Source organism: Mesorhizobium sp. M0518, from assembly GCF_040321125.1.
GTDB lineage: Bacteria > Pseudomonadota > Alphaproteobacteria > Rhizobiales > Rhizobiaceae > Mesorhizobium.
Map to the genome: position 1 here is coordinate 56,352 of NZ_JAMYQY010000017.1, position 98,543 is coordinate 154,894.

89 protein-coding genes, 1 pseudogene and 1 riboswitch (1 of these 91 only partly in view) are annotated in these 98,543 nt (G+C 63.1%); of the genes and pseudogenes, 40 read left to right on the forward strand and 50 right to left on the reverse strand.

All coding sequences use genetic code 11. The features are described 5' to 3' along the window. Positions 1 to 790, reverse strand: partial view of a xylose isomerase gene (xylA, locus tag NKI66_RS23100; protein WP_023810585.1) — the 5' portion only. The gene continues 536 nt to the left of window position 1, outside the view; 790 of the gene's 1,326 nt are visible here — the first part of the coding sequence; it begins with the start codon at positions 788 to 790; its stop codon lies off the left edge, out of view. A 112-nt stretch (positions 791 to 902) separates the two neighbouring features. Between xylA and NKI66_RS23105 the strand changes: the two genes are divergently transcribed. After that, positions 903 to 1,265, forward strand: a complete 363-nt coding sequence (locus tag NKI66_RS23105; protein ID WP_023810584.1) for a nuclear transport factor 2 family protein — start codon at positions 903 to 905, stop codon at positions 1,263 to 1,265. A 197-nt stretch (positions 1,266 to 1,462) separates the two neighbouring features. On the opposite strand, the gene xylB is transcribed toward NKI66_RS23105, so the two are convergent. After that, entirely contained in the window at positions 1,463 to 2,917 is a 1,455-nt protein-coding gene (gene xylB, locus NKI66_RS23110) for a xylulokinase (RefSeq protein WP_352722541.1), read from the reverse strand. An 82-nt stretch (positions 2,918 to 2,999) separates the two neighbouring features. After that, positions 3,000 to 4,322: a tetratricopeptide repeat protein gene (locus NKI66_RS23115; protein ID WP_352722540.1), complete on the reverse strand. Its 1,323-nt coding sequence runs from the start codon at positions 4,320 to 4,322 to the stop codon at positions 3,000 to 3,002. Positions 4,323 to 4,548: 226 nt separating this feature from the next. On the opposite strand from NKI66_RS23115, the gene NKI66_RS23120 reads away from it, so the two are divergent. Continuing rightward, positions 4,549 to 7,338, forward strand: a complete 2,790-nt coding sequence (locus NKI66_RS23120) for an autotransporter family protein (protein WP_352753097.1) — start codon at positions 4,549 to 4,551, stop codon at positions 7,336 to 7,338. Positions 7,339 to 7,390: 52 nt separating this feature from the next. Here NKI66_RS23120 and NKI66_RS23125 read toward each other — a convergent pair whose 3' ends face one another. Both NKI66_RS23125 and NKI66_RS23130 read right to left on the reverse strand, forming a co-directional pair. Further along, positions 7,391 to 8,014 carry a LysE family translocator gene (locus NKI66_RS23125; RefSeq protein ID WP_023813669.1) on the reverse strand — a complete coding sequence of 208 codons (624 nt, stop codon included), beginning with the start codon at positions 8,012 to 8,014 and terminating at the stop codon, positions 7,391 to 7,393. A gap of 96 nt (positions 8,015 to 8,110) precedes the next feature. Further along, positions 8,111 to 8,233 (reverse strand): hypothetical protein, encoded by a 123-nt coding sequence (locus tag NKI66_RS23130; protein WP_023813668.1) that lies wholly within the window; start codon positions 8,231 to 8,233, stop codon positions 8,111 to 8,113. Between the two features lie 238 nt (positions 8,234 to 8,471). Between NKI66_RS23130 and NKI66_RS23135 the strand changes: the two genes are divergently transcribed. The 6 genes from NKI66_RS23135 to NKI66_RS23160 all read left to right on the forward strand — a co-directional run bounded on the left by NKI66_RS23135 (position 8,472) and on the right by NKI66_RS23160 (position 14,543). Next, positions 8,472 to 9,239: a L,D-transpeptidase gene (locus NKI66_RS23135; protein ID WP_023813667.1), complete on the forward strand. Its 768-nt coding sequence runs from the start codon at positions 8,472 to 8,474 to the stop codon at positions 9,237 to 9,239. Positions 9,240 to 9,338: 99 nt separating this feature from the next. After that, positions 9,339 to 10,505, forward strand: coding sequence for a diphosphate--fructose-6-phosphate 1-phosphotransferase (locus tag NKI66_RS23140; RefSeq protein WP_023813666.1), 1,167 nt, complete (start codon positions 9,339 to 9,341; stop codon positions 10,503 to 10,505). Positions 10,506 to 10,549: 44 nt separating this feature from the next. After that, positions 10,550 to 11,269 carry an MBL fold metallo-hydrolase gene (locus tag NKI66_RS23145; protein WP_031213707.1) on the forward strand — a complete coding sequence of 240 codons (720 nt, stop codon included), beginning with the start codon at positions 10,550 to 10,552 and terminating at the stop codon, positions 11,267 to 11,269. Between the two features lie 249 nt (positions 11,270 to 11,518). Further along, positions 11,519 to 13,039: a DegQ family serine endoprotease gene (locus NKI66_RS23150; protein ID WP_023813664.1), complete on the forward strand. Its 1,521-nt coding sequence runs from the start codon at positions 11,519 to 11,521 to the stop codon at positions 13,037 to 13,039. A gap of 149 nt (positions 13,040 to 13,188) precedes the next feature. After that, positions 13,189 to 13,800: a sulfite oxidase-like oxidoreductase gene (locus NKI66_RS23155; RefSeq protein ID WP_023813663.1), complete on the forward strand. Its 612-nt coding sequence runs from the start codon at positions 13,189 to 13,191 to the stop codon at positions 13,798 to 13,800. After that, positions 13,797 to 14,543 (forward strand): FAD-binding oxidoreductase, encoded by a 747-nt coding sequence (locus NKI66_RS23160; RefSeq protein ID WP_023813662.1) that lies wholly within the window; start codon positions 13,797 to 13,799, stop codon positions 14,541 to 14,543. Before NKI66_RS23155 ends, NKI66_RS23160 begins: the two co-directional genes overlap by 4 nt. A 40-nt stretch (positions 14,544 to 14,583) precedes the next feature. Here NKI66_RS23160 and NKI66_RS23165 read toward each other — a convergent pair whose 3' ends face one another. The 8 genes from NKI66_RS23165 to NKI66_RS23200 form a co-directional block, all read right to left on the reverse strand. Further along, a complete protein-coding gene (locus NKI66_RS23165; RefSeq protein ID WP_023813661.1) occupies positions 14,584 to 16,059 on the reverse strand; it encodes a nucleotidyltransferase family protein in 1,476 nt (491 codons plus the stop codon). After that, complete coding sequence (locus NKI66_RS23170; protein ID WP_023813660.1) at positions 16,056 to 16,733, reverse strand: glycosyltransferase family 2 protein; 678 nt, start codon at positions 16,731 to 16,733, stop codon at positions 16,056 to 16,058. Before NKI66_RS23170 ends, NKI66_RS23165 begins: the two co-directional genes overlap by 4 nt. Continuing rightward, positions 16,733 to 17,485, reverse strand: a complete 753-nt coding sequence (locus NKI66_RS23175) for a glycosyltransferase family 2 protein (RefSeq protein WP_023813659.1) — start codon at positions 17,483 to 17,485, stop codon at positions 16,733 to 16,735. Before NKI66_RS23175 ends, NKI66_RS23170 begins: the two co-directional genes overlap by 1 nt. A gap of 55 nt (positions 17,486 to 17,540) precedes the next feature. Beyond that, on the reverse strand, positions 17,541 to 18,275 hold the full coding sequence (locus NKI66_RS23180) for a glycosyltransferase family 2 protein (protein ID WP_081734970.1): 735 nt from the start codon (positions 18,273 to 18,275) through the stop codon (positions 17,541 to 17,543). Between the two features lie 14 nt (positions 18,276 to 18,289). Continuing rightward, positions 18,290 to 19,339 carry a hypothetical protein gene (locus NKI66_RS23185; RefSeq protein WP_023813657.1) on the reverse strand — a complete coding sequence of 350 codons (1,050 nt, stop codon included), beginning with the start codon at positions 19,337 to 19,339 and terminating at the stop codon, positions 18,290 to 18,292. Between the two features lie 48 nt (positions 19,340 to 19,387). Next, entirely contained in the window at positions 19,388 to 19,819 is a 432-nt protein-coding gene (locus NKI66_RS23190; protein ID WP_023813656.1) for a PqqD family protein, read from the reverse strand. Between the two features lie 129 nt (positions 19,820 to 19,948). After that, positions 19,949 to 21,049: an FAD-binding oxidoreductase gene (locus tag NKI66_RS23195; RefSeq protein ID WP_023813655.1), complete on the reverse strand. Its 1,101-nt coding sequence runs from the start codon at positions 21,047 to 21,049 to the stop codon at positions 19,949 to 19,951. Positions 21,050 to 21,074: 25 nt separating this feature from the next. Then, on the reverse strand, positions 21,075 to 22,322 hold the full coding sequence (locus NKI66_RS23200; RefSeq protein WP_023813654.1) for an aromatic ring-hydroxylating oxygenase subunit alpha: 1,248 nt from the start codon (positions 22,320 to 22,322) through the stop codon (positions 21,075 to 21,077). Between the two features lie 115 nt (positions 22,323 to 22,437). Beyond that, positions 22,438 to 22,639, reverse strand: a riboswitch (cobalamin riboswitch). 507 nt (positions 22,640 to 23,146) lie between these two features. Here NKI66_RS23200 and NKI66_RS23205 point away from each other — a divergent pair. The 3 genes from NKI66_RS23205 (at position 23,147) to NKI66_RS23215 (ending at position 23,922) form a co-directional block, all read left to right on the forward strand. Then, complete coding sequence (locus NKI66_RS23205; RefSeq protein ID WP_013528268.1) at positions 23,147 to 23,344, forward strand: DUF680 domain-containing protein; 198 nt, start codon at positions 23,147 to 23,149, stop codon at positions 23,342 to 23,344. Between the two features lie 71 nt (positions 23,345 to 23,415). Then, positions 23,416 to 23,616, forward strand: coding sequence for a DUF680 domain-containing protein (locus NKI66_RS23210; protein ID WP_023813653.1), 201 nt, complete (start codon positions 23,416 to 23,418; stop codon positions 23,614 to 23,616). A gap of 69 nt (positions 23,617 to 23,685) precedes the next feature. After that, positions 23,686 to 23,922, forward strand: a complete 237-nt coding sequence (locus NKI66_RS23215) for a DUF680 domain-containing protein (protein WP_023813652.1) — start codon at positions 23,686 to 23,688, stop codon at positions 23,920 to 23,922. An 80-nt stretch (positions 23,923 to 24,002) separates the two neighbouring features. Here NKI66_RS23215 and NKI66_RS23220 read toward each other — a convergent pair. The 5 genes and pseudogenes from NKI66_RS23220 to NKI66_RS23240 all read right to left on the reverse strand — a co-directional run. Continuing rightward, positions 24,003 to 25,112 (reverse strand): annotated as a pseudogene (locus NKI66_RS23220) (ABC transporter ATP-binding protein); the annotation flags it as partial. Positions 25,113 to 25,136: 24 nt separating this feature from the next. Further along, the gene (bglA, locus tag NKI66_RS23225) at positions 25,137 to 26,801 is read right to left on the reverse strand and encodes a beta-galactosidase BglA (protein ID WP_352672759.1); all 1,665 of its coding nucleotides are present in this window, start codon (positions 26,799 to 26,801) and stop codon (positions 25,137 to 25,139) included. Between the two features lie 4 nt (positions 26,802 to 26,805). Then, positions 26,806 to 27,960, reverse strand: coding sequence for a carbohydrate ABC transporter permease (locus NKI66_RS23230; RefSeq protein WP_352753102.1), 1,155 nt, complete (start codon positions 27,958 to 27,960; stop codon positions 26,806 to 26,808). Between the two features lies 1 nt (position 27,961). After that, positions 27,962 to 28,975 (reverse strand): carbohydrate ABC transporter permease, encoded by a 1,014-nt coding sequence (locus NKI66_RS23235; protein WP_352753104.1) that lies wholly within the window; start codon positions 28,973 to 28,975, stop codon positions 27,962 to 27,964. Positions 28,976 to 29,203: 228 nt separating this feature from the next. Further along, on the reverse strand, positions 29,204 to 30,559 hold the full coding sequence (locus NKI66_RS23240; protein WP_352753106.1) for an ABC transporter substrate-binding protein: 1,356 nt from the start codon (positions 30,557 to 30,559) through the stop codon (positions 29,204 to 29,206). Positions 30,560 to 30,921: 362 nt separating this feature from the next. Between NKI66_RS23240 and NKI66_RS23245 the strand changes: the two genes are divergently transcribed. Continuing rightward, entirely contained in the window at positions 30,922 to 31,944 is a 1,023-nt protein-coding gene (locus NKI66_RS23245; RefSeq protein WP_352753108.1) for a LacI family DNA-binding transcriptional regulator, read from the forward strand. A 32-nt stretch (positions 31,945 to 31,976) separates the two neighbouring features. Here the strand turns inward: NKI66_RS23245 and NKI66_RS23250 are convergent, their stop codons facing one another. The 16 genes from NKI66_RS23250 to puuE form a co-directional block, all read right to left on the reverse strand. Then, positions 31,977 to 33,416 (reverse strand): S8 family serine peptidase, encoded by a 1,440-nt coding sequence (locus NKI66_RS23250; RefSeq protein WP_352753111.1) that lies wholly within the window; start codon positions 33,414 to 33,416, stop codon positions 31,977 to 31,979. Next, positions 33,406 to 34,074 (reverse strand): anti-sigma factor, encoded by a 669-nt coding sequence (locus NKI66_RS23255; RefSeq protein ID WP_352753113.1) that lies wholly within the window; start codon positions 34,072 to 34,074, stop codon positions 33,406 to 33,408. The genes NKI66_RS23250 and NKI66_RS23255 overlap by 11 nt, the downstream gene beginning before the upstream one ends. Next, on the reverse strand, positions 34,071 to 34,637 hold the full coding sequence (locus NKI66_RS23260; protein WP_352753115.1) for a sigma-70 family RNA polymerase sigma factor: 567 nt from the start codon (positions 34,635 to 34,637) through the stop codon (positions 34,071 to 34,073). Before NKI66_RS23260 ends, NKI66_RS23255 begins: the two co-directional genes overlap by 4 nt. A 269-nt stretch (positions 34,638 to 34,906) precedes the next feature. Beyond that, on the reverse strand, positions 34,907 to 35,746 hold the full coding sequence (locus NKI66_RS23265; RefSeq protein ID WP_352736670.1) for an alkaline phosphatase family protein: 840 nt from the start codon (positions 35,744 to 35,746) through the stop codon (positions 34,907 to 34,909). Between the two features lie 98 nt (positions 35,747 to 35,844). Continuing rightward, positions 35,845 to 37,434 (reverse strand): ABC transporter substrate-binding protein, encoded by a 1,590-nt coding sequence (locus NKI66_RS23270; protein ID WP_352753117.1) that lies wholly within the window; start codon positions 37,432 to 37,434, stop codon positions 35,845 to 35,847. Positions 37,435 to 37,617: 183 nt separating this feature from the next. Beyond that, positions 37,618 to 39,273 carry an ABC transporter ATP-binding protein gene (locus tag NKI66_RS23275; RefSeq protein WP_023813641.1) on the reverse strand — a complete coding sequence of 552 codons (1,656 nt, stop codon included), beginning with the start codon at positions 39,271 to 39,273 and terminating at the stop codon, positions 37,618 to 37,620. After that, positions 39,273 to 40,097, reverse strand: coding sequence for an ABC transporter permease (locus NKI66_RS23280; RefSeq protein WP_023813640.1), 825 nt, complete (start codon positions 40,095 to 40,097; stop codon positions 39,273 to 39,275). Before NKI66_RS23280 ends, NKI66_RS23275 begins: the two co-directional genes overlap by 1 nt. Before the next feature lie 9 nt (positions 40,098 to 40,106). Then, a complete protein-coding gene (locus NKI66_RS23285; protein WP_127289704.1) occupies positions 40,107 to 41,066 on the reverse strand; it encodes an ABC transporter permease in 960 nt (319 codons plus the stop codon). A 16-nt stretch (positions 41,067 to 41,082) separates the two neighbouring features. After that, entirely contained in the window at positions 41,083 to 42,669 is a 1,587-nt protein-coding gene (locus NKI66_RS23290; RefSeq protein WP_023813638.1) for an ABC transporter substrate-binding protein, read from the reverse strand. A 154-nt stretch (positions 42,670 to 42,823) separates the two neighbouring features. Continuing rightward, positions 42,824 to 44,809: a CocE/NonD family hydrolase gene (locus NKI66_RS23295; RefSeq protein ID WP_352753120.1), complete on the reverse strand. Its 1,986-nt coding sequence runs from the start codon at positions 44,807 to 44,809 to the stop codon at positions 42,824 to 42,826. A 79-nt stretch (positions 44,810 to 44,888) separates the two neighbouring features. Next, the gene (locus NKI66_RS23300) at positions 44,889 to 45,308 is read right to left on the reverse strand and encodes a type II toxin-antitoxin system MqsA family antitoxin (protein ID WP_050592750.1); all 420 of its coding nucleotides are present in this window, start codon (positions 45,306 to 45,308) and stop codon (positions 44,889 to 44,891) included. Further along, positions 45,305 to 45,610: a type II toxin-antitoxin system MqsR family toxin gene (locus NKI66_RS23305; protein WP_352753122.1), complete on the reverse strand. Its 306-nt coding sequence runs from the start codon at positions 45,608 to 45,610 to the stop codon at positions 45,305 to 45,307. Before NKI66_RS23305 ends, NKI66_RS23300 begins: the two co-directional genes overlap by 4 nt. A gap of 60 nt (positions 45,611 to 45,670) precedes the next feature. Then, a complete protein-coding gene (locus tag NKI66_RS23310) occupies positions 45,671 to 46,264 on the reverse strand; it encodes a nucleoside deaminase (RefSeq protein WP_352753124.1) in 594 nt (197 codons plus the stop codon). A 68-nt stretch (positions 46,265 to 46,332) separates the two neighbouring features. Then, positions 46,333 to 46,824, reverse strand: coding sequence for an ureidoglycolate lyase (locus tag NKI66_RS23315; protein ID WP_352753126.1), 492 nt, complete (start codon positions 46,822 to 46,824; stop codon positions 46,333 to 46,335). Further along, entirely contained in the window at positions 46,821 to 47,684 is an 864-nt protein-coding gene (locus NKI66_RS23320) for a bifunctional allantoicase/(S)-ureidoglycine aminohydrolase (protein WP_352753128.1), read from the reverse strand. Before NKI66_RS23320 ends, NKI66_RS23315 begins: the two co-directional genes overlap by 4 nt. A gap of 10 nt (positions 47,685 to 47,694) precedes the next feature. Next, positions 47,695 to 49,113, reverse strand: coding sequence for an allantoinase PuuE (gene puuE, locus NKI66_RS23325; protein WP_352753130.1), 1,419 nt, complete (start codon positions 49,111 to 49,113; stop codon positions 47,695 to 47,697). Positions 49,114 to 49,316: 203 nt separating this feature from the next. Here puuE and uraH point away from each other — a divergent pair, with 203 nt between their 5' ends. The 4 genes from uraH (at position 49,317) to xdhC (ending at position 54,527) form a co-directional block, all read left to right on the forward strand. Further along, positions 49,317 to 49,691, forward strand: a complete 375-nt coding sequence (gene uraH, locus NKI66_RS23330; protein WP_352753133.1) for a hydroxyisourate hydrolase — start codon at positions 49,317 to 49,319, stop codon at positions 49,689 to 49,691. A gap of 3 nt (positions 49,692 to 49,694) precedes the next feature. Beyond that, positions 49,695 to 51,176, forward strand: a complete 1,482-nt coding sequence (gene xdhA, locus NKI66_RS23335; protein ID WP_352753135.1) for a xanthine dehydrogenase small subunit — start codon at positions 49,695 to 49,697, stop codon at positions 51,174 to 51,176. Then, a complete protein-coding gene (gene xdhB / locus NKI66_RS23340) occupies positions 51,176 to 53,527 on the forward strand; it encodes a xanthine dehydrogenase molybdopterin binding subunit (RefSeq protein ID WP_352753162.1) in 2,352 nt (783 codons plus the stop codon). The genes xdhA and xdhB overlap by 1 nt, the downstream gene beginning before the upstream one ends. A 61-nt stretch (positions 53,528 to 53,588) precedes the next feature. Beyond that, entirely contained in the window at positions 53,589 to 54,527 is a 939-nt protein-coding gene (gene xdhC / locus NKI66_RS23345; protein WP_352753138.1) for a xanthine dehydrogenase accessory protein XdhC, read from the forward strand. Here the strand turns inward: xdhC and NKI66_RS23350 are convergent. From NKI66_RS23350 to NKI66_RS23360, 3 genes are all read right to left on the reverse strand, one after another. Continuing rightward, the gene (locus NKI66_RS23350; protein WP_352753140.1) at positions 54,524 to 55,792 is read right to left on the reverse strand and encodes an LLM class flavin-dependent oxidoreductase; all 1,269 of its coding nucleotides are present in this window, start codon (positions 55,790 to 55,792) and stop codon (positions 54,524 to 54,526) included. The two genes, xdhC and NKI66_RS23350, sit on opposite strands and share 4 nt — an antisense overlap. Then, a complete protein-coding gene (locus tag NKI66_RS23355) occupies positions 55,789 to 56,805 on the reverse strand; it encodes an LLM class flavin-dependent oxidoreductase (RefSeq protein WP_031213700.1) in 1,017 nt (338 codons plus the stop codon). The genes NKI66_RS23350 and NKI66_RS23355 overlap by 4 nt, the downstream gene beginning before the upstream one ends. A 103-nt stretch (positions 56,806 to 56,908) precedes the next feature. Beyond that, positions 56,909 to 57,829, reverse strand: coding sequence for a LysR family transcriptional regulator (locus tag NKI66_RS23360; protein WP_023813624.1), 921 nt, complete (start codon positions 57,827 to 57,829; stop codon positions 56,909 to 56,911). Between the two features lie 162 nt (positions 57,830 to 57,991). On the opposite strand from NKI66_RS23360, the gene NKI66_RS23365 reads away from it, so the two are divergent. From NKI66_RS23365 to NKI66_RS23380, 4 genes are all read left to right on the forward strand, one after another. Beyond that, a complete protein-coding gene (locus tag NKI66_RS23365) occupies positions 57,992 to 59,209 on the forward strand; it encodes a urate hydroxylase PuuD (protein ID WP_352722533.1) in 1,218 nt (405 codons plus the stop codon). A 1-nt stretch (position 59,210) separates the two neighbouring features. Beyond that, complete coding sequence (gene guaD, locus NKI66_RS23370; protein ID WP_023813622.1) at positions 59,211 to 60,527, forward strand: guanine deaminase; 1,317 nt, start codon at positions 59,211 to 59,213, stop codon at positions 60,525 to 60,527. Between the two features lie 220 nt (positions 60,528 to 60,747). Beyond that, on the forward strand, positions 60,748 to 61,251 hold the full coding sequence (locus NKI66_RS23375) for a heme-degrading domain-containing protein (RefSeq protein WP_023813621.1): 504 nt from the start codon (positions 60,748 to 60,750) through the stop codon (positions 61,249 to 61,251). Then, positions 61,248 to 62,513, forward strand: coding sequence for a glycerate kinase type-2 family protein (locus NKI66_RS23380; protein ID WP_352753142.1), 1,266 nt, complete (start codon positions 61,248 to 61,250; stop codon positions 62,511 to 62,513). Before NKI66_RS23375 ends, NKI66_RS23380 begins: the two co-directional genes overlap by 4 nt. A gap of 63 nt (positions 62,514 to 62,576) precedes the next feature. Here NKI66_RS23380 and NKI66_RS23385 read toward each other — a convergent pair whose 3' ends face one another. From NKI66_RS23385 to NKI66_RS23400, 4 genes are all read right to left on the reverse strand, one after another. Continuing rightward, positions 62,577 to 64,040, reverse strand: coding sequence for a UdgX family uracil-DNA binding protein (locus tag NKI66_RS23385; protein ID WP_128302780.1), 1,464 nt, complete (start codon positions 64,038 to 64,040; stop codon positions 62,577 to 62,579). Positions 64,041 to 64,042: 2 nt separating this feature from the next. Continuing rightward, positions 64,043 to 65,278, reverse strand: coding sequence for a putative DNA modification/repair radical SAM protein (locus tag NKI66_RS23390; RefSeq protein ID WP_352753144.1), 1,236 nt, complete (start codon positions 65,276 to 65,278; stop codon positions 64,043 to 64,045). Between the two features lie 86 nt (positions 65,279 to 65,364). Beyond that, positions 65,365 to 66,750 carry a glutamine synthetase family protein gene (locus NKI66_RS23395; RefSeq protein WP_352753165.1) on the reverse strand — a complete coding sequence of 462 codons (1,386 nt, stop codon included), beginning with the start codon at positions 66,748 to 66,750 and terminating at the stop codon, positions 65,365 to 65,367. A 32-nt stretch (positions 66,751 to 66,782) separates the two neighbouring features. Beyond that, positions 66,783 to 68,162 carry an aspartate aminotransferase family protein gene (locus NKI66_RS23400; RefSeq protein WP_352753145.1) on the reverse strand — a complete coding sequence of 460 codons (1,380 nt, stop codon included), beginning with the start codon at positions 68,160 to 68,162 and terminating at the stop codon, positions 66,783 to 66,785. Between the two features lie 156 nt (positions 68,163 to 68,318). On the opposite strand from NKI66_RS23400, the gene NKI66_RS23405 reads away from it, so the two are divergent. After that, on the forward strand, positions 68,319 to 68,771 hold the full coding sequence (locus tag NKI66_RS23405; RefSeq protein ID WP_023813615.1) for a hypothetical protein: 453 nt from the start codon (positions 68,319 to 68,321) through the stop codon (positions 68,769 to 68,771). A gap of 6 nt (positions 68,772 to 68,777) precedes the next feature. Here the strand turns inward: NKI66_RS23405 and NKI66_RS23410 are convergent, their stop codons facing one another. From NKI66_RS23410 to NKI66_RS23420, 3 genes are all read right to left on the reverse strand, one after another. Next, positions 68,778 to 69,752: a WD40 repeat domain-containing protein gene (locus tag NKI66_RS23410; RefSeq protein WP_352672720.1), complete on the reverse strand. Its 975-nt coding sequence runs from the start codon at positions 69,750 to 69,752 to the stop codon at positions 68,778 to 68,780. A gap of 146 nt (positions 69,753 to 69,898) precedes the next feature. Next, on the reverse strand, positions 69,899 to 70,075 hold the full coding sequence (locus NKI66_RS23415; RefSeq protein ID WP_128302783.1) for a type II toxin -antitoxin system TacA 1-like antitoxin: 177 nt from the start codon (positions 70,073 to 70,075) through the stop codon (positions 69,899 to 69,901). A 23-nt stretch (positions 70,076 to 70,098) separates the two neighbouring features. Beyond that, entirely contained in the window at positions 70,099 to 71,151 is a 1,053-nt protein-coding gene (locus NKI66_RS23420) for a CobW family GTP-binding protein (RefSeq protein ID WP_352753146.1), read from the reverse strand. Positions 71,152 to 71,352: 201 nt separating this feature from the next. Between NKI66_RS23420 and NKI66_RS23425 the strand changes: the two genes are divergently transcribed. Further along, positions 71,353 to 72,084, forward strand: a complete 732-nt coding sequence (locus tag NKI66_RS23425; protein ID WP_352442659.1) for an intradiol ring-cleavage dioxygenase — start codon at positions 71,353 to 71,355, stop codon at positions 72,082 to 72,084. Positions 72,085 to 72,297: 213 nt separating this feature from the next. Further along, positions 72,298 to 72,768 (forward strand): MarR family winged helix-turn-helix transcriptional regulator, encoded by a 471-nt coding sequence (locus tag NKI66_RS23430; RefSeq protein WP_352753148.1) that lies wholly within the window; start codon positions 72,298 to 72,300, stop codon positions 72,766 to 72,768. 24 nt (positions 72,769 to 72,792) lie between these two features. Here NKI66_RS23430 and NKI66_RS23435 read toward each other — a convergent pair whose 3' ends face one another. Further along, positions 72,793 to 73,662 carry an AraC family transcriptional regulator gene (locus tag NKI66_RS23435; protein ID WP_352442661.1) on the reverse strand — a complete coding sequence of 290 codons (870 nt, stop codon included), beginning with the start codon at positions 73,660 to 73,662 and terminating at the stop codon, positions 72,793 to 72,795. Between the two features lie 48 nt (positions 73,663 to 73,710). On the opposite strand from NKI66_RS23435, the gene NKI66_RS23440 reads away from it, so the two are divergent. The 5 genes from NKI66_RS23440 (at position 73,711) to NKI66_RS23460 (ending at position 77,757) form a co-directional block, all read left to right on the forward strand. Next, positions 73,711 to 74,118, forward strand: a complete 408-nt coding sequence (locus NKI66_RS23440; protein ID WP_352753151.1) for a DUF2000 family protein — start codon at positions 73,711 to 73,713, stop codon at positions 74,116 to 74,118. A gap of 192 nt (positions 74,119 to 74,310) precedes the next feature. Further along, on the forward strand, positions 74,311 to 75,195 hold the full coding sequence (locus tag NKI66_RS23445; RefSeq protein WP_352753153.1) for a DMT family transporter: 885 nt from the start codon (positions 74,311 to 74,313) through the stop codon (positions 75,193 to 75,195). A 77-nt stretch (positions 75,196 to 75,272) separates the two neighbouring features. Continuing rightward, positions 75,273 to 76,295 (forward strand): LacI family DNA-binding transcriptional regulator, encoded by a 1,023-nt coding sequence (locus tag NKI66_RS23450; RefSeq protein ID WP_352673202.1) that lies wholly within the window; start codon positions 75,273 to 75,275, stop codon positions 76,293 to 76,295. Then, the gene (locus NKI66_RS23455) at positions 76,292 to 77,275 is read left to right on the forward strand and encodes a 2-hydroxyacid dehydrogenase (protein WP_352753156.1); all 984 of its coding nucleotides are present in this window, start codon (positions 76,292 to 76,294) and stop codon (positions 77,273 to 77,275) included. The genes NKI66_RS23450 and NKI66_RS23455 overlap by 4 nt, the downstream gene beginning before the upstream one ends. Before the next feature lie 77 nt (positions 77,276 to 77,352). Continuing rightward, on the forward strand, positions 77,353 to 77,757 hold the full coding sequence (locus NKI66_RS23460) for a hypothetical protein (RefSeq protein ID WP_352442674.1): 405 nt from the start codon (positions 77,353 to 77,355) through the stop codon (positions 77,755 to 77,757). Here NKI66_RS23460 and NKI66_RS23465 read toward each other — a convergent pair whose 3' ends face one another. Next, positions 77,758 to 78,531 (reverse strand): gamma-glutamyl-gamma-aminobutyrate hydrolase family protein, encoded by a 774-nt coding sequence (locus NKI66_RS23465; RefSeq protein WP_023813605.1) that lies wholly within the window; start codon positions 78,529 to 78,531, stop codon positions 77,758 to 77,760. A gap of 263 nt (positions 78,532 to 78,794) precedes the next feature. Between NKI66_RS23465 and NKI66_RS23470 the strand changes: the two genes are divergently transcribed. Next, positions 78,795 to 79,904, forward strand: coding sequence for a TRAP transporter substrate-binding protein (locus NKI66_RS23470; protein WP_013528215.1), 1,110 nt, complete (start codon positions 78,795 to 78,797; stop codon positions 79,902 to 79,904). Between the two features lie 85 nt (positions 79,905 to 79,989). Here the strand turns inward: NKI66_RS23470 and NKI66_RS23475 are convergent, their stop codons facing one another. From NKI66_RS23475 to NKI66_RS23490, 4 genes are all read right to left on the reverse strand, one after another. Then, positions 79,990 to 81,018: a zinc-dependent alcohol dehydrogenase family protein gene (locus NKI66_RS23475; RefSeq protein ID WP_352673199.1), complete on the reverse strand. Its 1,029-nt coding sequence runs from the start codon at positions 81,016 to 81,018 to the stop codon at positions 79,990 to 79,992. A gap of 18 nt (positions 81,019 to 81,036) precedes the next feature. Next, positions 81,037 to 82,818 (reverse strand): TRAP transporter large permease, encoded by a 1,782-nt coding sequence (locus tag NKI66_RS23480; protein WP_352753166.1) that lies wholly within the window; start codon positions 82,816 to 82,818, stop codon positions 81,037 to 81,039. After that, positions 82,818 to 83,402 carry a TRAP transporter small permease subunit gene (locus tag NKI66_RS23485; protein WP_127412900.1) on the reverse strand — a complete coding sequence of 195 codons (585 nt, stop codon included), beginning with the start codon at positions 83,400 to 83,402 and terminating at the stop codon, positions 82,818 to 82,820. Before NKI66_RS23485 ends, NKI66_RS23480 begins: the two co-directional genes overlap by 1 nt. 190 nt (positions 83,403 to 83,592) lie before the next feature. Continuing rightward, positions 83,593 to 84,498 (reverse strand): branched-chain amino acid ABC transporter permease, encoded by a 906-nt coding sequence (locus NKI66_RS23490; protein ID WP_352753158.1) that lies wholly within the window; start codon positions 84,496 to 84,498, stop codon positions 83,593 to 83,595. 148 nt (positions 84,499 to 84,646) lie between these two features. On the opposite strand from NKI66_RS23490, the gene NKI66_RS23495 reads away from it, so the two are divergent. The 11 genes from NKI66_RS23495 (at position 84,647) to NKI66_RS23545 (ending at position 98,461) form a co-directional block, all read left to right on the forward strand. Next, positions 84,647 to 85,258: a CGNR zinc finger domain-containing protein gene (locus NKI66_RS23495; protein ID WP_128302790.1), complete on the forward strand. Its 612-nt coding sequence runs from the start codon at positions 84,647 to 84,649 to the stop codon at positions 85,256 to 85,258. Further along, positions 85,251 to 85,787, forward strand: a complete 537-nt coding sequence (locus tag NKI66_RS23500) for a hypothetical protein (protein ID WP_127289768.1) — start codon at positions 85,251 to 85,253, stop codon at positions 85,785 to 85,787. The genes NKI66_RS23495 and NKI66_RS23500 overlap by 8 nt, the downstream gene beginning before the upstream one ends. 218 nt (positions 85,788 to 86,005) lie before the next feature. Further along, on the forward strand, positions 86,006 to 89,500 hold the full coding sequence (locus NKI66_RS23505) for an indolepyruvate ferredoxin oxidoreductase family protein (protein WP_352753160.1): 3,495 nt from the start codon (positions 86,006 to 86,008) through the stop codon (positions 89,498 to 89,500). A gap of 144 nt (positions 89,501 to 89,644) precedes the next feature. Further along, positions 89,645 to 91,957, forward strand: coding sequence for a putative bifunctional diguanylate cyclase/phosphodiesterase (locus NKI66_RS23510; RefSeq protein WP_023813597.1), 2,313 nt, complete (start codon positions 89,645 to 89,647; stop codon positions 91,955 to 91,957). 301 nt (positions 91,958 to 92,258) lie between these two features. Further along, a complete protein-coding gene (locus tag NKI66_RS23515; protein WP_013528206.1) occupies positions 92,259 to 93,038 on the forward strand; it encodes an N-acyl amino acid synthase FeeM domain-containing protein in 780 nt (259 codons plus the stop codon). Positions 93,039 to 93,158: 120 nt separating this feature from the next. Continuing rightward, on the forward strand, positions 93,159 to 93,308 hold the full coding sequence (locus NKI66_RS23520) for a DUF3096 domain-containing protein (RefSeq protein ID WP_013528205.1): 150 nt from the start codon (positions 93,159 to 93,161) through the stop codon (positions 93,306 to 93,308). Positions 93,309 to 93,512: 204 nt separating this feature from the next. Next, positions 93,513 to 93,737, forward strand: a complete 225-nt coding sequence (locus NKI66_RS23525; protein ID WP_013528204.1) for an aa3-type cytochrome c oxidase subunit IV — start codon at positions 93,513 to 93,515, stop codon at positions 93,735 to 93,737. Between the two features lie 85 nt (positions 93,738 to 93,822). After that, complete coding sequence (locus tag NKI66_RS23530) at positions 93,823 to 95,091, forward strand: Re/Si-specific NAD(P)(+) transhydrogenase subunit alpha (protein ID WP_352722528.1); 1,269 nt, start codon at positions 93,823 to 93,825, stop codon at positions 95,089 to 95,091. Further along, positions 95,091 to 95,516, forward strand: a complete 426-nt coding sequence (locus NKI66_RS23535) for a proton-translocating transhydrogenase family protein (protein WP_006339983.1) — start codon at positions 95,091 to 95,093, stop codon at positions 95,514 to 95,516. The genes NKI66_RS23530 and NKI66_RS23535 overlap by 1 nt, the downstream gene beginning before the upstream one ends. 6 nt (positions 95,517 to 95,522) lie before the next feature. Next, positions 95,523 to 96,920 carry an NAD(P)(+) transhydrogenase (Re/Si-specific) subunit beta gene (locus NKI66_RS23540; RefSeq protein WP_352611587.1) on the forward strand — a complete coding sequence of 466 codons (1,398 nt, stop codon included), beginning with the start codon at positions 95,523 to 95,525 and terminating at the stop codon, positions 96,918 to 96,920. Between the two features lie 131 nt (positions 96,921 to 97,051). After that, the gene (locus tag NKI66_RS23545) at positions 97,052 to 98,461 is read left to right on the forward strand and encodes a hypothetical protein (RefSeq protein WP_245273295.1); all 1,410 of its coding nucleotides are present in this window, start codon (positions 97,052 to 97,054) and stop codon (positions 98,459 to 98,461) included. The last annotated feature ends 82 nt before the right edge of the window (positions 98,462 to 98,543 follow it).

Consider the following 98,543-nt stretch of genomic DNA (forward strand, 5'->3'; position numbering starts at 1 on the left):
CCAGCCCGAAGCGCTTGAGGAAGCCGTAGACGGTGGCGACATCGTAATCGTACTGATGCTTGGTCGGCTCCTGCGGCTTCGGCTCGATCAGGATCGTGCCCTTGAAACCGATCTTGTGCTTGTAGTCGACGACCATGCTGAGGAACCGGCCGGCCTGTTCCTGCTCGCGCGCGAGGTCGGTGTTGAGCAGCGTCTCATAGCCTTCGCGCCCGCCCCACAGCACGTAGTTTTCGCCCTTCAGCCGCTTGGTGACGTCGATGCAGCTTTTTACCGTCGCCGCCGCGTAGGCAAAGACGTCCGGATCGGGATTGGTGGCCGCACCCGACATGAAGCGGCGATTGGAGAACAGATTGGCGGTGCCCCAAAGCAGCTTGACGCCGGTCTGCTTCATCTTGCCCGCGAAGTAATCGGCGATCTCGTCGAGGCGCGCGGCACTTTCGGAAAAGTCCTTGCCCTCCGGCCGCACATCGGCGTCATGGAAGCAGAAATAGGGCGCGCCGAGCAGCGAGAACATCTCGAAGGCGACGTCCGCTTTCAGTTTTGCCAGCTCCATCGTGTCGGTGCCGCCTGCCTTGGGAAACCACGGCCGGTCGAAGGTCTGGCCGCCGAACGGATCGCCGCCCGGCCAGGCAAAGGAGTGCCAGTAGGCCACGGCGAAGCGCAGATGATCTTCCAACCGCTTGCCGGCGACGACCTCGTCGGGATTGTAGAACCTATAGGCCAGCGGATTGGTCGAATCCGGCCCTTCATATTTGATTTTCTTGATGTCGCCGAAGAATCCGCTGCTCATGATTTCTGTCCTCTCACAAAGTTCTGCCGCCATTACCTCAGGCGTAATTGGTTTCAGGCCAGCGCTGGTCGAAAAAGGTCATGTCAAAGCCACCAAACGAAGGAGACAGACCATGACCGACCTCACCAAGATCGCTGAAAACTACATCACCGCCTGGAACGAAAGCGATGCCGGCCGCCGGGCCGAATTGCTCAAGGCGACCTTCACGGAAGACGTCAGCTATCGTGATCCGCTCATGCAGGGCGACGGCCATGAAGGCGTCACGGCTCTGATCGACGGCGTGCAGCAGCGCTTTGCCGGCTTCCGGTTCTCGCTGAAGGGCACGCCGGATGGTTTTGCCGACAAGATCCGCTTCTCGTGGAACCTCGGACCTGAGGGGACGCCTTCGGTGATCGAAGGTACCGACATCGGAATCATCGAGAACGGCCGCCTGAGGAGCGTCACCGGCTTTCTCGACAAGGTGCCTGCGCAGTAAGGACTTCTGGGGGAGGCGGGCGTGAAGCGCCCCCCTCTGGCCTACCGGCCATCTCCCCCGCAAGGGGGGAGATTGGTTGGCATCCGCGCCTTCGCCAATCACCCACCTTGCAGGACTGGCATACCCGCCAACGCTGCTAATCTCCCCCCCCGCGGGGGAGATGCCCGGCAGGGCAGAGGGGGGTGCCTCGCGCTCACTCACGCGGTCACGCTCTTAATTGCCGGGTACAGCGACCGGTAGCGCTGATATGCATCCGCATACGCCCCAGCGAGCGCAGCGTCCGGTTCAACGGTAGCATCCGTCCTGGGCGCCGTGCACACAGCCAGCGGATCGGCATCCGTTGCCGCAATCAGACCGAGCCGTGCGGCACCAAAGGCGGCGCCGAAATCGCCGTCGGCGGGAATGTCGACAGGCAGTTGAAGCGCGGTGGCAATCGCCTTCAACCAGTAGTGCGAGCGCGAGCCGCCGCCGATCGCCGTCACCCGCGTCAAGGTCGTGCCGGCCGTGGCCAGGGCTTCGAGGCTGTCGCGGAAGGCAAAGGCCACACCCTCCAGCACGGCCTGGGTCAGCACGGCACGGCTCGATTCATGCGCCAGCCCGGTGAACGCGCCGCGAATGGCGGCATCATTGTAGGGTGTGCGCTCACCCGAAAGATAAGGCAGGAAGGACACGCCGCTGGGCGCCTTCAATGTGTCGCCGAGCTGAGCGGTCAATTCGCCGGCGCTCTTCCCGGTGATTTCGGACAGCCAGTTGAGCGAATCCGTCGCCGACAGGATGACCCCCATCTGATGCCAAGTGTTCGGCAGGGCGTGGCAGAAGGTGTGAACCGCGCTAGCCGGGTTGGGCAGGTAGGAAGCGTTGGCGGCAAACAGCACGCCCGATGTGCCGAGCGAGACGAAAGCGTGGCCGGCGCCGACCGTGCCCATGCCGCAGGCCGAGGCCGCATTGTCGCCGGCGCCGCCGGCGATCGGAATGCCGGCCTGGACGCCCCATTTCGATGCCAATTCGCTGCGCAGTGCGCCTGCCTTGTGCGTACCCTCAACCAGCGACGGCATCTGCCTCTCGTCGAGCGACGTCGCTGCGAGCAGGTCCGTACTCCAGCGCCGCTTGCCGACATCGAGCCAGGAGGTACCGGCAGAATCCGACATTTCCGAAATGTGTTCGCCCGAAAGCCAGAGCCGCAGGAAGTCCTTGGGCAGCAGCACTTTTGCGACCTTGGCGAAGAGAGCGGGTTCGTTGTTTTTCACCCAGGCAAGTTTCGGCGCGGTGAAACCGGGAAAGACGATGTTGCCGGTCAGGGCGCGGAAGCGCGGATCGGCGTCGAGCACGGCCGCCTCGGCATGGCTGCGCGTGTCGTTCCACAGGATGCAGGGACGCAGCACCTTGTCGGCGGCGTCGAGCAGCGTGGCGCCATGCATCTGCCCGGACAGGCCAATGCCCTTGACTGCCGCGAGTTCATCCGGATGGGAGGATCTGAGTTCGGCGATTGCGTCTTCGCAGGCCCGGATCCAGTGCTCGGGATTCTGTTCCGACCAGCCGGGATGCGGCCGTGAAACATCAAGCGAACCGTGGCCGGAACCGATGACGGTTTGCCCGGCATCGATCAGCAGCGCCTTGACGCCCGACGTCCCGAGATCGAGGCCCAGATACATGTCTTCCTCCCACGCCAGTTAATTTTTTCGGGTCTCGAAAAAATCTGACTTGGCCAGTTTTTAAAACAAGATCCGCTTCGGGTCAATTCTCCGACAAATCGGCGGCGCGTCGCACAAACAGCGCTGACAGCGGACTGTCGGGCCGCGCCATCGAACGCTCCGCCGTGAGCGCCCTGGCCAGCGCACCGTCACCGGCGCGCAACGCTGCCTCGATCAGCGTCAGGTCGATAACATCGCGCTGAGCGTGGCTGCCGCCGAAGCGATGGGAGATCGAGCGGATCGGCCGGATCAGGCGCACGGCCTCGGTGTAGCTGCCCTCACCGAATGCCTTGATGGCGAGCGTCAGCGGATGGCCGACATCCCGCGTGAAAGCCGCATTGTCATCGCTGCCACGCATGGCCTCGCGCTGCGCCTCGAGCAAAGCGAGGGCCGGCGCATCGAACCCTGCACCGACAAAGGCCATCATCGCGTGGGCATCGTTGAAGGCATAAAGGCCCGCTCCGGCCTTGCGCCAATTGGCGGCAAGCGCTGCCCAGCGGTCGCCGACATCGACGCTGCCCAGGGCGAGCCGCCACAGGACTGCCGAGGCATCGACCATGTTGAGCGCCATCGTCGATTGCACGCTGTAGATAGGGCCGTCATAGAGGGCCAGCACCGCGTCGGTTTCGCCGAGATCGTAATGGAACAGCGCCAGGTGCCACCAATTGTGCACCTGCAGGAAGCTCTCCCTTGTCCACGCTTCCGGGTTGGCCTGCATCCAGGCGATGCCATCCCTTTGCCGGCTCTGCATTTCCATGACATGGGCGACGGCGTGCTGGGCCCAGCCATCGCGCGGCTCCATGTCGACCGCCGCGCGGCCAAGCTGCTCGGCCCTGACATAGTCACCCATTTCCTCCAGCCCGAAGGCCTGCATGCCGAGCATGGCGTGGTAGCCGGGCATGCCGCTTTGCCATGACGGCAGGGCCCGCGCGATGCGGTCGCGCAGCATGCGTGCATTGCCGGTGAAGAAATCGATCTGGTGGCCGACCTGCAGCGCCAGCCCGTCGCGGGGGGTCTCGATGGTGATGTCCTCGAGAATGCGGCTGGCTTGATGCCATCGTCCGCCGGCGAGATGCCCGAGGGCCGAGACATGCGCCCGCTCGCGCGTGGTCGCGGCAAGCGGCAGTGCGGTCTCATGGCAGGCCTTGGCCACGGCCGTCGCCTCCCGCTCGGTGGCGAGGCCGAACAGATAACCCTTGAAGACATGCGCCATGACGAAGCCGGGATTTTCCGCGATGGCGCGGTCGACGGAGGCTACGGGATCGCCGACGAAGCACTGCAGTTCACGCACTGCCTGGCTGTAGGGGGTGAATCCCGCCTCCGTGGCGCCCGAAAGTGCCAGGCCGAATGCGTCCCTGGTTGCCATGCGATGTCCTTCTGTCGACCCGTGACAGGCCCTCGATCCTTCGGCCCAAACCGATCCTAAAGCATGGGCCACGGCAACGCCAACCGCGCGCTACGCCAGGTCATTTGAGTAGTCTTTGCAGTTTAGCAACCATGCGAGGCAGATTAGGCTTTGTAAAATCGAATGAATTGTGTCTTCATTACGGCGACTGGCGGGGGCTGGAAATCGCGAATCGAGAGGGGACGCGATGCGGCATATGAAGAACTCACTTCCGAACAGTCGTTCGGAGGATGTGCAGGTGGCAGTTGCTTCGCTACGGCGAAAGCCGCAGCCGCTACACCCGTGTCTTATTAGCATCCTCTCAACTACGGCTTTTGCGTTGCTGCCCAACTCCGCCGCGTTTGCCGCATGCGTGCTGGGTCCATCCGCCGGAAACACCGTCTACACCTGTGATAGCGGCGACTCAGGCGGCAGCCTCGCCGATCCCGATGGCGACAACACGCTGAATTTTCCCGCCGGCGGCACCGGGCAGATATCAGGCAACGTGACCTTTGGTGTAGGCACGGACCGCATCGATATGCAGTCAGGCACCATCACCGGCGCCGTCGATCAGGGTGGCGGCACGGATTTCTTCACTATCGGCGCGGGTACCGTCGCCGGCAATGTCCAGCAGGGCGCCGGCATCGACGACTTCAACATGAGCGGCGGCCAGATCGGCTCGCTCAACCAGGGCGACGGCCTCGACACCTTCACCATGACCGGCGGACGCATCGTCGATTTCTTTGACGATGGCGACCGCGCCGTGATGACCGGTGGCCGCATCGGCCGCGTCAACATGAAGCTCGACCAGAATTATTTCAACATGTCGGGCGGCACCATCGACCGCAACCTCGTCACCGGCTTCGACAAGGACACGATCATCCTCTCGGGCGGCACCATCGGCGGCAACATCAGCGTCAGCGGCGGCAATGACAGCGTCACGGTCACCGGCGGTACGGTCGGTGGCGATATACTGATGAGCTTTGGCGCCGACAGTTTCGTCTGGAATGGCGGCGGCATCATCTATGGCGCCGTCGACCTCGGCGGCGACAACGACACCGCCGAACTCAGCAACCTCACCAACGCCAATATCGGTGCCACGGATGCCATATCAGGTGGTGCCGGCACCGATGCGCTGACCCTGGACAACGTCAAACTGGATGGGGTCAGCCGCCTTCAGAACTGGGAAAGCATCGACGCCACCAACGACACCGAGCTGACGATGGACAGCAATCTGGTGCTCGGCGATAGCGGCACCGGCACAGGTTCGCTCAGTGTCGATGCCGCAAGCACGCTCTATGGCGGCGGCTTCAATTCGGCGATCCAGGCGTTTACGGCGGGTCAGTTGGCGCAGGTCACCAATGCCGGCCGCATCGACCTGACCAATGGCAGTACCGGTGCCACCGACAGCCTGACGATTTCGGGCAATTATGTCGGGCTGGGTGGCCTGCTGCTTATCCAGACCGAGCTCGGTGACGATTCCTCCGCATCCGACAAGTTGGTCCTGTCGAGCGGAACGGCTTCCGGTTCGACCGGCATCTCCGTGGTCAATCTCGGCGGCGCGGGGGCTGCGACCACGCAGGACGGCATCATGGTCGTCCAGGCAATCAACGGCGCCACCTCGGGCGCCACGACATTTGCGCTCGACGCCCCGGTCGCCGCCGGTGCCTTCGAATATTACCTGTTCAAGGGCGGCGTCAGCGCCGGCAGCGAGGAGAACTGGTACCTGCGCTCGACGCTGAACACGCCGGCCCCGCCGGCCGCAGCCCCGCCGGTGCTGGAACCTGCTGCGCCGCCGGAACCTGAGCCGCCGGCGGCCGAACCGCCACCGCCGCCGCCCATCGACCCTGCGCCGCCGCCGCCGCCGGAATCCACCCCCGGCGACCCCGATCCGGTTGATCCGGCGCCGCCGGTCGTGCCGACCGATCCGCCGCCCGCGACACCACCGGCACCACCGCCGGCACCAGTGGCAGATCCCCCCCCGCCGCCGCCGGTGGTGCCAACGGAGGTGCCCGACCTACCGACACCAGCGGCGGGCGAGGAGATCCTGCTCTATCGCATCGAGGTTCCGGTCTATTCGGCCTTGCCGCCGGTCGCCGAACATCTGGCGATGACGACGCTCGGCACCTTCCACGAACGGCGCGGCGAGCAGAGCCTGTTGTCGAACACCGAGCTGTCGCCGGTCTGGGGCCGCATCTTCGGTCAGGACAGCAAGATGGCGTATTCAGGAACGGTATCGCCGTCCTTCGACGGCACCCTGTTCGGCCTTCAGGCGGGCTTCGATCTGTTCGGCCGCGAAACCGCGTCGGGCCAGACCGATCGCGCCGGCCTGTTCGTCGCCTATGCCAGCATGAATGGCGACGTGCGCGGCCAGGCGCTGGGCTGGGACAATCTGTCCGTCGGCAGCATGGATATCAACGGCACCAGCGTCGGCGGCTACTGGACCCGGATCGGTCAGGGTGGCTGGTACCTGGACGGCGTCCTCATGGCCACCTTCTTCGGCGGAAACGCAACATCGTCGCGCGACATCGGCATCGATGTCGGCGGGACCGGCATCACCGCTTCGCTGGAAGGCGGCTATCCCATCGCGCTGGGGCAAGGCTGGACGCTTGAACCGCAGGCGCAACTGGTCTGGCAGCAACTGTCGCTCGACGATGCGTCGGACCGCTTTGCTTCGGTTTCCTTTGATACGGACGGCAGCGTGACCGGCCGGCTCGGCGCACGGCTGCAAGGCGAAACAACGATCAATGGCATGGCGCTGCAGCCGTACCTCAAGGCCAACATCTGGCACGATTTCGGCGGCACGAGCCATGTCAATTTCGACACCACCGATATCTCCACCGAGGGCAGATCGACCTCGTTCGAATTCGGTGGCGGTGTGATCGCCAAGGTGACGGACAAGGTCAGCATCTTCGCCACCGGCGACTACACCACCAATCTCGGCGGCGACGAGCGTCGGATCCTCGAAGGCAATCTGGGGTTCAGCGTCAAATGGTAAGGCCGGTCATGACCCCGAAAAACAGTTTCGGGGTCACGGCCAGACAGAGAGCCTAATTGCTGGAACGCATCGCCACCGTGGCGATGCCGGCGCCAACCAGCAGCGTGCCGCCGGTGCGGTTGAAGATGCGGATCGCCTTGGGATTGCGCACCACGTTGCGTGCGCGTGAGGCGATCAGCGCATAGCCGAAAGCATTGGCGAAGGCGAGCGCCAGGAAGGTCGTCTCGAAGATCAGCATCTGCGTCCAGAAATCGGCGTGCCGGTCGAGGAACTGCGGCAGGAAGGCGACGAAGAAGGTGATGCTTTTCGGATTGAGCGCGGTAACCAGCCAGGCGTGTGCCATCATCTTGGCCGAGGAGACCGCGTCGGTGCGCGGTTCGGCTTTCAACGCGCCGCCTGCGCGAAACAGTTTCACGCCGAGATAGATCAGATAGCCGGCGCCGATCAGCTTCAGGATGGTGAAGACGGTCGCCGAAGCCGCCAGCAGCGCGCCGATGCCCAGCATCGACAAGGTCATCGCGGTGAAGTCGCCCAGCGCCACGCCGACGGCCATCGGCAAGGCGGTACGCCAGCCCTGGCCCAGCGCGTAGGACACGACGAGAAGGATGGTCGGACCCGGAATGATGAGGAGGATCGTCGACGCGGCGGCGAAGGCGGCCCAGTTTTCGAAGGACATGCTCGTCTCCTTTGAGCTTAAAGAAGAGGATAAATCCTTAGACCCGGGAGAATGTAAAGAGGCGATTTCCCTGACTGCGCCAGCGGCAGATCGGTGTCAGTTCGCGCCGTTCAGCGTGCTCACAATATCGGCCAGGCTGACATTGGCACCGAGAGCGGTTGCCGCCGCGACAATGGCAGCGGCAAAAAGCTTGATGTCGGTTTTTAAGGTCTTGCACATGGGGGCCCCTCGCTGATGGTTCGAGGAGTAAAAAACGCCGGCGCCGGGAATATGACCCGACCGAGGTCTTTTTGTGCAGCAGCCTTCGTTCAAGCCCAGGCAAGAAGGTCGGACATCGTCAAGGCCATGCGCAAATGCAGGCTGTGCAAGGTCTTCACGCTTTATCAACCATGAATGATGAAAATGCCCGCTATCCGGCCGGACCGTGCTTCCCGCCGACAGCGTAGGGTCTGGGTATATGCGTGAGTTGCCGCAAGGTCTGACGCCGCCGCGAAATGGCGACGCAATCGAAACCGATCATCATCTTTCCCGCCGTGCCATCCTGTCCGGGGCAGGGGCGCTCGCGCTGCTGAGCGCCGCCGGTTGTTCGACCTCGGGCGGGGTGTTGCCGGCGCTCGAGCTCGACGACGTCACCACGGGTTCCGTGCGGCCGTTCCGGCCAAGCATCAGCGTCGACAAGAACATCACCAGCCCCGGCGTCATGTATGCCGGGCTGACCGACGGCGGCTTCAACGTGCCGGAAGTGCCATATCTGAAGGTCAAGCCGGAATTCCGCCGCCAGATCGTCGTCGACACGACAGGCGAGGCACCCGGCACCATCGTCGTCCATCTCAAGGAGCGCATGCTCTATCTCGTCCAGCCGGGTGGCGACGCCATTCGCTACGGCGTCGGCATCGGCAAGGATGGTTTCCGCTGGTCGGGTCGCGCCAACATCCAGTACGGCAGGGAATGGCCGACCTGGACGCCGCCGCCGGAGATGATTGCCCGCAAGCCTGAACTGGTGAAATGGCAAGCCGGACAGCCCGGCGGCCTCACCAATCCGCTCGGCGCGCGTGCCCTCTACATCTACCAGGACGGCAAGGACACCGGCTACCGCATCCACGGCTCGCCCGAATGGTGGAGCATCGGCCAAGCGATGTCGTCGGGCTGCGTGCGCTTGATCAACCAGGACATCATCGACCTCTACAGCCGCGTCTCCAAGAAAAATCCGGTCGTCGTCGTCTGACGCTATGCGGCGTGTTGGCGCCGCTCGAAACTCCCGTTGCGCGATGCGGCAAGACAGGCCAAGGTGCTTTGAAAACCATCGCGCCGGGAGAAATCAAGCATGGCTGGAACGTTTGTCATCGCGCAGGGCGGCGGCCCAACCGCCGTCATCAACCAGACGGTTGTCGGAGCGACGCTGGAGATCCGCAAGCGGCATCCCGGTGCCAAGGTGCTGGGCTCCATCCATGGCGTGCGCGGCATCCGTGACGGCAATTATGTCGACCTTTCCGCCATCCCCGAGGACCGGCTGCGGCTGATTGCCGGCACGCCGAGCGCCGCCCTCGGCTCGACCCGCGACAAGCCCGACGCCGCCTATTGCGATGTCATCCTCAACGGCCTGAAGAAGGCCGGCGCCGACGCCTTCATCTATATCGGCGGCAACGACACGTCGGGTACGCAGCAGATCCTGACCGATGCCGCCGGCGGCTCAATTGCCTTCGTCCATGCGCCAAAAACCATCGACAACGATCTCGAGGAAAACGACCACACGCCGGGCTTCATTTCGGCGGCCGAGTTCGTCGCCGGCGCCTTCCTGTCCGTCGATCTCGATTTTCGTGCGCTGCCCGGCATCTATGTCGGCATCGTCATGGGCCGGCATGCGGGCTTCCTGACCGCGGCCGCGGCCGCCTGGCAGCTCGACGCCGACAGCGGCCCGCACCTCGTCTACGTGCCCGAGCGCCCATTCTCAGCCGCCGGCTTCATCGACGACGTCCGTGCCACGCTCGATCGCCACAAGCGCTGCATCGTCGCCGTTTCGGAAGGCGTCAGCACCGCCGACGGCAAGGCCCTGGTCGAAAGCCTGGTGCCGCCGGACAAGCTCGAGCGCGACGCGCACGGCAACGTCAAATTGTCGGGCAGCGACCTGCCGGCCGCACTCGAGCGCGCGTTGGCGGAAGGCCTGCCGGGCAAGCGGGCCCGCGTCGATGCGCTCGGCTACATGCCGCGCGGCTATATCGGCGCCATCAGCGCGGTCGATGCGCAGGAGGCTTTCGATGCCGGCGCTTTCGCCGTCACCGTCGCCGAACAGGGCGGCGGCTCGGTGGCGCTTCAATATGACGGCACCAGAACGGTGCTGAAAAAGGTGCCGCTCAAGAACGTCGCCGGCAAGACCCGCCACATGCCGGATGACTTCATGAAGCCCGACGTCAATCAGCTGTCGGATGCCGGCATGGCCTATCTCAAGCGGCTGGTGCCGGAAAAGTACAAGGTCGGGAAGCCCTTCGTCTGATGCCCGGCTCAAATTTGATGTCAGGCTCACGCTTGATGCCAGTGATGCCGGGCTGGTTCAGCAGGAGCGTCGTCGACGACAAGACGACGATGCTGACCGAGCCCTTCGTGCATGCCTATGTTCGGGCCAATATCTGGCATCTGCGCGGTCGCGATGCCGACCTGCTCGTCGACACCGGCATGGGCATCTGTCCGCTGGCGCCGCAGATCGAGCCGGCGGACGGCAAGCCGCTGCTGGTCGTCGCCACCCACATCCATCTCGACCATGTCGGCTCGCTGCATGAATTCCCGTTGCGGGCCGGGCCAAGGATGAGCGCGGAACAATTCGAGAGCATGGATGAGGCGGCGACCTACGCCTACATGTTTCATGACCTCGAGGGTGCCGTCTCGAAACTGCCGGCGCCCGGATGGAAGTCGGCCGACTACAGGATCCCGCCCGCGCCCTTGACGCGAACCCTGGACGAGGGCGATGTCGTCGATCTTGGCGACTGGCAATTTCGCGTGCTGCATTTGCCGGGCCATTCACCGGATTCGATCGCGCTGTTCGACGAGGTCGACGGCCTGTTCTTCAGCGGCGATGCCATCTACGACGCCATGCTGATCGACGACCTGCCGGATTCCGACCGAGCCGCCTATGTCAGCACGATGCAGCGCCTGCTCGACTTGCCGATCCGCATCGGTCACGGAGGACACGGACCGAGCTTCGACGGCAAGCGCATGCGCGAGATTGCCACGGCCTATCTCGAGCGAACCGCCGGTGGCTGAGGCTCCAGCGAGGCAGCAAGGCGGGGCCCGACGACTTTGCGACGCTGCCGCCGTGCGGATATTAAATCTTCGTAAGGTCGCCCTAAAACCCTAAATCGGGCGAATCCGCGCCCTAGATGCAAGGCCGTCGATCCGGTTGGCTGCCATGTAGGCGAGACGGGCAATTGCGACCTCGACACGCCGATGACCGATTTTCCCCGCACGGGAGAGGCCACGGCGCTGGATCAACTCTCGCCCGGACAAACGACCATGTCAGATATCCTTCGTAGGCATCGCGTCGCGGCCTTGCTGGGCGCTGCGCTGATCATATCCCCCTTCGTCATGTCTTTCGCCCAAGGCGAGGGCAACACTATTCCGACGACCCAGACGCCTGTCGCCGGCATCACCGCGCCCAATGGCTCGTTCGCACCCATCGTTGCCGCCGACAAGCCGGCGGTGGTGACGGTCACCACCGTCATGAAGGCACAGCCTGAAACGATGAGCGATGCCTCTCCTTTCGACGGCGGCTCGCCTTTCGATGACTATTTCCGCCAGTTCTTCGGTGACCAGGGCATGCCGACGCCCAAGACGCCGCCACAACAGCAACCGCAGCGCGCCGAGGCGCTGGGTTCCGGCTTCATCGTCGGCGCGGATGGTACCATCGTCACCAACAATCACGTCATCGATGGCGCCTCTTCGATCAAGGTTACGCTCGACGACGGCACCGAACTTCCGGCCAAGCTTGTCGGCCGCGATGCCAAGAACGATCTCGCCGTACTCAAGATCAAGTCGGACAAACCCCTGCCGACAGTCAAATGGGGCGATTCCGACAAGCTCATGCCAGGCGACCAGGTGCTGGCCTTCGGCAACCCGTTCGGCATCGGCACCACCGTCACGGCAGGCATCGTCTCGGCGCGCGGCCGTGACCTGCATAGTGGGCCTTTCGACGATTTCATCCAGATCGACGCGCCGATCAACCACGGCAATTCCGGCGGCCCGCTGGTGGATGTCGCCGGCAATGTCGTCGGCATCAACACGGCGATCTATTCACCCAATGGCGGCAGCGTCGGCGTCGGTTTTGCCATTCCGTCGGGCCAGGCCCAGAAGGTGGTCGCCAAGCTGATGAAGGGCGGCTCCATCCAGTACGGCTATATCGGCGTTCAGATCCAGGAGGTGACGCCGGATGTCGCGAGCGCCATCGGGCTCGACCATTCCGGCGGTGCGCTGGTTTCAGAGGTCAACGACGGTTCGCCGGCGGCCAAGGCCGGCATCGAGACGGGTGACGTCATCACCAGCTTTGCCGGGCAGGACGTGAAGGATCCCAAGGACCTGTCGCGGGCGGTCGCAGATGTCGCGCCGGGCGCCCGGGAAACGGTCGATGTCTGGCGCAAAGGCAAGCCGATTCGGATTTCCGTCGATGTCGGCCAAAACAGCGCCGATGCGAGGACCGCGTCGCTGGACGACGGGTCCGACGCGCCGAGCGCCGGGCGCGCTCCGGCGATAGGGCTCGGCTTGATGGATATAACACCCGACATTCGCCAGCAGATGAACCTTGCCGGCAAGCAGCACGGCGCGGTGGTTGCCAGCGTCAACCCCGACAAAGCGGCCGCCGCTTCCGGAATACAGGCCGGCGACATCATCGTTGCCGTCAATCAGGTGCCGGTCAAGAATGCCAGGCAGGTAACCCAGGCGATCGCCTTGGCCGGCAAGTCCGGCAGGAAATCGGTGCTGTTGCTGGTCGAGCGTGGCGACGCTCAAATGTACATCGCGGTGCCTTTCGCCAATGGCTGAGAAATGGCGTTGACGTGCACGCGGAGCGGCAGGTCCATCGGTGACGGTCCCGCCGGTCTCCGCCCGTCAAGATTTAGGTTGCCCGTCACGACATCTTCGAGAACATTGCGTCAGGCCGATAGTGGCCTGATCGCATGGGGATTGCCGCTATGGTCACCCGAGGTTTCTCTTCAGGACGGCGCCCGCCAACCGATGGCGATGCCCGCATCCCGCCAGGCCAGTATCTAGAACAGGGTTTCCCGGTGCTGTCGGCCGGTCCGACGCCGCGCGTGCGTACCGAGGATTGGTCTTTCACGCTGAAACACGGGCCACGCCCGATCAAGAAATGGAACTGGACCGAGTTCAACGCGCTGCCGATGACCAAAATGACACGCGATATCCATTGCGTGACAGCATGGACCAAATTCGACACGCCGTGGCAGGGTGTGCTGGTCGACGATATCCTTGCCGATGCGGGGGTCGAGCCGCCGACCGGCTTCACGTTGGCGCACGCGTTCGACGGCTACACCACCAACGTGCCGGTCACGGATCTCACCGCCGGCAAGGCCATGGTGGCGCTGCTCTACGAAGGCAAGCCGATCACACCGGACCATGGCGGCCCGGCAAGGCTGCTGGTGCCGCATCTTTATTTCTGGAAATCGGCCAAATGGTTGAACGGCCTGCAATTCACCACGCGCGACGAGCCCGGTTTCTGGGAATTGCGCGGCTACCACATCTATGGCGACCCATGGCGCGAGCAGCGCTACACGGATGATCCATGAGCGATGCGGCAGCAGTGCAGTCGCCCTGGCAAACAGCCAGCATCGTCCGCATCGAAAAGCGCACGCCGCGTGTCACCAGCTTCTTTTTCCAGCCGTCTCGGCCCTTCGCCTATCGCGCAGGGCAGCATGTCGACGTCAGGCTAACGGCGCCGGACGGCTATCAGGCGCGCCGCTCCTATTCCATCGCCTCCGCGCCCGAAACGCATGGCGTAATTGAACTGGCGATCGAAAAACTCGACGATGGCGAGGTCTCGCCCTTCTTCCACGAGGTCGCGGCAGTGGGCGATGAAATAGAACTGCGCGGGCCGCTTGGCGGGCATTTCGTCTGGCCCGAGGATGAGAGTGGGCCGCTTGTTCTGGTCGGCGGCGGTTCGGGCGTCGTGCCCTTGATGTCGATGCTCCGCCACCGCGCCGCACGTAATTCAGCGGTGCCCGTCGTCCTGGTCTTTTCGGTCCGGGTCTGGGACGAAGTGATCTTTCATGACGAGCTGATCGTTCTCGATGAGCGCCAGGACGGCTTCGACCTGGTGCTGACACTGACCCGCGAAGCTGCACGCCGTCCAGCCGACTATGCGCGGCGGGTGGACGTCGCGATGATGGTGCAAGCCATGACGCGGCTGCCGGAGCCGCCTGGCATCGCCTTCGTCTGCGGCTCCAACGCCTTCGTTTCCGCGGCCGCCCAGGCACTGATCGATGCCGGCGTTGCAGCCGAAATCATTCGCACCGAACGCTACGGAGTGTGAACCGACGCCGCCTTTCGAGAAAGGTTCGTCGGATTCGCCGTTAGCCAACCGGCGAGAAATCCGCCGACAGCAGCTCGAAGGGTAAGGCGCCATAAGCAGCCACCGTGGCCGCGTCGTTCCATTCACGAAACTGCCGCGACGGTCGCGCCTCTAGCGTCCAGGCAGCTCGCGCGCCGTCGAGCATCACCTTGCCGCGAAAATGCAGCACGCGTTCCCTGCCGGATCGGCTGATGGCCATGGCGCGCAGGCGAGCGATATGCTCGCCACCGTCATTGATCTCCATTTCGATGCGGCGCCGGACCGGCGGAACGCCGATCCTGACGGTGATATCGAGCATCATGTCGCCGGTGGTTTGCGGACAGGCGATGGCCTGCGAAAACATCAGAGGCGCCGATGCTGCTTGCGGCTTGCGCGCGGCCGGTCTGCCGCGCCAAGGTTTGGCGGGTGGCTCCTGTTGCAACCGGCCCTTCTTCCGCTTCAGGCGCAACTGCTTGGCAAGCCCGCGCGACAGCCAGACCAGGCCGCCGAAATCCGTGCGCGGCTTGGCTTGCAGAACCGACGACCAACGCGACAAGCCAGCTCCGTCGGCCATCTCCAAGATTCTGACCATTGTCGATTCCGGCACCGGAATGCCGATCTCGAACGCCAGATAGGATAGCGCCACCGCCGCTGGAACCGCCAAGCCGCGTCTGCCGACGATGTCGAGGAACATGTCCCAATCGACCTCTTCGCCATGGATGGCGACCGCGCAGTCGACAAGCCAGTCGCTGTGGGTGTGGGCGTCGAGGCCGCCATGGGCGATGGCCAGGGCCATGCGATCGGCCGGCGACGGCACGAAGACCGCGACGCCGCTGAATTCGGCTGGGACCGCCCGTTGCCAGATCGCCAGGTCGTCTTCCGCGCTCGTCTGCGACCCGTCATAGCCGAGCTGGTGCAGGTCGATGTCACCGAAACGGCCCTTGAAGAAGTTCATCGACCGCAGCGACGCCAACCGGGTTCGCAGATATTGCGCGCTGACGCCCGAGGCGATCTGCCAGTCGCGGTCGCGCAAGATGTCGAAGACGGCAGCCATGTCGCGCGGGCGCACCAGTATATCGATGTCGTGCGCCACCCGGCCACGCTGCGCCGACGCGTTCAAGGCAATGCGGCTGGCGCCCTTGATCAGCATGATGTCGGCGCCGCCGTCTGCCATCGCCTTCAGCGCCGGTTCGGCCTCGCGCATCGCCATGCGCGACTTCGTCCACAGCATCTTCTGCAGGCCGACGAGGCGCGGATGCGCGGTATGCCCGGCCAGCTTCCTGCCGAACCTGTCGGAGATGGCGGCGAGCAGGCGATGTTCTCGAAACGAGACGAGATCGATGTCGTTCTCGTCCAGCCAGCGCGCGGCGCAGGCAGCGGCTGCGTCCTCGTCGGAGAGCAGCGCCGCCTTTAGCAACAGGTCCAGCTGGCCGGTGGGCCACGACCAGCCATAGTCCGGGAAGCGGCGGCCGATGCGGCGAACGGGCCTGGCGTTCAATTGGAGCCTGCCTTGTTCCGGGCGCGCCGCTGCATGGCGAGCCTTGCGACCTGGAGATAGCCCCGGTCGCGTGCCGGATCGCGGCCGTAGGAAAGGCTGCCCGGACGGATGCGGCGCAATGCAAGCACGTCGTCGAGCATGGCAAGGGCAAGGCCTGCCTCACGAACCCGGGCGATCCAGTCGATCATCTCGCCGCGACCGCCTGGTGGGTCGATGATGGGACCGATGCGTGGCACCACCTCCTGGCGGATCATCATCGTCGTGCGCGACCAGCCAGCTTCACTGGTCGCATCGGGCAAATCGGGGCTGTCGCCGCGAAACGTCCGCCAATGCGTAAAGACGCCCGCTGTCCCGGGATGACGGCCGAGATAGGCCAGCTGCTTTTCGACCTTGTCCGGCAGCCACAAATCGTCGGCATCGAGCGTCGCGATGAGCGGCGTCGAGAGTGCCGCAATGCCACGGGTCGTTGCGCTGCCAGGTCCGGCATTGTCCTGTCGCAGCACCGTCACCGGCAGGTTCATCGCATCGATCACCGCAGCCGTATCGTCGGTTGAACCGTCATCGACCACGACGATGGCCTCCGCCTTTGCCGTCTGGGCCAGAACGGAGTTCAGGGCCGCGCCTATGGTGGCGGCCGCGTTGAAAGCCGGAATGACGACGCCGTAGCCTGCCATCAAAGGAACCGCCACTGCGCGAGATCCTTGAAGTCGAAGATCCCCTCCACCCGGCGCAAGCTGGGATCGGCCTTGCGACGCTTCATCGACTTGTGAATGGCGCGCATGAACTCGCGAAAGGGCACATCGGCTTCCTTGGTCATGTTGCCGGGATGACGCCTGTAATAGAGAGCCACCGTATCGGGCATAACGTATTTTGCCTGGCTCTCAAAGATACGCAACAGATAGTCGGTGTCCTCGGCCTGTTTGAAATCCTCGTCGAAACCACCGGTGCGCTCGATGAGGTCTCGCGCAAAGATCCCGGCGGACAGGTGGATCCCTCGCACGGTTATGGAGTGGCTGTCGGCGGCCGGTTCCAGCGTCTCTCCATCTATCTTGTCTATCAGCGTCATGCGCGAATAGGTCAGGTCGAGGCCCGGATCCTCTTCGAAGCAGGCGAGATCCGCCTTGAAGCGCCCTGTCGGGGAGATGTCGTCCGAATCGAGAAACGACACCAGGCCGGTCTGCGGCAGCAACTGCTTCAGCCCGGCATTGCGCGCCTTGGTGACCCCGCCATTGACCTGCTGGAAAAGACGAATGCACGGGGCGTCGTCGATCAACGACCGCACGACGGCCGCAGAGCCATCGGTCGACCCATCGTCGATGACGATGATGTCGAGATCGATGTCTTCGCGCTGCCTGAGCAGCGAGCGCAGCGCCAGGCCAACGAACTGTTCGCGATTGTAGACCGGCATGATGACGCTCAGCCTCATTGGCGTCTCCAGCAGCGTTCCGGGCTTGGCTGATCCGACCCGATTGTGTCGAGCATCATAGCATTCGCCAATCGGCGGGACTCTTCAATTCGAAGATGCCCTGGACCTCACGCCGTGACGGATCGGCCTTGCGCCGCCGCATCGACTTGTGGATTGCACGCAAATGGTTGCGGACCCTGCCGCTATGCTCCTTGGTGACATTTCCGGCGTGGCGTCGGTAGTAGATCGCGACCGCGTCCAACAATTCGTAGTTCGGTCCCGCCTCGAAAACGCGCAGCAGATAGTCGGTATCCTCAGCCTGCTCGAAATCCTCATCGAACTCGCCCGTCCGGCGGACAAGCCCTCTGCTGAACACGGCGGCGCTCAGCGAAATTCCCCGAAGCGTCATCGTGCGGCTGTCGACTGCCGGTTTCAGCTGCTCATCGTCGATCCGGTCGACCAGCGTCATCAGCGAATAGGTCAGCTCAAGCCCGGGAGTAGCCTCGAAGCGGGCGAGATCGGCCTTGAACCGTCCGGCCAGCGAGATGTCGTCCGAATCCAGGAATGACACGAACTCCGCATCCGGCGGCAGTTGCCGCAGCCCGGCGTTGCGCGCCCTGGCTACGCCCATGTTGGATTGCTGGAACAGTCGGATGCAGGGGTTTTCGCGCATCATCGAGCGCACGGCCTCAGTAGAGCCGTCGGTCGAGCCGTCGTCGATGACGATGATATCGAGATCGGCGGCGTCCCGCTGCCGCACCAGCGAGCGCAATGCCGAAACGACATAGCGCTCACGGTTGTAGACGGGCATTATCACGCTCAGTTTCACGAATCGCCCCGCGCGAGAAAGTCCGCAATCGTGCCGGCTATCTCCTGAGGCTGCGTCCCCAGCGACAGACGATAGCACGGCAGCAGGCGGGTCAGGTCGCTGAAGAAGCGAAAGCCGCTCTCCCGCTCGCCCGGCATCTGCGCTATGCCGGACGGCGCCAAGGCAATCATGGCATCCCTGCGCGACACCGGCACGATTGAACTTGCCTCGCCTCCGCCGATATGTGGCACCACCAGCGCAACGATGTCCAGAGTTTCGGGCACCGGCCGAGGCGCGATGTCATCAATGTGAAAAGTATGCTTGCCTTGCCAGTTGAGCGGACCATGGGCCTTCAGCCGGTGCTTCAGCCCAAGCCGCGCGAACCCCTGGGGATCCTGCTTGAGCGTTGAAAACAACGGGCGGGCAGTCACGCCGTTGGAGAGGTCGACCAGCACATAGTCGTCGCCGACGCTGTCCAACCCGTGGAGAAGGCCGGCGGCGACGGTCCCGGATTTCCCGGCGCCGCCCGCGCCGGCCAACAGCACGCCCTTGCCATTGGTGCCGAGCGTCCCCGCATGGGCCAGCCGCATGCCACGTGCCGCATATTCCCAATGGAGGAAGGGGCGCAGCGGCGCTCCCGGCTCCCACGGTGGAAAGACATCGGCCGAGGCCATCAATTGCACGCCAACGCGACGTTGCGGATCATAGAACTGCCAGAAATCGAGATCGTGGAAATGGTTGCCGCGCAATCCTGCTTCCGCCAGTTGGGTGGCGAAGCCATGCTGCGTGAAGGGTCCCTGGCCCCAACTGGCCGGTACCGCGATGCCGTCAATGCCGGGATGCGCGACGAAGATGCGGCAGATGTCGGCAGGCGTTCGGCTGCCCGGAGCCGTGACAAAGCCATGAGCGAAGGCATCCGCCAACGCGCCGGCACTCACATGCGCGGTCAGATCCAGATGCGGCAAGCCCACCTTGCAAGTCAGTGGATAATGCGCGGCGCTGCTCTCCGCTTGTGCCAGGACATGACGTGCGTAGTCAGCCAGGTTTTCGAGAGTGACTTTCGGCATGATTTGCCTGTTCCGGAGCTGTCCGGCAGCGAGAACCTAGTGGGCGGCTCAGTTGGCCTGCTTTACCGCCGGCCAGCCGAGGGGCTCCTCGACCTCGTGGATGGGATCGACGACGATGAGATCGGCGAGATCATCATGGATATCGACCTTGAGGGGCTCTCTGGCAGCGGCGAGCTGAGCCAGAAATTCGCTGGAAACCGGTCTTGCCACGCCATCGGTTACGGCCGCCAGCAAGCCGAATTCGAGCAATTGTGAAACAAAGCCGTCAATCGCGGCGGCATCGAGGGCGCCAATTCCGGTCGCGGCGCCGACCAGTTCGGAGGCAGGCACGCCGGACGACAGTGCATCCCAAAGCCTGCTGCCTGAATCAGAAAAGCCGAAATATTTGCCCGTGGTCAGGTCAAGAACGACGGCTTCGCCGTCGAAGGATTCAAAGACGATATCCTTGCTGGCAATGGCATAGATGCCGGATTGTCGCATATTTGCTCCCCCGCCGAGCAGGCCGCGGAGATGATCTTCGGGCCTTACGGTCAACCCCACCGTTGCAGGCGTCTAACCATTTGCAGGGTTTTTGGCAAGATGGCGCAGGCTCCGGGCGAGCGCAGCCGGTCACGCTTCGATTTCAAGCGCCGAAAGCGGCTTCGAGCAACAGGCGAGGATAAAGCCGTCCTCGATTTCGTGATCGAGGATGCCGCCATTGTGACTCATCTCGACGTCGCCCGCGACCTTCCTCACCTTGCAGGTGCCGCACAGGCCGAACTCGCAGGCGGCGGGAATCCGCACCCCAGAGGCGCGTGCCGTCTGCAGCACGGTCTGGCCGGCGACGCATTCGGCATCGACATCGGAAAGCGAGAACCGGATTGGTGTCACGGCCTCGACTGCAGCAGCGGCGCCGTCTTCCGCCGGCGGCGAGAACGGCGCCGGGATCTCCTCCACGGCAGGCGCCGCGAAGCTTTCCTGATGGTATTTCGCCATGTCGAAGCCGGCGGCTTCCAGCATGCCGCGCACGGCGCGCATGAAGGGATCGGGGCCGCAGCAGAAGATCTCGCGCTCGCGGAAATCGGGCGCCAGCAATGGCAGCCGGATCGCGTCGATGCGGCCCATATGGCCGAACCAGCCCTCGCGGCTCGACCGCTCCTCGATCATGAAGCCGAGCGACAGGCCGGGCATGCGGCTGCCGAGCAGCTCGAGTTCCTTGCGGAAAATGATCTCTTCCGGGCGGCGCGCGCAGTTGACGAAGCCGACATCGGTCCATGGCGCGCAGTCGTTCAGCCAGCGCAGCATCGACATCATCGGCGTCACGCCGGAGCCGGCCGAAATGAACAGATATTTGGCCGCCGGGTGGCTGTGCAGCGAGAAGTCGCCGGTCGGCCCATAGGCCTTGACGTGCGAACCGGGCGTCAGATGGTCGAACATCCAGCGCGTACCGGTGCTGCCCGCCTGCGCCTTGACCGTCACCGCGATCGAGAACGGCCGCGACGGCGAGGACGACAGCGTGTAGGTGCGCATCAGCGGCCCGTCCGATGTCGGCAATTCCAGCGTCACGAACTGGCCCGGTTTGTAGCGGAACCAGGTCTGGTTGTCGGAGCGGAAGGTGAAGGTCTTCACGTCAGGCGCTTCGTCACTGACGCCGATCACTTCCAGCACCTGCAGCCTGTCGTTCCAGGGCGTCATCTGGTCGAGATGGCGATAGAGGCCAAGGTCCGTCATCGCATTCATCCTCTTGTCCCCTGGGCTAGGCGACGCTGCGCAGGGCCGGCCGGTCGCCTTCTGCAAGGCGCGGTCCGATGAACGACGCGTACCACTCGACGAACTGGATCACGCCGCCCTCATGCAGCTCCGAATAGGGGCCTGGTTCGTAGGCCGGCGACAAGATGCCGAAGGCGTTTTCCTCGACGATGCGACGGTCCTGGTCGTTGGTCTCGGTCCAGACATGGGTGAGCTCAGCGAGATCGTAGTCGACGCCTTCGACCGCATCCTTGTGGACGAGCCATTTTGTCGTCACCGCGGTTTCCGTGGCACTGATCGGCAGCACGCGGAAGGTGACGGCATGGTCGCCGAGGATATGGTTCCAGGTTGTCGGATAATGATAAAGCAGCAAGGAGCCGATGCGGTCGGTTGAAACGCTGTCGGACAGGTTCTTCTGGACCGCCCGTTTTCCCGTCATGGTGTAGCTGACGGCATCGCGCAGCAGCGGCGCGCGGGTGGCGCGGTACTGCCCTGCCGGATCGATGCGGAATTTGCTCGGCAGGCCTGATGCCTCGCATTTGGCCCAGTGCGCGACCATTTCAGGGTCGCTGTCGGCGCCGTTGACGCCGGTCACGGTCGGAGCCTCGGGGAAGGTCTTGCACAGCTCAGGATGATTGGCGGCGCAGTGATAGCACTCGCGGTTGTTTTCCCAGACCAGCTTCCAGTTGCCCTTCTCGACGATCGTGCTCTCGAAGGCGATCTTTGCTTCACGCAACCGGTGCGGCAAAAGATAGGGTTCGATCATCGCCCGCATCGGCGCGAAATCCGCCGGCTCCTTGGCCAGACAGATGAAGATGTAGCCGCCGACGCTCTCGCAGGCGACCGGCTTCAGGCTGAAATCACTCTTGTCGAAACCGTCGGCCATCTGGCGGGCAAACAGCAGGCGGCCGTCCAGCTCATAGGTCCACTGGTGATAGGGGCAGACGAGCTTTGCCGCCGTGCCCTTCTCCGTGTTGCATACACGGCTGCCGCGATGGCGGCAGGAATTGTGGAAGGCGTTGATCTTGCCGTGCTGGTCGCGGACAAGGACCACCGGATAGTCGCCGATCTGCACGGTGATGTAGCTGCCCGGCTTCGGCAGTTCGCAATCATGGCCGATGAACAGCCAGTCGCGATACCAGATCAGCTCCATGTCGAGCTTGAAGTAGTCCGGATCGGTGTAGAAGGGCTGCTCCAGCGAAAAGCCTTGCCGGCGCCCCTTCAGGAGCCTCAGCATGTCGTTGCGGGTATCCATGTCCTGTCCTCGTTTCTAAGGACTGAACTGGTGGTGATGGAGGAAGGATTGAAACGCAGGCCGGCTAGGTGCCAGACATGCGCTATCCACCTCTTGACCGCCCACCGCGATCAGTCGAGTCTAACAATCTCGGGCTGGTTTCCGGGCTCTGGAGTTGTCCTTGCGGACCATCGCGACACCTTCCCAGGCAGTTGCCCAGTGGTCTCCCGTTGCGACTTGAACTCCACCACCGTTGCGGGGGCAGCGCCGGATTCTGACCGGCTTCCCAATTCTCCGCCTCGTCGTCACGAAGCGGCACCTGAGATGGTATGATCTAACCACGATCGGGGGCGCGCCGTCGGCATGAAAACGACATCGTATCCATGCGGCGCGACACGGCCTGCGAACGTTCCCGCAGACCGTCGCGGGCTGAAATCCACCTCCCGGATGACCATTTTGCCGGCTGCGATATCCCCGAATCGGACCCCTTGGCGGGGTCAAAAAAGGTTAACGGTTTCGAAAAGTGACTATTAGCTCGATCTAAAATCGAACCGAACGGTTCGTTTCTGTTGACGGTGCGTGCAGGACGGTGTGAACGCTGGGCCTCTGAAACAGTCAGTGATCCATCCAGCGGTTACACTTAACATGCTGATTTAAAGAAGAAAAATATACCCGTAGATTCCCTTGGCACAATTTCAAGGTGTGGATTCATGGTCCACACGGAACAACTTCGTGATTGGAAAAGGCGGGGTTGCCCTCCCACATCGGGGCTGTCCGAACGACGCGATTTCATTTCCAAGACACGCCGCTAGACGGACGGAAAAAGACGATACTGGAGTACAAAAATGAAAAAGATCATTCTCACTGCCGCAGCCCTTCTGGCCATTTCCGGCAGCGCCTTCGCTGGTAGCGACCACTACGGTTCGAACGCCGCGGCAGCCACTGCTGTCGACAGCTCGTACACCGCTTCGACCAAGAAGTCGGAACCGGCTGCTCAGGCGCCTGCCCAGGGTGCTGACCGCAACCTCTTCGGCAACAACTAACAGCCGATTCCCAGTCGACGGCGGGCTCGCCCGCCGCCCTGGCGAAATTCAGACATTCAGGAGTATTTAAGATGAACAAGATCCTCATTGCTGCCGCCGCCGTTCTGGCCATCTCCGGCAGCGCTTTCGCCGGCAGCGACAACTACGGTTCGAACGGCTCTAACCAGCCTGCCGCCGCAGTGGACCAGTCGTACACGGCTTCCACCAAGACCTCGGAACCGGCTGCCCAGACGCCCGCTCAGGGCAGCGACCGTAACCTCTTCGGTCGCTAACAGCCAATTTCGCAAGCGACGGCAGCTGTGTCTGCCGTCCTGGCGAAATCCAGAATTCAGGAGATTAAAATGAACAAGATCCTTATTGCTGCCGCCGCCGTTCTGGCCATCACCGGCAGCGCGTTCGCCGGCAGCGACAACTTTGGCTCCAATGGCGCCAATCAGCCTGCGGTTACTTCGGTTGACAGCGCGCATACGAGCTCGGTCCGCAACAGCGGTGGCCTCGTCGAGAAGCTGCTCAATTCGTCGGGCGACGTGGAGAAGTCCGCCCCTCAGGGCAGCGACCGGAATCTCTTCGGCCGTTAACAGCCGAAGCTGATCTTCTACAAAAGAGGGGCGGGGCGAGCCCCCCGCGCGTTTTTGGGGCCACCCCCGGGCCTGGCGAAGGCCGCCGTGGGGTAATCCGGATGAAGGGCCAACCCACCGCCCGGAGCGGGGCAGATATTCAGGTGCTCGCCATTGGCGCTCAGCCGCAACGTCGAACCACGCTTGACCTCGACATTGCCGGGCAGCTTGGTCACCAGCGGCAGGTCGGCGCGACCGATGTCGACATAGACCAGCTGAACCTCGCCGAGCTGCTCGAGATAGTCGACCGTCCCCTCGAACAGATAGTCCGCGCCGCTGGCGATGATCAGGTCCTCCGGCCGCACGCCAAAGCTCACCGCAGCACCCTTCGCCGAAGCAGGCGTTGCGATCGGCACGGTTGCCTTGCGTCCGCCGACATGGCTGACGACGGTCGGATTGCCGGTCTTTTCGATGGTCGCGGGCAGGATGTTCATGGCCGGCGAGCCAATGAACTGGGCAACGAACAGATTGCCGGGCTTCTTGTAGAGATCCATCGGCGTGCCGACCTGCTCGATATGGCCGTCCTTGAGCACCACGATGCGGTCGGCAAGCGTCATCGCCTCGACCTGATCGTGGGTGACGTAGATCATGGTCGTGTTGGGCATCGATTCCTTGAGCTTGGCAATTTCGATGCGGGTGGCGACGCGCAGCGCGGCGTCGAGGTTCGAAAGCGGCTCGTCGAACAGGAACACCTTCGGATTGCGCACGATGGCGCGGCCGATGGCGACGCGCTGGCGCTGGCCGCCTGACATCGCCTTGGGCAGGCGGTCGAGATATTTGGTCAATTGCAGGATCTCGGCGGCCTGACGCACACGGCGGTCGATCTCGGCCTTGTTCTCTTTGCCGATCTTCATCGAGAACGCCATGTTGTCGTAGACGGTCATGTGCGGGTAGAGCGCGTAGGACTGGAACACCATGGCGATGCCGCGCTTCGACGGCGGCACGTCGTTCACCACTTCGCCGGCTATTCTAAGCTCGCCGGAGGTGATTTCCTCGAGCCCGGCGATCGATCTCAGCAATGTCGACTTGCCGCAGCCCGACGGGCCGACGAAGACGATGAACTCGCCCGACTTAATATTGAGGTCGATGCCGTGGAGAATGTTCAGATTGCCGTAGGACTTCTTCACTTGTCTTAGCGTGACATCGGCCATTGGTTTCCTCCAGTGATTGGAAATTCAGTCGAGACGCCCGAACCAGGCGCCGTAGCCGCCAAGCTCGATGGAACCGCTGTTCGCCTGCCCCGAAAATCCGTGCCCGGGCAGAGGTTGCAGCGATCGGCCGCCAAGGTCAACCTTGGCCGGCCGGGCTCCCAGATTGAAGATGCAGACGATCTGCTCATTGCCCGCGCGGCGTATGAAGGCGACGGTGTCGCCCTCACTTTCGATGAAATTGATGTCGCCCTTGGCGAGCGCCGGATGGGCACGCCGGAAGGTGAGAAAGCGCCGGTAGTGCTCAAGCAGCGAAGCCTCGTCGCCCTGTTGGACATTGACCGCTTGCGCTAGATGCTTGGCCGGCACCGGCAGCCAGGGCTTTGCTGGGGAGAAGCCGCCATTCTTGGCGCCGCCATCCCACACCATCGGTGTGCGGCAGCCGTCGCGGCCCTTGAATTCCGGCCAGAAGCGGATGCCGTAGGGATCCTGCAAATCCTCGAACCGCAGCTCTGCTTCACCGAGCCCAAGCTCCTCGCCCTGATAGATGCAGACCGAACCGCGCAGGGACATCAGCAGCGCCGAGATGACCTTGAGGTAGGCGGTCGGGTCGGCCTCATTGGCCGCCCAGCGCGAGGCCGGGCGCATCACGTCATGGTTGGAAAAGGCCCAGCACGACCAGCCGTCGCTGGCGACCTTGCCGAAGGATTCCAGCACCGAGCGAACCTTGCCCGCGCTGATCTTTTCCGGCGCCAGGAAATCGAAGGAGTAGCACATGTGCACGCGCTTGCCGCCGGCGGTGTAGGCGGCAACCACTTCAAGCCCGCGCTGCGAATCGCCGACCTCGCCGACCGCTGCGGTTGCCGGATATTCATCAAGCAGGGCACGGAACCGTTCGAGGAAGCCGAGGTTCTCGGGCCGGCTCTTGTCGTAGAGATGGTCCTGGTAGTTGTAGGGGTTGACCGCCGGCGCGGTCTGGTCGTTGCGCTCTTCCGGCGGCAGCGGCGGATTGTTTTCCAGGCCCTGGCTGTGGAAGTAGAAATTGATGGTGTCGAGCCGGAAACCATCGACGCCGCGCTCCAGCCAGAAGCGGGTGACGTCGAGCAATGCGTCCTGGACTTCGTGGTTGTGGAAGTTGAGGTCGGGCTGTTCGGCCAGGAAATTGTGCATGTAATATTGCTGGCGGCTGGTGTCCCATTGCCAGGCCGAGCCGCCGAAGATCGACAGCCAGTTGTTGGGCGGCGTGCCGTCCGGCCTGGCGTCTGCCCAGACGTACCAGTCGGCTTTCGGGTTGCTGCGGCTCGACCGGCTTTCCTTGAACCATGGGTGGTTGTCGGCGGTGTGCGACAGCACCTCGTCGATCATCACCTTCAAGCCCAGCCTGTGCGCCTCGCCGGTCAGCGCGTCGAAATCGGCCAGCGTGCCGAACATCGGATCGACATCGCAGTAATCCGATACGTCATAGCCGAAATCCTTCATAGGCGACTTGAAGAACGGCGAAATCCAGATGGCATCCGCGCCGAGTGCGGCGATGTAGGGGAGGCGGCCTATGATGCCCTTGAGATCACCGATGCCGTCGCCATTCGAGTCCTGATAGCTGCGCGGATAGATCTGGTAGATCACCGCGCCCCGCCACCAGTCGCGATCAATGGCGAGGTCAGGCTTCGAGCTGGCCTTCAAAGCGGATTGCATCGTCTCAGCCTCCTTTCACCGAGCCGGCAAGCAGCCCGCGGACAAAATAGCGCTGCAGCGAGAAGAACACGATCAGCGGCACGATTATGGTCACGAAAGCCGATGTCGTCAGAATCTCCCAGTCGCCGCCGCGCGAGCCCAACAGCGCGTTGAGCTTAGCGGTCAGCACGATCTGGTCTGCCTCTGTACCGAGGAAAACCATCGCCACCAGCAGATCGTTCCATACCCACAGGAACTGGAAGATGGCAAACGAAGCCAGCACCGGGAACGACAGCGGCAAGACGATCTTGACGAAGATCTCGAAATCGCTGGCGCCGTCGATGCGCGCCGATTCCATGATTTCGCGCGGCAGGCCGGCAATGTAGCTGCGCAGCAGGTAGATGGCGAAGGGCAGGCCGAAGCCGGTATGCGCCAGCCAGATGCCGAGATAGGTCTTCGACGGCATGCCGAAGAACGAGCCGACGCCGTTGTAAAGTTTCAAAAGCGGGATTAGCGACATCTGCAATGGCACCACCAGCAGGCCGATGATGACCGCGATCAGCAGCGCCCGGCCGGGAAACCGCATCCAGGCCAGCGCATAGGCGGCAAAGGCGGCGATCAGGATCGGGATGATTGTCGCTGGGATAGTGACGGTCAGAGAATTCATGAATGACCGTCCGATGCCTTCGGAGAACAGCACGGTTCTGTAGTTGTCGGTGGTGAATTTCGGCGGCGCCGACGAAGCATAATAGACACGCTGGCCGCGATCGCCTTCGAACGCTTTCGGGGACTGCATGACGAAGCTGCCGTCGGCATTGAGTTGCAAGGTCACGCCGTCACCGAGATCGGCTGTGGTGCCGGCGGGATATTGCGTCGGTGCCGCCGATTTGACGCCGAAGGCGCTGATGTCGCGCTTGGCGCCGTCGCCGAAGATATTGCCCTCGAGGAGGAACTTGCCGTCTTTCTCGACCTGCGCCGAGGCGGGCGGCAGCCGGCCGGCTTCCGTCTGCGTGGAACTGGCGAACGAGTTCCACCAGCCCGAGGCGATGATCTGGTTCTTGTCGCGCAGCGACGAGACCAGGATGCCGAGCGTCGGTATGGTCCAGATCGCGACGAAGATGAGCACGGCGATGTGGACGCCAAAGCGGCTGGCGAAGGAATTTCCGGTCGCGACGGCCATCTCAATGTCCTCCCGTCTCTTTGTTCGCCTGGCGGATGTTCCAGACCATGATCGGAATGACCGCGATCATGATGATGATGGCGATGGTGGCGCCGCGGCCGAAATCGCCGCCCCCGCGGAACATCCAGTCGAACATCAGATTGGCCAGCACCTGGCTGTTCCACTGACCGTTGGTCATGGTCAGCACGATGTCGAACACTTTGAGCACCAGAATGGTGATCGTGGTCCAGACCACGGCGATGGTGCCCCAGATCTGCGGCACCATGATCTTCCAGAAGATCTGGAACGGATTGGCGCCGTCGATGACGGCGGCTTCCAGCGTTTCTTCGGGAATGCCGCGCAGGGCGGAAGACAGGATGACCATGGCAAAGCCGGTCTGGATCCAGATCAGGATGATCATCAGGAAGAAATTGTTCCAGAACGGCAGCGATATCCAGACTTGCGGCTGGCCGCCGAAATGCTGGATGATGGCGTTGAGGATCCCGATCTGCGTCTGGCCGTCGCCCCGATACTCGTAGATGAATTTCCAGATCACGCTGGCGCCGACGAAGGAGATCGCCAGCGGCAGGAAGATCAGGCTCTTGGCGATCGTGCCCCACCAGATCTTGTCGGTGAGCACGGCGATGATCAGCCCAAGGAAGGTGCAGGCGGCCGGCACCACCGCCAGCCAGATGATGTTGTTGAGGATCGAGTTGCGGAACTCGCGATCGCCGAACGCCCATTCATAGTTCGCCAGGCCGACGAAATTGATGCCGCTGCGATCGAGGAACGACAGCCGCAGCGTCTCGACCACCGGATAGATCAGGTAAATGGTGAGGATGATCATCGCCGGACCGACGAACAGCCATGGCCGGACCAGCCCTTGCCGGCGCAGATTGTCGATGGCCGCGGCACCGGCGACGCCGCGTGACGGGAATATCAGGTCGACCAGCCTGTTGGCGCCCCAGAAATAGGCGACGCAACCGCCGACCCCGACGATGATGACGAATATGGCCGAGAAAATCTGAGCCGCCATGGGTCCCTCTCCCCCTGCGCATGATCCGACAAGGAATGACCTTGGGTGACGGGGACCAGGCGCCGATTCAGTTGTTTGGAGCGCGTCATCGGCGGCTTGCGCACATTGCCGATCGCGCTTCATGTCAATGCGCTCATGACGAAAGGCTGCGGCACGGGCCGCCGTCGGATCCGGGCCAGTACGGCCCGGATCAAGTGCGAGAATGGTTGGTCGCTTACGTGCCGGCCGCTACTTGATCGCGTCCCAGCTCTTCTGGATGTCGGTGGCGACGTCCTGCGCCGACTTGCCGCCGACCAGGTCGATCATGCCGGTCCAGAAGGCGCCGGCGCCGATCTTGCCCGGCATCAGGTCGGAACCGTCGAAGCGGAAAGTCGAGGCATTGGCGAGGATTTCGCCCTGCTTCTTCAGCGCGTCGCTGGCATAGGCATCCTTGTTGACCGACTTGAGCGGCGTCACGAAGCCGCCTTCGGCCATCCAGATCTCGTGGGCGAGCGGCATCTTCAGGAATTCGATGAATGCGCGCGCGCTCTTGCTGTCCTTGGTGATCATCGCCAGCGTACCGGCGCCGAGCACCGGCGTGCCCAGTTCTGGCTTGGAGGCATAGGGCGGGAAGTAGAAGAAGTCCGCGTCCTGGCCGACCTTGGTGCCCTCCGGGAAGAAGGTCGGGATGAACGATGCCTGGTGGTGCAGGTAGCATTTCGGCGGCACCGAAAAGAGGCCCTTCGGGCTGTCGCGGAAATCGGTCGCCGCAACCGCCTTGGCGCCGCCGTCGACCATCTTGTCGTCGGTCGCGATCTTGCCGAAAATGTCGATGGCGTTGACCACCGCGGGGTCGTTGAACGGGATCTCGTTCTTCACCCATTTGTCGTAGACCTCCGGAGGCTGGGTGCGCAGCATCAGGTCTTCGACCCAGTCGGTCGCCGGCCAGCCGGTGGCGCCGCCGGAGCCGAGGCCGATGCACCACGGCTTGCCGCCATCGGCGATGATCTTCTTTTCGAGATCGGCGAGTTCTTCCTGCGTCTTCGGCACCTTGTAGCCGGCTTCCTCGAAATTATCCGGCGAATACCAGACCAGCGACTTCACATCGGCCTTGTAAGGGAAGGCGAAGAAGCCCGGCTTGCCGTCCTTGTCCTTGAAGGTGCCGAGATCGACCCATGACTGGCCGGCACCGTAATTGTCCTTGACCCATTTGGCGGTGTCGTCACCGAGCGGCGTCAAAAGGCCCTTCGACGCCAGGTCCTGAATGAGGCCCGGCTGCGGCAGCACGGCGATGTTCGGCGGGCTGCCGGCCTGCGTGTCGATGACGATCTGTTGCTCGTAATTCTCTGAGGAGGAGTATTTGATCTCGACGCCGGTGGCTTCCGAGAAATAGTCGAGAACGCCGCGCACCAGGCCTTCGTCCTCGCCGCGCCACGGTCCGAAGATCGACAGCGTCTCACCCTTGAGGTCGACTTTCTTGAGCTCTTCGTAGTTCGCCCAGTTGATGCGCTTGTCTTCGCCGGGCTTGAACTTCAGTTCGGCCTGCGCGGGCGCGTTCAGGGCGAACGTGGCAAACGCAGCACCCAGCAAAAGCATTTTCTTCATCGGTATTCCTCCCAGTGGGTCTCACACACCGGACGGAACCTCCATTCCGCCCGCCGACGCCGCAGGACTGTGACTCAGTCGGAAAGGAACCGCAACCTTTCGAAGAGTCTTCCAAAGCGCTTTGGCTTTTTCGATCACGCCATCGAATTGCCAGGAAGTCAAGAGGCCGGCGGATTAATCGATTTAGGTTCGCGCATTTGCACCCTAAAAGTGCGCTGCAACATACTATTATGGCGATGCAGCAGCAGTTTTTGTTTCAAACACGCCCGAACCGCGTCTATGGTTCGGCTTGGTATGGCTCGGCCCCGCTGGCACTTGGGTCGATTCAATTTAAAAGCGCTTTGAGGGAATGGAGACCTTTCGTGAACCTCAAGCAGCTCGCCCATATGCTGGCACTTTCGCAAACGACGGTAAGCCGTGCGCTGAACGGCTATCCCGAGGTCAACGAGGAGACGCGCAGGCGTGTCATGGATGCCGCCAAGCGCCATGGCTATCGTCCCAATCCGAGCGCGCGCCGGCTGGCGACCGGTAAGACCGGCATGATCGGCTATGTCCTGCCGACCGGTGCGTCCGTCGACATCGATCCGCATTTCGTCGAGTTCCTGTCCGGCCTTGGTGACTACGCCCGCTCGCACGAGCTTGACCTTGTGCTGTCGCCGGCCGACGCCGACGACCAGGAGACGACCTACCGGCGCATCGTCGCCAACCGGCAGGTCGACGCTGTTTATATCTCCTCTCCAAGGCCCGCTGACCGGCGCGTGGCGCTGGTCAACACGCTCGGCATTCCCTTCATCGTCCATGGCCGCAGTGAGGGCTTCGACTTCGACTATGCTTTTACCGACATCGACAATGAGGGCGCCTTCCACGAAGCGGCCAGGCTGCTGATCCAGCTCGGTCATCGGCGGCTGGCGCTGATCAACGGTGACGACCGCGAGACCTTCGCTATCCATCGAGAACGCGGCGTGCGCCGGGCGCTCGCCGCGAGCGGACTGTCATTGAGCGAACGCCATGTCTGCTCGGCCGATATGACCGAGGAGAACGGCTATCGCGCCACCAGGCGTTTGCTGGAAGAAGGCGACGCGCCGACGGCGATCGCCTGCTCCAGCCTGATCATGGCGCTGGGCGTCGTGCGTGCGGTGCGCGACCTCGGCCTGAGCATTCCGGGCGACGTGTCGCTGATCGCCCATGACGATGTCTTCCCCTGGCTGAGGCCGGAGAATTTTTCGGTGCCGCTGTCAACGACGCGTTCATCGATCCGTCTCGCCGGCGCCCGTGTCGCCGAGCGGCTGGCGGCACGAATTTCAGGACTGGAGGAGGGCGCCCGCGGCGAGGTCTGGCCGGTCGACCTGGTGGTTAGGGGATCGGTGGCGGGGGCGCCTGTTTAGAACTGTCTCCCGAAGCGCTGCAAGCGCCGACCTTACTCCTTCGCAGCCCCTGCCGCCTTGATGTCCAGCAGCCCGTAGCCGAAATCATTGTCGCGTCCCTTTGGGCCGAGATCCCTGGCCGTCGCCGCGAGCGCTTTCTCGATGTCGTCGGCCGAACGATCGGGCGCGGCATGGATGAGATTGGCGATGGCGCCGCTCACGATCGCCGCCGCGAACGAGGTGCCTGTGACCACGTCCGAGCCGGCGCCGCTCGGCGCCACCATCTCGACGCCAGGTGCCGAGATGAAGACATAGGCGCCGCGATTGGCCTGCGGCATCAGCCCGTCCCTGGCATCGGTGGCGGTGACCGCGATGACCCTGTCGAAGGCGGCCGGATAGCCATAGGGTGCTTTCGGCCCATTGTTGCCGGCGGCGGCGACCAGCACCATGCCGAGCGCGCGGGCATTGCGGCAGGCGACGCCGAGCAAATCGTTCTTCGGCCCGACGAAGCTCATATTGATGATGCGCACATCCTGTTCCGCCGCCCAGTCGAGCGCCGCCAGGATAACGTCCATGGTCGACTTGCCGCCCTCGAAGGCGCGAGCGTGATAGATTTTTGCCCCCGGCGCCATGCCCTCCAGCGCGCCGACGCCGGCGATCAGCCCGTCGATCGACGTGCCGTGATCGCGCTTTTCAATCGGCACGTCGGGCATGGCGTCGAACTGCCCGGCAATGACGCCCGACAGCGCCGGGTTGGTGTCGTCGATGCCGGTGTCGATCACCGCGATGCGAACGTTTTCGCCGCTGGCCTGTTTGGAATCGAGCACGATACGATCGAACGCATAGTTGACGATGCCGGCGGCCTGCTGCAGCGAATACACATGATTGGGCTCGCGCCGCTGTGTGCGGCCGTCGGCGGCCAGTTGCGCCAGCACGACGCCGACGGGCCGGCCGTCGGGAATGCCGAAGCGCACCAGCGTGGTGCCAAGCAGCCGCGACTGGCGCTGCGAGCGCACCTGCAGGCCGAAGGAGGCGGCGATCTGCTGCACGGCACCGGCATCGCCGTCGACGGTCACCAGCACCTCGTCGGGCACAAAATCGCCGACCACGGCGCGCCGCGGCTGAACGGCGATGAGATCGGTCGGCGAGACGATCGGGCCGCCAGGCGGGGGGCCGGCTTGACTGTCGGCTGGCGGAGTCGCGGGCGCCGGCCGTGGGGTCGGCAGCGGTGCTGGAGGTGCCGCCGGATTGGGGAAAAGGTCGACAATCAGCGCCGGCAGGAAGACGGCGCCGGATTGGCCTGCGTCCGATCCGCCCTTTGTGTCATTGCCGTTCTTGGCGCAGTCGGCTCCCGCCGCATTGGTCCCGTCGCGGCAGTCGACTTTTGTCTGGTCTGGATTGGGGTCGTTGGTCTGCGCCGACGCGGGCACGGCGACGATTGTCATCGCCGCCGCAAGGATTGCCGCAAATCGAATGACTGCCTCAGCCGCCATCAACCGGTTTCCTTCCCTCGATCACAGTTTCCGCGAAGGGCTGGGCGGCAATAAGGCCGATTTGCCTGGTGTAGTCGGCTGCGTTGGCAGCCGGGACGCCAAGCCGGAACACGCCGTCGGCGGTCGGTCCGCCGACGATCTTCAGCCCGTTGCTGCCGAGGAAGGCGGAAATGTCCGACATGTTGGCATCCGGCTTGAACTTAACCAGGGCGAACGGCATTTTCGCCGGATCGTTTTCCGCGCCGGCAATCTCGAAATCATTGCCTTTGCCGCCGGGTTCGACAAACGACTGCACCATGACCAGGGCTAGCAGAACCGCGGCTGCCGCCCAGGCGACACCGACCGGCACCGCCATGAAGCGGCCCCAGGCCTGCGCCAGCCAAGACGATCCTGCCGGCTTGCGCGCCGGCCCGGCCTCGGCGTCGAGTGCCTTTGCAAAGCGGCTGAACGCATCGGCCGGCGGCCGGATTGCTTCGTTGGCGGCCGTGGCGCCGGAGAATTCGGCTTCAGCCTCACCAAGGGCGGCAAGTGCGGCCGGGTCGCTGGCCAGCCATTCCTCGACCGCTTCCAGGTCGGAACCTTCCAGCGAGCCGTTCAGGTAGAACGGCAGCAGCGTTTCCATTTCGTCGCGGCGCGACATTTTTTCAGCGGCGCTCATGGCCACCCCCTTTCGTAACCGGCGGCCTTGAGGGCCTCGCCGAGTTTCTTGCGGGCGTAGAACATCCGGGTCTTGACGGTGGCGACCGGAATGTCGAGCACCTCGCCGATCTCGCTCACCGACTGTCCGTGATAATAGGCAAGATCGATGACGACGCGATGCTCTTCGGGCAAGGCATCCACGAAGCGCCGCAGGGCGGCGGCCTTGTCTTCCTTCATGGTGACGACTTCCGGCGTGTCGGCGCCGTCGGGCACCGCGGCGGCGGCCTCGTCGTCGATCCAGTCTTCCTTCTTCTTGCGCAGAAAGGACAGCGCCTTGAAACGGGCGATGCCGAGCAGCCATGTCGAGACTTCGGAGCGCCCTTCGAACCCCGGCGCCTGGCGCCACAGCTCGAGGAAGACTTCGTTGGCGATATCGTCGGCCATCATTTCCGATCCCGTCTGGCGCGCCACGAAGCGGTAGACCCGCGCGTGGTGACGCATGAACAGGAGCCGCACGGCGGCACGGTCGCCCTTCGCGACCCGGTCGACGAGAGTGCGATCGGTCTCCGTCGCTGCCGTCATGGCCGGTCGAGCCGCCTGGCTCCTGTCTGCTCTGTCGCTGATCGGTCCAAAAAGGTTCATCCTCCGCCAAGGAATTTTTAGGAGGCTAACCGAAGAGCGGGGCGGTTGCCAGAGCATCCCTTCTCCCCGTCACTATACGGGGAGAAGGTGCCGGCAGGCGGATGAGGGGCGGCGTCGGCGTGAGGTCTTATATTCGACGTTGGCGCTGCCCTCACCCATACCTCTCCCCGTAAAGGACGGGGAGAGGGGACGCCAACGCCGCATTCAGTTCACCCCAAAAACGGCTTCGCTTTCATCGTCGCGGGCACCGGAACACCCAGTCGGCTCAGCACTGTCGGCGCCAACTGCAGCTGGTCGAGCAGCGTGTCGGCCTGCGGCCCCATTCCAGGTCCGAAATAATACAGCGCGAAATCCTGCATTTCGTCGTCGTGGCCGCCATGATGGCCACGATCGGTCTGGCCGTGATCGGCGGTGACGATCACCTCATAGCCGGCTTCGATCCAGCGCGGCAGGAAGGCCGCCAGCATGCCGTCCATCGCATAGACGGCATGGTCCATCTCGTGGCAGTCGTGGCCGAAGCGGTGTCCCATCGAGTCCAGCGTGCAGGTGTGCAGGATGCCATAGTCGATGCCATGGCGTTTCGTCAGCATCGTCAGCGTGGCGAACAGGTCGACATCGCTCGGCGTCATCTGGTTGCGGAGATTGTAACCAGTCATGGTGTGGAAGCGGCCATGCGTGATCGGCCCGCTTGGCTCGTCGAATTCCATGTCCTCGACCAGGTCGAACGGATAGGCGCGGAAGAATTCCGACCAGTAGGAATGGGTCACCGCCCCCGTCTTGCCGCCTGCCTTGCTGACCTCGGAGAAGATATCGGGCTGCTCGACGCGGAACCGGTTCTCGTTGGAGAGAATCCCGTGCACCTGCGGTGAAACCCCGGTGTGGATCGACGCATAGCAGCAGGCCGAGGTCGACGGCAGCACCGAGCGCATTTTCCAGACGCGCGCCTCCCCCGATTGCACCCAACCTTCGAGATTGCCCATCAGCCGGCGCCAGTTCCGGTAAGGCACGCCATCGAGGATGATCAGCAGAAGCTTGGATTTGAGCGCCATGGGCTGCTCCATGCGGTTGGCGGTTGGAACGGGAACGCCGTGTGCCGTCCCGGGCACACGGCGTTCTTGATAGATGAAATCGGACGATCAGAGTCCGCTCAAGCGTTGAGCCAGCACTCGGCAAGCGCGTAGCCGTCCATCATTTCGCCGATAGGGCTCTTGGCATAGCCGCCGATCTTGTTGATGGCGGCCGCGTCGATGAACTGGTTGAAGAAGGGCACGATCAGCCCGCCTTCGTCACGCATCATCACCGCCATATCGTGGTAGATCGCCTGGCGCTTGGCCTGGTCGAGCTCGCCGCGCGCGGTAAACAGCATCTTGTCGAATTCCGGCCGCTTGAAGCGCGTGTCGTTCCAGTCGGCGGTCGAGACATAGCCGGTGGAATACATCTGGTCCTGCGTGGCGCGTCCGCCCCAGTAGGAGAGCGAGAAAGGCTGCTTGTTCCAGACCTCAGACCAGTAGCCGTCGCCGGGTTCGCGCTTGATCTCGATCTTGATGCCGGCCTTGGCGCAGGACTGCTGATAGAGCTGTGCGGCATCGACGGCGCCCGGGAAGGCGACGTCCGAGGTGCGCAGCACGATCGAGCCGCTGTGGCCTGATTTCTTGTAGGCTGCCGCCGCGTTGTCGGGATCGAACTTGCGCTGTTCGATGTCGGCGGAAAACAGCGGATAGGCCTCGTTGATCGGGAAGTCGTTACCTACCGAGCCATAGCCGCGCAGGATCTTTTCCAGCATCTCGTCGCGGTCCATGGCTAGCTTCAGCGCCATGCGCAGATCGTTGCTGTCGAAAGGTGCGGTGTCGCAGAACATGTTGAACGGATAGTAGCCCTTGCCCGAGACGTTCTCGATGGAAACGCCGGCGATGCGCTTGACCAGATCGACGACCTTGGGTTCGACGCGGTTGATCATGTGCACCTGGCCGCCCTGCAAGGCTGCAAGCCGTGCGGTCGCATCATTGATGACGATGATCTCGACCTGATCGGCATGGCCGGCCTTGTCGCGCAACCAGTAATTGGCGAAACGCTCGCCGCCATGGCGAACGCCTGGCTGGTTGACGCTAACCTTGTAGGGTCCGGCGCTGATACCGGCATTCGGATCGTCCTTGCCGCCATTCGGCTGGATGGTGAGATGATAGTCGGCCATCAGATAGGGGAAGTCGGCATCGGCGTCGCCGAGCGTGACGATGACCTCCTTGCCGCTCGCCTTGATCCCCTTGATGTTCTTGAGGATGCCGAGTGCTCCGGACTTGGACTTCTCATCCGCATGTCGCTCGATGGTGGCGGCAACATCCTCCGCGCCGACCGTCTTGCCATTGTGGAACTCGATGCCGTCGCGGATCTTGATTGTCCATGTCTTGGCGTCGGCCGAGGCGCCAATCTCCTCGGCAATCAGGTTGACCAGCTTGTTGTCCGGTGTGAGGCGCACGAGATACTCGCCCCAAAGCTTGCCGAAGCTGAAGGTAACCTGGCTGAGGTTCAACGCCGGATCGAGACTGTTGGTGGATTCACCGCCCTGCAGGCCGGCCTTGATGATACCGCCCTTCACCGCCGTCTGGGCAAATGCCTTGCCGGCCAGCGCCGGCATCAGGGCCGCCGATACGCCGAGCGCGGCGGCGCGCCCGAGAAAGGCGCGACGCGATATCCGGCCTTGACCGGCGAGTTCAGCGAGATAATCGAGTTCAGTCTTCATGTCCTACCCCTGTTTAAAAGTCGTGCGAGCGGCGCTTGTCCCGAAGGACGTGTGGCGTTCTAGTGTTGCATCCGGATGACGGTCGCCGGCGCCCCGATGTGGCGGCTTGATCTGACGCGATTTCCAGGGAAGCGCCCTGCATTTCTTCCGGGAGTACTGGTCTCCAGTTTTCCCGGAATTGCTTTAGTTCCCCGCGCTGGCCATGCGCCGTCCCTTGATTGCCTTTTCCAGCCAGCCGATTTCCATCTCTGGAACCGAGGAGAGCAGGAGGTCGGTATAGGCGTCGAAGGGCGGGCTCAGCACCTTGCTCTTGGGGCCATAGCGCACCACTTCGCCGCGATACATCACCGCGATCGAATCGGCGATAGACTTCACCGTCGCGAGGTCATGCGTGATGAACAGATAGGCGACGTTCTCTTCCTTCTGCAGCTCGAGCAGCAGCTCGAGAATGCCGTGTGCCACCAGCGGATCGAGTGCCGAGGTGACCTCGTCGCAGATAATCAACTTGGGCTTGGCGGCAAGTGACCGGGCGATGCAGACGCGTTGCTTCTGGCCGCCGGAAAGCTCGGCCGGGTAGCGATCGGAAAAGCCCTTGCCCATCTCGATCTTGTCGAGCAGTTCGGTAACGCGCCTGTCGCGCTCGCGGCCGCGCATGCCGAAATAGAATTCGAGCGGCCGGCCGATGATGGTGGCGACGGTCTGGCGCGGGTTCATCGCCACATCGGCCATCTGGTAGATCATCTGCAACTGGCGCAGATCCTCCTTCGGCCGGTCGGCCAGCCGGTTGGCCAGCGGACGTCCGTCGAAGGTCACTGTACCCGCTTCGGGTGGCAAAAGCCCGGTGATGGCGCGTGCCAGCGTCGATTTGCCGGAGCCGGACTCGCCGACCACGGCCAGTGTCTGGCCCGGATAGATGTCGACCGAGACGTTCTTCAGCACCTTGATGTCGCTGCGGCCATAGGCGGCGGTGACGTTCTTCACCGACAGGAACGGCGTCGTGCCGGGTTTCTGCTCCTGGTGTTCGATCTCATGCACCGAGACCAACGCATTGGTGTATTCCTGGCGCGGCTCCTTGATGATCTGCCTTGTGCCGCCCCATTCGACCAGCCTTCCATGGCGCAGCACCATGATTTCGTCTGAGACCTGGGCGACGACGGCAAGGTCGTGGGTGATGTAGAGCGCCGCCACATGGGTGTCGCGGATGGCGTCCTTGATCGCCGCCAGCACGTCGATCTGCGTCGTCACGTCGAGCGCCGTTGTCGGCTCGTCGAAGACGATCAGGTCCGGCTCGGAGCAGAGTGCCATCGCCGTCATCACACGCTGCAACTGGCCACCCGAAACCTGGTGCGGAAAGCGCTCGCCGATGGTTTCGGGGTTGGGCAGGCTGAGCTTCTTGAACAGCGCAACCGCGCGCTTCTCGGCCTCGGCGCGTGTCGCCGTACCGTGCAGCAGCGTGGCTTCCACCACCTGGTCCATGAGCCGGTGCGCCGGGTTGAAGGCGGCTGCCGCCGATTGCGCGACATAGCAGACCTCGCGGCCGCGTAATTTGCGGAAGCCGTCCTTGCCGCCCTTGAGGATGTCGCGGCCGTTCAGGATCACCTCGCCGCCGGTGATGCGCACGCCGCCGCGGCCATAGCCCATCGACGACAAGCCGATGGTCGACTTGCCGGCCCCGGACTCGCCGATCAGGCCGAGCACCTTGCCTTTTTCAAGCGTCAGCGAGACATCGTGCACCAGCACGATGTTCTTTGGCGGCTCGCCGGGCGGGAAGACGGTGGCTTCGATACGCAGATTGCGGATGTCGAGCAGCAGGCCTGATTTCGCTTTGGTGTCGGCCATCACCCGCGTCCTCCCTTGAGGCTGGTCGTCCGGTTGAGCACCCAGTCGGCAACCAGGTTGACGGAAATCGCCAGCAGGGCGATCGCCGCCGCCGGGATGAGTGCGGCCGCGATGCCGAAGACGATGCCGTCCTTGTTTTCCTTGACCATGCCGCCCCAGTCGGCGTCCGGTGGCTGCACGCCAAGGCCGAGGAACGACAGCGTCGACAGGAACAGCACGGCATAGATGAAGCGCAGGCCGAGTTCGGAAACCAGTGGCGACAATGCGTTGGGCAGGATTTCGCGGAAGATGATCCAACCGCTGCCCTCACCACGCAGTTTCGCCGCCTCGACATAGTCCATGACGTTGATGTCGACGGCGACCGCGCGCGACAGGCGATAGACGCGGGTCGAATCCAGAATGCCCATCACCAGGATCAGCGTCACCAGGTTGGTCGGTAGCACGGACAGCACGACGAGACCCATGATCAGCGTCGGGATAGACATCAAGAGATCGACGAGGCGCGACAGCAGCGTATCGAACCAGCCGCCGAAGACGGCCGCCGAGAAGCCGAGGATGGCGCCGAGCGAGAATGACAGCGCGGTGGCCAGCACCGCGATGAACAAAGTGATGCGGGCGCCGTAGATCATGCGCGAAAGCAGGTCGCGGCCGAGATTGTCGGTGCCTAGCAAATGAGCAGCCGACATCGGTTCCCAGACATCGCCGACGATTTCGCCATTGCCGTGCGGCGCGATCCAGGGGGCGAAGACCGCCGCCAGGACGAACAATGCCGTCAGCACGATGCCGATCAGAGCGGGGATGGGGATGCGTTTGATATCGAGCATATCCGCCCCCTATTTCGGGTGTCTGAGACGCGGATTGGCGACGATGGCCGCTATGTCCGCAATGATGTTCAGGCTGATATAGACGGCGGCGAAGATCAGGCCGACCGCCTGCACCACCGGCACGTCTCGCTTGGTGACGTGGTCGACCAGATACTGTCCCATGCCCGGGTAGACGAAGATCACCTCGACCACGACGACGCCGACGATGAGGTAAGCGAGGTTGAGCATGACGACGTTGATGATCGGCGCGATGGCGTTGGGGAAGGCGTGCTTGCGGATGACGTTGAAGGCCGACAGGCCCTTCAGTTCCGCTGTCTCGACATAGGCCGACTGCATGACATTGAGGATCGCCGCGCGTGTCATGCGCATCATGTGGGCGAGCACGACCAGCGTCAGCGCTGCCGCCGGCAGGGCGATCGCCTGCATGCGCTCGCCAAAAGGCATGCCGTCATAGACGGTCGAGATGCCCGGGAAGATTTGCCATTTCACGGCGAAGAAATAGACCAGCACATAGCCGATGAAGAACTCGGGAAAGGAGGTCGAGGCCAGCGCCAGCCCGGAGATCAGCTTGTCGACCCAGCCATTGCGGTAGCGCACCGCGATCAGGCCGAGAATGATCGCCAGCGGCACGGCGACGATCGCCGCCCAGAAGGCGAGGAACAGCGTGTTCCACAGCCGCCCCTTGATCGACGTGGCGATATCCTGCCCGCTCGACATGGCCGTGCCGAGATCGCCGGTCAGCACACCGCCGAGCCAGCGGAAATACCTGATATAGGCCGGATCGTTGAGGCCGAGCTGCTCGCGCAGATTGGCGAGCGACTCCGGTGTCGCCGATTGTCCGAGAATGGCTTGCGCGACGTCGCCGGGCAAGATCTGGGTGCCGGCGAAGATCAGGACCGAAACGGCCAACAAGAGGAGAATGCCCAGCGCAACGCGCTGGGCCACCAGTTTCAAGATGGGTGAGGACATATCCGCAAGGCCAAGCTCAGGCTTCGAGCCAGCACTTCGCCAGCGCGTAACCGTTCATCAGCTCCTGATGTGGATCGTCGACCCAGCCGTCGACCTTGGCGCCGGTAGCGTCGATGAACTGGTTGAACATCGGCAAGATCAGGCCACCTTCGTCGCGGACCAGGACAGCCATGTCATGGTACATCTGCTTGCGCTTGGTCTCGTCTAGCTCGGCGCGCGCGGCCAGCACCATTTTGTCGAAGTCCGGGCGCTTGAAACGCGTGTCGTTCCAGTCGGCGGTCGACAGATAAGCGGTGGAGTACATCTGGTCCTGGGTCGAGCGGCCACCCCAGTAGGAAGCGCAGAAGGGCTGCTTGTTCCAGACCTCGTTCCAATAGCCGTCACCGGGCTCACGCTTGAGCTCGATCTTGATGCCGGCCTTGGCAGCGCTCTGCTGGAAGAGCTGGGAAGCGTCGACGGCGCCCGGGAAAGCGACGTCCGAAGTCCGCAGCAGCACGGCGCCGTCATGGCCCGACTTCTTGAAGTGGAACTTGGCCTTGTCGGGATCGTACTTGCGCTGCTCGATATCAGTGAACAGCGGGTAGGAAGCGTTGATCGGGAAATCGTTGCCGATCGAACCGTAGCCACGCAGGATCTTGTCGAGCATTTCTTCGCGGTCGATGGCCAGCTTCAGGGCCATGCGCAGATCGTTGTTGTCGAAGGGGGCGGTGTTGCAATGCGCGATGAAGACATAGTGGCCAGGACCCGCATGGTTGCGGATGGTCACGCCAGGCAGGCGCTTGATCAGGTCGACGATCTTCGGCTCGACGCGGTTGATCATGTTGACCTGGCCGCCTTGCAGGGCGGCGGTGCGCGCCGTCGCATCGTTGATGACGATGATCTCGATCTGGTCGGCATGGCCCATCTTGTCGCCCTGCCAATAATTGGCGAAACGCTCGCCGCCATGGCGCACGCCGGGCTCATTGGTCGTGACCTTGTAAGGACCGGCCGAGATGCCTGCGTCGGCCTTGTCCTTGCCGCCATTCGGTTGGACGATCAGGTGATAGTCGCTGAGCAAATAGGGCAGATCGGCATTGGCTTCCTTCAGGGTCAGCACGACTTCCTTGCCGCTGGCCTTGATGGTCTCGATGCCCTTCATGTAGCCGAGCGCGCCGGATTTCGACTTCTCGTCGGAATGGCGCTCAAGTGTGGCGGCCACGTCCTCGGCGGTCACCGTCTTGCCGTTGTGGAATTCGACGCCGTCGCGGATCTTCAGCGTCCACACCTTGGCGTCGTCCGACGAGCCGATCTCCTCGGCGATGCGGTTCTCGAGCTTGCCTTCCGGCGAAAGCTCGACAATCAATTCGCCCCACATCTTGCCGAAGGCGAACGGCACCTGAGTCATGAACAGTGCCGGATCAAGGCTGTTGGTGGACTCGCCGCCGACAAGTCCGGCCTTCAGAGTGCCGCCTTTGACCGGACCTGCCGCGCGTGCCGCGCTTGAAAGCAGCGAGTTGGCGAAGGGCGCGGAGATACCGAGCGCCGCCGCCCGGCCGAGAAAATCACGACGGCTCAGTTTGCCCGACGCGACACGCCGGCTAAGAAATTCCAGTTCGTTCGACATTTTGAGTTCCTCACTCTGTTGGTTCGACTCTGCGGTCGTTTTACTTGTTTCTTGTGAGGAGAATAATGACCGCAAGGGAAAGCGGTAAGCAAGACCGAATGCGACATGCCGTGGCGTAAATCGTACGTCGCAATTGGACCAATGAACTCGGTGCTCAAAGAAGCGCGCGCGGCACCTTCTCCTTGAAATTACGCTCGAAGACGAGCGTTTCGTCCTCATAGGCCTCGATTCTGGCGCTGACGATGAAGTTTTGCGCGTCCGATCGCATTTCGGCTGTCGTTTCGGTGCGTACCGACCATCCGTTTCGCGACAGGGTCTGCGTCCAGTGCGTCTTCCCCGAGGCCGACAGCGGGTCGTCGGGATGGATCGTCCAGGTCTCGCGGGCGATGCTGCCATTGGCGAGGCCATGAGCGAGATCGCGCACCTCGCCGAAATCATCAACGATGGAAAGCGTCACGATTCCCGTCTTTTCGTCACGATCGATATGGCGCTCGGAATTGCTGGCGCGGATCGTCTCCGTTGCCCAGGGAGTGGCACCTTCCGGCTCGGCGAACGCCGCTTCATCGTCTGTCGCCAACGGCCGCAGCGGCAAGCGGAGCGTCGCCGCCGATAAGGTCAGCCGGACCGGCTCCGGCGACGGCCAGATGGCAGGCCAATAGGCGTTCGAAACGGCAACACGCAGGTGGTGGCCGGGCGGAACGCGATAGCCGCATTGATCGAGCACGACGCGTACTGAGATGGTTTCGCCCGGCACCAGGGCTTCCGGGAACTCGTGCGAGTTGCGATGCGTCAGGTTGAGCACGCCGTAGGAAATCAGCTCCGACGCGCCATCGGGATGCACGTCACAGAGTCGGATCGCGATGTTGGCCTGCGGACGGTCGGAGGACAGCCGCAATTCGACTTCCGCGGTGCCGACGATGTCGATGGCCTGACTGAGTTCCGTCTGGTCGAAACACACCGACAGCGCATCGTCGGGGCGCTGATCGCCTGGCAGTTCGGGGCCGAAGGTGAAGGGAAAATACTCGCCGCCAGCCAAGCCGCAGCTTTGCGGCGAGGCAACGATGGCGGGTTTTTCCGTTGCGGGGATCAGATCGACCGCCTGCGTCTTGATGGTTGGCGAGGGCCATTGCTGCTCGGCAATCCAGCGGCCGGGACGCTCGGGGTGCCAGCGCGCCGGACGCACGCTGTCCATGACATAGGCGCGGTAGGCCGGGTCGGACTCGACACCGGTTTCGACACTCTTGAGCCAGCGGTCCCACCAGCGCAAGGCCTCTTGCAGGAAGCCGATGGCGGGTTTTGGTCCTGCGTAATGCGGGTATTTATGGATCCATGGCCCGATAATGCCCTTGACCGGGGCTTCGATGTTGCTGGCCAGATGCGAGACGGTGTTGCGGTAGCCGTCATGCCAGCCGCCGATCGACAGAACCGCGGCTTTGACGGCGGAAAAATCCTCACAGATCGAGCCGCGCTTCCAGTAGGCATCACGGTGCTGGTGCTTCAGCCACAGCGGCGCCAGGAAGGATTGGTTCTCCAGCCGGGTCAGCCACAGATCGCGCCATCTGTTGTCGCCGGCCAGCAGCGGGTCCGGCGGCCGCGATGAGTAGGACAGCATGGTCGAGGCCCAGCCGAAGTTCTCGATCAGCAGGCAGCCGCCCTTGTAGTGAATGTCGTCGGCGTAGCGGTCGACGGTCGAGCACAAGCTGATCACCGCTTTGAGCGCCGGCGGCTGCTTGGCCGCCACCTGCAGGCAGTTGAAGCCGCCCCAGGAAATGCCCATCATGCCGACATTGCCGTTGCACCAGGGCTGGCTTGCCGCCCAGGCGATGATGTCGCAGGCGTCCTGCAATTCCTGCTCGGAATATTCGTCGTCCATCAGCCCTTCGGAATCGCCATTGCCGCGCATATCGACCCGGATCGAGGCGTAGCCGTGGCCGGCGAAATAGGGATGCGTCAGCTGATCGCGAAAGATGGTGCCGTCGCGCTTGCGGTAGGGCAGATGCTCCAGGATCGCCGGCACTGGATCGTCGCCGGCATCCTCCGGCATCCAGACCCGCGCCGACAGCCGGCAGCCATCCGGCATGACGATGCCCATATCCGGGAACTCGACGACCTTGCGGGGAAATTCGGTGACTGTTTTCATGGCCCGCATAACGCCCCGCGGCGCGACGACTTTCAATCACCATTCGCGACTGGAGCAGCGAAAAATGCGACCTGTGCCGCTACCGCAATTCATCCAGCAGTTCGGGATGTTTTTCCAGCAGCGTCATCAATTGAATGGTCGGGCCACTCGGCTCGATCAGGCCCCTTTCATACTTGTCGAAAGCATTCTCGCCGACCTTGAACAGGGATCCTGCCTCGCGCTGCGACAGATTGAGCTTTGTGCGCATGCGGCGGATGGTTGCCGGGGCCGGCACGCCATCGATCCTCTCCTTGAGGGCGCGTAGTGCGGCATCGACGGCAGCCATGTCGCCTCCGATATGCACACCCTCGTCACCGGATGCTGGATAGTAACCCGGAAGGTCGACAATTATGCTCTCGCCCTTGTACGCCACTGTGAATGGACGCACGTCACGCGTGAGCGTTTCCCCGGTTTCGGGGGAAATCATGGTCCGATTTTCTTCTCTTGTCGCCATGGTCATTTCTCCTTGAACGACATGACCGTGAACTCGGTCACGACATCCGCTTGGAATTTCACGTAGAGGATCAGGTCGCGCACGGGCACGTGATAGGCATCCTGCCAGACCCGGTGATCCGCAAAGGTCGTCATGGATTTCACGAACATTTTCCTCGTCATGCCGCCGATTACCTCGACGACGCCGGCACGGTCGAAGCCAAGGCCTGTGGCATCCAGCAGAGCGGACGTCGTGATCGCCAGCGTATCGACAGACCCGAACGTCGTCTTGATGGCATCAAGATCGTAGGTGGGCCTTCGTTTCTCCATGACGCAATATGCCACCATAAAGGTGGCAATTCAAGGGTGCCCCCCGGTAGGCCGAGAGCCCTAATTCAGCGGGATGTCGTTATCGTCCTTGTTCGCCTGATAGACGCCGGACAGATCATCGTAGCGCGCCGAAATCGCGCCGATGCGTATTTCCAGCCGTTGCCGCTCTACCTCGGGCAACGCTCGCACCAGCCTGCGGATAGAAAAGCTCTTCCAGTAGGCATTCTCGGCATTGTAGCCGCCGGGGTCGAGGGTGAAGACCTCTTTCAGGATCTTCAGATCGTGCGGGATGGCAAAACTGTCGCGCGAATCCTCGTGGCTGAACAGATAGTAGAAATTGTCGAAGCCAGTCCAGGTGATCGCCGACAGGCAGAGCGAGCAGGGCTCATGCGTGGCGATGAAGATCGCGTCTTTCGGATCGACGCGCTCCGCCTTCGGCATTTCGTAGAAACGTTTCAGGCAGTGCACCTCGCCATGCCAGAGCGGGTTTTCCCTCTCGTTGTTGGTTTCGGCCAGCACCAGCGAACGGTCGTCTTTGCGCAGGATCGCCGCGCCGAACAGCTTGTTGCCATGGACAACACCGTCGGCCGTCTTCGGCACGATGTCGTGCTCGATCACGTCGAGCAGGCGGTCGATCAAAGAAATGTCGGTCATTTCAGGCTCTCCTGCTGCATGTCGCCCAAAAGTGCCCCCGGTTTGGGGTAACGACATGCACAAAAAAATTAAGGGAGGTGGATCTCGTAGGCGTGCGAGAAATGGAATTCCTCGAGATTGGAGCCATCGCCGCCACGGTCGACGATCAGGAAATCCTGAGGCTCGCCGAGCGGCGTCAGCACGCCATGCCAGAGATTGCGCCGGTAATTGATGCCTTGGCCGGGTGCGGTGATGAAGGCATGCGGCTCATCAGGCCCTTGTTCGCCATCATGGCAGACGACGACCAGGAACGGGCGCGGCGACAGCGGGACAAAAGCCTGGCTGCCGAAGGGGTGGCGCTCGACCATGCTCAGCTTCAGCGGCAGTTCGTAAGGCGTGCCGCGCACCATCGAGATCAGCACGCGGGCATTCGGTCCGATCGCCTCGGCGGTCGCCAGATCGTGATAGCGTTCCGCGCGGCCGCCATTGATCGGGTAGTGGTTGTCGCCGCCCATATCGATGACGTCGCCGAACGGAGCAAAGCTCTCGCGGGTCAGTGGCCGCGCAATGATCCGCGTCACGGCGTCCGCCCGGGGACACCGGCGCCGCCGAGCTTGGCGTGCCGGTTCACGTCCTTGTAGAGCAGATAGCGGAATTTTCCCGGGCCGCCCGCGTAGCAGGCCTGCGGACAGAAGGCGCGCAGCCACATATAGTCGCCGGCCTCGACCTCGACCCAGTCCTGGTTGAGGCGATAGACCGCTTTGCCCTCCAGTACATAGAGCCCATGCTCCATGACATGGGTCTCGGCGAAGGGAATGACCGCGCCGGGTTCCAGCGTGACAATGGTCATGTGCATGTCGTGGCGCAAATCGGCCGGATCGACGAACCGCGTCGTCGCCCAGCGGCCTTCGGTGCCGGGCATAGGCGTTGGCGCGATCTCCTGCTCGTTGGTGAAGAAGGCTTCCGGCACATCGAGACCGTCAACCACCTCGTACGCCTTGCGAATCCAGTGGAAGCGCACGTCGGCCTTGCTTTCGTTGCGAACCGTCCAGCCGCTGGCCGGTGGCAGGAAGGCAAAGCCGCCGGGCCTTAAACTATGCTTCTTGCCGGCAAGCAGAACCGTCAGTTCGCCTTCGACCACGAACAGCGCGCCCTCGGCACCGGCATCGGGTTCCGGCCGGTCGCTGCCGCCGCCGGGCGCGACCTCGACAATGTATTGCGAGAACGTCTCGGCAAAACCCGACAGCGGTCGCGACAATATCCAGACGCGGGTCTCGTCCCAGAACGGCAAGGCACTGGTGACAATGTCCTGCATCACACCCCGGGGAATGACGGCATAGGCCTCGGTGAAGACGGCGCGGCCGGTCAGAAGCTCGCTCTGGCCGGAATGGCCGCCATGTGGTGCGTAATAGGTTCGCTCGGGCATCCTGATCGTATCCATGGGTTCAAACCTATTGCGGAAGCATGTCCTTGAGGCGGAGCAGTGCGATGCGCTCGACCTGTTTGCAGGCGGTCTCGAACTCGACGCCGCGGCTGTTGCCGATGCGCGCCTCGAACTCCGCCAGGATTTCCTGCCTCGTCTTGCCCTTCACCGCGATGATGAAGGGGAAGCCGAAGGTGGTGACGTAGGCGGCGTTGAGCTTGGAAAACAGTTCGCGCTCCTTGTCGGTCAGCGCGTCGAGGCCGGCCGAGGCCTGTTCCCTGGTCGATTCCACTGTCAGTCGCTTGGCCTTGGCTAGCTTGCCGGCAAGGTCAGGATGGGCGTTGAGCACCGAAAGCCGCTCGGTTTCGCTGGCGGACCGGAAGATACGGCAAAGCGCATTGTGCAGGCCGCCTGAAGTGTCATGCGCCGGCCCCAGTTCCAGTTCGTAGGCGCGTTCGGCGATCCAGGGCGAATGCTCGAACACGCCGCCGAAAGTGTGGACGAAGGTCTCGAATTCCATCTTCGACGGGCGGAGTGCCGCCGGCTTGTACGGATGGTTTTCCTGCCAGTGCTTGGCGATATCGATGCGCCGCGCCAGCCAGACCTTGTCGTGCGACCTCACATAGTCGACGAAGCGCTTCAGCGCCGCCACCCGCCCTGGCCGCCCGACGAGGCGGCAATGCAGGCCGATGTTCATCATGCGCGGCCGCCCGGCTTGGCCCTCTGCATAGAGCGTGTCGAAGCTGTCCTTCAAATAGGCAAAGAACTGGTCGCCGGAGTTGAAGCCCTGCGGCGTTGCGAACCGCATGTCGTTGGCGTCGAGCGTATAGGGAATGATGAGCTGCGCGCCGCCATCATGCTCGAACCAGTAGGGCAGCTCGTCGTCATAGGTGTCCGACACATAGTCGAAACCGCCTTCTTCCGCCACAATCCGCACTGTGTTGACCGATGTGCGGCCGGTGTACCAGCCGGTCGGGCGCTCTCCGGTCACCTCGTAATGCAGTTTGATTGCAGTTTCGAGATCGCGGCGCTCATCCTCGGCGCTGTGGTCGCGGTAGTCGATCCATCTCAGCCCGTGCGAAGCGATCTCCCAGCCGGCTTCCTGCATGGCCGTGACTTGGTCCGGCGAACGGGCGAGCGCGGTGGCGACGCCATAGCAGGTGATCGGCACCTCGGCCTCGCTGAACAGCCGCAGCAACCGCCAGAAACCGGCGCGGGCACCGTATTCGTAGATGGATTCCATGTTCCAGTGGCGCTGGCCCACCCAGGGTGCCGCGCCGACGATTTCCGACAGGAAGGCTTCGGACGCCTTGTCGCCATGCAGCACGCAGTTCTCGCCGCCTTCCTCGTAGTTGACGACGAACTGCACGGCGACATGCGCGCCGCCAGGCCATTTCGGGTCCGGCGGATTGGCTCCATAGCCGCGCATGTCTCTGCTGTAACGCATCGTCCCTCCCGCCGGGCATGGCCCGAAGTATGATCAGGATATCGAAAGGGTGCTTCTCGCATTCCCCCGAAAATTTTTGAAAGTGTTTTTGTCGCACTCCGCTCGACCGGGACTTATGCATCGCCTTTAATTGGCGCACAATTCACTGTTGATACTTGATCGTACCGGGCCAATTCGCTCGTACCGGAAATGGGAGGCGGCCAATGGCAGAAACGTCGAATGCCGATGGCGGGCGTCTGACGACCCATGTCCTCGACACGGCGACAGGCAAGCCGGCGGCGAGATTGTCGATCGCGCTTTATCACCTCGACGGCAAGGCACGGACACATTTGAAGACTGTTGTCACCAATGCCGACGGCCGTTGCGACAAGCCGCTGCTCGCCGGCGCGGAGTTCCGCACCGGCGAATACGAACTGGTCTTCGCCGCAGGCGACTATTTGCGCCAGCAGGGATTGAGCCTGCCGAAACCGGCCTTTCTCGATACGATACCAATCCGCTTCGGCATGGCCGAGCCCGTGCACTATCATGTGCCACTGCTGGTCTCGCCCTACGGCTACTCGACCTACAGGGGGAGCTGAGGCATGGCCAAAATTAGCATCCGCAACGAGATCCGCTTCATCCTCAATGGCAGGGATGTGGCGCTTTCGTCGGTGACACCCGACGCGACCCTGCTCGACTGGCTGCGGCTAGACCGGTCGCTGCGCGGCACCAAAGAAGGCTGCGCCGAGGGCGATTGCGGCGCCTGCACCGTGTTGGTCGGCAAGCTCTCGGCCGGCGGGCTGGTCTATGAAAGCGTCAATGCCTGCATCCGTTTCCTCGGCTCGTTGGACGCCACCCATGTCGTGACTGTCGAGCATCTGCGCGGCGTATCAGGCCAACTGCATCCGGTGCAGCAGGCGATGGTCGATTTCCACGGCTCGCAATGCGGCTTCTGCACACCGGGCTTCGTCATGTCGCTCTATGGCCTGTGGATGAAGTCGTCGAATCCGTCGAACGCGGATATCGAAAAGGCCTTGCAAGGCAATCTCTGCCGCTGCACCGGCTACGAGGCGATCATGCGCGCTGCGCATGCCATCTCCAGCTACGGCAAGGCGGTAAAGGATCCGCTGGCCACGGAGCGCAAGGCGATCACCGCGAGGCTCGAGGCCATGCATGACGGCGCCCGGATTGAGATCGGTTCGGCCAAGACGCGGCTGGTCGTGCCGGCCGATGTCGATGATTTCGCCGCCGTGCTGGACAAGGAACCCGGCGCCACCATCGTTGCCGGCTCGACCGATGTCGGCCTCTGGGTGACCAAGCACATGCGCGATATTTCGCCGGCCATTTTCATCGGCAATCTCGACGGACTTTGCACCATCTCGGAAGACAACGGCATCATTTCGATCGGCGCGGGCGTCACCTACACTGATGCCTTCGCGATATTGGCGAAGCGTATCCCGGCGCTGGGGCCGTTGTTCGATCGCATCGGCGGCGAACAGGTGCGCAACATGGGGACCATCGGCGGCAATATCGCCAACGGCTCGCCGATCGGCGACACGCCGCCGCCCTTGATCGCTCTTGGCGCAAGTCTCACCCTGCGCAAGGGCAAGAAGCGGCGCTCGATTCCACTGGAAACCTTCTTCATTGCCTATGGCAAACAGGACCGGCAGCCGGGCGAATTCGTCGAGGCCGTGCACGTTCCGGTTCCGGTCAAGGGCACGAAATTCGCCGTCCACAAAATCACCAAGCGCCGCGATGAGGACATCACCGCGGCCCTCGGCGCCTTCTTCCTGACGCTGGCCAGCGATGGCACGGTCGCGGAGGTGCGCATTGCCTATGGCGGCATGGCGGCGACGCCGAAGCGGGCGTCTTCTGTCGAAAAAGCGCTGCTCGGCAAGCCATGGACGGAGACCACGGTTGACGCGGCGATGGTCGAATATGCCAGGGATTTCACCCCGCTCACCGACATGCGGGCCTCGGCCGAGTATCGTGCGCTCGCGGCGCGCAATCTCTTGCTGCGCTTCTTCGCCGAGACCAGCGGTACCAGGGAGCCGATCCAGGTTTCGAGGCACGAGGCGGCATGATGAACAAGCACGCTCCCCCCAATCTGAAGGCTGAAAAGATCGCCGGCGGCGTTGCCACCGATCAACGCCATGACTCCGCCCACAAGCATGTCAGCGGCACGGCCGTCTATATCGACGACATGCCGGAACCGGCCGGCACGCTGCATGGCTGCCTCGGGCTTTCTGCCGCCACGCATGCCACGATTACCAGCATGGATCTCTCGGCGGTGCGTACAGCGCCCGGTGTTGTCGACGTGCTGACGGCCAAGGATGTGCCGGGCGAGAACGACATTTCGCCGACAGGCCGCCACGACGAGCCGGTGCTGGCCGACGGCAAGGTGCAATTCTATGGCCAGCCAATCTTTTGCGTCATTGCGCAGACGCGCGAGCAGGCGCGTCGCGCCACCAGATTGGCCAAGGTCGAATACAAGGAATTGCCCTTCGTCACCGACATTGGCGCGCTCGATCCGAAGAAGGACAAGCTCGTCACGCCGCCTCTCACCCTGAAGCGCGGCGATGCCGCTACAGCGATCCGTCAGGCGCCGCGCCGGCTAAAGGGAAAAATGCGCATCGGCGGCCAGGAACACTTCTACCTCGAAGGCCATATCGCCATGGCCATTCCGGGCGAGGATCAGGACGTCACCATCTATTCCTCGACCCAGCATCCGAGCGAAGTCCAGCACATGGTCAGCCATGCGCTCGGCGTGCCGAGCAACGCCATCACGGTGGAAATCCGCCGCATGGGCGGCGGCTTCGGCGGCAAGGAAACGCAAGGCAACCAGTTTGCCGCATTGGCGGCGATCGCCGCGAAGAAACACCATCGCGCCGTGAAGATCCGGCCGGACCGCGACGACGACATGATCGCCACCGGCAAGCGTCATGATTTCCTCGTGGACTACGAGGTCGGCTTCGATGACGAGGGCAACATCCTCGGTGTCGATTTCATGTTCGCGGCGCGCTGCGGTTTCTCGTCGGATCTGTCAGGCCCGGTGACCGATCGCGCGCTGTTCCACTGCGACAACACCTATTTCTGGCCGGCAGTGCATGCGCAATCGGCGCCGCTCTACACCAACACCGTGTCGAACACCGCTTTCCGTGGTTTCGGCGGTCCGCAAGGCATGGTCGGCGCCGAGCGCGTCATCGACGAGGTCGCCTTTGCAGTCGGCAAGGATCCGCTCGAGATCCGCAAGAAGAATTTCTACGGCACCTCAGACCGCAACATCACGCCCTATCACCAGACGGTCGAGGACAACATCATCCAGCGCATCGTCGCCGAACTGGAGGAAAGCGCCAGCTATGCGCGGCGGAGGCGGGAAATATCGGCCTTCAACGCCAACAGCCGTTTCATCAAGCGCGGCTTGGCGCTGACGCCGGTCAAATTCGGCATCTCGTTCACCGCCACCCACTACAACCAGGCCGGCGCACTGGTGCATGTCTACACCGACGGTTCGGTGCATCTGAACCATGGCGGCACCGAGATGGGGCAAGGCCTCTACGTCAAGGTGGCGCAAGTAGTGGCGGAAGAGTTCCAGATCGACCTAGACCAGGTGAAGATCACCGCGACCACGACCGGCAAGGTGCCGAACACTTCGGCCACGGCGGCGTCGTCCGGCTCCGACCTCAACGGCATGGCGGCGCAAAACGGCGCTCGCCAGATCAAGGACCGGCTGATCGATTTCGCCGCTGAAAAATATCAGGTGCCGCGCGATCAGGTGCTGTTCCTGCCCAACCGGGTGCGCATCGGCAACCAGGAAATCGCCTTCGCCGACCTCATCAAGCAGGCCTATATGGCTCGCATCCAGCTGTCGGCGGCGGGTTTCTACAAGACGCCGAAAATCCACTGGAACCGCGACAAGGGCGAGGGCCGCCCCTTCTATTATTTCGCCTATGGCGCGTCGTGCTCGGAGGTCTCGGTCGACACGCTGACCGGCGAATACATGGTCGAGCGCACCGATATTCTGCATGACTGCGGCCGATCTCTGAATAGCGCCATCGACATCGGCCAGATCGAGGGCGGCTTCATCCAAGGCATGGGCTGGCTGACGACGGAAGAACTGTGGTGGGACGCCAAGGGCCGGCTGCGCACGCACGCGCCATCGACCTACAAGATCCCGCTCGCCTCCGACCGGCCGAAGATATTCAACGTCACCTTGGCCGACTGGCCGGAAGCGAGCGAGCCGACCATCCACCGCTCCAAGGCAGTCGGCGAGCCGCCGTTCCCGCTCGGCATGTCGGTGCTGCACGCCCTGTCGGATGCAGTGGCCAGCGTCGCCGACCACAAGATCTGTCCGCGCCTCGATGCTCCTGCAACGCCGGAGCGGGTGCTGATGGCGATCGAGAGGCTGAAGAAAGAGACGAAGGCCGGCGCCTGAATCTGGCAGAATGTGCAATCTGGGCCGAAAAACCTATATTTCCCATTCGGGAATGTGAACCATGAACTCGAAAGTGCAAAGCCTGAAAGCCTTTCTCACCAGCGCCGGCCAGGTTGCCCTGGTCGAAGTGACCGGAACAAAAGGCTCGACGCCACGCGAGAAGGACGCCTTCATGCTCGTCTCGCAGGCGGCGATCTTTGGCACCATCGGCGGCGGTCAACTCGAATACATGGCGATCGACAAAGCCCGGCAGATGCTTTTCTCCCCCTCAAGGGGGGAGAGAACCCGCGCCGATCCGATCTTACCCGGCGGCTTCGCCGCCACCCTCCCCTCAAGGGGCAGGGAAAGCCGCGCGACCCTCGATGTGCCGCTAGGCCCGGAAATCGGCCAATGCTGCGGCGGGCGCGTCGAAGTGCTGATCCGGCTCGTCGATGCAGCCCTTGCCGCCGATCTGGTTGCGGCTGCGGAAGCCGAGGAGGCGCACCTGCCGCGTGTCTACATCTTCGGCGGCGGCCATGTCGGCCAGGCGCTGGCGTCGACGATCGCACTTCTTCCCGTGCACGGCATCGTCATCGAGACGCGGGCCGAAGCACTGGAAGGCATGCCGGAATCCGTCGAGACCAGGCTGACAGCTATGCCGGAAGCGATGGTGCGAAACGCTCCCGCTGGCGCCGCCTTCGCCATCCTGACCCACGATCATGCGCTGGATTTCCTGATCGTCGCCGAGGCGCTGAAACGCGGCGATGCCGCCTATGTCGGCATGATCGGCTCGAAGACCAAGAAAGCGACGTTCAGGACCTGGTTCCTGAAATCGGCGGACGGCAGGCCAGCCGAGTTTGCCCGCCTCGTCTCGCCAATCGGCGGCGACACCGTCAAGGACAAGCGCCCACAGGTTATTGCGGCGCTGGCCGCGGCCGAGATCATGACGGCGCTGGTCAGTCACAGCGCAGCCTTAAGTGCCGACCACCAAATTCCGCATGGCAGGGTGATGGCGGGCTAAGCTGCGCCGCAGTTAACCGGCTGTTTCAAACCCAGTTGGTCGCGCAATGTGCGGCCCTCGTACTCCTTGCGGAACAGGCCGCGTCGCTGCAGTTCCGGCACGACGAGCGTGGCAAAGGCATCCAGTTCGCCTGGGAAATATGACGGCATGACGTTAAAACCGTCGGCCGCGCCACCCTCGAACCGAGCCTGCAGTTCGTCGGCGACTTGGGCCGCAGTGCCGACGATGCGCCAATGGCCACGCGCGCCGGCGAAATGCCGGGCAAGCTGGCGGATGGAGAGGCCGTCGCGGCGCGATTGCTCGATGACCAGCGCCTGCCGGCTTTTCATCCCCTCGCTCTCCGGCAGATCCGGCAGCGGCCCGTCGATCGGGTAGCGCCACAGATTGGAGATGCTGAGATAGCTGGACAGAAGCGCAACGCCGACGTCGTCGGGTATCAGGTCCTGCAATTCCTCGTATTTCTCGCGGGCCTCAGCCTCGGTTTCCGCCACCACTGGCGCGACGCCCGGCATGATCTTGATGTCGTCCGGCTCACGCCCATAAGCGGCCATACGCCCCTTGAGATCGTCGTAGAAGGCCTTCCCTTCCTCGAAGGTCTGCGCCGCCGTGAACACCACATCGGCGGTGCGGGCGGCAAGGTCGCGGCCGACATCCGAGGCGCCGGCCTGGACCATCACCGGCGCGCCCTGCGGCGAACGCGGCAGATCGAGCGGGTCGCGAACCGAAAAGCTCTGGCCGTCGTGGCCGGAGGCGCCGAGCTTGCCGTTCCAGAGCCCGGTGACGACTTCGGCGAATTCACGCGCGCGCTCATAGCGATCGGCATGGGGCTTGAGGCCGGTCGAGCCGAAATTGGCGGCCTCGATGGGGCTGGCCGAGGTGACCAGGTTCCAGCCGGCGCGACCGCCGCTCAGATGGTCGAGCGACAGGAAGGTTCGTGCCAGCCCATAGGGCTCGTTGTAGCTTGTCGAAGCGGTGGAGACGAGACCGATGCGGCTGGTCTGGACGGCAAGCGCCGACAGCAGGCTGATCGGTTCGAAACCGATCGAACGCGAGGTCTGGCTGGCGATGCCGACATTGGCCTCACGCAGGCCGGCGGCGTCCTCGCAGAACACCATGTCGAACTTAGCCGCTTCCGCCGCGCGGGCCAGCTGGATGTAATGGTCGATGTCGATGCCGGCCCTCACATGCGCTTGTGGGTGGCGCCAAGCGGCAATGTGGTGGCCTGTCGCCCAAAGGAAGGCGCCGAGCTTCATCTGGCGGGTCATTGATCACCTCCGCCGGTGAGTCCGAGATGCGAGCGCAACGTTGCGCCGCGATAGCTCTCTCGAAACAGGCCGCGCCGCCTCATCTCCGGCAAAACCAGATCGACGAGATCCTCGAGCGCGGAGAGTTGTGCCGGCATCTGGATGTTGAACCCGTCGCAGCTTTTCGCCCGGAAACCTTTTTCCATGCTGTCGGCAATGGTCGGCTTGGCGGTACCATCGGCGACGAGCGAGATATTCGTCAGAAGCCTCACAGCATTAGGCTCGCGTCCGCAGGTGGCAACGCGGCGCTTCAGCTCCTCATAACGCGCTTTCGCGCCATCGATCGGTCCGTCGTCCAGCAGGATGACATCGGCGGTGCGGGCGGCAATATCCAGGTCTGATACCGACAGGCCCGACAAGACGAGCACCGGTGTGTCCTGCGGCGACCGCGCGATGTTCAGCGGTCCGCGCACGGAGAAGAACTCGCCCTTGTGGTCGAGCAGGTGCATCTTTCCGGGGTCATGGAAGCGGCCTCCGGTTTGGTCGAACAGCAGCGCGTCCGCATCCCAGCCCTGCCACAGACCTTGCACGATGCCGATATATTCCTCACTGCGACGGCGGAAATCGTCAGGCGAAAATCCTTCGGGCCGGCTGAAATTGGCTGCTTCCCGTGGCGCCTGCGCCATGGTCGCGTTCCAGCCACTGCGGCCATGGCTGATGATGTCGAGCGAAGCGAAACGGCGCGCCAGATTGTAGGGTTGGTGGTCAATTGTCGAGGCAGCGGCAACCAGGCCGATCCTGCTTGTGACAGTTGCCAATGCGGCCAGCAAAGTGGTCGCTTCGAAGGGCATCGGACTGTTCGCGGCACCGCCGCCGGAAGCCGGCGCTGAATCGGCAAGCAGCACCATGTCCAGGCCCGCCGCTTCGGCCTTTTGCACTAAACCGGCCAGGCGGCTGAATTCCCGCCCCGGTGATGGATCGGTGGTTCCCGGAAACAGCGAAACGGCAAGATGCATTGTGGCGCCGTTGTCCATCGATGGTCCCTGCAAGACGAAATACCACCTGAACTATGTTCGCCACATCCAGGGATGGCAACCGCTGGCGCTGGGCCAAGCGCCGGTCACGTGCCGGCCAGCATTATTTCCCAGCCAGCAGATCGTTGATCAGCCGCTGGCAGCGCTCGGCCATGAAGTCGAGCAGCAGCCGCACCTTGGGGTCCTGCAGCTTCTTGTGCGGATAGACGGCGGCGAACTGCACCGGCGTCGGCGGCGTGCTGTTTAGGATCACTCTCAGCCGCTGGTCGCGGATGAACGGCTCGACCTCGAAGCGCGGCTTGTTGATGATGCCGCGCCCCGAAAGCGCCCAGCCGGTCAGCACGTCGCCATCGTCGGTGTCGTAGGGCCCGTGCACTTCGAATTTCTGCGGGCCTGTGGGGGTCTGCAGCGTCCACACATATTCGCGCGCGCCGGAATAACGCAGCATCAGGCAGTCGTGCTTCTTGCCGATCAGTTCCTGCGGCTCGATCGGTTCGCCGCGCGCCTCGAGATATTTCGGCGCCGCCACCAGCACGCGCTCGCATTCCATGATGCCGCGCATCCTGAGGCTGGAATCTTCGATGATGCCAAGCCGGAAGGCGACATCGATGCCTTCCTTCATGATGTCGACATTGTGGTCCGAAAGCCTCAGCCTCACCTCGATGTCTGGGTATTTATCGTGAAAATCGGGAATGCCCGAGGCCACCAACCGACGGCCGAGGCCCAAGGGGGCGGTGACGCGGATGGTCCCGCGCGGCTGACCGGAAAGCGCCGAGACCGCGGCTTCCGCTTCGGTGATCGCCTCCAGCACCTGCTTTGCGCCCCCGTAAAAAACCGTGCCGTGCTCGGTCGGCATCAATTGCCGGGTGGTGCGGTTGAACAGACGCACGCCCAGGTGCTTCTCCAACTCCTTGATGCGGTTGGAGGCGACCGCCGGCGAAATCCGCATGTCGCGCCCGGCCGCCGACAGATTGCCGAGTTCGACCACGCGAACGAAGACGGCAATGTTGTCGAGATAGGCCATGCGGTTTAGTGGCTTTCCTGAGGCCGCCTTCGGGCGGCTCCCATCCTGCTGCGTGTGACTACCCTAGTATTTTCCATTTTTTTTTGAAAGTCATCGTGCACCTCGCCTCTTTCCGTTTGCGCTCCAACCCGTAAAGTCGCCCAATCGGCAGGGACGATTTCAATGATGGATTTCGCGATTTTCTGGGACTGGCTGAGTTTTGCCGTGCGCTGGCTGCACGTCATCACCGGCATCGCCTGGATCGGCTCGTCCTTCTACTTCGTCGCGCTCGACCTCGGCCTGCGCCAGCGTCCGGGCATGCCTGCAGGCGCCTTCGGCGAGGAATGGCAGGTGCATGGCGGCGGCTTCTACCACATCCAGAAGTATCTGGTGGCACCAGCCGAAATGCCGGAACACCTGACCTGGTTCAAGTGGGAATCCTACGCCACCTGGCTGTCCGGCTTCGCCATGCTGTGCGTCGTCTATTATGCCGGAGCCGATCTGTTCCTGATCGATCCGAACGTGCTCCCGATGTCGGTGCCTACAGGTATCCTGCTGTCGCTGGCGACGATCGGCGTCGGCTGGGTGGTCTATGATCTTCTGTGCCGCTCGCCGCTGGGAAAAAGCGATACCGGCTTGATGCTGGTGCTCTACTGTGTGCTGGTATTCATCGCCTGGGGGCTGACGCACCTGTTCACCGGCCGCGCCGCATTCCTGCATCTGGGCGCCATCACCGCCACGATCATGTCGGCCAACGTCTTCATGGTCATCATCCCCAACCAGAAGATCGTCGTCGCCGACCTCATCGCCGGCCGCAACCCCGACCCGAAATACGGCAAGATTGCCAAGCAGCGCTCCCTGCACAACAATTATCTGACGCTGCCGGTGCTGTTCCTGATGTTGTCGAACCATTATCCGCTGGCGTTCGGTACTGAGTTCAACTGGGTCATCGCCTCGCTGGTGTTCATCATCGGCGTGCTGATCCGGCACTATTTCAACTCGATCCATGCCCGCAAAGGCAATCCGACCTGGACCTGGATGGCGGCACTCGTCCTGTTCATCGTCATCATCTGGCTGTCGACCGCGCCGAAGGTGCTGACCGGCGAGCCCAAGGAATCGGCGTCGGCGCAAATCTATGTCGCTTCAGCGCATTTCCCGGCCGTGCGCGACACCGTGCTCGGCCGCTGCTCGATGTGCCACGCGGCGGAGCCGGTCTATGAGGGCATCTATCATGCGCCCAAGGGCGTGATGCTCGACACCGATGCGGATATCGCCAACCACGCCCGCGAGATCTATCTGCAGGCCGGTCGCAGCCACGCCATGCCGCCCGCCAACGTCAGCCAGATTACCGACAAGGAAAGGGCACTGCTGGTGGCCTGGTTCGAAGGCGCAGGGAGATAGCATGAACTCGACACTTCTGCGCGGCCGCACGCTGTCCTTCGTGCGCTGGCCGCAGACCATCGACGATCATTCCGCCTGGCGTTACGAGGAGGATGGCGGCCTGCTGATCCGCGACGGCCGGATCGTCGCTGCGGGCACCTATGCCGATGTTGAAAAGCAGGCCGGCGAGACGGCGAAGAAAATCGACCACCGGCCGCATCTGCTGCTGCCCGGCTTTATAGATGCCCATGTGCATTTTCCGCAGATGCAGGTCATCGCCTCCTATGGCGCAGAACTGCTCGACTGGTTGAAAACCTACACTTTTCCGGAGGAAACGAAGTTCGCCAACGCCCAGCACGGCCGCCGCATCGCGCGGCTGTTCCTCGACGAAATGGTGCGCCACGGTACAACGACGGTCGCCGCCTACTGCTCGGTGCACAAGGCTTCAGCCGAAGCCTTTTTCGCCGAGTCGCATGACCGCAACATGCTCAACATTGCCGGCAAGGTGATGATGGATCGCAATGCGCCCGACGGCGTGCTCGACACACCGCAATCGGGTTACGACGACACGAAGGCGCTGATCAAGGAATGGCATGGCAAGGGACGGCAGCTTTATGCCATCACGCCGCGCTTCGCCATCACCTCGTCGCCGGAGCAGATGGAGATGGCCGGGACGCTGTGCCGCGAACATCCCGACCTGCACATGCAGACGCATCTGTCGGAAAACCACGCCGAAATCGGTTTCACGCAGGAACTCTACCCGTGGTCGCGCGACTATACCGACGTTTACGAGCACTACGGGCTGTTGGGCAAAAAGAGCCTGTTCGGGCACTGCATCCATCTCTCGGAGCGCGAAGCGGATGCGCTTTCCGACAGTGGCTCGGTGGCGGTGTTCTGCCCGACCTCCAACCTGTTCCTCGGTTCCGGCCTGTTCGACTACCAGCGCTTCCGGCGCCGCGGCAAGCCGGTCCGGATCGCAGCTGCCACCGATGTCGGCGGCGGCACCAACTACTCCATGCTGCGCACCATGGACGAGGGCTACAAGGTGATCGCGCTGAACGGCGAGAAGCTCAACCCGCTCCAGTCCTTCTGGCAGATGACGCGCGGCAATGCCGAGGCACTGTCGGTGGCGGACAAGATCGGCACGCTGGATGAAGGCAGCGATGCCGACATCGTCGTGCTCGACGCCGGGGCGACACCGGCGATGCGGCTCAGAATGGAGACCGTCGAGACGCTGGCGCAGGAACTGTTTCTCCTGCAAACGCTGGGTGACGACCGCACTGTCCGCGAAGTCTATGTGGCGGGGCGGCCAGCGAAGAGCGATATGATCGCGGGGTAAGACCCCCTCACCCGGATTGCCAACTGAATTGCGGAGGGCAATTCGGGGCAATCCGACCTCTCCCCGAGGGGAGAGGAGATCGCCAGCGTCGACGCTTTCCTCTTCTCCCCACCGGGGAGAAGGTGGCCGCGAAGCGGCCGGATGAGGGGGCCGCTCCACGGAAGCTTGACCGAGCGAAGCTTGTCGTACACACGACGTGTGACGATTTCGGAGAAAGAAAATGGCCGTTGCTGACGACATCGCTCTGATCAAGAGACAGGAAGAGACCCTTGTCTTCGCCACCTTCGACGAGGCCGTCGCTTTCAAAGTCGGCTCCGCCATTCGCGATCGTGCAATTGCCGAGAAACTGCCCATCATAGTCGACATCAGGCTGTGGGACCGGCCGCTGTTCTATGTCGCGCTGCCGGGCTCGAATGCTTCCAATCCCGACTGGGCGCGACGCAAGACCAATGTGGTCAAGCGGTTCCTGAGAAGCACCTATCGTATGGTGTTGGAACAGCAGCGCCCGGACCGCAGCTTCAAGATCGGCGAAGGGCTGGATATTGCCGACTACGTGCTGGCCGGCGGTGGCTTTCCGGTGACCGTCAAGGGCGCCGGCGTCATCGGGGTGATCGCCGTCTCCGGACTGCCGGAGCGCGAGGATCACGGCGTCGTCGTCGATGCGCTGTGCGATCATTTGGGCGTCGACAAGCGCGGCCTGGCATTGCCTCGGGACGCCGAATGACCGTGCTCAATCCCAAGGCCTTCCTGACCTCCATCTTCAACGCCGCCGTTGCCGCCGCCGATCCGGAACGAACCATCCGGGATCATCTGCCGGCCAAGCCAAAGGGCCGTACCATCGTCATCGGCGCGGGCAAAGGCTCGGCGCAGATGGCGGCAGCGTTCGAGAAAGTGTGGGCCGGCCCGATCGAAGGGCTGGTCGTCACCCGCTATGGCTATGGCGCGACCTGCGAGCGCATCGAGATCATCGAGGCGGCTCATCCGGTGCCGGACGCTGCCGGTCTGGAAGCCTCGCGGCGCCTGCTCGCCAAGGTCCAGGGGCTGACTGAGGATGACCTAGTGGTGGCGCTGATTTCCGGCGGCGGATCGGCGCTGTTGCCGTCGCCCGCCGGCGGCTTGACGCTGGCCGACGAGATCGCCGTCAATGAGGCGCTGCTCGCCTCGGGTACGCCGATCGCGGCGATGAACACCATCCGCAAGCACCTTTCCACCATCAAGGGCGGCAGGCTGGCAGCGGCCGCATGGCCGGCCAGGGTGGTGTCGCTGATCGTCTCCGATATTCCCGGCGACAATCCGGCAATGGTCGCCTCCGGCCCAACCGTACCGGATACAGGCAGCCGCGCAGACGCGCTGGCCTCGATATCGGCCTATGACATGAAACTGCCGGCCTCGGTGATGGCGCATATCAATTCGCCGGCCGCCGATGCGCCAAGCCCGGATGACGAGTGTTTTTCGCGCAACGAGGTGCATCTGATCGCTTCGGCCGGGGTATCGCTGGAAGCCGCCGCTGCGGAAGCGAAACGGCAGGGTGTCGAGGCCGTTATCCTCTCCGATGCCATCGAGGGCGAAGCACGCGAGGTGGGCGGCGTCCATGCCGCGATCGCGCGCGAAGTGGCGACGCGCAACCGACCATTTCCAAAGCCGGTGCTCATCCTGTCGGGCGGCGAGACAACCGTGACGCTGCGCGCAAAAGGCAAGGGCGGCCGCAATTCGGAATTCCTGCTGGCCTTCGCCATCGGCATCAATGGCGTCGACGGCATTCACGCGCTGGCCGCCGACACCGACGGCATCGACGGTTCGGAAGACAATGCCGGCGCCTTCGCCGATGGCTCGACCGTATCGCGCATGCGCGCAGCCGGGGTGGACGCCAAGGCTATGCTTGCCGGCAACAATGCCTGGACGGCCTTCAACGCGGTTGGCGATCTTTTCGTACCCGGCCCGACCGGTACGAATGTCAACGATCTCAGGGCAATTCTGATCAGGTAGCTGAAGCAATTCCAGGAAGTGTGAAGCGGTTTTCCGTCTGGAATCGCGCAAAAACAAAACTGATCAGGCGGCCATCAGCCGCTTCACCAGCTTCATATCCTGCAGGAACCGTTCGCGTTCGGCTTCCTTGTCCGCCCGATCGTGGATGCGCAGGATGAAGGAGGGATGGATGGTGATGAACACGCGCAATCCGTCCTCGCGCTCGATCACTTGTCCGCGCATCTTTGTCACCGGGATCGCCTTGCCGAGCAGCGACATCGCCGCTGTCGCGCCGAGTGCCACGGCGAGGTTAGGCTTGATCAGCTCGAATTCTTGGTCGATCCACCAGCGGCAGGCCTGAATCTCACCGGAATTCGGCTTGGAGTGGATGCGGCGCTTGCCGCGCGGCTCGAACTTGAAGTGCTTGACTGCGTTGGTGACATAGACCTTTTGCCGATCGACACCGGCATCGTCCAGGATCGCATCGAACACCTTGCCGGCCGGACCAACGAAAGGTTTGCCGGCGAGATCCTCCTGATCCCCCGGCTGTTCGCCGACGAAGATCACTTTGGCATTGTCGGGGCCCTCACCGAAGACGGTCTGCGTCGCGTCGCGCCAAAGCGGGCAGCGACGGCAGCCTTTCGCTACCTCACGCAACTCGGAAATCGTGCTTGCGGCATCGTCCTCCGCCGTCTCGGCAGGCTGTTGCTTCGGCCAATGCCGTGCCTGCACCTTTGCGTGGTGCGGCGCGGGTGTTGTCGGCATCTTCGCAATCATGTCCTTGGCGGCCTTGTCCGCTCCTGCGATCATGTCTGGAATGAGCGAGGCCTCGGGAAGGTTCCGCCAATATTTCTTTGGCATCTCCCTTTGCATCGCCTTCACCTTCAGCCGCGCCGGGTTGAAGATGTTCTCGAAATAAGTCCGCCAGAGCGCCTCGGTGTCGTCTTGATCAGGCGCATCGCCCTTGGCAGCACCCGGCCCCATCGCCAGCCTTTCGCCATCCCAATCGGCGGAGGCATAGGGCGTCAGGATCGTCCAGCGCATGCCGGTGAAACGCCTGACGAAGAAATCGGCGTTGCGCTCGACGATGAAATGATCCGGCTCGAACCAGGCGACATAGCGCTCATCGGCACCGTCGCCGATTTTTCGGAAGCGCACGAAGGCGTGCATCTTGTGGCTGTCGCGCCGCACCGCCTTTTCCATGGTCTCAAGCCGCCTGGTGTCGGGATCCGACGCGATTTCCAGCAGTTTAGGCTCGTCGCGCAATCGCCAAAGCACTCTGTAGAGAAAGGCAAACCGGCCGGAATCGGAATGGCAGAACGCCGTTTCGGCATGCCCGATGAAGTCGCGCGGCACGACGAGCTGCGCGCCCGCAGGCACTTCAGGCAATTCTGCCTGATCAGAGCCCGGCGCGACATGCCAGCCGACGTCCTCGGGCCTGACCTCATTCAGGGCGAGCCGCCGTGCCGCGTCACGCCAGCCGGCAAAATCCGTCTCGCTGTCGAGCCGAACTCTGTATCTGGCGAGATCGAGTTGCGCCGGCCGCATGATCAAAACAACGATAATTGTTCGCAGGAGTAGGCGATCCTGTCGCGCAGGCCGGCCTTGTCGGTCAGCGCACCAGGTGACCAGCCTTCGGCGATGATGAAGGGCCTGAGCTTGGCGACCGACTGGCAGATCCGTCCGACGTCCTCGAGCCGCATGCGCCGGTGCCGGCGCGTCTCCAAAATCTTCGCCACCACCTTGGTGCCGAGACCCGGCACCCGCAGCAGCGCTTCGCGGTCGGCGCGGTTGATGTCGACCGGAAACTGTCCCCGGTTGCGCAGCGCCCAGGCGAGCTTCGGGTCTATGGCGAGATCGAGCATGCCGTCGCTGCTCCCGGCAAGGATTTCCGGCTGTGAAAACCCATAGAACCGCATCAGCCAGTCGGCCTGATAGAGCCGGTGCTCGCGCATCAGCGGTGGTTTCAGCAAGGGCAGCGACGATGACGAATCCGGAATGGGGCTGAAAGCCGAGTAATAGACGCGCCGCAGATGATAGCTGCCATAGAGCCGCGCGCTGGTGTGAAGGATGCCGTCGTCGGATGTCTTGTCGGCGCCGATGATCATCTGCGTCGACTGACCGCCCGGCACAAAGCGTTCGCGCTTCTTGGTCTTCAAAGTCGGCTCAGCCTTCTCCTCCATCTTCTGGCGCAGCCTGGCCATGGAAAGCCGGATTGTCTCCGGCTTCTTCTCGGGCGCCAGCCGCTTCACGCCCTCATCGGTCGGCAGTTCAACGTTGATCGACAGCCGGTCGGCATAAAGCCCTGCCTTCTCGACCAGTTCCGCCGAACTTTCCGGGATCGTCTTCAGATGGATGTAGCCGGAGAACTTCTCCTCCAAGCGCAGCCGGCGTGCCACCTCGACCATCTCGCCCATGGTCTCGTCCGGTGAGCGGACGACGCCGGAGGACAGGAACAGGCCTTCGATATAGTTGCGCCTGTAGAAATCCATGGTCAGTTTCACCACCTCTTCGATGGTGAAACGGGCGCGCCGCACATTGGAGGACGAGCGGTTGATGCAATAGCTGCAATCGTAGATGCAGAAATTGGTCAGCAGGATTTTCAGCAGCGAAATGCAGCGGCCGTCCGGCGCGTAGGAATGGCAGACGCCCATGCCTTCGGTAGAGCCGATGCCGCCCGATTTTAGCGAATCCTTTTTCGCCGCACCGGAAGAGGCGCAGGAGGCATCGTATTTGGCGGCGTCGGAGAGAATCGCCAGCTTTTCACGGACGGTAAGTGCGCTCATCTGTTCATGATATGTTCTGAGCAGGAGATCCGCTACCACATTTAATGGAGGCGGCGAAAAAGTGATCGCCGCCCATCATGAACCCATCAAACCTCGTGCAGATAGAGGTGGTAATCCAGTTCGCTGACCGTGCGTGCCACCCGCAGGTACTCGGACTGCTTGATCGCCACGAAGGTCCGGTGCAGGTCCTCGCCGAGCGCGTTCTTCAGGAAGCTGGACGTCCGCGCCGCTTCGATCGCGGCACGCCAGTCGACCGGCATGGTCGTGCGCGTGATCGCTGCCTCATAGCCGTTGCCGGTCGTTTCGGGTCCCGGATCGAGGCCTTCATCCATGCCCTTGATGATGCCGGCGAGCACGGTTGCGGCGATCAGATAGGGGTTGGCGTCGACGCCGGACGGGCGGTGCTCGATGCGCCGGTTCTTCGCGTCGCCTGCCGGCACGCGTAGCGCCACCGAGCGGTTGTTGACGCCCCAGGTCGGCGCCACCGGCGCATAGGATTGCGATACGAAACGCCGCCAGGAATTGGCGTGCGGCGCAAACACCAGCATCGATTCCGCCATCGTCTGGATGAGGCCACCAAGCCCCTGCAGCAGCGGCAGCGACCAGCTCTCGCCACCGGCTTCGGCAAAGACGTTTCTTCCGGCCTTGTCCTGCAGCGAGACGTGGAAATGCATGCCCGAGCCGGCATATTTCTCAATCGGCTTGGCCATGAAACAGGCGGTAACGCCATGGCGGCGCGCCTGCGCCCGCACCAGCCGCTTCAGCATGACCAGGTCGTCGGCCGCCCGCATCACGTCCTTGCGGTAGTTCAGCGTCAATTCGTACTGGCCGGGCGCATATTCGGAAATCACCGTCTCGGCCGGAATGCCTTGCGCCTTGGCCGCCGCATAGATGTCGGAAAACAGCGGCTCCATGCCGTGCAGATGATCGACGGAATAGACTTCGGTCTTGCCCGAGACGCGGCCATCGAGAACCGCGCGCGCCGGCTGCACCTTGCCGTCGGCGTCGCGCTCATTGGCCAGCAGGAAGAATTCGAGCTCGAAGGCGCCGGCCGGATAGAGACCCTTGGCCGCCAGGATGTCGACTTGCCGCGCCAGCGCCAGCCGGGGGTCCGACGACATCGGCCGGCCGTCGAGCATGTACATCGCCATCAGCAACTGGCCGCGCGGCGGGCTCGTGCCGTAGAGCGGCACCAGCGTGCCGGGGATCGGCCAGGCGCGTAGGTCGCCGTCGCCGGTAGTCCAGATCAGCCCGGTCTCGTGCACATCCTCGCCGGTGATGTCGAGGCCGAGGATCGAGATCGGCATATGGCGGCCGCCCTCGAAGATGCTTTTCAGCTCATGCCGGCGCACGATCTTGCCACGGCCGACGCCATTGGCGTCGGTCAGCACGATATCGAAGGCTTCGATCTCGGGATGGGCGTCGAGAAAGGCTTGCGCCTCGGCTGACGTCGAGCCCGAAGGTGAGGTCATCATGGCATTGGGGTGGACCATCGCCGCTTGTCTCATGCCGCAAGCTTTGCCGCAACCGCGCCGAAGGCGGTGATCAGCCGGTTGACCTGGGTCCCAGTGGTCGCCGGCGAGATCAGCATCATGTTGTGGAAAGGTGCGATCAGCACGCCGCGATTGACCAGCGCGACATGGATGGCAGCCTCCAGTTCCGGTGCATGCGCCACTTCCGCCTCGGCGCCATTGCGCAGCGGACCGGGCGCACAGATGAACTCGACACGAGCGCCGACGCGCGAAACATGCCAGGGCAGGCGATAGCGATCGATCACGCCGATCAGCCCGGCATCGAGCCGCCGCGCCAGATGATCCATCCGGTCGTAATTCCCCTCGGTCATCACCTCTTCGAGCGTGGCGCGCATCGCCGCGAACTGCAGCGGGTTGGCCGACAGCGTCGTGCCCATGCCGGAATAGCCCGGCTCCTTGGTCCTGTTGTAATCCGCGTAGCGTGAGGCAACGTCGTCGCTCATGCCCCAGACACTGGCCGGCACACCTCCGGCAATCGGCTTGCCCAGCACGAAGAGGTCCGGGTCGAGGCCATACTTCCTCGTATAGCCGCCGGGGCCGGTCGAGATCGTGTGCGTCTCGTCGATCAGAAGCAGCGTGCCGGCTTGGCGTGTCAGTTTGCGCAGGGCGTCATGGTAACCCGGATCGGCCAGCACCATACAGGAGTTGGTCAGCACCGGTTCGGCAATGACGCAGGCCACATCCTTATCCCCAAGCGCGGCTTCGAGTGCTGAAACATCGTTGAACTCGATGACCTTGGCCGTGCGGGTCAGGTCGCGGAACTCGCCGGCCAATCCCGGCCGGTTGACGGGCTTGCCGTCGATCAGCCGCACCATCGTCTCGTCGACCGAGCCATGATAGCAACCGTTGAAGACCAGGATTTTTTCGCGGCCGGTGATTGCGCGGGCGACGCGCAATGCAAAGCGGTTGGCGTCGGTCGCCGTCGTCGCGATCTGCCAGAACGGCAGGCCGAAGCGCTGCTGCAGCAGCGACCCTATGGCCAGCGCATCTTCCGAAGGCAGCATATAGGTCAGGCCGCGTCCAGCCTGGCGGCGGATGGCGCGTGCCACCGGTGGCGGCGAATGGCCGAACATCGAGCCGGTGTCTCCAAGGCAGAAATCGTCGAGCTTGTTTCCGTCGATATCGGTGATCGTGGCACCCCTGGCGCTGTCGACCAGGATCGGGAACGGCGTCGGCCAATCGTTCATCCAGTGCATCGGGACGCCGCCGAAGAAGCCGGGCAGGCCGTTGCCGATCTTGGCTTGCGATTTTGGCCGCGCCTTGCGGAAGGCTGCCCCCTCGGTTTCGCGCAAATCGGCAATGCGGTCGCGGCCGATGCCGCCGATGGACGTCTTGGACATATCGCTGTGCATGAAAACCCCTCTGGTCGATCCCTCTTAGCCAATCCGTGTCCGCATCCGCAATTGGCCGCGCATCTGTCCTGCGTTGGCTCAGCCTTTGGCAGCGGCGCTTGACCGTGCTGCCGAAGTCAGCGCCAATATGAGCGGGATTTGAGGTGGAGGGGCAAAATGAGAACGATCATGTGTGTGGCAATGCTTCTGTCGTCGGCTGGCGCTGCCTTTGCGTCGGGCGGCATCTGGTGCTCCACCGAGGACACGGCGGCGACATTCGAGGTCGAGGCAGGCGTCACCAGAGGCATGGGCGGGCCGACCTTCAACTTTCGCGGCAACCTCGAAATTCTGAGCCGGCCTGCCGGCGACAGCCTGCGCAAGACCGTGTTCGAGGATTCCAACCTGACGCAGTACTGGCTCGACGGCAAGGAATTGCGGCTGAACATCTATCGTGAGCACGAGGCCGCGCAAAAGATCAACTCGATCGAACTGACGATCCTGACCAAGACCAGCGACGAAGGCGTCTATGACGGGAGCTATACGCTCTCCATCTACGACGCCGCGGCGGATACGGACCAGGACGGCAAACCGGTTGAAATCAGCGGCAAAGTGTCGTGTGGAGCGGAGTGAGCGGGGTCAGGCCGTGATGTCGATGACGCCGCAATCGCCGGCGGCACTGCCGAAGGCGACACGGCGTTCTTCCTTGTCCCACATCATCGAGGTGATGGAGCCCTTGCCCGGCCGTCGCAACAGCACTTCCTTGGCGTCGGCAAAACGCACCGCCATCACCATGCCGTCATCATAGCCTATGGCGACGACATCTTGGCTCGGATGGCAGGCGACAGCCGTCACCATGGCGTTGCCTCGCGTGCCGAGTTCCAGCGGCGCCTTGCCCATCGGCCCATCCTTGCCCGAAAACGGCCAGACGATCGCCGCCGGCGCGCCGGAACTCGCCAGCCACTTGCCCTTCACGCTCCACGACAGGCTTTTCACCTTGCCGGGATAGCCGGTCATGCGCATGTGCTTGCCGTCGGCGAGCTTCCAGCCGTGCAGCGCGTTTTCCTGCATGGTGGTGACGAGGAAGGCGCCATCCGGCGAGAAGGTGACGCCGGTGTGGGCACCGGCCCATTCGAGTTCCACCGGCTTGCCCTCGGCGGCGGGGAAATGCAGCGTCGCGCCATTGTAGCGGGCAACGCCGAAGCGCATGCCCTTGGGCGAGAAGGCCAGGCCCTCGACCGAACGCGGATGGGTGAATTCCCTGGTCTTGCCGTCGGCGAAGCGCACGAAGGCGGTCTTGCCTGAGGCATAGGCGATGGCGCCTTGCGGCCCGGCGGCAACGCTGGTGATCCACTTCCTGGCGGCGCTTGCCAATTCCGTGGCCTCGCCGCCCGCTTTCACGGCAAACACCTTGCCGTCCTCGCCGCCGGTGATCAGCCGGTCGTTGGCCGCATCATGGAAGGCGGCCAGCAGCCCGTCATTGGCCTGAACTGTCTTGTGGCCATGGTCGAGCCGATGGACGACGCCGTCGGCCATCGCGAAATGCGGCACGTCACCGAGAAAGACGGCGGCGATGCAATGTCCCTGGAGATCAAGCGGGGCGACGGTTGGCATGGTTATCTTTATTCACCTGGACGAGATTGCAGAGACAACCCGGCGGCTTACTCGACGTTTGCGGTTCCGGCAACCATAAGGGTTGCCATCGAAGGATGTTCGATCGCGCTGTTTCGCGATCGACTCCTCGCGTTAAGCGGGTGCCGTTACAGTGTGTTTGGCAACGCCGCTATCACTTTGCGTAGCTTGGCGTTGGGCTTCGGCGGGCGTTCCAGCAGATCGAGGATACGCACGAAATCGGTGGCGGACACCCTCACTACCTCGGCGGCATCGATCGCGGGCTGGGCTTCATGCTCAGTCATGCTATCGGTCGATCTAGGCATCACTTGTTCCTACCCGAGCAAAATTACGCCTGGCAGGCGTCAAAGCTCTTCCTCAGCCGTTCGGCGTCGAGTTCGCGGCCGATGAACACCAGCCGGCTCTCATGCTTCTCGCCGTCCTTCCAGGCGCGCTGGTGGTCGCCCTCGATGATCATGTGGACACCCTGGATGACATAGCGCTCGTCGTCGCCCTTGAGCGCGATGATGCCTTTCAGCCGCAGGATGTTGGGACCTTCCATCTGGGTGATCTTCTCGATCCACGGGAAGAATTTCTTCGGGTCCATCTCGCCACCGCGCAGCGACACCGACTGCACTGTCACGTCATGGATGTCGGACGCATGAGCGTGATGGTGGTGCCCGTCATGATCGTGGTGGTGGTGATCGTGACCGTCATGATCGTGGTCATGATGATCGTGATCGTCATGCGCCTCGAGGAAATGCGGGTCGTTTTCCAGTGCCCTCGACAGGTCGAAGGCCCCGCGGTCGAGCACCTCGGTCAGCGCGACGCCGGCTCGCGTCGTGCGATGGATCTTCGCCGCCGGATTGATGGCGCGGATCGTCGCCTCGACCTTGGCGAGCTCTTCTGATGTGACGAGGTCGGTCTTGTTGAGCACGACGACGTCGGCGAAGGCGATCTGGTCTTCGGCTTCCCTGGAATCCTTGAGCCGTAACGGCAGATGCTTGGCGTCGACCAGCGCCACCACCGCGTCAAGCCTGGTCTTGGAGCGCACGTCGTCGTCCATGAAGAAGGTCTGCGCCACCGGCACCGGATCGGCGAGCCCGGTGGTCTCGACCACGATGGCGTCGAAGCGGCCTGGCCGGCGCATCAGGCTCTCGACGACACGGATCAGGTCGCCGCGCACCGTGCAGCAGATGCAGCCATTGTTCATCTCGTAGATTTCCTCGTCGGATTCCACGATCAGATCATTGTCGATGCCGATTTCGCCGAATTCGTTGACGATAACGGCGTAGCGCTTGCCGTGGTTTTCCGACAGGATGCGGTTGAGCAGCGTCGTCTTGCCGGCGCCGAGATAGCCGGTGAGAACGGTTACGGGGATCTGCGTCTGTGCGTCGCTCATGGCTTGCCTCGAAAGTGCTGGGCCTCGAAAATTCGGCCTGAGAAAAAGGGAATGTCGGCTCCATATAGGGTGTGTGTCGGGCTTTTGCACGGGGCAAACCGATGGGCCAAACCGGCTTGCCGACATTGCTGAATTTTCATTGGCGAGAGCCGCTGTGACCGCTTAGATCAGGATACGAGAGGCCAATTCGAGAGGCAAGATATGTCCGGCAAGCCATCCTCCTTCTCAATGAGCCGGCGCCAGGCGCTCGGTTTGATCGCGGTCACCGCCGGCGGTGGTGCCTTCCTGCCCGCCGCCGCGATTGCAGACCAGACTTTACCCTATGCCGGACTGGCCTTGTTCGAAAACGGCGCCGGTGTCTGCACCATTACGCCTGAAGTGACCGAGGGGCCGTTCTATTTCGACCCGAAACTCGAACGTGCGGACGTCACCGAAGGCAAGAAGGGCATAGCCCTTGGCGTTCGGCTGCAGGTTGTCGACGCGGACTGCCGCCCACTTGCCGGCGCCCGCGTCGACATCTGGCATTGCGACGCGCAAGGCGCCTATTCCGGCTATCCCAGACAGGGTGACGACCGCGACGTCGACACGTCGGGCCGGACCTTCCTGCGTGGTTGGCAAAGGACCGACGCGAGCGGCATCGTTTCCTTCGCCACCATCTATCCCGGCTGGTATCGCGGCCGCACCACCCATATCCATTTCAAGATCTTCCCTAACGACAGTTCGGTGATGACCGGACAGTTGTTCTTCCCCGACAGCCTCAGCGAGCAGATTTTCACCACGGTCGCACCCTACAACGACCGGCCGGGCAAGCGCGACACCTCGAATGCCGCGGACGGCATAGCCAGGCAGGCCGGACCGCAATCGCAGGCCGCGCTGCGCGAGCTGGAGGATGCCTATCAGGCGCTGATGATCGTAGCGGTGAAGCCCGGCTGAGCGGCGGTCACGCCACCACCCTGCTGGCGACGAAAACTCCGACGGGGAATTCGTTTGTCATCTAACTGAAATAAACATCTGGCATTAGCCACGGCGGACCACAATGCTTGCCGGCAAAGCTGTTTGAAGCACCGGAATCTTTTTGATCGTCGATTGCCAACCGGCCGGCTGCCTCTATGCTGCCCGCACCGGTACGGCCGAAGAGGGAAGACCATGGCCAAGGCGGACAAGACTGCGACAATGAGCCGGCTGCATTCGGCGGCAAGGCTGGCAAGAACGGCGCTGGCGGCGCGGCTTCTGGCGCACGGCTTCTATGCCGGCCAGGACCAGATCATGCTGTCGCTCGACCGTGAGGACGGCCAGACGCCTGGCAATCTGGCCGGACGCCTCGGCGTGCGCCCGCCGACCATCACCAAGACTATCAACCGGCTGCAGGCGCAGGGTTTTCTGGAGAAGCGCGCTTCGTCGGCCGATGCCCGTCAGGCGCATATCTTCCTCACCGACACCGGTCGCGACATCATCCACGCCATCGAGAAATCGGTGAAGAAGACCGAAAAGCAGGCGCTGAAGGGCCTCGACAAGAAGGACCAGAAGTCGCTGTTCAAACTGCTTGCCCGCATCGAGGCCAACCTCTCGAACGAGGAACTGGTGCTCATCGACGACGACCCCGAATCGGACGGCTGACCGGCGGATTGTCGCGGCAGGCGATCAGGCCGCCGCGGCAGAGCCCTGGATCAGCGACGACCAGCGTCCCGGTGTCATGCCGAACGCCTTCTTGAATTGCCTGATGAAATGGCTCTGGTCGCTGAAGCCGGCTTCGACCGCGATCTGTGCTAATGGTTCGCCGGCGGCGATCATCCGCCGCGCGCGCTGAAGCCGGCGCATCACCAGGAAGCGATGTGGACTGGTGGAGAAAGCGGCACGGAAATGCCGTGACAAGGCATAGCGATCAAGCCCGGTTACCGCTTCCAGTTCACCGGAGCGCACCGGCCGGTTCAGGTTTTCCGTGAGATAGTCGCGCGCCAGCGCAGCCGCCCGCCACGCCGTCCTGGTCATCGGCTTCGCCGACTGGCCGCCATGCCGGATCAGGCTTTGCATCAGTTGCGTCAGGAAGTCGTCGACGAACAACTCGTCGAGTTCCTGCTCCAGCGGACCCAGCGCCGAAAGCAGCGTTGCGCAAAAGGCGGCGTCCGTCACCACGCCATCCCTGACAAAAGGCAGCGAAGCGCCGCCAAGACAGGCGAGCATCAGCGACGGCTCCAGATAGAGCATTCGGTAGCGCAGGCCGTCCTCGGTGCCGGCGCCGCCGTCATGCAACTCGTCGGGATGCAGAACGATGATCTGTCCCGGAAGGCTGTGGCGCGCAGCGCCGAGATAGCGAAACGTCTGCACACCGTGCAGCGTCACCCCGATCGCATAGGTGTCGTGGCGATGCAGGTCGAACGCGCTGCCACGGAAGCGCGCCTCGATCCGCTCCATGCCTGCGGGATCGGGGGCGGAGATGATACGGTTTTCCGCCGCATCGACGCACAAACGTCCAAGACCCTTGAAAGCCTGGCTGTCTAGATCGTGCGACATCGTCTCCTTCAGCCTCGCATTGGGGCACAACCGAATGGCCAATGTCTCATGTTCGATACGAAATTTGCAATCGTGCTCGGGGAAGATCTGCCGGTCTGGCAGAAACTCAACGTCACCGCTTTCCTGACCAGCGGCATCGTCGCGCAGTTTCCCGATATCATCGGTGAACCCTATCGCGACCGCGCCGGCAATCTCTACAACCCGCTGTCGATCCAGCCGGTCATCGTTTTGTCCGCCGACCAGACAACGTTGGGGGCCATCCATCGGCGCACACTGGAGCGCGGCGTGACCACCTCGCTCTATGTCGAGGAGATGTTTTCGACCGGCTTTGACGCGGCCAACCGTGCCGTCTTCGCCGAATTCGCGCCTGAAGACGCCAAGGTGGTCGGGATCGCGCTTCGCGCCGACAAGAAACTGGTCGATAAAATCACCAAGGGCGCCCGCATGCACGCCTAGCCAAGGCACTACGCCTGCCGGCGGCTCTTGTTGTGCCAGCAGGCTTTCACGTCGCGGCTGGCGACAATTGGCTTGCCGGGACCCGGCAATTCCCGCAAAGGTGGGCTCCAGCCTAGCTTCCCACCCGGCCTGCAAGTGAGTGCTCCCCAAAGACATGTAGAAAGCGCGACGCCCCCGGTGGCGATCCTGTGCATGCTTTCCACCTATGTCTGCTTCACCTTCCTCGACACATCAAGCAAATACCTCGTCCTTGCCGGCGTTTCCGTGCTGGTCGTTGCCTGGGTGCGCTTCGCCGTGCATGTGGTGCTGGTCGGCGCGCTGCTGCGCGGCTGGCGCGAACCGGTGCGGTTTCGTCCGGTCAACCTGCCGGCGCATATCTTGCGTGGCGCGTTCCTGTTCGGATCGACCATATTCAATGTCTTGGCGCTCAAATCCCTGCAATTGGCCGAGACAACCTCGATCTATTTCTTCGGGCCGATGGTGATCACGGCACTGGCCGGTCCGCTGCTTGGCGAGTGGGCCGGCTGGCGGCGCTGGCTGGCCATCCTGGCGGCCTTTGCCGGCGTCCTCATCATCACCCGGCCGGGCGTCGGCGTTTTCGGCATCGGACATCTCTTCGCGCTCGGCTCGATGCTGTCGAACTGCTTCTACGTCATCATGACGCGCCGCATGTCGGCGACCGAGACATCGGAGAGCCTCATCCTGTTTTCGGCGCTGGCGCCGGCGCTGCTGCTGTTGCCCCTGCTGCCGTTTTCGTTTTCCCTGCCGCATAATGGCTGGCACTGGTTCGTGCTGCTGATGCTCGGCGTGTTCGGCGGCGTCGGTCACTGGCTGCTGGTCCAGGCCTACCGGCTGGCGACAACCACGGCTTTGGCGCCCTATCCCTATTCGCAGATGGTGTGGATGATCATTTCCGGCTGGATCGTCTTCAAGCAGTTTCCCGACCGCTGGACATTGGTCGGCGCCGCCATCATCGTCGCCAGCGGTCTCTACATCGTCCATCGCGAGCATAGGCTTCGGCTGCGGAGCCGCGCGGCCTCGGATGTCGAGGCCGAAGCGTTGGCAAAAAAACTTTGATTTGCCCCCGATCGGTGGCATAACGCCGCCTTTAAACAGTTTAGGTCTGGAAGTTCAGGTCCGGGGAGCACACGTCGCTGGCACAAAAAATCAAGCTTTCGACGATCGCGGATGCGCTCGGCGTGTCCACGGCCACGGTCTCGCTGGCGCTGCGCGACAGCCCTCTGGTTGCCGGGACCACCCGTGACCGCATCAAGGAACATGCCCGCGCCATCGGCTATATCTACAACCGACGCGCCGCCAGCCTGCGCACCTCGCGTTCCGGCATTGTCGGCGTCGTCGTCCACGACATCATGAACCCATTCTTCGCCGAGATCCTGCGCTCGATCGAAAGCGAGCTCGACCGCAGCCGGCAGACCTTCATCCTGTCCAACCACTATGATCAGCTCGAAAAGCAGCGCACCTTCATCGATACGCTTTTGCAGCTCGGCGCCGACGGCGTCATCATGTCGCCGGCGATAGGCACGCCGGCTTCCGATATCCTGATGGCCGAGGAGAACGGCCTCCCCGCTGTGCTGATCGCGCGCACCGTCGAGGGTGCCGACGTGCCGGTCTTTCGCGGCGACGACTCTTACGGGACAGGTCTCGCCACCAACCATCTGATCTCGCTCGGCCACAAGCGCATCGCCATGATCGGCGGCACCGACCAGACCTCGACCGGCCGTGACCGCTACCAGGGCTATGTCAATGCGATGGAGGCGGCCGGGCTGGAAGTCAGGTCGTCATGGCGCATCGCCGGGCCGCGCACCAAGCAGGCCGGCTTCGAGGCCGCCGGACAGTTCCTGGCGCTGAAGGACAGGCCGACGGCTGCCTGCTGCTGGAACGACCTTGTCGCCATCGGCCTCATGAACGGCATTGCCCGTGCCGGCCTTGTGCCCGGCGTCGACATCTCCGTTACCGGCTATGATGACCTTGAGGAAGCGGCGATCGCGACGCCGGCGCTGACCACTGTCTGGAACGGCCAGCGCGAGGTTGGCCGCCGCGCCGCCAGCGCGCTGCTCGACAAGCTCAACGGCCAGACGGTGCGGCCCTCGCAGGAATTGATCAAGCCGGAACTGCATGTGCGTCAGTCGACCGGCAAGCCGGTGGAGCGTGTATGACCAAGGCCGAACAGCTGCAATCCGTCGCCATCCTGGTGCCGGGCGATTTCAACGACCATGCGGTCGACCGCATCAACCGCACGTTCAGGCGTGTCAGAATCGAACGCGCCGATCCGGCGCTCGTCACCGACGAGATGCGCAGTGATGTGCGCGGCATCGCTTCGTTTGCCGGCATCGACGCGGCGATGATGGATGCATTGCCCAACCTCGAGCTCATCGCCTCCTTTGGCGTCGGCTATGATTCGGTCGATGTCGGCCATGCCCGAGCGAAGAACATCATGGTTACCAACACGCCCGACGTGTTGACCGAGGAGGTCGCCGATACCACGATCGGGCTGTTGATCAACACCATCCGCGACCTGCCGCGCGCCGAAACCTGGCTGCGCGACGGCAGCTGGGTGCGCAACGGCAACTATCCGCTGAGCCGGCTGACCTTGCGCGGGCGCAGTGTGGGTATTTTCGGCATGGGCCGCATTGGGCAGGCCATCGCCCGGCGTCTGGAAGCTTTTGGCTTGCCGGTCGCCTACCACAACCGGCGCCGTGTCGAAGGTCTTCCATACCAGTACCATGCGACCCTGAAAGGACTTGCCGAAGCCGTCGATACGCTGATTTCGGTCGTGCCGGGGGGCGACTCGACGGAGAAGGCGGTCAATGCCGAGATCCTGTCGGCGCTTGGCGCCAACGGCGTCTTCGTCAACATCGGTCGCGGCAGCACGGTTGACGAGGCGGCGCTTGCGGCAGCCCTCGCCACCGGCATCATCGCCGCCGCCGGCCTCGACGTCTTTGCCTACGAACCGAACGTGCCCAAGGCGCTGCTCGACGCGCCCAACACCTCGCTACTGCCGCATGTCGGCTCGGCCTCGGACCATACCCGCCGCGCCATGGCGGATCTCTGCGTCGACAATCTGGTGTCCTGGTTCACCGAGCGCCGTCCGCTGACCCCGGTGCCCGAGACGGCGGAAGTCAAGGCGCGAGCTTGAGGCTGCCTCACTTATTAACGTCAGCTTAACCCTTTGGAATCATTCTTCAACCTATCCGTGTACGTGGATGAAGAATGATGAAAGCACTTTCCGCATTGATCGCTGCCGCAGCGCTGTTTGGTGGCATTCAGCTGTTTCATGGCGGCAGCGTGGAAAGCGTGGCCAACGAGGCCGCCCCGTCCAACAGCTACAGGCTGGTCGCCAATGGCGATGAGGCGGTCTGTGCAGTCAGCCGCGGGGCTGAAATTTCGGACGGTTTGTCGCTGCTCACCGTTGCTCCGAAATGCCGCCGGCTCTTGCCGGGCATAGAGCAGGCGAAGTTCTGGCGCGAGCAAAACGACGGCACGGTCGCCTTCAGCGCCAACGGCGTCGATCCGATCGTCACCTTCGCGACTGCCGACGGCGACGGCTACGAATCCTATGCCCCGGCGCTGCCGCTGCTGTCGCTGGCGGCCATAGGCGATAAGAAATCTGGCGACTGATTATTCCGCTGCGGCCCGTGCGCCAGCCTTCGCTGCGGCGTGCAGCCGAACCGCATCGCCGAAGGCACGGAATATCTTCACCGAATTGCTGTCCGACTTGACCCAGTATTCCGGATGCCATTGCACGCCGACGGCGAAGGCGCGGGCGTCGCGCACCGAAACCGCCTCGACTGTGCCGTCGCTGGCGACGGCCTCTATCTGCAGCTTCGAGCCGAGCCGGTCGATCGCCTGGCGGTGCAACGAATTGACCTTGATGTCGCCGGCACCGAACACACCGGCCAGGCAACTGTCGGGTTTGATAGAAATGGTCTGGTGGATGGCGAAGCGTTCGTCCTGCTTGTCGCTCACCGGTGCGCGGTGGTCGAGCGAACCCTCGCGCTCCTGGATCTCGGTGCCGAGCGTGCCGCCCAGCGCCACGTTCAATTCCTGGATGCCGCGGCAGATGGCGAGCAGCGGCACGCCGCGTTCGATCGCCCGCCGGATGAGCGGCAGCGTCGTGGCGTCGCGCGCCGGATCATAGGGGCCATTGGCTTCGCTGGCGTCGCCGCCATAAAGCGAGGGGTGCACATTGGATTTCGAGCCGGTGACCATGACGCCGTCGACCGACGACAGAAGTTCGTCGAAATCGAGCCGGTCGCCGAACGATGGCACCAGCACCGGAAACACGCCGGCGCCGGTGATCGCCGCTTCCAGATATTGTTGTGGGGCTGCATGCCAGGTGTAGTTGTCGAACTGACGGACGTCGGTCGATATGGCGACGAGCGGCTGGTGCATTTTGGCTCTATGTTCCATCTGGGCAAGGATGTCCTGCCTGCAAAATAGGCCATCGCCGGGCATTTTTCCATGCCAAGTTTCAACGTGTCGCATGGGCCACGAAATGGCCTGTTAGACTATAGTTGCAGGGTAGCTGGGCTTCGCCGTCAAATCGGGTCGGCCTGCTGGACTCGACTTCTTGCCCGTGTATTGTCTCGAACGAACCGACAGGGAAACCGAGGATTTCCTGACGTCGGCCTGTTGATCCAAAAGGGAGGAAGTTCATGGATCGTCGTTCATTCATTCGCAAGGCCGGTGTCACCGGCGTCGGTGCCGCGGCGGCGGCGGCCACGCTGGCGGCGCCTGCCATCGCCCAGTCCAATCCCAAGGTGACATGGCGGCTGGCATCGTCCTTCCCGAAGTCGCTCGATACCATCTATGGCGGCGCCGAGGTGTTCTCGAAGATGCTGTCGGAAGCCACCGACGGCAATTTCCAGATCCAGGTTTTTGCTGCCGGCGAGCTGGTGCCTGGCCTGCAGGCCGCCGACGCCACCACCGCCGGCACGGTCGAGGCCTGCCATACGGTGGCATATTATTACTGGGGCAAGGACCCGACATGGGCGCTCGGTGCGGCGGTTCCCTTTTCGCTCAACGCACGCGGCATGAATGCCTGGCATTACCATGGCGGCGGCATCGACCTGTTCAACGAGTTTCTCGCCACGCAGGGCCTTTTCGGCCTGCCGGGCGGCAACACCGGCGTCCAGATGGGTGGCTGGTTCCGCAAGGAAATCAACACGGTGGCCGACCTTTCCGGCCTCAAGATGCGAATCGGCGGTTTTGCCGGCAAGGTGGTGCAGAAACTCGGCGTCGTGCCGCAGCAGATCGCCGGCGGTGATATCTATCCCGCGCTGGAGAAAGGCACCATCGACGCGGCCGAATGGGTTGGTCCCTATGATGACGAGAAGCTCGGCTTCTACAAGGTCGCGCCCTATTATTATTATCCCGGCTGGTGGGAGGGCGGCCCGACCGTCCACCTGATGTTCAACAAGGCGAAGTACGAAGAACTTTCGCCGACGTACAAGTCGCTGCTGCACACTGCCGCGCAGGCGGCCGACGCCAACATGCTGCAGAAATACGATTATCTGAACCCTGCGGCGGTGAAGCGACTGGTGGCCGGCGGCGCGAAACTGCGCCCGTTCAGCCAGGAGATCATGGCTGCCTGTTTCGAAAAGGCCAACGAGGTCTATACCGAAATGGAAGCCTCCAACGCCCCGTTCAAGAAGATCTGGGAATCGATCAAGGGCTTCCGCAAGGAGCACTATCTCTGGGCGCAGGTGGCCGAATACAATTACGACACCTTCATGATGGTCCAGCAGCGCAACGGCAAGCTGTAGTCGGCCGGACTTCTGCTCAAAAGCTCTCTGGGCGGAACCTGCTCAGGGAGCTTTTCTGTATATCCCGGGAGGCGAAGCCGGCGGTTCAGCCTCGGCGCGGGACCACCAGAACCTTGACCTCGCCGGGGGCCGGCGGATTGGCGATCACCGCTGGCGCTTCTTCAAGCGACACCTGCCTGGAGATCAGCCTGTCGATCTCTATCGCACCGGAAGCGATGAGTTCGGCGGCGCGGCGATGGGTGTAGGGATTGAGGAAGGAACCGAGCACCTTCAGTTCCCGGAACAGCAGGTCGAACGGCTCGAATTCAGCTTTCACGCCTTGCGGCGTCACGCCGACGATGACGACCGTGCCACCGGCGCGGGCCAGCCGCATCGACTGCTCGACGGTCTCTCGCACGCCCGCGCATTCGAACACCACGTCGGCTCCGCCCGGCGCCAGGCCGGCTGGCCCGGCGATGGCGTCGACGACATCGGCGGCAGTCGGATCGACCGTCGCTGTCGCGCCGAAATCCCTGGCGAGCGCGCGCCGCGAAGCTTGCCTGGTCGACAGAATGATGGTCGTGGCTCCCGCCAATCTTGCCAGCTGCACGGTGAGCAGGCCGATCACGCCGCCGCCAAGCACGACCACCGAGCTGCCCGGTTTGATCCCGGCAAGGTCGACGCCATGCAGGCAACAGCCGAGCGGCTCGCAGAAGGCACCGTGCATGGGATCGAGGCCCGCAGGCAGGACGAAAGCCTGCTTCTGCGGCAAGGCAAGATATTCGGCAAAGCCGCCGTCGCGATGAATGCCGATGGCGCGCAGATTGCTGCAGAGGTTGACCCGCCCGGCATGACAATGCACGCAACGCCCGCAGGCGATGTTGGGATCGCCGGTGACGCGGTCGCCGACGGCAAAGCCGGAGACGGATTTTCCGACCGCCTCGACGATGCCGGAGAATTCATGGCCGGGCGTCACCGGCGGCGTGCACGGAAACTCGCCGTGAAACAGATGCCGATCCGTGCCGCAGACGCCGCAGGCTTCGATGCGCACCAGTAGCTCATCCGCACCGATGTCAGGCATGTCGACGTCGCGCAGCGTGATGCCGCCCACTGCTTCCAGCCGCACCGCTTTCATGGTTTTGACCATGCCGGTTCAGTTGAAGCTTGGCGGTTGCGACAGGTCAGGCTGTGGCGCTGCCGGCTTTGCCGGTGTCGGATCGCCGAAACTGGGCGGTTGCGAAAGGTCGGGAGCTGCCGGCGCCGTGCCGCCACCAGCGGGCGCCGCTCCATCCGCCGGCGGCGTGCCGAGCGGCGACAGGCCGGGCACCTCCGGTACCTTGTAGTCGATGGTGCCCGGATCGACGGTCGTTCCCTTGTAGTGCATCACCATTTGCGGGAAGGCGATGGTCAAGCCGATCATGATCACCTGGATGCAGACAAAGGGCACCGCGCCCCAATAGATCTGTCCGGTGGTCACCGGCGCGATTTGTTTGCCGGTGAGACGATCGAGATAGGGCACGCGCGCGGCCACCGAACGCAGGTAGAACAGCGCGAAGCCGAAGGGCGGGTGCATGAAGCTGGTCTGCATGTTGACGCCCAGGAGCACGCCGAACCAGATCAGGTCGATGCCGAGCTTGTCGGCGGCGGGCGCCAGCAGTGGTACGATGATGAACGCCAATTCGAAGAAGTCGAGGAAGAAGGCGAGGAAGAAGACGAGCATGTTGACGCCGATCAGGAAGCCGACCTCGCCGCCCGGCAGCGACGTCAAAAGGTGCTCGACCCAGATATGGCCGTTGACGCCGTAAAAGGTCAGTGAGAACACCCGTGCGCCGATCAGGATGAACAGCACGAAGGACGACAGCCTTGTCGTCGAGGCCAGCGCCTGCTTGACGACGTCAAGCGACAAGCGCCCCTTGGCCGCCGCCATGAACAAGGCGCCGACCGAGCCCATGGCGCCGCCTTCCGTCGGCGTGGCGATGCCCAGGAAGATGGTGCCCAGCACCAGAAAGATCAGCGCCAGTGGCGGGATCAGCACGATGATCACCTGCTGCGCGAGCCTGGACATCATGTTGAAGTTCAGGCGTTTGTCGGCAATGGCGACGATGTAGATGAACAGCACTCCGGCCGTCGCGCCGAGAATGTCGGCATTGTCGCCATGCGCCGGCGCCAGATAACGATACGCCGCGTAGGAAACCGCTGATGTGACCAGCAAAGCCACCAGCAGCGACATCACGCCATGGCCGAGTGTACGAGCCTCGAGCGGCAGCGCCGGCATCGAGTTCGGCCGGATGATCGACATGATCAGGATGTAGGACACATAGAGGCCGGTGAGCACGAGGCCCGGGATCAACGCGCCCGCGTACATATCGCCGACCGAGCGGCCGAGCTGGTCGGCAAGCACGATCAGCACCAGCGACGGCGGGATGATCTGGGCAAGCGTGCCGGAGGCAGCGATGACACCGGATGCGAGCCGGCGGTCATAGCCATAGCGCAGCATGATCGGCAGCGAGATCAGGCCCATGGCGATGACGGAAGCCGCCACCACGCCGGTGGTCGCCGCCAAGAGCGCGCCGACGAAGATCACCGCATAGGCGAGGCCGCCTCGGATGGGCCCGAACAGCTGGCCGATCGTGTCGAGCAGGTCTTCGGCCATACCCGACCGCTCGAGCACGATGCCCATGAAGGTAAAGAACGGGATGGCCAGCAGCGTGTCGTTCGACATCACCCGGCTGCCGTAGAAATTATCCGGCAATGCGTGCAGGAGCGGCCAGGCGAGGTTGATCGATCCTCCGGAATAGGGGGATAGCAGCACGCCGATGAAGAAGAACATCAAGCCGTTGGCGGCCAGCGAAAAGGCGACGGGGTAGCCGATCAGCAGGAAGATGATCAGCGAGGCGAACATGATCGGCGCCATGTTCTGCGCGATGAACTCCATCACGAGCGCACCTCGTCGGCCAGCGCCTTGGCTTCGAGTTCGGCCTGCTCATGCACCGATATGAAGGGATTGGGGTCGTCCATGTCTCCGCGCATGATGGCGATCTTCTTGATGATTTCGGAGATGCCCTGCAGCGCGAGCAGGAAAAAACCGATGAGCAGGATGGCCTTGGCCGGCCAGATGATCAGCCCGCCGGAATTGTTGGACATCTCGCCGCTGCGAAACGACAGCGACACATAGGGCACGAAATAGATCACCATCAGCGTCACGAACGGCATCAGGAAGAAGAGATGCCCGAGCAGGTCGATCCAGTGCTGTACGCGGCGTGAAAACAGGCCGTAGACGATGTCGATGCGGATATGTTCGTTCTGCTTCAGCGTATAGGCGGCGGCTAACATGAAGGCGGCGCCGAACAGGTACCATTGCAGCTCGAGCCAGGCGTTCGAGGATATGTCGAACACCTTGCGGATAATGGCGTTGGCGGCGCTCACCAGGATCGCCAGCAGGATCAGCCACGATATCCATTTGCCGATGAATTCGTTGGCGCGATCAATAGTCCTGGATAGAGCAAGAAGCCCTGCCATGCATTTCCTCCCTTGTACCGGAGGCGTGCCGGCTCCCCCCTTTTTTGTCCGTCACGCCGCGTGGTCCAACGGTATGCCGCGCGTGGACTGACGGGTCAACAAGCATAGAGGCAGCAAATATCATCGCATGGCAGACAGTGCCCGATACCGGCGATCTGCCCTCGCGTCATGCAACCAAAGTCTGACCTTTTCAGGCGATTTTGCCGGTGTCGCGGCCGGCGCCGATCAGGATCAGCGTCGTGACCAGGAACAGATACATCCACGCGTCGCGCCATTCGACCGGGAAATAGCCGGCCCACAGCGATTCGGCCATGCCGAAGGCGGCCGCGCCGAGTGCTGCGCGCGGTGGCGAGAGATAGCCGCCGACCGCCGTCACGAATAGGATTTTCAGCCCGTAGACGAGGCCTGAGCCGAAGCTGACATTGCCGTAATAGAGCCCGGCCATCACACCGGCCAGCGCGGCGCAGAAGCCGCCGAACAGCACCGCGTGCCGGAACACCGCGCGTACGTCGACGCCGCACATCGCGGCTGCCTTGGGGTCGTCGGAGACGGCACGCCAGCGCCGGCCGAAGCTCGACCGGGCAAACGCCCAGCTGGCCAGCACGATTGCCGTCAGCACCACCGCACAGTCGATGAGCTGGATGAGCGTCAGCGTCGCCTTGAAGGTCGCGCCCTGCGCGAAAACGATAGGCTGCGCCAGCATCGGCGGGAGCCACAGATCATGCGTGTCGGCGGCGATGCGGCTCGCTTCGGACAGCAGCAACAGGATGCCGAGCGTCGTCACCACGATCGCATTTGGCGTGCGGTCGGCCAAAGGTTCGAAGACACTGCGCGACAGCACGTGGCTGATCAGCGCGGCATAAAGGAAAGCCGCCACGACGCCGAGCGCCACCGCCGCAGGCAGCGTCAGCCACAGCACCTGATAGCCGAAGGCCGCGGTCAGGATCATCGTCTGGCCGCAAAAGGCGAACAACGCGCCATAGGCGAGATTGGTGCGGTGCAGGATGCCGTTGGTCAGCACATAGCCAAAGGCGAGCAGCGCATAGAGCGCGCCCGAATGCAGCCCGTTCAACACCTGCTGGAAGAAATAGAGCATGCAAAACCTCGAAGCATGCCGCCCAAAAGTGCGAAGCGGTTCTGGCCAACGACATGCTCAAAAGGCTGCGGAGATCACCGCATCCCGGAGTGAGGGTGCATCGCTAAATCTAACTTGTCAAATGCGATTTATCGGTTAGATTCTAGGCATGACGGTATCCTGGACCCCGCACCGCTTCACCGGCGGCTTGCTTGCGCTCGACACGGCGAACACCGTCGTGCTGCGCGGCGATCCGGAGCGGACGTTCGATCGCTTCGACGACCCGGCCGAGATTGCCCGCTTCGCCGATGCGGCGAGCCGCTTTCGCGCCGCCGAACTTGGCGAAAGGCCGCTGGCGGTATCCTCGGCGGTGGCGATCGCGCCCGTCGTGCTGTCGATCCGCGAGGCGACGGACCGGCTGTTTCGTGATGCGGCGTCGAAGGGCGCGGTTGCCACCACTGATCTGCCCGGATTCCTGAGAGCCTGCGGCGATGGCCTTGCCGGCAGCCGGACCGAGATCGGTGCGCCGGGGAGGCCCTTCGGTGATCCCCTGACTCCGATCGCCTTCGAGGCGGCACTGGCGGTTTCGGCGCTGTCCCTTCTGCGCGACGACACCGTCGCGAGGCTCAGGATCTGTCCCAACTGCACCTGGCTGTTCGTCGACAGAAGCCGCAATTCCAGCCGCCTTTGGTGCGACATGGCGGTGTGCGGCAACAGGCAGAAGGCAAGCCGTCACTATCGTCGCCGTCGCATGGCGGAAAATGAGGTCAAGAATGCGTAGCGGCCTTTCCCATTCGATCCTTGTCGGCGCGGCACTCATCGCGGCCGTTGCGCTCGGCGCCTGCCGCGATACCGGCAATGACGAAGGCAAGCTGTTCGAGATTTCCGGCAAGATATTCGTCTTCAACTACCGCCTTGCCAGGGCGACCTATGTCGTGACCCTGCGGCCGCTGAAGCCGATGGGAGAGGGCCAGGTCGCGGTCGCCAGCTTCCAGGATCCCGCCGGCGGCGCGCCTCTGGTGGTCGAGCAGAAGGTCTGGCCGAAGCTCGACAAGGTGACGCTGGAGAGCCCGGCACTGACCTGCGTCGTCAAGAACAAGCCCTATGCGATTGCCATCAGCATCAAGGGCGCCGACGGCGCGGTCCTGCAGAAGATCGATACCACGCTGATGTCGACGGAAGACCAGTCGATCCTGCCCGACCGGCCGCTGGTCATCGATCAGCTCTACACCGCCAATCCCGATCTCGTCGGCCATCCCGACGGCAAGCTGCCGGGCGAACCGAAGCCGGATTGCTCGAAGGGCGGCTGACGCGTCGCGGCCATCCGGGCCGCAGCTGAAATTTTCGTGCGCCGGGCAATGTCCGCGGATCGTTTCATACCCTATTCAGGATGGCCGCGGACTGTTCGTTGCGCGTTGCCTGGCATCTGCGATTTTGTTTGACCTGCCTTGCAAGGGGAGAAAGGATGCGTCATCCGACCCCGACGTTGGCTGCCTGCCCCGCGTGGCCTCCGCAGAGGAAATGCCTGATGACGCTGCACGACGTCGCGCTCGACGACAAGTTCGATCTCGCAAAGGAGCGCATCTTCCTGTCCGGCGCGCAGGCGGTCATCCGCATGCTGCTGATGCAGCGCGAGCGCGATCGCCGCGCCGGCTTGAACACGGCCGGCTTCGTCTCCGGCTATCGCGGTTCGCCGCTCGGCGGCCTCGACATGCAGCTGTGGAAGGCGAAGAAACAGCTCGCCCAGGCTGACATCGTCTTCCAGCCGGGTCTCAACGAGGAGCTTGCCGCCACCGCTTGCTGGGGCACGCAGCAGACGGAACTGCTGGGCGAGGGCACCCATGACGGTGTCTTTTCGGTCTGGTACGGCAAGGGGCCGGGCGTTGACCGCTCAGGCGACGTGTTCCGCCATGCCAATCTCGCCGGCTCGTCGAAGCATGGCGGCGTGCTCGCTCTGATGGGCGACGACCATATGGCCGAATCCTCGACCAATGCGCACGCCACCGAATTCCTGTTCGTCGACACGATGGTGCCGATCCTCAACCCGGCCGGCGTCCAGGAGATCATCGACTACGGGCTCTACGGCTTCGCCATGTCGCGCTTTGCCGGCACGTGGGCGGCGATCAAATGCGTCAAGGACAACATCGAATCGACCGCCTCGGTCGATGCCGCGCTCGAGCGGCTGAACATCGTCGTGCCGGAGTTCGACATGCCGCCTGGCGGTCTCAACATCCGCCACGAGATCGACATGCTCGGCCAGGAGGAGCGGCTGCATGAGCATAAGCGCGCCGCGGCTTCCGCCTTCATCCATGCCAACGGGCTGAACCGCATCGTCTATTCGGGCGGCCGCAATCCGAAGATCGGCATCATCACGCTGGGCAAGAGCTATCTCGATGTCCGCCAGGCGCTGGAGGACATCGGCATCGACGAGGCGGCCGCCAACCGCATCGGCGTGCGGCTGTTCAAGGTCGGCTGCCCCTGGCCGCTCGACCTGCATCACATCGCCGATTTCGCCCGCGGCCTCGACACCATTGTCGTCGTCGAGGAGAAGCGCTCGCTGATCGAGGTGCAGTTGCGCGAAAGCCTTTATGGCACTGCCACCCAACCGGTCATTATCGGCAAGAAGGACGAGCGCGGCGACTGGCTGTTTCCGGCCAAGGGCGCGCTCGATCCCAACGAGATCGCCATCGCGCTTGGCGAGAGGATCGTCAGGACCATCGGCCCGTCCGAAGAGATTTCGGCGCGGGTGGCAAAACTGCGCCAGTTCCAGGCAATGCTCACCGAGGCCACCGACATCGGCTCGCGCACGCCGTTCTTTTGCTCCGGTTGCCCGCACAATTCGTCCACCAAGGTGCCGGACGGCTCTATCGCCGCGGCCGGCATCGGTTGTCACTTCATGGCGCTGTGGATGGACCGCAACACCGTCGGCTTCACGGCCATGGGCGGCGAGGGCGCGCAATGGGTCGGCCAGGCGCCGTTCTCCAAGCGCGAGCACATCTTTCAGAATCTTGGCGACGGCACCTACAACCATTCCGGTACGCTGGCGATCCGCTTCGCGCTGTCGAGCGACGCCAACATCACCTACAAGATCCTCTACAACGACGCCGTCGCCATGACCGGCGGCCAGCCGCACGAAGGCGGCCTGACCGTCGACATGATCGCCAGGCAGGTGCGCGCCGAAGGCGTCGACCGCATCGCCATCGTCACCGATGAGCCCGGCAAATATGCCGGCAAGGCCGAATTCCCGGCCGGCGCCACCATCCATCACCGCGACGACCTCGATCTCGTCCAGCGCGAGCTGCGCGACGTCAAGGGCGTTTCGGTGCTGCTCTACGACCAGACCTGCGCCGCCGAAAAGCGCCGTCGCCGCAAGCGCGGCACCTTCCCCGATCCCGACAAGCGGGTCTTCATCAACGAACTGGTCTGCGAAGGCTGCGGCGATTGCGGCGTGCAGTCGAACTGCGTCTCGATCCAGCCGGTCGAGACCGAATTTGGCCGCAAGCGCAAGATCGACCAGTCGAGCTGCAACAAGGATTTCTCCTGCGTCAACGGCTTCTGCCCGTCCTTCGTCACCGTGCACGGCGCTAAGATCCGCAAGGCCGAGGGCCTTGCCGGCAAGGCCGATCCGCTGGAAGGCGTGCCCGTGCCGGCGCAATTCCCGCTTGGCGAGCAGGGCTGGGCGGCGATCATCGATGGCGTCGGCGGCACCGGCGTCGTCACCGTCGGTGCGGTGCTTGGCATGGCGGCGCATCTCGAGGACAAGGGCTGCGGCATGATCGACATGGCCGGCCTCGCCCAGAAGGGTGGCTCGGTGTTCACGCATGTCCGCATCGCCCGCACCCCGGACGACATCCATGCCATCCGCGTTTCGGCCGGCAAGGCCGATCTGGTGCTTGGCTGCGATCTCGTCGTGTCGGGCGCCAAGAAGGTGCTGACCGCTGTGCGCGAGGGCCACACCATCTTCGTCGCCAACACCGCCGAGATCATGCCCGGCGAATTCGCCCGCTCGGCCGATTTTTCGTTGCCGACAGAGCGGCTGAAAAAGGCGATCCGCGCGGCAGCGGGCGACGACAAGGCGCATTTCTTCGACGCCACCCGCACCGCCACGGCACTTTTCGGCAATTCGCTCGGCGCCAACATGTTCATGCTCGGCTTTGCCTTCCAGCACGGCGGCCTGCCATTGTCGGCCGAGGCCGTCGAAAAGGCGATCGAGCTCAACGGCGAAGCCGTGGCGATGAACATCGCCGCTTTCCGCTGGGGACGTCGTGCTGCCTATCAGCCGGATTTCGTGCGCCGGCTCGTTGCCCAGCCGGGTCCGGCCGTGGCTGGAAAGGCCGACCAGGCCACGGATATCGCCGAGACGCTGGACGACATCATTGCCCGCCGCGTCGCCTTCCTAACCGCCTATCAGAATACGGCCTACGGCAAGCGTTATGCCGAAAAGCTGGCCGTTTTGCGCGCCGCCGAAGCGAAGGCCGTGCCGGGTTCGACTGCGGTGGCGCAGGCAGCCGCCAGGAACCTGTTCAAGCTGATGGCGATCAAGGACGAATACGAGGTGGCGCGTCTTTACACGGACGGCTCTTTCGTCGCCGAACTTGGAAAACAGTTCCAGAGCTATGAAAAGCTCGAATTCCACCTCGCTCCGCCGATCATGGGCCGTCGTGGCAATGACGGCAGCCCGAGGAAATCAAGCTTCGGTCCGTGGATGATGAAGGGCTTTCGGGTTCTGGCGGCGATGAAGGGCCTGCGCGGCACCGCCTTCGACCTGTTCGGCTACACCGCCGAACGGCGCATGGAGCGGCAGCTACTGGCGCGGTACGAGGCGGATCTGGAGCTCATCGCCGGATCGCTGGCCCCGGCCAGGGTCGATGCGGCGGCTGCATTGGCTTCGGTGCCTGCCCTCATTCGCGGCTACGGCCACGTCCGTCGAGCCAGCGCCGACAAGGCTTCGAGCGAACGCCAAAGGCTGCTCGAACGCCTGTCGAGTACGCCGGCGCGGCCCGAACTTCAGGCCGCCGAATGATCGATACGCCTTGTTTACCTGAACGACAGTTTCCTTGCTTTCCGTGACGTCACTCGGCTTGACGGCAGGAGCGCGGGGGTCTCTCTAAATCTTTCTTAAGGCGGATGTGGCACTGCTTGGCTCCCCAGGGTTGGGATTCAGGCGTTGAATCTGAGAAAAAAGAACGAGATTCCGGTCGACGTCTACATTCCGTTCGTGGAAACCTTGTTTCGCGACGGGCTGACGCTTTCGATCGGCATTCTCGCGCAGACTTTCCTGATCGGCCTTGTCTGGTGGAAGAACGGCGATCCGCGGTATTTGCTGGTCGCGATCTCGATGGTTCTCGTCGGTGTGTTCCGCATGAGAAACTTTCGAAAATACAACAGCATGCCTTCGCCGACGACCTGGGAAGAAGCGCACAAGCGTGAGAATGACTACATTCTCTATGGCTCCCTGCATGGCTTGACGCTTGGCGCCTTCTGCCTGCTCGGCATCTATTTCGCGCGCGACGGTTTCGCCGAAATCGCCTCCGTTTGCCTGACGCTGGCGACGGCGACCTCCATCGCCGGCCGCAACTACGGCTCGCCACGCATGGTCACCATCCTGACCATTGCCTTGACCTGGCCGATCTCGCTGGGCTTCCTGCTGCGCGGCGACATCTACCATGTCCTCCTCGGGCTCCTGTCGGCGCCGTTCCTGTTCGCCATCCGGAAATTCGCCAACACCGTACGCGATGTGCTTTTTGCGGCCGTCTCGGAAGAAAAGAAGGCCAACCGCATCGCCCAGCGCTTCAACCGGGCGCTCAACACCATGTCGCACGGCCTTGTCATGCTCGGCCCGGACGGCCGCGTCGCGGTGGCCAATGCCGAGGCCGCGCATCTGATGTCGCTCAAGTCGCCCGATGCGCTGCTCGGCCGGTCGATCCATGGTCTGTTGATGCGCGGTGTCGCCGGCGGCATGCTGGCGCCCAAGGATTGCCGCTACATCGAGGCGCAGCTGACGCGTGCCCTGCGCGAGGGCCGCGACCGCAAGGTGCTGGTTTCCCTCGCCAACGGCCAGCATTATGAGTTCTCGGCTCGCGAAGGCAGCCAGGAACTGGGCGTCATCACCTTCGAGGACGTCACCGCCCGTGTCGAGGCGGAAGACAAGATACGCTTCATGGCACGTTACGACAACCTCACCGGCCTGCCCAACCGCGCCTATTTCCATGAACTGGTCGGCGAGGCCATGGTATCAGGCGATCGCGATCGTCTCTGCGGCCTGGCGGTGCTCGACCTCGACGATTTCAAGAGCGTCAACGACACGCTTGGCCATCCTATCGGCGACGGCTTGATCTATGCCGTTGCCGAGCGGCTTGCCGCCATTGCCAGGCAAGATATCACGGTCAGCCGTTTCGGTGGCGACGAGTTCATGATCTTCTTCGACCGCGTCGAGGATGAGAGCCATCTGACCAGCCAGCTCGACGAGATTTTCGCCGGCCTGCAAGGGGAAGTCGACGTTGCCGGTCACGGGCTGCGCATCCAGGCCAGCGGCGGCGCGGTACTGTCGCGGGTCAAGGATACCGATGTCGACGCCATGATCGTCAAGGCGGACCTGGCGCTCTACAAGGCCAAGGAGCTCGGCAAGAACAGCTGGCGGCTGTTCGAAGCCTCGATGGATGCCGCTTTCCGTAACCGTCAGCTGATGAAGGCGGATCTGCGCACAGCCGTGGAAAGCAAGAGCCTGCGGGTGGTCTATCAGCCGATCGTGGCGATGAGCACCATGCGCATCGCCAGCTGCGAGGCGCTGTGCCGGTGGGATCATCCCGATCTCGGGCCGATCTCGCCCAGCATCTTCATTCCACTGGCCGAGGAAATGGGCATCATTTCCGAGATCAGCACCTTCGTGCTGCAGGCAGCCTGCGCCGAATGCGCCAAATGGCCCGACCAGACCAGCGTCTCGGTCAATCTCTCCGCCAAGGATTTCCGCAGCCGCGATGTCATCCAGAAGGTTCGCGATGCGTTGGCCGGCACCGGCCTCGCCGCCTCCCGGCTCGAGATCGAGGTCACCGAAACGGCGCTGCTCGACGACAAGTCGCTGACGCGCCAGTATATCGAGGAGCTGAAGCAACTTGGCGTGCGCATCGCGCTCGACGATTTCGGCACCGGCTATTCGAGCCTGAGCTACCTGCACAAGCTGCCGCTCGACAAGATCAAGATCGACCGCTCGTTCCTGATGGACGTTACCCAGAATCCCCGTTCGCTCGAGCTGCTCAAGGGCATCGTCAACCTGTCGCGGCCGCTGGGGCTTTCGGTGACCGTCGAAGGGGTCGAGACCTTCGAGCAGCTCAAGATCCTGGCGCTGCAGGTCAAGCCTGATCTTGTCCAGGGGTTCCTGTTCGGTTCGGCGCTCAGCGCTTCCGGCATCGAGACGATGTCGAACACCGTATGGCCCTTCGCCAAGGATATCAGGACCGCCAAAAAGGCGGTACGTCGCTGATTTGCGGAGTATGGCGCATGGTGCCCAGGCACCGAGAGCCCATCCCTGTTTCCTTCAAGAGGCTCGAGGTTTCCCTGCACGTCGCGGGCCATGCCAAAATTTCCGCCGCTTCCCGTCATGTCCGAGATATGCTCTTTCCCCGTCGCGACGCAGAAAATCAAGAAAAGCACTATTTTAGTCTTATTTTAGCAATCGTTAACCTTAACGACTGGTAAACGGGCTGCTTCCCATTTTCATCTTTTACATCCCAGGACCCTGTCGTAGTGTCGGATCGCGGCGGCAACGTACGGGGATTGAGTTGATGATTGTGCAGTTGAGTTCGCTTCGTCCCGTGACGGGCGAGGACGGCAAGGACGCCGCCGACACCATGTCCAGCTTCGCCCGCAACGTCTCGGCGATGCTTGAGCGGACAGAGTACCGCCGCTGCGACAAGGGCGAAGATCTCGAGGACATCTACCGCCTGCGCTACAAGTCATATCGCTCGAACGATATGGTTCCCGACAACGAAAACCATACCATTCACGATGAGCTCGACGAGGCACCGAATGTCTACCGCTTCGGGGTCTATATCGACCAGGAACTCGTCAGCACGCTGCGTATCCATCACGTCACCTTGGCAACGCCGATGTCGCCTTCCACCAAGGCCTTTGGCGACATCGTCATGCCGATGCTTCGTGACGGGCTGAGCTTCATCTGCCCCAGCCGTTTTGCGTCCGATCCCGAATGGTCGCGCGTCTACCCGCAGATTCCTTACCTGACCCTGCGGCTGGCCGGCATGGCGTGCTTCCATTTCAACGCGCCCTACTGCCTGTCGACCATTCGTGAGGATCACGCCGGCTTCTACAAGCGTATCTACTACTCGGAGAAGATCAGCGAGTCGCGCGCCTATCCGGGCGTTTTCAACAAGGTCGTGCTCTACCGCGCCGACGTCAACGCCATCCGCGAGCGGTCCTTCTCACGGTTCCCGTTCTTCCGCTCGACGCCAATGGAACAGCGCATGCTGTTCGATACGCCGCATGTCGGAGAACTCGCGCCGCTGACCATCCTGCCCACGGCAAAGTACTATCACGAAGCCGCCTGATACGGCAGGATTCACACGATTTTGCAGGGCCGACAGGGAGCCTTTTGGCGACTTCGGCGTTCTGGGTGCGGCCACGAGCAGCGCTCCGGGTCGATTCTGAAGTTTTTGAGGGAACCCGTCATGACCATTTCCACACTTGCGCTCACCCCGCTCATCTCGCTGATCGCCGGCGTGCTGATCCTGGTCATGCCAAGGCTGTTGAACTACATCGTCGCGCTTTATCTGATCGTCGTCGGGTTGCTCGGGCTATTTCCGCATCTAGCCGGCTGAGGCGCCGGCTGCACGCAGGCGTCCGCTTTCGGAGCATCTTTCCGCATCAAGCACCGGATCCAGCGATTGGACTCCGTCGCGCGTCGGCAGCCGGCTTCAACCTTTCTTTGAGGCAGTTGTCGGTTGTTGTGCGGCAATAGCGCCATTGCTCTCGGCCCGGCTTTTCGCTATGTGCCTGAAAGATGTCTTCGAAGGGGTATTCCTATGGCTGATCACTCGCCGACCGGTCCTGTCGAACTGGGCGCGAAGATGGACTATGCCGAGCATGACCGCACCTATGCGGGCTTCCTCGCGCTGGCCAAGTACGGCTCGCTGTTTTGCGGAGCCCTGCTTCTGGCGATGGCCTTCGGCTTCTTCGCGGGCGGCTTCTTCTCGGCGACCATTCTGTTCGTGCTGATTCTGGCTGTCGGCGCCTTTATCCTCCGATAGATTTTTCCGACACCTTGTCCATGGCGCCGCCGCGAGGCCGGCCGGCGTCTTGCGGGAAATAGCTTCCGGCCGAAAGGATCATGCGGTGGGACAGACGGTTTTCATCCCTCGTGAACTCGATGCCAACGAGCCGCGCGTCGCGGCCTCGCCCGATACGGTGAAACGGCTGGCGGCGTTGGGCTTCGACGTCGTCGTCGAGGCCGGTGCCGGTCTGAATTCGCGCATCGTCGATGCCGATTATGCGAGCGCCGGCGCCGCCATAGGCAAGGCTTCCGATGTCGCCAAGGCCGATGTCGTGCTGAAGGTGCGTCGGCCCGGCGATGCCGAACTGAAGAGCTACAAACCCGGTACAGCGGTCATTGCCATCATGGATCCCTATGGCAACGATGCCGCCGTGGCAGCCTTTGCCAAGGCCGGCGTCACCGCTTTCTCGATGGAATTCATGCCGCGCATCACCCGCGCGCAGTCGATGGACGTCTTGTCCTCGCAGGCCAATTTGGCCGGCTATCAGGCGGTGATCGACGGGGCTTCGGAATATGATCGCGCGCTGCCGATGATGATGACGGCTGCCGGCACGGTGCCGGCGGCGAAGGTCTTCATCATGGGCGTCGGCGTTGCCGGCCTGCAGGCGATCGCCACCGCGCGGCGTCTGGGTGCGGTCGTCACCGCCACCGACGTTCGCCCCGCCGCCAAGGAACAGGTCGCCTCGCTCGGCGCCAAGTTCCTCGCGGTCGAGGACGAGGAATTCAAGGCTGCGGAAACGGCCGGCGGCTACGCCAAGGAAATGTCGAAGGAATATCAGGCCAAGCAGGCGGCACTCACATCAGAGCACATCGCCAAGCAGGATATCGTCATCACCACGGCGCTTATTCCCGGCCGGCCGGCGCCAAAGCTGGTGTCGGCGGCGATGGTCGCCTCGATGAAGCCGGGCTCGGTGCTCGTCGATCTGGCGGTCGAGCGCGGCGGCAATGTCGAGGGCGCTGTACCGGGCCAGGTGGTGACAACGGCCAATGGGGTGAAAATCGTCGGCCATCTCAATATGCCCGGCCGCATCGCGGCGTCGGCATCGCTGCTCTACGCCCGGAACCTGTTTGCCTTCGTTGAGACGCTGGTCGACAAGACGACCAAGACGCTTGCCATCAATCGCGACGACGATCTGGTCAAGGCGACGATGCTGACCGATGGCGGCAAGATCGTGCATCCGGCTTTCATAAAGGCCGACCAGCAGCCCCATGTCGAGCCGGCCGCAATCCCGGCCAAGACCATGGTCGCCGACGCTTCGCCCAAGAAAGCCGCGCCCAAGAAGGCGGCCGCCTCCAAGTCGCCCTCGTCGAAGCCGAAAGGGATCGCGTGATGGACCAGACCCTGCAGAAAGCCCTGGACCAGCTCGACCAGGCTTCCGCCGCCGTCCGGCTGGCGGTGCAAAACATGGCGACCGCGCCTGGTGGTGCCGACGCTGCGGGTGATGCTGCGCATGCGCTCTCCGGGGGCGCCATCGATCCCTTCGTCTTCCGCTTCGCCATCTTCGTCCTGGCGATCTTCGTCGGCTACTACGTCGTCTGGTCGGTGACCCCCGCACTGCACACGCCGCTGATGGCCGTCACCAACGCCATCTCCTCGGTCATCGTAGTCGGCGCGCTGCTTGCCGTCGGCATCGCCGCCTCCGGCATTGCCGCGGGCTTCGGCTTCGTCGCGCTGATGCTGGTCTCGGTCAACATCTTCGGCGGCTTCCTCGTCACCCAGCGCATGCTGGCCATGTACAAGAAGAAGGACAAGTAGAGCGCCATGAACGCCAACTTCGCGTCCTTCCTCTATCTGGTCTCCGGCGTTCTGTTCATCATGGCGCTGCGCGGCCTGTCGCATCCGACCACCAGTCGCCAGGGCAATCTCTATGGCATGATCGGCATGGGCATCGCCATCGCCACCACGCTGGCGCTGGCAACCCCGTCAGCGGGCCGCTTCGGCCTCATCGTGCTCGGCCTTGCCATTGGCGGCGGCGTCGGCGCCGTCACCGCGCGGCGCATCGCCATGACCTCGATGCCGCAACTGGTCGCCGCCTTCCACTCGCTGGTCGGCCTCGCCGCCGTCATGGTGGCGGCCGCCGCCATCTATGCGCCGGAAAGTTTTGGCATCGGCACGGATGGTGACATCCACGCCCAGGCGCTGATCGAGATGAGCCTTGGCGTCGCCATCGGCGCTATCACCTTCACCGGCTCGGTCATCGCCTTCCTCAAGCTCGATGGCCGCATGTCGGGCAAGCCGATCATGATCGGCGGACGCCACTTCATCAACGCGGCACTTGCCATCGCGCTCGTCGTGCTGATCGTGCTGCTGGTCACCACGGAATCGAAGCTGGTCTTCTGGCTGATCGTTGCCGCCTCGCTGGTGCTCGGTATCCTGCTGATCATTCCGATCGGCGGCGCCGACATGCCGGTCGTCGTCTCGATGCTCAACTCCTATTCGGGCTGGGCAGCTGCCGCCCTCGGCTTCACGCTCGGCAATCTGGCGCTGATCATCACCGGCGCGCTGGTCGGCTCATCCGGCGCGATCCTGTCCTACATCATGTGCAAGGGCATGAACCGAAGCTTCATCTCCGTCATTCTCGGCGGCTTCGGCGGCGAGACGGCAGCTCAGGCCGACGACGGCATCGAACGCACGGTCAAGCAGGGCTCGGCCGACGACGCCGCCTATCTGATGATGAACGCCCAGAAAGTCATCATCGTGCCGGGCTACGGCATGGCGGTTGCCCAGGCGCAGCACGCGCTGCGCGAAATGGCCGACAAGCTCAAGGCCAATGGCGTCGACGTGAAGTACGCCATTCACCCGGTCGCCGGCCGCATGCCCGGCCACATGAACGTGCTGCTCGCCGAAGCCAATGTGCCCTACGACGAAGTGTTCGAGCTCGAGGACATCAACTCCGAGTTCGCGCAGGCCGACGTTGCCTATGTCATCGGCGCCAACGACGTCACCAACCCGTCCGCGCGCGACGACAAGTCCTCACCCATCTACGGCATGCCGATCCTCGATGTCGACAAGGCCCGCACCTGCCTGTTCGTCAAGCGCTCGCTCGGCTCCGGCTATGCCGGCATCGACAACACGCTGTTCTACAAGGACGGCACCATGATGTTGCTCGGCGATGCCAAGAAAATGACCGAAGAGATCGTCAAGGCGATGGACCACTGATCGGCGATCACTTGAGACACGCCAAGGAACGCCCGGCTCGCGTCGGGCTTTTTCTTGGCTTGATGGCGATTTCCAGGCTACGATGAAGAATTCCCGTCTCGCTGGCGGGATTGTCGTCAACGGAGACGTTGGTGCCCGACCCCATCATCGCACCGCCGCCCGTCGGAAAACCGCCGCGCAAGCCTGGCCAGGCGGTGGTGATCGTGCATGGCATGGGCGAACAGCGGCCGATGGATACGCTGCGCGGCTTTGTCAGCGCCGTCTGGAGCCATGACCCCAGTCGCGCGCCGTTTTATGCCCATGTCGCCGATCCGGCCGACCCCGCCGGCGCGAAGATCAACCAGAGCTGGATCACACCCGACAGCCGGACCAATTCATACGAACTTCGCCGGATCACCACGCCTTACGATGTCGATGGCCGCCGCACCGATTTCTACGAGCTCTACTGGGCCGACATCACGCAGGGCACGACGCGGGGCCGACTTGCCGCCTGGGTGACAAACCTGCTGTGGCGCAAGCCCGCCGACATACCACCCGACGCCCGAAAGCTCTATCTGGTCACGCTTCTGGCCGTCATCATCGTTCTGGTCGCGGCTCTCGCGCTTGCGACGTCGGTTTGGCAGCAGCAAATTTCGTGGACCGTCGGCGCGCTCGTCACCATCCTGGCCTCGTTCGTCATCTGGTCAGTGGATCGTTTTGGCCTTCCCTATTTCGGCGATGTCGCGGCCTATGTGCGCGCTGAAGCTGCAACCGTCGAGAAGCGGGCTCTGATCCGCAGCCGTGGTCTGAAGCTGCTGAAGTGTCTGATGATGGACGATACCTACGATCGCATCGTGCTGGTCTCGCACAGCCTCGGGTCGATGATCGCCTATGACCTGCTGCAGATCTTGTGGGCCGATTTCAGGCCCCGAAAACTGGAGGCCATCCGCGACAAGGCGAAACTGAAGGCGATCCACGCCATCGACAAGGCGACGCTCGTCGCCGGCTCGGCATGGCCCGGCAGCCTGGACGATCTTGCCGGCTTCAGGCGCCATCAGTGGGAACTCTATCGCCAACTGCGCACCAAGGACGACAACCATGGGCCTTGGAAGATCAGCGATTTCGTCACGCTTGGCAGCCCGCTGACCCACAGCGAATTTCTGGTGACGCACAATCTCGCCGAATTCAGACGCGGCATCGCCGAGCGTCTGTTCTCGGCATGTCCGCCGGTCGCCGAGGGAGCGGCGGCCGGTGGCACATTGCTTTATCAGGAAGGGCGCAACCGTTCTTCGGGCAAGCCGCAGCGCGCGGTGCATCATGGCGCGGTGTTTGCTGCGACGCGCTGGACCAATATCTTCGACCGCGGCAACGGTTGGCTGACGGGGGATCCGATCTCCGGGCCGATGGCGGAGAATTTCGGCCCGGGCGTGGAGAACATCCAGGTCGAGCTACGCGGTTGCCTCGGCCGTGTCTTCACCCACACGCTGTACTGGTCGTTGACGGCGACCGGTGTCGAGGTCGGCGATCGGCCGCGCTCGCATCTAGAGCGATTCCTATTTTGAGAGAATCGTAGGATTCCCAAAGCCGGATGTTTGTGATTCAAGATGCTGGCTGGATTGGAGGCCAGCATCTGATGACGCGAGC

Bases quoted from the DNA above. Each gene is read 5' to 3' on its own strand.
- NKI66_RS23105 (WP_023810584.1), top strand. From the start codon at position 903: ATGACCGACCTCACCAAGATCGCTGAAAACTACATCACCGCCTGGAAC.
- xylB (WP_352722541.1), bottom strand. From the start codon at position 2,917: ATGTATCTGGGCCTCGATCTCGGGACGTCGGGCGTCAAGGCGCTGCTG.
- NKI66_RS23115 (WP_352722540.1), bottom strand. From the start codon at position 4,322: ATGGCAACCAGGGACGCATTCGGCCTGGCACTTTCGGGCGCCACGGAG.
- NKI66_RS23120 (WP_352753097.1), top strand. From the start codon at position 4,549: ATGCGGCATATGAAGAACTCACTTCCGAACAGTCGTTCGGAGGATGTG.
- NKI66_RS23125 (WP_023813669.1), bottom strand. From the start codon at position 8,014: ATGTCCTTCGAAAACTGGGCCGCCTTCGCCGCCGCGTCGACGATCCTC.
- NKI66_RS23130 (WP_023813668.1), bottom strand. From the start codon at position 8,233: ATGTGCAAGACCTTAAAAACCGACATCAAGCTTTTTGCCGCTGCCATT.
- NKI66_RS23135 (WP_023813667.1), top strand. From the start codon at position 8,472: ATGCGTGAGTTGCCGCAAGGTCTGACGCCGCCGCGAAATGGCGACGCA.
- NKI66_RS23140 (WP_023813666.1), top strand. From the start codon at position 9,339: ATGGCTGGAACGTTTGTCATCGCGCAGGGCGGCGGCCCAACCGCCGTC.
- NKI66_RS23145 (WP_031213707.1), top strand. From the start codon at position 10,550: ATGCCGGGCTGGTTCAGCAGGAGCGTCGTCGACGACAAGACGACGATG.
- NKI66_RS23150 (WP_023813664.1), top strand. From the start codon at position 11,519: ATGTCAGATATCCTTCGTAGGCATCGCGTCGCGGCCTTGCTGGGCGCT.
- NKI66_RS23155 (WP_023813663.1), top strand. From the start codon at position 13,189: ATGGTCACCCGAGGTTTCTCTTCAGGACGGCGCCCGCCAACCGATGGC.
- NKI66_RS23160 (WP_023813662.1), top strand. From the start codon at position 13,797: ATGAGCGATGCGGCAGCAGTGCAGTCGCCCTGGCAAACAGCCAGCATC.
- NKI66_RS23170 (WP_023813660.1), bottom strand. From the start codon at position 16,733: ATGGCAGGCTACGGCGTCGTCATTCCGGCTTTCAACGCGGCCGCCACC.
- NKI66_RS23175 (WP_023813659.1), bottom strand. From the start codon at position 17,485: ATGAGGCTGAGCGTCATCATGCCGGTCTACAATCGCGAACAGTTCGTT.
- NKI66_RS23180 (WP_081734970.1), bottom strand. From the start codon at position 18,275: ATGCCCGTCTACAACCGTGAGCGCTATGTCGTTTCGGCATTGCGCTCG.
- NKI66_RS23185 (WP_023813657.1), bottom strand. From the start codon at position 19,339: ATGCCGAAAGTCACTCTCGAAAACCTGGCTGACTACGCACGTCATGTC.
- NKI66_RS23190 (WP_023813656.1), bottom strand. From the start codon at position 19,819: ATGCGACAATCCGGCATCTATGCCATTGCCAGCAAGGATATCGTCTTT.
- NKI66_RS23195 (WP_023813655.1), bottom strand. From the start codon at position 21,049: ATGACGGACCTTGGCCTCTATCGCCATCTCGACCAGATGACGCCCTGG.
- NKI66_RS23200 (WP_023813654.1), bottom strand. From the start codon at position 22,322: ATGGATACCCGCAACGACATGCTGAGGCTCCTGAAGGGGCGCCGGCAA.
- NKI66_RS23205 (WP_013528268.1), top strand. From the start codon at position 23,147: ATGAAAAAGATCATTCTCACTGCCGCAGCCCTTCTGGCCATTTCCGGC.
- NKI66_RS23210 (WP_023813653.1), top strand. From the start codon at position 23,416: ATGAACAAGATCCTCATTGCTGCCGCCGCCGTTCTGGCCATCTCCGGC.
- NKI66_RS23215 (WP_023813652.1), top strand. From the start codon at position 23,686: ATGAACAAGATCCTTATTGCTGCCGCCGCCGTTCTGGCCATCACCGGC.
- bglA (WP_352672759.1), bottom strand. From the start codon at position 26,801: ATGCAATCCGCTTTGAAGGCCAGCTCGAAGCCTGACCTCGCCATTGAT.
- NKI66_RS23230 (WP_352753102.1), bottom strand. From the start codon at position 27,960: ATGGCCGTCGCGACCGGAAATTCCTTCGCCAGCCGCTTTGGCGTCCAC.
- NKI66_RS23235 (WP_352753104.1), bottom strand. From the start codon at position 28,975: ATGGCGGCTCAGATTTTCTCGGCCATATTCGTCATCATCGTCGGGGTC.
- NKI66_RS23240 (WP_352753106.1), bottom strand. From the start codon at position 30,559: ATGAAGAAAATGCTTTTGCTGGGTGCTGCGTTTGCCACGTTCGCCCTG.
- NKI66_RS23250 (WP_352753111.1), bottom strand. From the start codon at position 33,416: ATGGCGGCTGAGGCAGTCATTCGATTTGCGGCAATCCTTGCGGCGGCG.
- NKI66_RS23255 (WP_352753113.1), bottom strand. From the start codon at position 34,074: ATGAGCGCCGCTGAAAAAATGTCGCGCCGCGACGAAATGGAAACGCTG.
- NKI66_RS23260 (WP_352753115.1), bottom strand. From the start codon at position 34,637: ATGACGGCAGCGACGGAGACCGATCGCACTCTCGTCGACCGGGTCGCG.
- NKI66_RS23265 (WP_352736670.1), bottom strand. From the start codon at position 35,746: ATGGCGCTCAAATCCAAGCTTCTGCTGATCATCCTCGATGGCGTGCCT.
- NKI66_RS23270 (WP_352753117.1), bottom strand. From the start codon at position 37,434: ATGAAGACTGAACTCGATTATCTCGCTGAACTCGCCGGTCAAGGCCGG.
- NKI66_RS23275 (WP_023813641.1), bottom strand. From the start codon at position 39,273: ATGGCCGACACCAAAGCGAAATCAGGCCTGCTGCTCGACATCCGCAAT.
- NKI66_RS23280 (WP_023813640.1), bottom strand. From the start codon at position 40,097: ATGCTCGATATCAAACGCATCCCCATCCCCGCTCTGATCGGCATCGTG.
- NKI66_RS23285 (WP_127289704.1), bottom strand. From the start codon at position 41,066: ATGTCCTCACCCATCTTGAAACTGGTGGCCCAGCGCGTTGCGCTGGGC.
- NKI66_RS23290 (WP_023813638.1), bottom strand. From the start codon at position 42,669: ATGTCGAACGAACTGGAATTTCTTAGCCGGCGTGTCGCGTCGGGCAAA.
- NKI66_RS23295 (WP_352753120.1), bottom strand. From the start codon at position 44,809: ATGAAAACAGTCACCGAATTTCCCCGCAAGGTCGTCGAGTTCCCGGAT.
- NKI66_RS23300 (WP_050592750.1), bottom strand. From the start codon at position 45,308: ATGACCATGGCGACAAGAGAAGAAAATCGGACCATGATTTCCCCCGAA.
- NKI66_RS23305 (WP_352753122.1), bottom strand. From the start codon at position 45,610: ATGGAGAAACGAAGGCCCACCTACGATCTTGATGCCATCAAGACGACG.
- NKI66_RS23310 (WP_352753124.1), bottom strand. From the start codon at position 46,264: ATGACCGACATTTCTTTGATCGACCGCCTGCTCGACGTGATCGAGCAC.
- NKI66_RS23320 (WP_352753128.1), bottom strand. From the start codon at position 47,684: ATGGATACGATCAGGATGCCCGAGCGAACCTATTACGCACCACATGGC.
- puuE (WP_352753130.1), bottom strand. From the start codon at position 49,113: ATGCGTTACAGCAGAGACATGCGCGGCTATGGAGCCAATCCGCCGGAC.
- uraH (WP_352753133.1), top strand. From the start codon at position 49,317: ATGGCAGAAACGTCGAATGCCGATGGCGGGCGTCTGACGACCCATGTC.
- xdhA (WP_352753135.1), top strand. From the start codon at position 49,695: ATGGCCAAAATTAGCATCCGCAACGAGATCCGCTTCATCCTCAATGGC.
- xdhB (WP_352753162.1), top strand. From the start codon at position 51,176: ATGAACAAGCACGCTCCCCCCAATCTGAAGGCTGAAAAGATCGCCGGC.
- xdhC (WP_352753138.1), top strand. From the start codon at position 53,589: ATGAACTCGAAAGTGCAAAGCCTGAAAGCCTTTCTCACCAGCGCCGGC.
- NKI66_RS23350 (WP_352753140.1), bottom strand. From the start codon at position 55,792: ATGACCCGCCAGATGAAGCTCGGCGCCTTCCTTTGGGCGACAGGCCAC.
- NKI66_RS23355 (WP_031213700.1), bottom strand. From the start codon at position 56,805: ATGGACAACGGCGCCACAATGCATCTTGCCGTTTCGCTGTTTCCGGGA.
- NKI66_RS23360 (WP_023813624.1), bottom strand. From the start codon at position 57,829: ATGGCCTATCTCGACAACATTGCCGTCTTCGTTCGCGTGGTCGAACTC.
- NKI66_RS23365 (WP_352722533.1), top strand. From the start codon at position 57,992: ATGATGGATTTCGCGATTTTCTGGGACTGGCTGAGTTTTGCCGTGCGC.
- guaD (WP_023813622.1), top strand. From the start codon at position 59,211: ATGAACTCGACACTTCTGCGCGGCCGCACGCTGTCCTTCGTGCGCTGG.
- NKI66_RS23375 (WP_023813621.1), top strand. From the start codon at position 60,748: ATGGCCGTTGCTGACGACATCGCTCTGATCAAGAGACAGGAAGAGACC.
- NKI66_RS23380 (WP_352753142.1), top strand. From the start codon at position 61,248: ATGACCGTGCTCAATCCCAAGGCCTTCCTGACCTCCATCTTCAACGCC.
- NKI66_RS23385 (WP_128302780.1), bottom strand. From the start codon at position 64,040: ATGCGGCCGGCGCAACTCGATCTCGCCAGATACAGAGTTCGGCTCGAC.
- NKI66_RS23390 (WP_352753144.1), bottom strand. From the start codon at position 65,278: ATGAGCGCACTTACCGTCCGTGAAAAGCTGGCGATTCTCTCCGACGCC.
- NKI66_RS23395 (WP_352753165.1), bottom strand. From the start codon at position 66,750: ATGACCTCACCTTCGGGCTCGACGTCAGCCGAGGCGCAAGCCTTTCTC.
- NKI66_RS23400 (WP_352753145.1), bottom strand. From the start codon at position 68,162: ATGCACAGCGATATGTCCAAGACGTCCATCGGCGGCATCGGCCGCGAC.
- NKI66_RS23405 (WP_023813615.1), top strand. From the start codon at position 68,319: ATGAGAACGATCATGTGTGTGGCAATGCTTCTGTCGTCGGCTGGCGCT.
- NKI66_RS23410 (WP_352672720.1), bottom strand. From the start codon at position 69,752: ATGCCAACCGTCGCCCCGCTTGATCTCCAGGGACATTGCATCGCCGCC.
- NKI66_RS23415 (WP_128302783.1), bottom strand. From the start codon at position 70,075: ATGCCTAGATCGACCGATAGCATGACTGAGCATGAAGCCCAGCCCGCG.
- NKI66_RS23420 (WP_352753146.1), bottom strand. From the start codon at position 71,151: ATGAGCGACGCACAGACGCAGATCCCCGTAACCGTTCTCACCGGCTAT.
- NKI66_RS23425 (WP_352442659.1), top strand. From the start codon at position 71,353: ATGTCCGGCAAGCCATCCTCCTTCTCAATGAGCCGGCGCCAGGCGCTC.
- NKI66_RS23430 (WP_352753148.1), top strand. From the start codon at position 72,298: ATGGCCAAGGCGGACAAGACTGCGACAATGAGCCGGCTGCATTCGGCG.
- NKI66_RS23435 (WP_352442661.1), bottom strand. From the start codon at position 73,662: ATGTCGCACGATCTAGACAGCCAGGCTTTCAAGGGTCTTGGACGTTTG.
- NKI66_RS23440 (WP_352753151.1), top strand. From the start codon at position 73,711: ATGTTCGATACGAAATTTGCAATCGTGCTCGGGGAAGATCTGCCGGTC.
- NKI66_RS23445 (WP_352753153.1), top strand. From the start codon at position 74,311: ATGCTTTCCACCTATGTCTGCTTCACCTTCCTCGACACATCAAGCAAA.
- NKI66_RS23455 (WP_352753156.1), top strand. From the start codon at position 76,292: ATGACCAAGGCCGAACAGCTGCAATCCGTCGCCATCCTGGTGCCGGGC.
- NKI66_RS23460 (WP_352442674.1), top strand. From the start codon at position 77,353: ATGAAAGCACTTTCCGCATTGATCGCTGCCGCAGCGCTGTTTGGTGGC.
- NKI66_RS23465 (WP_023813605.1), bottom strand. From the start codon at position 78,531: ATGCACCAGCCGCTCGTCGCCATATCGACCGACGTCCGTCAGTTCGAC.
- NKI66_RS23470 (WP_013528215.1), top strand. From the start codon at position 78,795: ATGGATCGTCGTTCATTCATTCGCAAGGCCGGTGTCACCGGCGTCGGT.
- NKI66_RS23475 (WP_352673199.1), bottom strand. From the start codon at position 81,018: ATGAAAGCGGTGCGGCTGGAAGCAGTGGGCGGCATCACGCTGCGCGAC.
- NKI66_RS23480 (WP_352753166.1), bottom strand. From the start codon at position 82,818: ATGGAGTTCATCGCGCAGAACATGGCGCCGATCATGTTCGCCTCGCTG.
- NKI66_RS23485 (WP_127412900.1), bottom strand. From the start codon at position 83,402: ATGGCAGGGCTTCTTGCTCTATCCAGGACTATTGATCGCGCCAACGAA.
- NKI66_RS23490 (WP_352753158.1), bottom strand. From the start codon at position 84,498: ATGCTCTATTTCTTCCAGCAGGTGTTGAACGGGCTGCATTCGGGCGCG.
- NKI66_RS23495 (WP_128302790.1), top strand. From the start codon at position 84,647: ATGACGGTATCCTGGACCCCGCACCGCTTCACCGGCGGCTTGCTTGCG.
- NKI66_RS23500 (WP_127289768.1), top strand. From the start codon at position 85,251: ATGCGTAGCGGCCTTTCCCATTCGATCCTTGTCGGCGCGGCACTCATC.
- NKI66_RS23505 (WP_352753160.1), top strand. From the start codon at position 86,006: ATGACGCTGCACGACGTCGCGCTCGACGACAAGTTCGATCTCGCAAAG.
- NKI66_RS23515 (WP_013528206.1), top strand. From the start codon at position 92,259: ATGATTGTGCAGTTGAGTTCGCTTCGTCCCGTGACGGGCGAGGACGGC.
- NKI66_RS23520 (WP_013528205.1), top strand. From the start codon at position 93,159: ATGACCATTTCCACACTTGCGCTCACCCCGCTCATCTCGCTGATCGCC.
- NKI66_RS23525 (WP_013528204.1), top strand. From the start codon at position 93,513: ATGGCTGATCACTCGCCGACCGGTCCTGTCGAACTGGGCGCGAAGATG.
- NKI66_RS23535 (WP_006339983.1), top strand. From the start codon at position 95,091: ATGGACCAGACCCTGCAGAAAGCCCTGGACCAGCTCGACCAGGCTTCC.
- NKI66_RS23540 (WP_352611587.1), top strand. From the start codon at position 95,523: ATGAACGCCAACTTCGCGTCCTTCCTCTATCTGGTCTCCGGCGTTCTG.